The sequence below is a fragment of the Staphylococcus xylosus genome, assembly GCF_002732165.1.
GTDB lineage: Bacteria > Bacillota > Bacilli > Staphylococcales > Staphylococcaceae > Staphylococcus > Staphylococcus xylosus.
Genome location: NZ_MRZO01000003.1, coordinates 173,015 through 288,357, shown reverse-complemented (window position 1 = coordinate 288,357; position 115,343 = coordinate 173,015). Strand labels below are relative to the sequence as shown.

The following is a 115,343-nucleotide window of genomic DNA, read 5'->3' as shown; positions in this document are numbered from 1 at the left end:
TAAACTAACAACAGGTATCACGACAATACCAGATATAAACATTGCGCCTTGAGACCCCATGTTACGGAATACCGATAATTGTGTACGATCATCCGCATTAATAGTCATAGATGCAGACAGTGAGCCATATGGAATATTTACAAATGAATAAGCTGCGTTAAATAACAAATATGAACCAAAAGCCCATATAATTTTACCTGTTTCTCCTATGTCTGGTGATAGAAACGTTATTACTGTAAGTATTGCTAATGGTATACTGCCGTATAAAATAAATGGTTTAAATTTACCACGTTTAGCAAAATTAGTTTGATTATCTACAATTGTCCCTACAGCTGTATCGACGAAGGCATCAAAGAACTTCGAGACTAAAAATACTAATCCCCCTACCCACGAAGGTATACCTAAAATATCAGTATAAAATAATAGTAAGTAAATCTGCCCCATATCGAACATCATGCCATTACCTAAGTCACCAAATCCATAAGATAGCTTTTCCTTAAATTTCAATCTAGGATTCTGAATTTCTTTAAAACGCTTTAGTTTACTGTTTGCAGGCTTTAGTTTTGCTGTAACCATATCGATTACCTCTTTCCACTATAAAAGCACTTGGAATAATTAATTCTTCCAGTAACTTCTTAGTATGTATTCATAATTAACATTCAATAAGAAAAGGACTTTATATTGTAAGCGTTTTCTTATATGCGTAAAAAAAAGTAACTCTACAAATTTCTTCATCATTTTACATGATTAAATACATCCCCTACGATTAATTTATAGAGATCTTTCCTTTATTATATTTTTAAAAATAAAACAGTCAATACAAAAATAACAACGTTGTTATAAATATATAATATACATCCTCGTGATTTAAACTGAAATAACACGAATAAAAGCTATAACTAAGGTATATGGTGAAAATTACATATACAGGAAGCATCAATTAGAAAATGCACTGCTTGAATTGCTTTATCATATTGTAAAATTGCATTTTTTACACTATTTCGATTATTTTTTGAGATTATTTTTACATTTTTAATAAAAACTTTACCTAAACAGCAACTTTATTTATATTTTTTAATTTTTTGAAGTTAATTTTTTAGTAAAATTCTTTATGCTCTGTTCTATATTTTAATGGAGGCACACCATATTGCTTTTTAAAGCATTGTGTAAAGTAACTTTGTTCCTTAAATCCTACATATGAAGCAACTTCAGAAACTGTCATCTTAGTTCTAGCAATCAAGTCACGTGCTTTTTTAATTCTTAGTTCAATGATATATTGTGAAATTGATTTGTTAATTTCTTGATTAAATATTCTTGATAAATAACTAGGTGCTAAATCAACGTGACTAGCTAATTCATTTAAGGTCAGCGTATTGTCCAAATTTCGTTCTATATACTGTATTACTTTACTGACTTTTGGACTGTAAGCATTGGCTTTAGTCTTCATAGCTCTTTCCGCGTACTCTTTAACAATTTCATGAACAATTTCGTCAAGCATCTCACTATCCATTGTCTGATCAATAATAGAAGCATACCTCTCAGATATTTCATCAATGTGAATTAAGCTAATACCGGCCTTTTCCCCTGCTTTCCGACATAACGTATTGATAAGAAAGGCTTTATACTGTTCATTAGAAATATCATCTTTAACCCTACGCAAACCTGATACAGATACATTCATTTCATTTAAAATTGATAATGCTTCTGTCACATTTCCGTTTTCAACTGCAGTAAGTAATTGATTTTCTAAATTATAGCGTTGTTCTATTTCTTGTAATGTGTAATCCATTTGTGCTCTTGATTCAGCTAACATCTCTATAGTTGAATGAAATTCGAAATCAATTTTTACTGTTTCATAAACAACGTTCCTCTTTTTTAAAAAACGAATTGCTAGCCGGCACATCTTTTGAGCTTTAACATGATGACATAAAGGTACGCTAAGTAAATATTGTTTTAATATCGACAACTTTGATATTTTGATATCTGCTCTTTGTAATAGTTCATTACAGCGGCGTTCATTCGGTCTTTGCCCCATATAAGGTCCAATAATATAAATCTGTTTATTTTTCTTGAATTTAAAAATCAAAAAATTAACATCAAAACTATTCGAATAATGATAAATTTTATTACTATTCATATGGACAATAAAGTGCTTTAACTCAGTTTTAAACTGTTTTCTTGCAGTATTTGTAAAGGGTGTCTTAATATGCGTGCTAATACCCTTTATATCACTCATATCATAGCCTTCTAATTGGATGCCTAATAGTTGAAGCGCATTCATTTGTAAAATTTCTAACGTCTGCTCATTCATAAAAAATCACCCCATTCCTTTATTTTATTATAACTAAAAATAAAGGAATAGGGTGTAAATTTAATTTTATTTTAATATCATTTTTTAAATCGTTTATTCATTTTTATTATTAAACTTAAGTTTAAATGGCGCATAGCACAATACTAAAATAAGTACGAGCCCTAAATAGCCAATTAATGGATAGAATATAGCTACTAAATCTGTAAATCCGACAAAACTTAAGCATAATCCTACAATAACTGCTATCGTATAAAATATTTTGAATTTCATCGTATCTACTACAGTAAAACGCGATGCAAAAGCATAAAACATTCCTAATCCAGTATTAAATATCATACCGAATATAACGATTGCCATAATAATACCTAGCACAGGTGAAATATTATTGACGATACCTAACATTGGCATATCCATATCTCCCACGACATCAATTTGTGTGAAAATAGCCAAGTGACTCAATACAATCATTATACCTAAAGCAAGACCACCAATTAATCCACCAGTTGCAGCAACCTTCGTATTCTTCTCTGATCCCCCCATGACTATAGCCATCGAAGCACCAACAGCAGTATTAAATGAAGCATAGTTCACTCCAGCTACAAACCAGTTTGGCAATGTTGAAGGTTTAGCGTCTGATAATGTATTAAGCTGTGAAAATGGTGTGTTTGTAGTAATAAAACTATAAACTGAAATGAGGATAATAAATATTATTAAAAATGGCGTTATATTGCCAATAACTTTTACCACACCTTTAACCTTTAACATACCTGCCAGTAAGATTAATACAGTCATTAATAACGTACCCACAATAGGAGGTAAACCAAATTGTTGATTAAGATTTGAACCCGCACCTGCAATCATCACTACACCTACGCCAAATAATGTAAAAATAATGACTAAATCAATAATCCAACCAAGTACTTTTCCTACTAATGATTTTCCCGTTATATTATGTATCACTTCTTTATGAGAATCTGTTTTAAATTTACTACCTAACCATACAAGCATCATACCAACATATGTAAATAGTACAGTTGTAATAATTGCACCAAACGTGCCCATAATACCAAAACTTGTAAAATATTGAAGGACTTCTTGACCAGAAGCAAAACCAGCACCCACAATGACACCAATAAATGCACTTGCAATTAATAAAATCCTTTTCATAATGTAAATTCCCCCTATTTTAAAAAGACAAAATAACTTACCCCTTAAATCATCATAAAATGATTGAATTTATATAGTATAAATTTCTGGCTAACTTACAACTCGATATTTCATTCATCATATATATAATGAGCAATCGTTTCTATATTTTATCATTTAAAGTGTAATTATTGTTGTATTTTCAATAGTGTATCTTTTCAGATGACCATTCAGTTAATTATTAACACCCAATATTCCATAAAAAAGAGACTAGTACAAACACCATGTACTCGCCTCCTATAACTAATTGATAGTGCTTATTTGTTACCTTAATAAGTAACCACCATCAACAGGTAATGTTGTCCCAGTAACATAGTCAGATGCACTACTTGCTAAAAATATTAATGGTCCCATTAAATCTTCAGGCACGCCCCATTCACCAGATGGTATGTGCCCTTTAATTTCTGGCCCTCTAATTGGATCTTCTTCTAATACTTTAGTCATATCAGTGCGAATATAACCAGGAGAAAGAGCATTCACCTGTATGTTATAAGGCGCTAATGCATCAGCGTACGCACGGGTAATACCAACGACGCCATGTTTACTAGCTGCATATGGAAAGATATTTTTACCTGCACGATATGACTGCATAGAACCTATATTAATAATTTTACCGGTTTGCTGTTCTGTCATAACTTTAGCAGCTTCATGTGCCATATAATATGTTGCGTTCAAATTGATATCTATAACATTTTGCCAATCTTCATCTTTATAATCTAAAACATTATTTCGAATTTGAACGCCAGCATTATTTACTAAAATATCTAAACTTCCCCATGTTTCGACTGCCTGTGAAACCACTTTTTCGGCAGCACCTTGTTCTTTAAGATCTTGTTGTATAAAAGCCACGTTACCTTCGTTCTGTTCAACACTTTCTCTTAAAGATTCCCATGCTTGGTTTGAAGAACTTACAACTGTGACATTAGCACCATACATCGTTAAAGCGATAGTATAATATTTACCTAAACCTCTAGCGCCACCTGTCACAATTGCATTTTTTCCTTTTACAGAAAAACTCTCTGTACTAAATTTTGTCATTTACAGTTCCTCCTTGTTAGTCATAATATTATTTACTTATATTATATAATTTTAAATTGTCATTGTGTTGATAAAAATAAAGGAGTCAGGTAGAAACCAAAGTTTGATTTCGCATACCTGCCTCCTCAAGTTTTTCATTGTCATTACTTTATTAATTCAATGAAAACTTATTAGATTTAACTAATTTATACAAAAATACTTAATATCAATATAAACACAAGTCCAGAAACTGAAATTACTGTTTCCAGTAGTGACCAAGTTAAAAATGTTTCTTTAACTGTTAAGCCAAAATATTCCTTAAACATCCAGAATCCTGCATCATTAACATGAGATAATATAACGCTACCTGCACCTATAGCAAGCACTACTAAAGCCACGTTAACATCTGACGCTTGTAATAATGGTAATACGATACCAGTTGAAGAAATCGCTGCTACAGTTGAAGATCCTAGCGCAATACGTAACACTGCAGCCACAATCCACGCTAATAGTATTGGTGACATTTCTGTACCTTCGAACAATTTAGCAATTGTATCTCCGACGCCACCATCAATTAGTACTTGTTTGAAGGTACCGCCACCCCCAATAATTAAGATCATCATACCTATTGGATAAATTGCATTAGATACTGAATCCATGATTTCTGAGTTATTACGTCCTTGCTTAATTCCCATTGTAAATATAGCAAATAATACTGCAATAAGCATCGCCGTTCCCGCTGTACCTACAAAGTAAACTACTGATTCAAATCCATTCGTCGCTGTTTCATTGCCTGTAACTAACTGCACAATTGTAGAAAACAACATTAAGATAACTGGTGAAATAGCTGTTAATAAACTAATACTAAATCTTGGCATCTCAGCTTCACTAAATTCTCTTTGTGCACCCAATGCAGATATGTCACCTTCACGTGTATAGGCAGTTGGTGCTATTTTTTGTGCAATTTTATTAAATAATGGTCCTGCTATCAATGTAACAGGAATAGCAATAATAATACCGTACATGAGTACATGACCAAGGTTAGCTTCCAATTCTTTTGCAATAACTACTGGACCTGGATGTGGTGGTAAGAAGCCGTGTGTCACAGATAAAGCTACTACCATCGGTAAACCTAGTTTCAATTGTGATACATTTGCACGCTTAGCTATAGTAAACACTAATGGTATTAATAATACTAATCCCACTTCGAAGAATAATGCGATACCTACAATAAATGCTGCAACAAGCATTGCCCATTGTACATGTTTATAGCCAAACTTTTTAATGAGTGTGTCAGCTATACGTGTTGCGCCGCCGCCATCAGCAAGTAATTTACCTAAAATGGCGCCAAGTCCAAAAATCAAAGCAATATGGCCCAGTGTGCTGCCCATACCATTTTCAATAGTTTCTATTATTTTATCTAAAGGCATTCCCAGTAATATTGCAGTTACAATAGATGTAATTATTAATGAAATAAAGGTATTTAATTTCAAGAAAATTATTAATGATAGTAATACGATAATCCCTATTACCACCGTAACCAGTGGCCAAATTGTTTCAAACATCATCGTTCTCCCCTTCCATAGTAAAGACTGAATATAGCTAACAGACATAGCTACCTTCACTCTTGGTAACGCTTTCTTTTAGTTCTAAAAAAAACTCTTCTAACTGTGACATTTATAGATATGTAGGAAAGGTAATTAAGTAAATTATCACCCAATAACAGCAACTTATTACAGCTTACCTTCCCCTCTACCTATGTACTTACTCGATTATCATTAATCCATATGTTCACGTTGGAACGCCGAAATTTCAGTATAACGATCCTCTAATGAACGGCTTAAATTTATAAATATTGAAATTAATTGTTGATATACTTTCACATTGTCCTCATTTGGTTTATGTTCGTTTGTAGTACCAACCATTTCCTCAATAATTGAAAAATCCTCAATTTCTCCTAATGCTTTCATTCCTAATACACAAGCCCCTAAGCATGAGCTTTCATAACTTTCTGGGACACTTAAATTAGTATCGAAAATATCTGCCATCATTTGACGCCAAACTTCACTTTTAGCGAAGCCACCAGTGGCTTTAATAGTTGATGGAGTCTCATCCATAACCTCAATTAAGGCTAAATAAACTGTATATAGATTATAAAGAACGCCTTCTAAAGCAGCTCTAATCATATGTTCCTTTTTATGAGATAGCGTCAATCCAAAGAAGGAGCCTCTCGCATCTGCGTTCCATAATGGTGCTCGTTCACCCGCTAAATATGGGTGGAATATTAGACCTTCTGCACCTGGCTTAACTCGATTAGCAATTTTAGTAAGTACATCATATGGATCGACTCCTAAGCGTTTTGCCGTTTCAACTTCACTTGCTAATAATTCGTCACGTAACCAGCGCAGTACTACACCACCGTTATTCACAGGCCCACCGATAACATAATGATCATCCGTTAATACATAGCAAAATATTCTGCCTTTATAATCTGTACGTGGTTTGTCTATAACTGTTCTTATCGCACCTGAAGTACCTATGGTTACAGCAACTTCACCTTTTTTAAAAGCATTCACTCCTAAATTAGATAATACACCGTCACTTGCGCCAACAACGATTGGTGTATCCTCATCAATGCCCATCAATGTTGCATAACGACGTTTCATACCTTTTAATATATGTGTCGTTGGTACAAGTTCAGGTAATTGCGATTCGTTAATACCTAATAATTCGAGCGCTTCTTTATCCCAAGATAATGTTTCCAAGTTCAACATACCCGTTGATGATGCCATAGATTGATCTATTACAAACTTCTCAAATAATTGATAGAAAATATATGTTTTGATATCAGCAAATATAGCTGTTTGATTATATATTTCTTGTTGCTCATGCTTCATCCAAAATATTTTAGATAATGGAGACATAGGATGTATCGGCGTGCCAGTTCTTTGATAAATCGCATCACCATTATGGTTCTTTTTAATTTCTTCTGCATATTTACTCGCTCTATTATCTGCCCAAGTTAAATTTTCAGTCAAACGTTGATTGCTAGCATCCATTGCTATAAGACTATGCATTTGAGCGCTAAACGAAATTAGTTTCAAGTCTTTTTTATCAATATCTGCTTCTCTCATGACATATTTAATTGTCATGAGCACCGCATCAAACAATTCATCTGGATTTTCTTCTGATATTTCCACATTCGGTGTATGCAAAGGATACCCAATATTATGTTTCATTATAAATTGACCATTTTCGTCATAAAGTACTGATTTCGTACTTGTTGTACCTATATCGACACCTATCATGTATTTCATGGTTTTGCCTCCCGATTCTTTACAGCATTAAAACGCTAAGTTAACCAAAAGCTTTCGATATCATCACCTACGTCATCAAAGTTCAAATGAAATGCTTCTTTCAATTTATGCGCATCTTTATTTGCAATTGCTTCAATAAATACTTCGTGATTTTGATGAATTCTTTCAAAGTCTTTAGGATTTTCATTCATACGTTTACGCATAGATAATAAAATAAGTGCTTCCATCACTGGGCGTAAATTATTCCAACATGTTTTTAAGTATTGATGTTTAGACGCCATAATTGTTACTTCATGAAATTTCATATCATGTTCAGTAAATGCTTCTGCGTCTTCAAATTTAACCGCTATCTTCATCATTTCCAATTGCTTTCTTAATTCTTTTACAATTTGATTATGCATTATGGGCTTAATTCTACTAAAAGCAAATGACTCAAGCATAATTCTTAAATCATAAAGTTCTTTTTTCTCAGTATCATCAAATGGTAAAACTTCTGCACCCATTCTTTCTAGATGAATTAACTGATCTTGTTTTAACAATTTAAAAGCGTCTCTAACTGGTGACCTACTAACGTTAAATTCTTTAGCAATTTGATTTTCCGTCAATAAAGTGTCAGGTGTTATCGTACCATCAACAATTCTCAAACGAATTTCAGCTGCAATCATTTCGCCTTTTGACATACCGTCTAACCATTGTTCAGGATATGAATAATCCACTAAAACACCACCTCTTAATCAACACGATATACTTGTATACAAGTATGGTAATACACAACTATCAATATTGCAAGCGCTTGCAATTGTTGATTAATATTTTTTCATCATAAAAAACCGACACACCAGGTTTTTCAGACCTAACATGTCGGTGAAAATTTTATTTAGTGACGCTAATGCAAGTGTGTATCCTTTTTCGTATTTAGTATAATTACACTTTCATTAATTCATTTGAATCTTCAATTCTCTGTGCTATTGCCATACAATGACTAGTCTCATAACAATTAGGGCATTGTAACTTTCTAGTCTTCGGTGTATGTGATGCAAAGAACCAAGACTTTATATTTGGTCTAAAAACTTCCTGACAATTTGGACAAACATACATCAATCGCTTATAGATAAAATTTGTAAAATAGACAGCAAAAATAATTAAAAACGGTAATGCAACAAAATTCGGCCACCACTTTTTCATAATACTACTTGTTAATAAGGCCGTATATTGTACAATCACCACTGGTAGTACTCGATATATGATTGACCTAGTTAATGAGCTCATGATGCCTTTATTTGCTACATATTGACTGGTTTCTAACAATTTATTTAACGGAGCCTCAGAATCTTTGCCAATATAACTTTTAAATTGCTTCATTTCTGATAAAAGCATTTTATTTTTTTGAATTTCATGTTCTATGTTTAGCGCTCTTTGTTCAATCATGGATCGTATCGTCTTTAATCTATTCTCTTCTGCTATAATTTTTTTAATATCTTTCAAACTAAATCCAAACCGCTTAAGAATTAAAATAATTTCTAAGTCTTGCTTACTTTGCGTGTCAAATACTCGTCTTCCATTATCTTCAGTTTTAGTTGAAGTTAACAGCCCCTTCTTATCATAGTATTGGATTGTTCTTATTGAGACACCACATTGCTTTGCTAATTCACCAGTTTGATATTGAGTCATATTTTTATACCTCCTCAATCAAAAATATATATGATGACGTTACGTAATTAGCAAGCAATTTATTTAATTTTTAAATACTTCAGAATAAACATCTTGTAATTTGCCTTCTACAGAAGTAATATCTGTTGCACACTGTTTCAATATAGCTCTATACTTTTCTGTATTTTCACTATTTTTATAACGAATTTTATGTTCTAGACTAGCCCACATATCCATCCCTATTGTTCTTATTTGAATTTCTACTGGTACAAGTTCCATAGAATGTGCTAAATAAACGGGTATAGTTACTACAATATGCAAACTACGATATCCATTTTCTTTCGGATGTTCAATATAATCTTTACGCTTTATCAAAGTAACATCTTCCTGTTTAAGCAATAAATCTTCAATCACATAAATATCATCCAAATAATTACAAACAACACGAATACCAGCTAAATCTAATATATTCTCTTTAGCAGATTCTGTACTTATGTCACAACCTTTACGTGCTAATTTACTTATCAAACTTCTCATCTCTTTAACACGACGTTCCATATGATGTATTGGATTGTGTTTATACAACTGCTGAAATTGATCATCTAATATATCTAATTTTGTACTTATTTCTTTTAATGCTGAAGAATAAAGTTGTTCCAAGGCAACAAAACCAACAACCATTTCTAGAGCCTCTTCCGACTCATTAATATGATCTATACTTTCTTTAAATTCTTCCTTCAAGTCGTCTACATTTAACGAAGGTTTATGTTCTATGTACATATTTCGTACCTCCAATTAATAACTTCTTATAGAGCATTATAGCTAATTCTAATTTACAATTTAAATATAAAGACATACATCTCTACAATTATTTCCATATTGAATATGTATTGATTGTCAAACGCTATGTAATTTAGTCAGTTAATATTCATAAAATTATACATAAAAAAGGAGCAAGACAGAAATGAATTTTTGATAAAAGATTTTATTGTCCCGCCCCGACATGTATAACTAGAAATAAGGACTATATAGTCCTTAATTTCTAGTTATGTCAAAAACTGTTTTACTATTTCAACAGTTGTATAATGTTATCTATAGTCAATTAGTCATTGTAGTTATTCATTCTTTTTATGCTCTATTATTTCTGTTTCTCTATTATCAGCAATATTACGCGCTCGTTTCATGGCATCTGCTTTTTTAAGAAAAGTATCTGAGGCTTGTTTTGCACCGTCTGATTTAACTTTCCATTCATCATCTTCATAATATACATGAACGTCTTTTTTATTTAATTTCGGATTGGCTGAGTCATCTCGTTTATGCTTTGTAATTTTTTTATTTTTTAATTCTTGTAATTCACTATCTGAGGCATCTCTATACCATGATTCAGCTTGTTTAGTTGCGATAGGAATAACATTTTCTTCCTCATAGCCATCTTTTAACATGGCGTTACCTATATCAATTGCTTTTTTACGTTCTAATTCATCAAAATTTTTCCAACTTTGTGGATAATCTTCCATTGTCCAAGGCATGAATACCACTTCCAATCTATTTATTCTTGCTTATTGTTTACCACTAATAAATTAGTGTAAACGGTTCATTGCGCTCAATCCATCTCATAGATTATAAAGCTAATCATGATTAAACATTGTCATAAAGGGAAATGTAGTACATGTATTAAGTTAATAAACCCTATAATGATTGGAGGGAGTCTTATGGCGAATATCACAGTTGGTTTAATCCCTTCACCTGATATGCCACATAAAATCATAAATAAAATATACGATGAATTACCGAGAGAATTACCGAGAGCATTACAAGAGCAGACAAATTATGAAGATTGGCGGTTTGATAAGCACGTTGCTTCTGTAGTTGGTACTGCTGAACATATGGATAAAGCAATGGATATAGCAGCAAACATGAAAAAGCAAAAAGAATGGGATTATGCCATTTGTATTACTGATTTACCAAACTTTTCTAATCGTAAAACTGTTATCTGTGATATAAATTACGATAATAATATTGCACTCATTTCATTGCCTGTCTTAGGTGCAATAAAACTTAAAAAGAAGTTAAAATATTTTATTACTTATATCGTTCAACTATTACGCAATAGTGGTTCTGATAAACAGCCTCTAAATAAGCGACACTTTAAATTAACTCAATTCAACACTGTTATTCCTAATGAAGAAACACAAGATCAAAATCATCAACGCATCATCGTAAAGTCCACTACTTTAGGATGGCTTCATTTAATAGCAGGAATGACCTATGCCAATGAGCCATGGTCCGCAATTTTCGACTTTAAAAAAATAATTTCAGTTTCTTTTGCTACTGGAACTTATATCTCTATTTTCTCTACCCCTTGGGATTTAAGTTTAGATTATAATTATTGGCGGTTTATCTTACTTATGCTGCTATCTATATTCGGGATGGTGGGTTGGCTAATATACTCTTATAATTTGTGGGAACAACAAAGCCCTAAAACTCAAAAATTATATAGATATATTTATAATTTCACAACTGTGACCACTTTAACTACCATCACACTCTTTAACTTTTTAAGTTTATTTCTATTACTAACAGTCAGTACTTTACTATTTGTCCCACCAGAATTATTTTCCAACTGGACAACACTTAATAGTAAAGAACCTACTTTAATTAACTATATTAATTTAATTTGGTTTATAACTTCTCTTGGTATCTTGGCAGGAGCTATGGGTTCAACAGTAGAGAATGCAGATAAAATTAAACGTGTAACATATTCCTTCAGACAATATTATAGAAATAAACAGTTAGAACAAGAAGATGAAGATACTTATGTTAAACACGAAGACCATCACTCTTATGTAGGGCAGAAACAAACACATAGAGAGGAGCGGTAAGTAATGTGTAGTAATATCGTGAAAATCGGCTTAGTTGCAGCTCCTGGGGTAACTGAAAAAATTTCCTACCAACTAAAAAAAGAGCTGCCAGACCTGCTTGCTTCATATTTTTCTGAGAACAGTGAATGGCAAATTGAAACAATTATTGACCCTCTTACAGGTTCTGCTGAAACTGTTCAAAAAATATTTCGTAAGATTTCTGATTACCAAAATAACAACGAATGGCAATATACAATTGGACTAACCGATTTACCAATTATCAGAAATGGAAATGCTGTCGCGTTTGATATCAATAGTAGCAATGGCGCAAGTTTAATCTCTATACCTTCTTACGGTTGGCGTCCTATAAAAAAACGGCTCCAGCGTTCTATATTAGGTATCATTGAAGCTATCGATGAATATAATGAACCAACTACAAAACAAAAACAAGATGAAGATGAAAGTGAACAACAATTAAATGCTCAGTTTCCTTTTTCAAACTTAGTTACCAAAACTGAATACTTTGAAGATACTAATTCTCAACATACATTATATTATGTTTCTTCAAATACGAAAGGTTCATTTCGTTTAGTTAGCGGTATGACTTTTGCAAATAATCCATTTAATATGTTAAAAAGTCTTAGTAACGTAGTTGCGATTGCCTTCACCACAGGTGCTTTTGGTATCGTTTTTACTACAATGTGGAATTTAAGTTTTGTCTACTCTGCTTGGCGCATGCTATTAATTATGCTAGTTGCCATTATAGGTATGATGGTATGGATTATTGTTGCCCATAATTTATGGGAATCATCAAAAGAAAGTAACAATAAACAAATAACAATTTTATATAATCTAACAACTACTTTGACTTTAACTGTATCTGTCGTTTTTTATTACTTAATTTTATTTTTTCTTTTTTTATTAGCTTCACTAGTAGTGTTACCTCCAGGCTATTTAGGACAAACATTGCAGTTAAATGGCTCTGCTAACTTCATTACATATATTAATCTCGCATGGTTTGCGACTTCTATTTCTACCGTTGCTGGGGCGATTGGTGCTGGTTTAAACAATGAAGCACAGATATTAGAAAGTACGTATGGTTATCGACAAAAACAACGGTACAAAAAAATGAACGAAGATGAAAACGAACGTGCCGAAAGAGAAGAAGAGGCTCAAGATGCAATCAAAGCGAAAAAACAAGAAAGTGAAGCGAAAGCTAATCAATATGACAATAACAATTAGCTTTTAACACTTCCCGATAGTCTAACCCTAGACAAACCGCAGTCTGTTCCATCTTATTATATTGAAAGTAAGAACCAATATACACTTAACAAAAAAGCCACCTTTTACGCTAACAAAAACTAGCTAAGGGTGGCTTTATTTTATTCATTTAATTATAATGTCGCTTCTTGTCTAACATTCATACAGTTAGTTTGAATACTCAGCAATGACGTTTTTATATGTGCATACTGAGGTAGATCTGGTAATGTTTTTAATTGAATATGGTTACCTCTTTCAAAGTGTTTAGCAATGTTTTCAAAAATCAATAAATAATCTCCCATCGTATCATCATCTATATGATAACGCTGTTCATTACTTAACGCCCTTGTCAGCATGAAACTGATTTCTTCTAAAGCATAAATACTTGGATAATAGTATTGTATTACCATTTTATTACTAAATATTTCACCGTTAGCACTGTTATAAACTTGTGTCATATTATTTAATTTCACGCTAAGTTTTAGCATTTCATGTTTATCTTGTTCTCTTGAGGCATATTTATTACTTGAGAATAGATAATGGAAAATGAGAGCCTCATCTCTAGCAACTGCTGCCAAAGTATCTGGCAACATAGACGAAGCCGTCTTTCTGCCAATAAACAGCAAACAAATGACAGCAATGAGAATACCTACTATAACATCTATTACTCTTGGCAAGGCTATTAGAATAGTCAAATGGTTAGAGGCAAGTCCATTTAATAAAATAACTTGTATTGTAATAAATATCACTGCAAACGAATAGTTGGCACCCACAAACATTTCAGTTATACCTGCTGCAACAGCTAATAATATAATTGCTACTGGAATTGGTGGCGTTGCTAACAATATTAGGGATAAGAATAACACACCGATAATAGTACCAATGCCCCTAGCACCTGCACGTTCAAAACTGTGCAATGCAGTTGATCCTAACAATACAGTATGTGCACTTAAAGGAATCCAATAAGCTTTTTCAAAATCGAACATGAGCGCAATAAAAATAGTAATTGCCATGATGACTATATAACGTATCGTATTTCTAAATACAAATGAATCTAAAGTTAAATTTTGCATCATGCGTTGTCCGTAAATTGGCACTCGAATATCTATTTCATGTTCCACACGTTCACTGTCAGCATTCATAATCGCATCTACTTTAATAATACTATCAACTAAATTTTGGTATACAGCATCAACTTCTACTTTTCGTGTCCACTGACGCATTGTATTACCACGTGAATACACACGTTTAATTACATAATCTGCCATCTCTTTTATTTCTTCTGGCAAAGGACGAGCATCCTTTTCATTTAGTTCTAATAATTCTGAATGAATCCCTTGTGCCGTATTATGTAGCAATAACAGACGTTGAAACTCTGCTGATTCTTTAGATTTCGCTGTACTCGATGTAATTAGTTGAATATCTGAATTTCTAAATGCCGTTACTGCAAATTGTGACGCTTTAGCAAATGCCTTTGCATCATCAAAATTATAAATCAATTGTTTGATAATATTATAATCACTTTTAATAGCTTTTGATTCTGTAGATTCTTTGGATAACAATATTACTATTATCACAATAACAGTTGCTAACAGTCCTCCAACAAACATTGCACCACCTCTTATTAAAGCTTCTTCTGGCGCTACAGGTAAGTTGATTGGCAAACTAAATGCAACGATAAAAAAAGTGGAAGACGGGCCAGGGATATTGAGAGAGCTAAAGATGTAGTATGGTATTACCGAAACAACTAAAAGCAATACACCAAATATGATCGGTTGGTTAACAGTTAGTGTCCCTAGAACCATAGCTAAAGACAAACCTATTGCTGAAAAGAGCACCATGCGTAATTTAGATTTAGCCGGACCTCCAAAAACATAGATATGTGCCAATGTACCAGTTGAAATTAGTAATCCTATAGAAAAATAGCCAGTGGCATAACCAATAAGTAAAGGAACTAACATTAGGATACATTGCCTAATTCCTTTTGTTACATCGATTTTCATTGAATCAAATCGTAATAAAGATTTTATATAATTAGCCAATATGGTCAGACATCTCCTTTTCTATTTTATTTTACAATAATATGCATAATTTAATTAAATATTCTGCCACATAAATAGAGCGGGACAGAAATCAAAGATATGATTTTCTATTCCCGCCCTCATAAGGCCGATTAAATAGTTAAAAGTCTTGTATTGAAACATATCGTCCTATTTGTCAGATAATCGATTTGCTACGTCCAACTTAAATAACAACGACTAACATTACTTACTATTTTAATACGCTTGCTTATTAGAAAGCCATATGATTCAGTGAATTTGTTCTTAAATTATTTAGTTTAATTAAATACATTACTCATCTATTTTAACACTTTTTCTAAATTCTTCTAGATGAGATTCGTATAAACATTTTTCAATTTATTGAACTAAAAAATGAATTCTTACTATTACTACTCGGCTTCTTTAATGTCTTCTTCCACATTTGAATAATCAATATCCGCTTCTAAGAATATTTGATTATTTACTGGGAAATGTTGTTCTAGTGTCTCTATATTACTCAATTCAACTATGCCGTGATTCATTTCAAAATCTAACACGTGCCCTCCAACTGATTTATGATCATCTACAAAGTGTAAGTGGAAGCCACTAGCAGCTATGCCATGAAATAGTTCTGGGGCATAAAAGCCAACAATCGTACCATCTATTTGTTCATGCGTGAATTCCGGTTGACGCTTAGCAGATTCAATAAGTCTCGTATATGGTTTCTCTTGTTTTGGCATCATACGCACATGTACCATTTCAAATTTACCTGTTATTTTTACAGCGATAAAAATATTGTCGCTTAAAGCCTTTTGTTGTACTTTATTCAATAATGTTTCAGAATCAGTTATATTACGAACATCAAATTGATGGTCTGGTTTGAATGGTGTGACCGTTGCAAAAGGTGTTAACTCATCACCATGTAACTCCTTGAATTCTCCATATTCATTTGCGTGAAATGCCTGATTATCTAAAATAATCACTTCGCCATCAGAGCCTGTGAGTGTACCTATACCTAAATCACCATGCTCTAAAATTTCATTAATTGTTGCAGTACCTTCTAATAAACCAGCCATTAACGTTCCTAAAGTCCCATGTTGATATAACATTATTTTTACACTCCTAAAACTACTTTTCTCTATCAAAATCATTATTATATTACCCGCAACATAAAATTATACGCTTATTAATATGATTAAAACAGTATATTGCTTATTTTTTCCAAGATAAAAAGTGGGATAGAAATCAAAATTCAACTTTGATCTCTATCCCACTCTCTTATTAGTTCAATACATTTTCAAATAATTATTTATGTTGTTTGGTCTTGAGAAATACTAATGTCTGGTTTTTCGACTAAATATTGACTTACTTTAGCAAAGAATGCTTTAAAGTGATCAGTATTATTATGTGCTTCAACAGCTGCTTGATCTTTATAACGTTCGATAAAGGCAAAAGTATTAGGTTCATCAGTTTGTTCAAAATGTTTATAAAATAATGAACCTTCCTCAGTGCTAGCACCTTCAAGTAATGGTTTTACTAATTCTAAATATTCTTCTCTTTTAGCTGGGTCAATTTTCATTATTGCATTAATAGTAATCATATTTTTCTCCTCCTCATAAGTATAATTATTATACTAGGGGATAATCGAAAAACACAAATGATTAAACTTTATAAATTTTCTTTTTCTATAATTAAAGGTTGATCAGGTTTTACAAAGAACCACATAATAATTGCAAATACTACTGGAATAATCACTAATTCTAATGTCATTGTCCAACCCACAATATCAACCATGATACCTGCTAATAAAGGACTTAACAATGCCCCGATATTCCCCCAAAGATTCATCCAACCTGATACTGAACCAGAGAAATTACGTCCTAAATCCGTTGCTGCTGCCCAACTCATTCCTGTTGCTATACCAATACCACCTAAACATAATGATAACCAAAATACATTAACTACTAGATTGTCAGTTTGTAAAGACATAAATAGTGAGATACAGAATACTAAGAAACCAATAATCGCGATTGATGCCCGGGCAATAAAACGTGATTTACCACTTTGTAACAGTTTATCTGAAATGGCACCTCCACAAAGTATAAGTAAGAACATCGCTATCCAAGGCGCGCCTGCTGCCCAAGCCATATCTGGATCAGTAAGTTTCACTTTATACTGTTCCGTAAGATATGTAGGCAACCAGATTAAAAATAATGAAACTACAAACTGTACTACAAAGTATTGTGCTGCTATCGCATAAAAGCTAAAACGCGTGAAAAAGATATTCCATGGTGCGTTTGATTTTTCTGTCTTGATAACATCTCTATTTTCAATAATATAATTTTTCTCTGCTTCATTTACCATCTTGTGTTGTTCTGGTAAATCTTTAGCAATTACTATCCATAATATAGCGATAACAAAACCTACCGCACCAAATATATAAAATACCGCTTGCCAACCAAACATATTTACAATTGCTATCGTAACTACTGGAGCAATTACAGGACCAAAGTATGACCCCGCAAGCAACGCACTAGACGCACGCCCTTTCTCTCCTTTGGCAAACCAGTTTGTATTAAAAACAGCATTAGAAGGATACATTGGTGCTTCCCCAATACCGAATAAGAAACGCACGGCGTATAGCATACCATGATTTTTTACGACACCTGTTAAAATCGTAAAAGCGCTCCACCAAACAAGTGCAATAGTTAATAATTTTTTTGATCCAAATTTTTCTGCCAAAAATCCAGAAGGCACTTGCATCAATGCATAGCCTAATGAGAAGAATGATGCTAATAAACCGAATTGTGTTTTATTTAAGTTTAAGTCTTCCATCATAGGCCCTGCAATTATAGATATATTAGAACGGTCCATATAAGCAATTACTCCGATAATAAAAAATGCTATTGCAAAGTACCATCTAATATTTGTTCTTTTTTCTTTCATTTCTCTCCAACTTTCTCCCTTAAGTATCCAGTCATCATATGACCTATTGTTTTTAATGATATTACCACAACATGAAATCGCTTACAAGAACTTTTTCACTTTCTCCCTTACTAAATAAAATCAATCATAATATCATACTTGAGCCCTACATATGTTCCATGGACAATTTAGTATTTTAGATTATACTTAAATATGTAGAAAAAATTAACAAAGTTTGATTTTAAAGGAGCCATTCATAGAATTATGGAACAAATACTTACCGACTTTATTAGCACATGGGGCTATGCTGCCATTGCAATATTAATATTATTTGAAAATATATTACCCTTCATACCTTCTGAAATTATCTTAACCTTTGCTGGTTTAATGTCTGTCAAATCAGGATTATCTATACCTATACTTTTTACAATTTCAACAATTGCATCGTTGATAGGTTTACTTGTGCTCTACTATATAAGTAGACTTGTTTCTGAAACACGTTTATATCGCTTTGTTGATAAATATGGGAAATGGATTAAACTAAAAGGCAAAGATGTTGAACGTGCAAACGATTGGTTTAAGAAATATGGTGCCATTGCAGTGTTCATATGTCGTTTCATACCAGTCTTACGTGTACTCATTACTATCCCTGCAGGAATCAATCGTATGAATGTTGTAGTTTTTACAATTCTTTCATTAATTGGTACAACCATTTGGAACTTCGCTTTAATTTATTTAGGTAAATTATTAAGTGGTAGTTGGGATGTATTAATGAATGGTTTGCATACCTATTCCTATATTATGTATGTCATTATTATTTTAGCGGCGATTTATGTCGTTTATAAACTTTTCAAAAAAGACCGCGTCCAATAAGAATGAGTCAACTTAGCGTAATAAATTAACTGGCTAATTTAACTCACTTAAATGTAATGAAACTTTCACGCTCTTGTCGCAGCAATAAAAATCATTGTGACTAGAGCGTTTTTCATACTCATGTCTTTAATTCCATAACGTCATCAATATTTGACATAAAAAATGCTAACTTCCCCCTTAGAAGTTAGCATTTCACGTTCTATATAAAATTTCTCCCTTATTACATTACACTGAACATGTGAGTATTAGTCATAATTTAAACCCCTTTTTAAATTATGATTCACTCTGTTCATCTTTATTTTTTAAAATTCGACGCACATCAGCTAAATCAGTAGCTACATCGATCTGTGGTTTTTTAGTCAATTTACTGACTATGAATGTAACAATCAGACTTGCTAAAAAACCTGGTACGATTTCATATAAATTAAAGAAATCGTTTGTTTCTCCTAATGGCTTAACAAATGCAATCCATAGTATAACCACTATTGCACCTGACAACATACCGCTAATAGCACCAGTACGGCTTAAACCTTTCCAATATAACGAAAAGAGCACTAACGGTCCAAATGCTGCACCAAAACCTGCCCAAGCGTTACCTACAAGATTTAATATCGTATCATTAGGCGACCATGCAATCCATATAGATATTATTGCAACTATTATAACTGATAAACGCCCAACCAATACAAATTCTTTTTGATGTTCTTTAGCGGCTTCTTCACCACGAAATAACTTATAAAAGTCTTCTGTTAATGAACTTGATGTCACTAACAATTGTGAAGAAATTGTACTCATAATAGCAGCTAAAATTGCAGCAAGTAAAAATCCGCCAACAAGTGGATGGAACAATATTTGTCCCATTAAAATGAATAACGTTTCTGGATCTTTTAACTCTAGTCCACCACTATTTACAAATGTGATACCTACCAGTCCAACACCCACTGCACCAAGCAAGCTAATCGCCATCCAACCTATACCAAAACGTCTAGCTGTCGGTAATTGCTTGATAGATTTGATTGACATAAAACGAACAATTATATGTGGTTGGCCAAAATAACCTAACCCCCAAGCAAAGAAAGAAATAATACCTATAAATGTTGTTCCTTTAAATAAATCTAAATTTGTTGGTTTTAATTCTGCTGCTTGTGATATGGTATCAAGACCACTTAATTGCATCATAGCCACTATCGGAACCATTACCATAGCAATTATCATAACAACCCCTTGGAAAAAATCTGTTAATGATACCGCTAAGTAACCTCCGAAGAATGTATATACAATAACTATAATTGCCACTAATAACATACCAAAGTGATAATTCAATCCAAAGGCACTTTCAAACAAAACTCCACCTGAAACCATTCCGGAGTGAGTGTAAAGCGTAAAGAATACAACAATAATTCCACCTGCAATTATTTTAATCAGGTTAGATTTATCATCTACTCTATTTTTAAAGAAATCTGGTAATGTAATTGCATCTCCTGCCTTTTCCGTATAAACACGAAGACGAGGTGCTACAACTACATAGTTTATGTATGCGCCAATTGTTAAACCTATGGCTAACCATGCTGCAGATAATCCAGTTGAATACACTTCTCCTGGTAATCCCATAATCATCCAACCACTCATGTCAGATGCCCCCGCAGACAATGCGGTCACATATGGACCAATATTTCTTCCACCTAACATATATTCGCTTACGTTGCTCGTAGATTGTTTAAATCCATAGTATCCTATGCCTAATAAAATAATAAAATAAGCACTCAGCATAATATATGTTTGCCAATTTGGATCTACTTGGCTCGATAATGATGCCCCCAATGTAAACATGAAACAAACTCCTCCCCTTATAATTTTGTTACATGCATATATTATACAAAAATAATCATCAAATTAAACAATAAATCGTAAATTTTTTGTTACCTTATATATATAACAGCCTAATATCACGCTCTAAACACTGATATTAAAAGATTTTGCCACCAACAAATTATAATAGTATAATTACACGATTAAAACAAAAATACCTCTTTTAACATTCATAAAAACGTATGTTTACCACAACATTTATATAAATACCAAAAATAATATATTTGAGTAACATCAAATCATATCACTTCAATTATGCTATTTTAAATATTCATATAAAACATCTTTTCGTACTAGATTATACAATCAATCCATATCTTCGAATTTAATTAAAATTCATAATATAATAAGTAGTAGACAAAAGATTGTATTTTAATGCTACAATAAGAAACATATAATGGAAGCGTTTTACTATTTTATTTTTATACTTTAGAAATTTATTCAACTGGAGTGACATAAATAATGCATAATTCAACAGACAAGAGTGTAAAAGAAAGATTTTTAGATTTACTTTCTGAACAATTTAATACAAAAGAAGCGCTCGCAACTGAAATCATCAATTTAGAATCTATTTTGGAACTTCCAAAAGGGACAGAGCACTTTGTTAGTGATTTACACGGAGAATTCCATGCCTTTCAACATGTTTTACGAAATGGTTCAGGAAATGTTCGTTCAAAAATTAATGATATTTTCCAAGATACGCTGACGCGTAAAGAGATCAATGAGTTTTCTGCCTTAGTTTATTATCCCGAAGAAAAATTACAACTCATTAAAAATAGTTTTAGTTCAAAATCAGAATTAAATGAATGGTATATCACGACTATTAACCGTCTAATTAAACTTATTACTTATGCCTCATCAAAATATACACGGACAAAACTACGTAAATCTTTACCTGAAAATTATGTTTTTATTGTTGAAGAATTATTATATAAAAGTAATAAATATAATAATAAACACTCATATTATGAAACGTTAATCAAACAAATTATAGAACTAGAACAATCAGATGATTTAATTATTGGACTATCTTTCACTGTACAACATCTTGTAGTAAATCACTTACATGTTGTCGGTGACATATACGACCGTGGACCTGAGCCAGATAAAATTATGGAAACACTCATAGACTACCCTTCTGTCGATATTCAATGGGGCAATCATGACGTACTATGGATTGGAGCATATGCAGGGTCTAAGGTTTGCCTTGCAAATTTACTTAGAATTTGTGCACGTTATGACAATTTAGATATTATTGAAGATGCATATGGAATCAATTTACGACCGTTATTAACACTTGCCGACAAGTATTATGATGGCTCAAATCCAGCTTTCCGTCCTAAAAATGCCGAAGGTTTATCTGAGTTAGAGTTAGAACAAATCACTAAACTCCATCAAGCTATAGCTATTATACAATTTAAATTAGAAGCACCAATTATCAAACGTCGACCTGCATTTGAAATGGAAGAACGTTTAGTATTAGAAAAAATTGACTATGATAAAAATGAAGCAACACTTTACGGAAAAACATATCCATTAGAACACACTTGTTTCCAAACAGTTGATCCTAATGACCCAAACAAATTAACTGATGAAGAAGCAGATGTCATCGATAAATTATTATTATCAGTTCAACAATCTGAAAAGCTAAAACGTCACATGACTTTCCTTATGCAAAAAGGTAAACTCTACTTACCTTATAATGGAAACTTACTTATCCATGGTTGCATTCCCATCGATGAACAAGGCGAAATGGAATCAATGGTGATTGATGGAGTGAAATGTTATGGCAGAGATTTATTAGACCATTTCGAAGAGTATGTACGAATAGCATTTGACCATAAAGATATTCAAGATGATTTAGCAACAGATTTAGTTTGGTATTTATGGACTGGTAAATACTCTTCCCTATTTGGTAAACGTGCAATGACTACATTTGAGCGCTATTTCATTAAAGATAAAACAGCGCATAAAGAAACTAAAAATCCTTATTATTATTTACGTGAAGATGTAGATATGTGTAAAAAAATGCTAAAAGACTTCGGTCTAGATCCTGAACAAGGTCATATCATTAATGGTCATACACCAGTGAAAGAAATTGATGGGGAAGACCCAATTAAAGCTGATGGTAAGATGATTGTCATAGATGGTGGATTCTCAAAAGCTTATCAATCAACAACAGGTATTGCAGGATATACGCTACTCTATAATTCGTTTGGTATGCAGTTGGTGGCCCATCAACACTTCAACTCTAAAAAGCACGTATTGCTTAACGGCGCTGATGAATTATCAATTCGTCGTGTCGTAGATAAAGAATTACAACGTAAAAAAATTCGCGATACAAATACTGGGCATGAAATTCAAGCACAGATTGATATTTTAAAAGAATTAATGCATGATCGTTTTGTAAACTAGATATACTCATAAAACAGAATATATAAAATAATCCGAGACATAGTTTTATGTCTCGGATTTTCTATGAATATAAGAAGCCTCTATAAAACATACAAAAAAACTGTCGACAAAGCTAAATGTTTTGCCGACAGTTTAGGCTGAGAACATGTTCTCACTTTTTGTCACTTCTTATATATTTTGATGTGAGTAAGCATCTTTTAAATAGCCTATTACGCCATCTTCAGCTTCAAAGACAAGCTGATTACTACGCTTAAATGTTACTACACTATTATTATCTATATGATAGAGTACCATATCATTTTTAGTTAATTGATTTTGTTTTTTCGCTGGTATTTCTAAAATATTGTGTTCACTTATATAACGATTAAACCAACGTGACGTGAAATTCCAATCAAACAGAATATGATTTCTAATTGGTCCATCTAGGTTACTACGCTCATGTTCATCGCTAAACGACACTGGCATCATATCTACATGCTTCAAACCAAATTCTGGAACTAACTCATTAAATGCTAAACTATTAAATATAAAAGATTGTGTCATCAATATACATTTATTGTATCTTGTCATATCTGCGTATATTCGATCATTACTTGATAGTAAGTTTCCATCAAAAACTTCAAAACCTAATTCTTTTGAACGTTGTGTTGTATTACTAAATAAATTAAATGTCATAACTGGTATATTATGACTTTTTAATTTTGCTCCAAGATGAAAAGAAAATTCACTTTCCCCTACTATAATAATACCAGGTGGTTCAGTACTAGATATACGCATAATTTTACTTAATGGTAAAAAGCTAAACCCATATATCACAACAGTAATAAACACTAAGCCAAAAGTAACTGGCGTTATATATTCTGCCATCGGTGTTCCTTTTTCAATAAATAAACCACCGAAAAATTGCGCTACAGTTAGTACAACAATACCTCTAGGAGCCATCATTGACACCATTGCTCTCTCACGTTTAGATATCTCAGTGTTTACTGTAGACAATAGGATAGAAATTGGTCTTACTAAGATAATCATAATTGCACAAAAAATAAATAATTTCCAAGACATGACACTTTTTAATACTTCTAAAGTTAACGAAGAAGTGATTAATATAAATACAGTAGAAATCATGATCGATGATGTATTTTCAATAAAATGATCTGATTCCTTAAAGATTAAATCATGTCTCTTCATACGCGCCATCATCAGACCAAATATTGTAACTGCTAATAGGCCTGATTCCGGTAAAATCTCATCACATATTGAAAAAATTAATAAGATAAAAATTAATTGTATCGGTGGCATCAAATTTTGTGGTATAAGGTCTTTTTTAATTAACCACATAAATAAGTATGATGCACCAAACCCTATAGCAATTGCAATGAATAAACTTATAATAAATTTAGCTATTAATTGCAAATCAAACCCTTGTTCTATAATTTGAAAAATATAAAATGCGCCTAAAGCAAGCATTGGTCCAATAGGATCAAGGATAATACTTTCCCACCTTAGTATTGAATCAACACGCTTTTTAACTTTAGCTTGTTTTAATAATGGCTGAATTACAGTGGGTCCCGTAATCAAAAATAAGCCACCCAACACTAACGAAATAGATAGTGAAAAACCAATAATATAATGTAGCGTGACTGCCCCAAGTATCCAAGCAATAATTGCACCTATTGTGATAATGCGTATAACCGCTTTAGAAATTCCTTTAATTTCACGAAAATCTAAATTACTGCTTCCCTCAAACAGGATAATTGCCACTGCTAATGAAACTAAGGGACTAAATACTTCTTCTCCTAAACTTTCTTGTGGATTGATCAAACCAAATACTGGTCCTACAAGCAATCCAACGATAGCCATAACTACGATAGACGGCCATTTAATTCTATTCGCAAACCATTGACTAAAAATACCCAATGCCAAAAATATAACAATGAGTAATGTTAAAGGTAAATTTAATAATGACACATGACTCACACTCTCCCAATTTTTTATATTTATTACCCGGTATTTTTATGTAATTAGCTACTGAATTAAAGCATAAAATAAAGCAATAAGAAAACATATTATCAAAAATTATATCTTAACGCACTAAAAGTGTTTTCCTTTTATTTTATTACTTTATCTCGCTCCCGAAAGTTCACCCTATATAAACAATTGTACTCACTATATAAACTTTAATGTTTAATTTTACTTTATTTTCATATAGAATGATTCATTGTGATACTTTTCTAAAAAATTTTATAATCTAAAACAATGAAAGGATTTCAACTTTTATGACAAACTTGAAGGAAATTATTATTGTAGCTTTTGCATTTGTTGGCGTTGTTGTGGGCGCTGGATTTGCAACCGGGCAAGAAATTTTTCAGTTTTTTACAAGTAATGGGAATTTTAGTGTTTATGGTGTGTTTATTACAGGCTTCATCATTACAATTGGCGGTGTTTTTGTACTACGTACTGGCTATCTTCTACGCTCTCATAATCATACTGAACCAATTAGGCACTATTTACCGCGTCCTATCGCAACAGTATTCGATATTATTTTGACATTATTCTTATTTGCGCTAGCTATGATAATGACAGCTGGTGGCGCATCAACAATTCACGAAAGTACAGGAATGCCTTATGTATTAAGTTCATTAATTTTAGTTCTCATTATTTTACTAACACTGTTCTTAAAATTTGATCGTCTTATTACTGTTTTAGGTATGGTCACACCATTTCTAGTGATTATTGTTACAATCATTGCTATATATTATTTTTCTACAGGTCAATTAAACTTCAATGCTGCACATCATTATGCAAACAGTGAAGGTCGCTCAGATCAATGGTGGTGGTTTGATGCTATTAATTACGGCAGTCTACAAATTGCCGCCGCTTTTAGCTTTTTATCAGTTATGGGGGGGCGTTTAAAATTTGAGAAATCAACAATTTGGGGAGGTATATTAGGCGGTATCATCATCACTTTCTTACTCTTAATGCTCAACTTAGGTATGATTACTGAATTTACTCAAATTACAGGTGTTGCGTTACCTTCGTTATTGTTAGCAAAACAGATTTCTCCAATTATTGGATTTTTTATGTCGATTGTAATGGTATTGGTAATTTATAATACCGTTGTTGGTCTTATGTATGCTTTCGCTTCAAGATTCACTACTCCTTATAGTAAAGCTTATTATCGACTAATCATTGTGATGACAATCGTTACATTTGCCACAACATTTATTGGTTTTATTGAATTAATAGGCAAAGTATTTCCAGTTATGGGCGTATTTGGTTTTATTCTATTAATACCAATCTTGGTAAAAGGAATATTACGAAAATAGACACATTTAATTTTACATGGCGACTTTATGCTTAATACCGTACTATAAAACGTTATTATAATTTTTCAAAAGATTCATCTATTTAACACCAACTTTACAATATGTATTGTCATAATTATAATTATTATGACAAATTTATAATAAATTAATAGGATAAGAAAATATATGGGCACTATAAATTATATTTCTCATTTCTATATTACTATTTTTTTATCACAATCATACGTAAAGGAAGATGATTCTAATGCACGAAGGCATTAACTACAAAAAGTTTATTTTCCCTATCGTTGCAGGTATTATCATCTGGCTATTCACACCACTTAGACCAGATGGTTTAGACCCTGCTGCTTGGCACATGTTTGCTATCTTTGTAGCAACAATCATTGGTTGTATTACACAACCACTACCGATAGGTGCAATCGCCATGATAGGTTTTACATTAACTGTGTTAACTAATACGGTTAAAATTGATACTGCTGTAGCGGGATTTGGTAATAGTAGTATTTGGTTAATTGCAATGGCCTTTTTCATTTCTAGAGGCTTTGTGAAAACTGGTTTGGGACGACGTATTGCATTGCAATTCGTTAAATTATTCGGTAAGAAAACCCTTGGCCTAGGGTATTCACTCATCGGTGTTGATTTAATACTTGCACCTGCCACGCCAAGTAACACTGCTAGAGCAGGAGGCATTATGTTCCCCATTATCAACGCACTATCTCGTTCATTTGGTTCAAAACCTGAAGATGGTACACAACGTAAAATGGGTGCTTTTCTTATCTTTACAGAATTTCATGGTAACTTAATTACCGCAGCTATGTTTTTGACTGCTATGGCTGGTAATCCACTTGCACAATCTCTTGCAAAACATCAAGGTGTTGATATCACTTGGATGAACTGGTTCTTAGCGGCATTAATTCCAGGTATTATTTCGTTAATACTAGTACCACTTATAATTTACAAAATGTATCCACCAGAAATTAAGGAAACACCAAATGCCAAGTCATGGGCACAAAACGAACTCACTGATATGGGTATTATGACTAAAAGTGAAAAGTTCATGATTGCAATTTTTATTATTGCACTTGGACTTTGGATTCTAGGTAGTACTTTAAATATTAATGCCACTTTAACTGCCTTTATCGCACTGTCACTATTACTCATCACAGGTGTTCTCACTTGGAATGACATCCTTAAAGAGACTGGTGCATGGAATACATTAGTTTGGTTCTCAATCCTAGTGATGATGGCAAATCAACTCAATGAACTCGGCTTTATTCCTTGGTTAAGTGAATCGATATCAGGTAGTTTAGGCGGCTTAAGTTGGCCAATCGTTTTAATTATTTTGATACTCTTTTATTTCTATTCACATTATCTATTTGCGAGCTCAACCGCGCATGTTAGTGCAATGTACTCAGCCTTACTCGGTGTAGCTATCGCTACGGGAGCTCCACCATTATATAGCGCATTAATGTTAGGTTTCTTCGGAAATCTAATGGCTTCTACAACACACTATAGTAGTGGCCCCGCACCCATCCTATATTCAGCTGGCTATGTTTCACAAAATCGCTGGTGGACTATGAATGCAATACTTGCCTTCTTCTATTTTATAGTATGGTTAGGCGTTGGATCACTGTGGATGAAACTCATCGGCCTTATGTAATATTTAACCCCAAGTCATGTCAAACACGTTAAACATAATTACTTATGTTTAGGCGTCACAAACGATGACTTGGGATTTTTTAATTAAGTTATTTACTTGTCCATAAATCTGTGGTTATTATGTCAGCGTATCTTGTTAAAATTTTATTGAGTAAAAATTGATGTTTTTCTTCATCTTGGTCGGTTATAGCATCTGATAATATAGTCAGTTTATAATCCTTATCTGCCGCTTCAGTAGCCGTTGATAGTACAACACCACTAGTACTTACTCCAGTCAAAACCAGGTGTTCTACTTGTAGTCCACGCAATAACACTTCTAAATTACTGCCTGTAAATGCACTCAATCTATGTTTTGTAACTAGTGGTTCATGTGCTTGACGTCCTAATATGTCAATAATTTGTGTCTCTTCATCTACTTTATTCATCGCTATGCCATTAGCTTTCATTTGTGCAAACATTTTATTATTAGGTGAAACCTCTAAAAAGTCTCCTGTAAATGCAACACGTATAAAAATGACCGGTATATTTTGCTGACGAGCAAAATTGATTGCTTGTTTATTAAAATGTATAACGCTATCTTTCTGTTTTAACCCACTCACTATTCCATTTTGCATATCCATGACAATAAGCGCTTGGCGATTCCGCATTTATTAATTCCACCTTTTTATTCTATTGGGTATTCAACAAACATTATAAATGATTTTTTAATCACTTACTCAAATTAAACTCATATAAAAAAAGCCACCGAACATCATACTGCACTAATGTATAATGTCGATGACTTATTATTTTATTAATCTAATAATGATTGTCCTGCTGCTACACCTGCTTGTGTTAATTCATGACTATTAACCCAAACTTGTTCTACTTGAGCACCACGACTTTCAAAGATAGTGATTACATTTTCACTAGCTTCAACAGGAACAATCGGATCATTTTTCCCCATTGAAAGCAATACATTCATGTCACTTAAATCTTTGTTATTAACAAGATCTACTGGGTATAATGGCGCATATAATAAAGCTTTTTCAAAAGATGTGTCCGGATGTAAAATCATGCTGATTGCGATGTTTGAACCATTTGAAAATCCAACAGGTATTGCTTTTGATAGGTCAAAACTATAACGTTCAGACGCTTCTTTTAAAAATGAGATTAATCTATTAGTACGATATTCTAAATCTTCTAAATCGTATTTTCCTTCTCCAAGTCTTTTGAAGAAACGATTCATACCATTCTCAGAAATTTCACCTCTGATACTGAGAATATTGTATTTAGGATTAAGCGCTTGACCTAATGGTATTAAATCATTTTCATCTCCGCCAGTACCGTGTAATAAAATGAACGTTGGTGCGTTTGCTTCACCTTCTCTAAAAATATGTTCCATAAATTTTCATCTCCTTTTTCATCATTAATGTTAAATGCGTATCTGTGGTAATAATCGTAATAACTCTTCTCTTCTATCTTCATACTGTGGCGGTAATACTAACTGTTGACCTAATTGCTCAAATGGTTCGTCTATTGTAAACCCAGGACCTTCTGTTGCAAATTCAAAGATAATACCACCATGTTCTTTCATGTAAATTGCATTAAAATAGCTACGATCTTTAACTTCTGTTACGAGATAACCTTTATTACTCATATAAGCTTGCCAATCAAGATGTGCTTGGTTTGTTGGCACTGACCAGGCAATGTGATGCACGACGCCAACTCCCCAATGAACGTTTGTGTCAGCAATTTGTTTTCTCACTATAACATGATGACGCCACTTACCTTGCGTTTCAATATGAATATATGCTTCATCTTCGTTCGTTTTAACCAGACCCATATCAGTTGTCAATGTTTTTACTGTCTCTTGTGGGTTTGAAGATAATAGTGTGACACCATGAAAACCTATAATGGCTTGTTGGTCTCTTTGCACTTTATCATCTTCTACTAATGCTAGCGGCAATCCGTGTATATCTTCAAACTCTAATGTTTTAGCTTCAAATAATTGCGTAGTCGTTGTTTTTATTTTATTTACTTCTAAATGCTGTGCCCAAGACTCTATAGATCCTTTTGGAACTCTGAAAGCAATACGTTCTACCTGCCCGTTACCAATATGTCCTTTGTGTGTATTTGGCCAGTTGAAGAAAGTAATGATTGTGCCATTATCTACTGAATCATTCGCAAAATATAAATGATAAGTTGAAGGATCATCATAATTTACCGTTTTCTTGATTAGTTTCAAGTTTAATATATCTCTATAAAATTTTATATTTTCTTCAGGGTTACCTACAATTGCTGAAATATGATGGATATGTTGAATTGCCTCCATATTACTCCCTCCTATCTTTCTAATTGTTTTATTATTATATTTTCAATATAATTTTGTTTTTTTAATCATGATCTTAACTAATTATCTTCTAGTGTTAAACGGACGTATTTCTGATTCAATATACTCACGTTGTGACTCTAAAAATGGTGGTAACGCTAAACTTTCGCCTAACGTTTCATAAGGTTCATCATCCATAAATCCAGGACCATCTGTTGATACTTCTATTAAAATATGACCAACACGTGCATATAGCGCCTCGAAGTAAAATCTATCGACTAAACCTGAATTACCTATGCCAGCTGCTTTATATTTTTCTAACCACTGTTCAATTGCTTCATGATCTTTCAATCTAAATGATACGTGGTGTACTTCACCATAACCTTGTCTCGCTTCAGGACCTTCAGTATCTTTTCTCAAAATAACTTGGCCGCCATTACCGCCTTCGCCAACTTCTAAAATTGCTACATCTGATTCTTCAATAATTGCTTTCATACCATAAATTTCTTCTAAAATTTTCTTAAAGTCTTCAAAATAACTTACAGTAATTTCAATAGGTCCTAAACCATAAATCGCTTTATCATTCGGTACTGGGCCCTTGTTCCATGGTTTACCAGGTGCAACGCCTTCATTATGTTCATCAGATACAAGTTGGTAACTTTGTCCATCTGCTTCTTCAAATGGTAATACTTTTGTACCAAATAACTCTTGAATTCCTTCATGTTGCACTCCAAAATCATTAAAACGTTGTTCATAATATTCAAGAGCCGCGTCATTAGGTACTCTGAATGATGGGCGTGTAATTGAGTTTGTGCCAGGTGCACCTTTAGGAATATTAGGAAAATCAAAGAAGGTCATATCCGTACCTGGAGAACCTTCATCATCTGCAAAAAATGTGTGATAAGTGTATATATCGTCTTGGTTGACTGTTTTCTTAACAAGTCTCATGCCTAAGACTTCAGTGAAAAATTTATAGTTTCTTTCAGCGTCATCTGTCATAGCTGTTACATGGTGAATTCCTAATAATTGATTATTTGTCATAGTAAAACTCCTCTTTATTATTTTATCTCGATTTCGAAGTAATTTAATTTAAAATTTTAAGTGCTACTACTATTCTATAGGTTGAGCACTCAGTTTTTTTAAAGCTTGTTGCAATACAGTTAATTCATCATTAGTTAATACAGAAAATGTTGATTCTAATGTTGAAGCATGATCAGGAAAAATTTCATCCATCATTGCATAGCCTTTTTCAGTTAACGATGCATTCGTCACACGTTTATCTTGTTCATCACGTTGCCTATTAACGCATCCTTTTTCTTCAAGTTTATCGACAACATAGGTAATACTACTACTTGCAATAAGTACTCTATTACCAATACGTTGTATCGGTTGGTCGCCTTTGTTATAAAGTAATTCCATAACTGCAAATTCAGTTACATTTAAGCCATGCCTTTGGACATCCTTCTTAACAATCTTCATTAAATGATCCACCGTTCTATTTAAACCAACAAACGAATTTAAAGATTCTTTCGTACGATCCATAGAATTCACCAACTTCCTGAATTTTATTTCGAATTCGAGATAAATTATAACTCCCATTTTTCAATAAGTCAAACGTTTAAGTATAAAAAGTATATCAACAAATCCTGAATAACCTCTAATAAGCTGTTCTGCTCCTAATTTCATTATTAACTACAATCATTTACTCTTAGAAAAATAAAGTATTTCGTTTTCATAGTGATTATCAGTGGTATGCATAGAGTGTGGAGGTGTCAAACATTGAATCAATTATTTATAAACAATGAATTTATCGAAAGTAAATCAACAGACACTATGGACGTAATCAATCCTGCAACCGGAGAAAAAATAGATACAATAACATTTGCTACTGAGCACGAGGTGAACGATGCAGTTGCTAAATCTAAACATGCCCAACTAGAATGGGAGCAAACACCAGAACCTGCTCGCTCAGATCACGTTAAGTTATTAATACCCCTACTCGAAAAAAACAAAGATGAACTTGCAACATTATATGTTAAAGAACAAGGTAAAACGCTCGCATCTGCAAAAGGTGAAATAGATAAAGCAATACAATTTATTGATTATATGACAAGCTTAAGTATGAACAATAAAGGGGAAGTTTTACAAAATACTAGAGAGAACGAGACCATTTTACTAACTAAAAAGCCAATAGGTGTGACCGCAGGCATCGTTCCATGGAACGCGCCTATTATGGTATTAATGAGAAAGGTCATTCCTGCGATAATCACAGGTTGTTCTGTAATAATTAAACCGAGTGAAGCGACCTCATTAATTACACTGAAAATTGCAGAACTCATTCGTGATTCAACAATACCAGCAGGACTTGTGCAAATACTTCCTGGTACAGGAGAAACAGTAGGTACTCAATTAGCACAACACCCTGATATCCAACTCATTTCACTTACAGGTAGTATGAGAGCTGGTAAATCAGTGTATGCTGAAAGCGCCAATACAGTTAAAAAAGTTAATTTAGAATTGGGTGGTAATGCACCTGTGCTAGTAACTCCTAATGCGAACTTAGACAAAGCCGTTGATTATATCGTTACTGCCAGAATCAATAATGCTGGACAAGTATGCACATGCCCTGAACGTATTTTTGTGCACGAGGACGTTCACAAGGATTTTGTAAATAAATTAAAAGCTAGCATGGAACAATTAACAGTAGGTGACCCATTCGATAAACAAACTGATTACGGTGCCATTATTAATCAACAACAACTTGATAGTATCGATGAAAAAGTACAAAATGCCATAAAAAATGGCGCTACTTTAATTACAGGAGGGCATAAGATAGAGCGTTCTGGTTTTTTCTATGAACCAACTATTTTAGATAACGTAAACGTTGAAGATGATGCTTTTAAAAATGAAATTTTCGGTCCTGTTCTACCTATCGTAACTTATCAAGATTTTGATGCTGTAATTGCACAAGCTAATGATACAAATGCTGGTTTATCATCCTTTATTTTCTCTGAAAATTTAAAAGAAATTATGTTAGCTACTGAAAAACTTAAGTTTGGTGAAGTCTATGCAAATTGTGAAGCCGAAGAAGTAGTGAACGGATTCCATGCAGGTTGGAGAGAATCTGGTATTGGTGGTGCCGATGGTGTACACGGTTTAGAAGAATATTACAACACAACTGTTTCTTATATAAGATATGATTAAAAATATGATATAGGAAATTTTAAAATAATTATCTTTTTAGTCAAATAGTAGCAAAAACCCCTGAGACGTTATCTGTCTCAGGGGTTTGTTAATCTTATTCATTTAATGCTTTATCTAATGATTTTATATTTCGTTTCATTAAGGATTGATAAGTAATATTTCCCTCTTTGCTTTCTTCTTTAGAAAGTGTTGCCATATTGTGAAAACTTAATGGCGTTGAATTAGATTCTTTCTGTATTACATCGGTAACTTTAGATGAAATATTTTGTTCATAAAGTACATAAGGTTGTTTAGTCTGTTTGATATTGTTAACGATATTCATCAAATCTCTTTGACTAGGTTCTTCGTTATTCATACCACTGACACCTTCTTGTTTAAATCCATAACGATTGGCTAAATAACCAATAGAATCATGAGAAATTACTACAGTGTCACGCTTTGGATGCTCCGTAACTTCAGTTAATCTCTGGTTTATATTATCTAAATCGTTAACAACTTGCTTATAATTGTTCTCATAATAATCTTTATGTTGAGGATCTTTTTTTGCTAAATCATCCTTGATCGATTTCACCATTTTTTTATTAAGTACTGGGTCTAGCCAAACATGTGGGTCTTCACTACCCTCTTCATGTTCATGTCCTTCCTCTTCGTGAGCATGTTCATGTCCTTCATGCTCGTGGTCATGTTCATGATTTACAACTAAATCGTCATGTGTAAAGTTAGCTGCTAATGCTAATTTCAAATCTTTATTATTAATAGAACCTGCGATTTTTTTAGCAACTGGATCCATTTCTTGGTTAGAATAAATAAACAAATCACCCTTTGCAATGTTGACCATTTCCTTTTGGGTCGGTTCAAAGGTATGCATATCAGCACCTGGCGGATAAATAGATTTTACATCTACATATTTACCGCCTATTTGTTCTGTAAAACTTTGAAACGCAAATACTGTAGTATAAATTTTAAGTTTATTTTTTGAACTGACGTCTTTGTTTTCGCCTTTATTGATATTGCCACATGCACTTAACATTACAACAACTACACATGCCATAATGAGTATTATACTTTTTCTCAAAAAACGCCCCTCCAAATCGAAATTATTCCGTTAAAACTATAAACTTATTTTCATGATATTTCAATGGTTTTTACTTAATCTACTAATATTCTTTCTTTATTCAAGACTCGTTTTGTTTAACATTCATTCAAATGTGATATTTAATATATATGACTTATAAATAGGAGAGATAGTATGGCTGAAATTAAACAAGGTTCAAACAAGTTTTATATCGGTGACGACGAAAATAATCCACAAGCACAAATCACTTTCCAACCTCAAGGAGATAATCAAATCAATATTGATCACACTGGTGTTCCTAAAGAACTAGGTGGCCAAGGTATCGGTTCACAACTAGTAAAATCCGTAGTTGATTATGCTCGTGAAAACAATTTAAAAGTTGTTGCTAGTTGCCCATTTGCTAAAGACGTGATTGAAAAAAATGATGAATATCAAGATGTATACGCTGGATAAAGCTATAATTTCAAATCAAATAGCATTAATATTTGATTCGTTCGACATGTCTTTATTTCATTTGCATACAAACGAAAGGTGAAACTAAGCAGAAATAAATGTCCTAGTTTCACCTTTTTTATTATGTTAAATATAAATATACTACTATCTTCTAGAACAAAGCGTTAACCATTTTGAAGTAAATACATATTATGATATATCCCTTTTTGCGTAATTAATTGTTCATGCGTACCACGTTCAACTATCTCTCCCCGATTCAAAACAAAGATTTGATCTGCATCTTGAATTGTAGACAAACGATGAGCTATCGCTAACGTCGTGCGACCTTTACGCATTTCATTTAATGACTGTTGTATCTGCTCTTCAGTCTCAGAATCAATATTGGCAGTTGCTTCGTCTAAAATCAAAATCTTAGGGTCCGTAGCAATTGTTCTAGCAAATGCAATTAACTGTCTTTGACCACTTGAAAAAGCACTACCTTTTTCAATTACTTTGTGCTGATATTGTTCAGGTAGTTGCTCAATAAAGCGATGAGCATAAACAAATTCTGCCGCTGCCTTCACTTGTTCATACGTCATTGTAGGATGATATAATTTTATATTAGACGCTATAGATCCATAAAAGATAAATGCATCCTGTAATACTAAGCCAACCTTTTCTTTTAATTCTGATTTAGGTATTGTCTTGAGAGAATGTCCATCTATCTTAATATCTCCTCGTTGATATTCATAAAACCTCATAAATAAATTGATGATTGAACTTTTACCAGATCCCGTATGTCCAACAAGTGCTATCATTTCTCCAGGATTTGCAGTAAAATTAATATCTTTTAGTACATCTGTCTTACCATCATAACTAAAACTAATATTTTCAAACTCTATTTTCCCTGAATTTATGTGATTTGATTCAATTTCATTTTGTTGTGGTTCATAAGTGTCGTCATCGATTAACGTAAAAACTCTACTGGCCGATACAAGTGCTTGCTGTAAAACATTTAGGTTTTGGCTAACTTGATTAATTGGTTCAAAAAAGCGTTCCATGTATTGAATAAATGCAAAAACTACACCTGCTGTCACGCCAGTGGTAAAACTAATTACACCGAAATAACCAAGAATCATTACAATAGCAAAGATTGAGATAGAACTAATAGCCGGTCTTAACAGTAAACTATCTAGTTTCACTGTTTTCAACATATAATGATAATGTTCATCATTAATCTCATTGAACTCTTTGTTTAATCGTCTTTCTTGATTAAAAGCTTGTATAATTTTCATGCCTTCAATTGACTCTGCTAATTTTGAATTTAAATCAGATAAACGCTGTCTTGATTTTGAAAATAAATACGCTGAATACTTACGATAAGTAGACAAAATAACAAAAATAATCGGCAAAAAGACAAGCGCTATTAAAGCTAATTTGATGTCTAATACAAACATCATGATATAACTAGATATCATCAAAAATAATGCCATAATAAAAGTTGAGAACACTCCCACAATCATGTCTACAATTGTTTCCGTATCATTTGTTAGTCGTGAGACAATACTACCACTCGGTACCTCATCAAAATACTTCATGCCTAATTTCCCTAGTTTATTAAAAGCATCAATCCTCAATTGTTGTATCACTTTAAATGCTAAATATTGAAAGAGATATTGGCTAAAATAAAGTGTTAACGCCCCAATTATTTGTACACTTAAGAAAATCACAATGAGCCAAATCATAGCACTCCTCGGAAAGTCTTGTGGCATTAAATAATCATCAATAAATATTTTTACCATATAGGGCGTCATCATGCTGGCAACAGTTGATATAATCAATGTTAAGAATGCTAAGACAATAATCCACTTATAGGGTAATGTGTATTTAAATAACCTTATTATCACACTTCCTTGGTCTTTAGCCGTTAAGTTAGCGTGTTCATATTCAGTCATCTTCACCATCCCCTTTCGTAAGATTGTCTAAGTTTCTCGACAACTTGGCTTGTAACGCTTGTGCTTGATAAGTTTCATAATACCAGCCACGTTGTTGCATTAATGATTCATGATGACCACGTTCAATTATTTCCCCTTCATCCATAACAATAATAAGATCAGCATGTTTCACGGCACTCATACGATGCGCTGTTATGATATTAGTTTTATTCTTTCTCAAACGTTCCAAGTTACCTAATATCACCTCTTCAGTTTGTGCATCAACAGCAGATAATGAATCATCCAATATCAGTACTTCAGGATTTAATAATAAAGCTCTTGCTATAGAAACACGTTGCTTCTGTCCACCTGATAATGATACGCCTCGCTCGCCTACAACGGTTTGGTAACCATTAGTAAAATTCATAATATCATCATGTATATGACTCAACCTACTTACTTCATATATTTGCTCATCTTCTATATTCTCATTACTAAACGCTATATTATTTCGAATCGTAGTAGAAAATAGGAAGTGTTCTTGCGGCACATAACCAAATTGCTCCCTTAATAACTCAACTTTATAGTCACGCAACGGATAACCACCATATGTTATATCTTGTGCATTTTTGGTATCAAACTCTCTCAACAATAGTCTTATCAATGTACTCTTACCAGAACCTGTACGACCAACAATACCTACGGTTGTGCCTTGTTTGATTGTAAAATTAATATCATATACCCCTCGCTTATCATTACCCGGGAAATTAAAATGATCGATATTTAATTGAATATCACCTCGAGGACTTTTATCAATTTTATATTGTGTATCGATGCCATTAGGTAAGTTTCCGATTTCCTCTATACGTTCATAAGAAGCTTTTGCTCTTTGCACAATGTTAAAAAATAATCCCAATGCCAATAACGGCCAGACTAACATTCCTAAATACGTCGTAAACGTAATGAGTTGTCCTAATGTTATCTCTTCATGAAAGACCATTTTTGCTCCAAACACGATAGATAAAAAGTAACTCATACCAATGACTAACGTAATTGTTGGATCAAATAATGCGTCTATTTTAGATACTTTAAGGTTTTTATCAACTACATCATCACTTAAATCTTTAAAGTCCGCTTGGTCACTGGATTCATAGCCAAATGTTTTAGTAACTTTAATACCTGCAACACTTTCTTGTGTTTTATCATTTAATTTACTAAAAGCAGCTTGAGCCTTTTTAAATCCTTTACTTAAAAGCGATCCATAAAAGCTTGTTAATAACACCATAAATGGTAAGGGTATCAAGGCAATCAATGTAAGTTTCCAACTTACTGTTGTAGCCATCGTTAAAATCACGGTCCCCCCTGTTATCAATGAATCCGCAATCATAAGAATCCCAGCGCCTGCAGCATTTTGTACGGCACGGATATCATTTGTGGCATGAGCCATTAAATCTCCTGTACGTCTATTTTGAAAGAATATAGCACTCATATCTGTATACTTTTTGAAAAGATATGTCCTTAATATTTGTCCTAGTTTTTGACTCGTTCCAAATATGGATAACCTCCATACATATCTAAGTACATAAGTTAATATGGCAACTACAACTAATATAACTAAATAAACGATTAATAACTTAGCTGTTAATTGATTTGTTGTCATTTGATCTATCGCTCGCCCTATAATTTGTGGTGGCACGATTTCAATTAGTGCAATTAAAAATAATGTCCCTAACCCAATGATATAGCTTAATTTCTGCTGTTTAAAAAACCATCCCAATTTCCAAAATACTTTCATTTCATCACCCCCAATGAAGTTTTTTATCTATGTCCTTATATCTTACCATATGTCAATAAAATAGATATTTTACACACTAATCTCGCTTACAATTCCATAAAAAATTAGAAACCTAAAATCTAGCGCTTTTACATAGATTTCAGGTTTCAGTCTTCTGTTATTAAGTTCAAGTTGAAAGTACATCATTTACACTAAATCCAATTTCGTTAAAGTTAATTTGAATTTCTTCTTTGTTGTTCTTGAAATTCATAAAAAACTTGAAATAGCATAATAAGCATTGCTGGATTATATGTTTTAGTTTCAATATACAAATCATGTCTCGAAGCTAATTTGAACCTTTCTGATTTAGTTTGCATCAACTCGTTATTGCCATCAGATACTTTAACACTTCTTGAAAAGAATCCTGATTGGAATTTTAATATATCTCCTTTATCACCTTCGAACTGCATAGAAGGTTTTAATCCCATTTTAGAGCGGAATATTCCAATTTTTTTACCATTCTTTTCTACTTGCCAAACTGTTTTAAATGGTGTTTTAATCGCACCACTAAACGTTCTTTCTTGTAAAATCCGAAAGGTATCATGGCCATCTGTCATTTCAAAATTTTGTTTATTGTTCCCAAATAATGCCATCGCTTCTTGTCCCATAGAGCTATAAAATAATTGTAATTCAAAAGCTACTTCCCCATTATCATCGTATATATCTATTTTAGACTTTGAAGCATTAAAAAAGTTTTCTTTGAAATAATAGTGTGTCATATTTAACAGTCCTATCTATGTATTTTTCGTCATAACGTTATACCCTATTTAATACCATATATACTAATTAAAAAAGTATCATCATTATAAGCTCATTCCATTGACCAGGTATACTTTTTATACTAAAGTAATGCTTGTAATCATAAAAAATACAAGTAAGCTATAAGGAGTTTGACAATGTCTTTTCATGATAATCAATCCATTCAAGTCACTAGTATCACTTTAAATGTTGCTGATTTAGCAAAAATGACAACTTTCTACACACAAATTTTAGGCTTATCTATAAAGTCAGAGTCTAATAGAGACGTTACTTTCAATATAGGAAGTGGCGGACATACCTTAACTTTACAAGAAGTCAAAGATGGTAGACGTCCTTCTATAAGAGAATCTGGGCTATTTCATATCGCTTTGTTACTGCCTAATAGACAAGATTTAGGTAACTTTTTATATCATGCCGCAAGTTTAGGCGTACAAATTGGTGGTGGAGACCACCTTGTAAGTGAAGCGTTGTATTTCGATGACCCTGAAGGTAATGGCATTGAGATTTATGCTGATCGCCCTAAAGAGAATTGGCTATGGGAAGATAATAAAGTCAATATGGATACACTGGCAGTAGATGTCGATGACTTAGTGGCACAACGTAGTAAAGCTGGTTGGCAAGACATGCCTGACGGTGCGAAAATTGGCCACTTACATTTGAAAGCAGCCAATTTAGAGACATCACAAGATTTTTATTTAAATAAGCTAGGGCTTGAGCATATCTCTGATTTTCCTCAAGCACTTTTCATGTCTACGAATTATTACCATCATCACATCGCTATTAACACATGGCAATCCAATATCGTACGCCAAGACAATGACAGCAGCCTTGGTTTAGCAAAAGTGTCAATTTACAAACCAAATGCAGATAGAGCACACTTTGAGGGGCCAGAGGGTTTTGAAATTATCATACACAGCGATGAAAGCTTTGTAGCAGATAAAATTTAAATTACTTTGGTAACAGATAAGGAGTAGAACAGTAATTCAAAATTACTGTCCTACTCCTTATTTATTAATTATTCTAACCATTCAACGACATCAGTTTGTGGTTGACGTACTTTAGCTTTAGGCTCAGTTTCTCTATATCCAAAAGCTACCATAACAGAAGGGGCAAAATTTTCAGAATCAACAATACCTTTTTCTGATAAATACGCTGTGACAGCATCTAAATCAAATCCTTCAATTGGACAAGAATCTATATTAAGTAATGCCGCACTTGTCATCATATTACCAAGAGCAATATAAGTTTGCTTTCTCGCCCAATCTAGTAATGACTGTGGCGTATCATTTATATGAAAACCAGTTTGGAAATCATCAAATTTTTGTTCTGTAGCAGGAATACTCTCTTCACTATATTGTTTAATATTTCGTATCATGTGTTGCACATATGGTGATTGTGAAGTCACATTTTTACGCGCTAAAATCAAAACAAAATGACTTGCCGTATCTAATTGACCTTGTGCTCCCCAACTAATTTTTTTAAGTTCATCCCTTATTTCACGGTTTTGAACTACTACAAATTTCCACGGTTCTAATCCTAGTGAGCTCGGAGACAATCTCCCCGTTTCTAAAATGGTATTAAAATCACTATCTGAAATTTTTTTATTAGCATCAAAACGTTTTGTTGCATGTCTAAAATTAAAAGCATTTAGCAGCGTTTGTTGCATTTGATCCATAACTTTTATACCCTACCTTTCAATTTAAGTACTTTTTAGTATAGTCAAATTTCATATCTTATTAAAACGATATGTTTATAAAATTCACAACAAGTTACGAAAGCTTCATCCATCCTTAATTTAATGACTGAAGTACTTTTTCCTCAATCGTTGTTAACACGCCCTGTTCATCATGAGACGGCGCTACATAATTAGCTATTTTAAATAATGTTTCATCTTCACTATTTGCCATGACATAACTATGTTTGGCTAATTGCAACATGTCTAAATCATTATTAGCATCACCAAAAGCCATCAAATCTTCTGCAGCTAATTGCCAATGCTTTAAAAGTCTTTCTAAAGCACTGCCTTTAGTCATGCCTGGAATAATTAAATCTATACTATCACGGCCACTAGACACTAACTTTAAATTTTCGTTGAATCTTATACTTAAATCTTCATCTAGTGTAGGGTGAGATTCTCTATTAATGTTAAGTGCAATTTTCACATATTCATCTTCTGGTAAATCTTGAAAAGTATCTATCTCTTTTAGTTCGCGATAGTAGAAGTGAGCGTCTTTTTTAAAGGCATCTGTATTATCTTTTAAAATATAAGCACTATTTAGACCACATACAATTAAATTATCAATTTCACGTTCAATATTTAAATAGTCAATCATTTCTTGGTAAAAATCTCTATCAAACGCTTGATAGTCGTATAAAGTATTCCCTTCATAAATGACAGCACCGTTTTCAGCTACAAAGAACATATCACGTTCGCCAAATATAGATTTTAATTTTGCATATTGATTACCACTTGCTGCTATAAATTTAATATTTTGAGCTTTAAGTTGCTGAAATATCATATCAAATCTATGCTCGTCATACGTCTTGTTTGAATTTAAAAATGTACCATCCATATCAACTGCAATTGCTTTTATCATATTGTCCCCTCAAATCTTCCAATTTATATGTACGCCCTTTCATTATATCGGCAATATTCATTGTTTCAAAGTAAACCTATGTACTTTATAAATATTAGTAATGTAATTAAAATAATTCATTCAAATTCAACAATGTCCTTATAGTTTTTGCTTACGTCATATTATTTATAAACTTATAAATTTAGTTACTATTAAAATCAAATTTGAGCCTACGACATGTTTTAGTCGCAGGCTCAATTATTTTATATTTGTTTAATGAATTCTAAATATGATTGTGTGTTTTCTGCTAATTGACTCGGTGTAATCGTAAATGCACTATATAATTTATGTGCCCCTACATAATTTGCTTTTACAAAACGTGTTGTCGCAATCATCGGACTAACTAACTCATCTATTGTAAACTGAACGTTACCTTCAAGAGTATAAGCTTCAGGTACACTTCCGATAGATATCGCTAATCCAATTTTCTTTCCTTCTAACGCATTTCCTTGTGAACCATATGCCCAGCCATGAGTAAACACTTCATCTAAATATTGCTTTAATAATGGTGGACAGTTGTACCAATATAGCGGATATTGAAAAATAATATGATCATGTGCTTCAAGCAATTTTTGTTCCTTTCCAATATCAATCTGACCATGAGGGTATTCTGGATAAATTTCGTGAACAGTTACCAATTCCTCATGTTGAGACAATTCATCTCTCCATGCCTTATTAACAGTTGAATTGTTAATGTCTGGATGCGCAACTACAACTAGTGTAGACATAAGTTCATTCCTCGCTTCATTACTAATTTAATAGCTTTATATTAAACTTCCCTCGTTTAAAAAGAAACTGATATGCCTAAGAAAATAACTCATCCACCGTGACATTAAACTATTTTTCTTTTTTGTCATGAATCTTCGCAATATAATTGGTGCTTTCTTTAATATCAAATATCGTTAAGCCTTTAATGTCTTTTTGTTTACCAGGTATAATGATACTAATAATGTAAGAACAAATAAATGCAACACCAAATGAAATAATCGATACAAAGAATGGTGAGTTGCCACCACCCATACCATTAAAGATATATGCAAAAATAATTCCCAATATTAATCCCGCTATAACACCAAATGTATTTGTTCTTCTTGTAAAGATCCCTACAGCAAACACACCTGCTAATGGCACGCCCACAAGGCCTGTAATTAATAAGAATAAATCCCATAGATCATTTGAATCAGAAGCTATTAAATAAATAGACATGCCAAATCCAAATAATCCTGAAATAATAATTATCCCTCTCGCAGTTCTTACTTCATCTTTTTCTGCGCCTTTACCAAAGAATCTATGTTTGATATCTACCGATAAACAAGCTGAAATTGAGTTTAAACTTGATGAAATTGTAGACTGTGCTGCAGCAAATATCGCTGCAATTAATAGACCAGCAATAAATGGTGGCATTTCAGTAAGAATAAAATACGGAACGATTGAAGATGTATTAAATCCTTCAGGTAATGAACTTTCATGGTTATAGAAAGAATATAACATGGTTCCCATACCATAAAATAAAGGTGCTGATATTAATGCTAATGCCCCATTCATCCATAATGATTTTTTCGTTTCCTTCATAGATTCAGATGCCTGATAACGTTGCACAACATCCTGGCTCGCTGTGTACTGATGTAAATTATTGAAAATATTACCAAGAAAAATAATTGGAATTGCTGCCGCTGCACTGTTAAGTTTCCAATTATCTACGCTAATGAACTTTTTATGTTCAAGTGCATCGGATACAACCGTACCTATGCCACCTTGAATATGCATGACGCCTAAGATAATAATAGCTGCTGCGCCACCTAACAAAATGACCCCTTGGATAAAATCACTCCATACAACTCCTTCAAAACCACCCAAGAATGTATATAATATACATAAAATACCTACTAAACTTGCAACGACATATGGATTTAAATCAGATACTGCTGTAATTGCAAGCGTCGGTAAATAAATAACAATAGCTACTCTTCCTAAATGAAAGAATACAAAAAGTAATGACCCAATAACACGGACACTAGGTCCAAATCTCGCTTCTAAATATTCATATGCCGATGTCACTTTTAACTTTTTGAAGAATGGTACATAGAAATAAATGAGTACTGGAATAATAGCGACAATTGCTATATTACCTGCTATATATGACCAGTCAGTCAAAAATGCCTTTTCAGGTGTAGACATAAACGTAATCGCACTTAATGTTGTAGCATAAATAGAAAAGCCTACTGCCCAAGACGGTAATCTACCACTTGCAGTAAAAAAACTATCTGTATTTTGACTCGCGCGTTTCGTAAAATAAGCTCCAATTAATAACATAACGACAAGGTAAGCAATAACTGCTACCCAGTTCCAAGCACCAAACCCTACTTGCTGCATTTACTTCAACCCCTAACGTGATGTCTTATAAGTTATAGTCTTTGATTAACTTTGCTAATTTACTTCTGTTCTCTTCATTAAATGGTTTAAATGGACGTTTCGGTAAACCACCATCAATACCACGTGTTGTTAAAATTTCTTTTAATGTAGAATATATCCCCATAGATAGAACTGTTTCAATAATGTCATTTGTATCATGCTGAATTTGATAAGCCTCATCAATTTGACCACATTGGGCTTTTTCAAATATTTGTCTTGCACGTTTACCATTTACGTTATACGTAGAACCGATGGCTCCATCTACACCTGAAATCGCAGCCTGTACAAGCATTTCATCAAATCCAGAAAGTATTAATTTATCAGGAAAAGCTTTACGTATACGTTCTAATAAGAAGAAGTTTGGAGCAGTGTATTTAACACCAATTACTTGTTCATGATTAAAGAGTTCAGCAAATTGTTCAATAGAAATATTGACACCTGTAAGGTCAGGAATTGCATAAATAATCAAGTTATTTTGTGTCGCTTCAATTAGCTCAAAATAGTAATCTTTGATTTCTTCGAAGGTAAATGGATAATAAAATGGTGTCACCGCAGAAATAGCATCATAACCTAGTTGTGTAGCGTATTTCCCTAATTCAATTGCTTCATTTAAATCTAAGGATCCTACTTGTGCAATCATTGTTACATCGTCATTAACCGCTTCTTTAGCAACTTTGAATACTTGCTTCTTTTGCTCCTTGCTTAGTAAAAAGTTTTCTCCTGAACTACCGTTCACATATAAACCATCTAAACCCTCAGTTTCAATTGCATTCTTAGCAATTTGTTTTAGGCCATCTTCTTTCACTTCACCATGTTCATCAAACGGAACTAATAATGCTGCATATAATCCTTTAAATTTCTCTTCCATAAATTTCCCTCCATCTTATGTTCATATATTTTTTAATCCTTAAAATTACAATTAATTTTAATTAAGGATATAAAGCTTTTCTATTTACAGTTCAAATTGTAAACGCTACCATTAATAGTAGCAATAGCATTTTGAAAATATTCATCACTTATAATGAATATTGATGAAAATATTTTTCACGATTATTATAACTACACTTTTAAATTAAAAAATGATACACATTAATGTAAGTATACTGAATGGAGGTATGAATTATGACTAATTATAAAGTAGCAATTGATATCGGAGGTACTGATATTAAAGCGGCTGTACTAGATGAAAATTTAAATTTCATAAATTATCAAAGAATACCTACACCAAATAACATCAATGAATTTATTGCTGATGCAATCTTTGAGCTTGTGTCTCATTTTAAAGAAACTTATATGATACATCCTCTGCAAGTGGGCATTTCTAGTGCGGGTGTCATCAATGAAGAAGAAGGATCTGTGGTTTATGCGGGGCCTACGATTCCAAACTTTATTGGCACAAACTTTCATAAATTACTTTCACCATTAAATGCAGAAGTAAAAGTGTTTAATGATGTGAATGCGGCGTTATTAGGGGAGCTTACTTTACATGATTATGAAGCAGATAATATTTTTTGCCTTACATTGGGGACAGGTATAGGAGGAGCTTTTTATAATAAAGTTGGTCATTTATACAATGGTGAGCGAAATAGAGCCAACGAGATCGGTTATTTATTATACAAACAACATGATAGATTAACGTTTGAGCAACGTGCTTCAACTAATGCGTTAAAGTTTCTAATGAAAACACATGCATTAGCTTATTCAGACGATGTACCCAAACTATTTGAATTAGCTGAGCAACAAGATGCATTAGCAATCTCCATTCTAGATAGGTGGAGTACGCATGTCGCAGAAGGCATTGCACAAATTCAAATCGTTTACGATCCAGGGTTAATTTTAATTGGTGGCGGTATATCTTCTCAAGGCGAGAAATTACTAAAATATATCACGCCTAAACTCGAAGAATTCTTACCGTCCAATTATGGTCACGCTCCAGTACAAACTACTCAAACCCAAAATCACGCCTCGTTATATGGCGCAATATCTAGATTTTTATAATCATCATTCTAAATTTGATTGTGGATGCGAAACAAGTCTAAATTTCATTTCCAATTGAAGTTAACGTTTCGCATCCATAATTTTCATGAGTACTAATAGGTACAAGTACGCTTTCAATCCATGTTTATGTACATTCTTACTTTACGGAACACTTATTAAAGTTACATAGTTGAAAGCTACTCATTTAATATAATTTTTTTTGTATGCTGATAGACATTTTGCATATAATCATCATCTAATAGCAAATAACTTACAATATCAATTAAGAAAAGCGTTGCTATTTGTGTATTAATAAATCTTGTATCATTTATTCTAGACTGATCTGTCGTAATTAATACTAAATCTGCACATTGTGTTAACGCACTACCCTCGTAATTTGTAATTGCGACAACAAATGCCCCACGTTCATGAGCTACTTCTGCTGCTGCAATAAGTTCAGTAGTTTCCCCACTATTTGAAATAGCTACAAATGTATCAGAGGCCGTTAATAGCGATGCAAAAATTTTCATTTGATGTGCATCTGTTGATACATTCCCTTTTAATCCCATACGCATCATACGATAATAAAATTCAGTCGCGGATAAGCCAGAACTCCCTAGTCCTGCATAAATAATTTGTCGACTACGCATAATTTGATTTACCAGCCTTTGAATTTTTTCATCCGAAATAAACTCGCCTGTCTGTTGAATAATATCTTGATGATACTTATGAATACGTTGGATAAGTGGACTATTTTCTATAACATTGTCTGTCATTTCTTGTTGTAAATTAAACTTCAAGTCTTGGAAGTTATCATAATCTAATTTATTACTAAAGCGCGTAATAGTTGCTGGTGACGTACCTATAGCATGCGCCAATGAATTAATCGTCGAAAAAGCATCATCAAATTGATTACTTTGAATGTATTCAACTATTTGTTTGTCTGTTTTCGTAAATAAGTGACGATAGCGTTGTACACGGTTTTCAAATTTCATCTAGATCCTCCTCTTCAATCTATGAATATAATCTCAGTATAAATGAAAATATTTTTCATAACAATTAAATGTATTGATTATTATTTTCTCAATGTTATATTAAAATTACAAATCTAAAGGAGTTTAATGAATTATTAAATTTATCAAAGTTATGGAGTGTATATTATGTTACCACAAGGATTAATTGTGTCATGCCAAGCATTACCTGATGAACCGCTACACTCGTCATTTATCATGTCAAAAATGGCGTTAGCAGCTTATGAAGGCGGCGCTGTTGGTATTAGAGCAAATTCTAAAGAAGATATTATAGCGATTAAGCAAGAGATTAATATACCTGTAATTGGTATCGTCAAACGAGATTACGATTATTCTGATGTATTCATTACTGCAACCAGTAAAGAAATTGATGAATTAATTGAAAGTCAATGTGAAGTCATTGCTTTAGATGCTACCAAACAAACACGTCCTAAAGAATCATTAAAATCGCTTGTATCCTATGTTCGAGAAAAAGCACCTCATATTGAAATTATGGCAGACATTTCAACACTAGATGAAGCAATTAATGCTGATAAACTTGGTTTTGATTATATTGGCACTACTTTACACGGTTATACGTCATATACTAAAGGTCATATTTTATATGAAAATAACTTCCAATTTCTAAAAGATGTATTGGCACATGTCGATGCGAAAGTCATAGCTGAAGGCAATGTCGTCACTCCTGAAATGTTTAAAACTGTGACAGATTTAGGTGTACATTGTACTGTTGTTGGTGGTGCCATTACACGCCCTAAGGATATTACCAAACGATTTATTAACGTTTTAAACACATGAAATTAAAGTAGCTGAGACATTATTGATGAATGTCTCAGCTACTTTAATTTTATTATTATACCGCTTCAGCAATAAATATTTTACGGTCTTCCCATTGATTCGTTTGTTCGTTATAGTTGTCACACGTTATTAATGTAAGCTGCTGTTTAGCCGATTGTTGTTCTTCAAGCACTTCTACGTCTTCTGGTTTTACGTCAAAGATTTTAACAATTCTATACTCATTTTTCTTATTTCCTGTTTTAAAATACACTTTACTGCCTACTTTTGCCTCTGGTAAGTTTGAAAATTGATAATCTGAACCTCCTGTATAGGTATGGCCAGCAATCGAGATGTTTTGATCTTCTAATGATTCATCAGCCTCAGCAAAGCTGACCCCTCTATTGAGTTGTTCCGGTGTAGCAGGTCCTGGATAGACTGGCGTTTTAATATCTGCATCTGGTATTGATAAATAGCCAGCCATTTTCGTTTTATCTTTAGGAATTTCAACTTCTTGATTTTTATTTTTCAAAGTATCTTTATCATAAGTTTCTATCTTTGTTGCATCATCTTTCTTTGTTAAATAATCATCGATATGTGGTTTCGCAAAAAGGTAAATCGCCGCTAAAATAAGTAATATACCTACCACAGTAATCAGGTGATTAGTCCATTTCTTCATCTTTTTTGTTTCTCCTTTTGAGCAATTTCATATTTAAAAGTCGTATCAAGTATAGCACAATTCATTAATTATATTTATTAATATAAAATCATTAAAAGCATGTATATATCCACGTTAATTTTCATAACAAAAAATTGCACCTTGCATAAAATAAGTGTTAAATAAACATATGACATAATATAAAAGATCGTGGGGGGATTTTTATGATAAGACAAGCAGTTAAATCAGATTTACCAAATATATTAGACATTTACAATGATGCCATTTTAAATACCACAGCCGTATATACTTACAATCCGCAGACACTTGAATCGCGCGAGGCTTGGTTTGAAAATAAATCAAAGAATAACGAGCCTATTTTAGTTTATGTGGAACATGACGAAGCTATTGCCTTTGCAACTTATGGTTCATTTAGGGACTGGCCAGCTTACCAATATTCTATTGAACACTCAATTTATGTAAGTAAGTATCACAGAGGAAATGGCATCGCTTCGAAATTATTACTTGAAATCATCCATCATGCACAAAGAAGTGGCTATAAAACATTAGTTGCTGGTATAGATGCTACAAATGATTACAGTATTTATTTACATAAAAAATTCAATTTCACACATTCAGGTACAATACAACAAGTAGGTTATAAATTCGATAAATGGCTAGATCTTGCATTTTACCAATTAGATTTAAATAATTTTGACAAATAATATATAACTAAAACATGTTTTTCAAAAATCAATACTTCTATAATTTCAAACTGAAATTAGGAACGAGATTTAAACATAATTTCTTCGTATAGATTTCGTTCTCTTAGCCGTAAATTATTAATTTGTTTTGTTATTAAGACTTAGTGGTATTAATTATAATGTATTGATTAATTTTGAAGGAAGTGTTTATATGGCAGTATTTTCAAAAGATGAACGTGTGAAAATATTATCAGATGTTATTGAAATTCAGTCTGTAAATGAAAAAGAACTTGATGTTGCTCATTATTTGCAACAGCTTTTTAAAAAACATGATATTCATACAGAAATTCTAACGTTGGATGGTGAATCTTCCCGTGCTAACCTTATTGCAGAAATCGGAAACGGTAAACCTGTAGTTGGCGTTTCAGGACATATGGATGTCGTAACAACTGGTGATAGCGATAAATGGCATTATGATCCTTTCAAATTAACTGAAGATGATCAAGGAAGATTACACGGCCGTGGTTCAGCAGACATGAAATCCGGACTTGTAGCGTTAGCAATTAGTTTAATTGAAATTAAAGAAGCAGGTCTATTGAAGCAGGGGTCTATTCGCTTTATGGCTACAGCTGGTGAAGAAGTCACAAGTAATGGTGCCGCCTTGTTACATGAAAAAGGCTACATGGACGATATAGACGCATTATTAATTACAGAACCATCTCAAGATGGCATTGTCTATACACACAAAGGTACGATGGACATACAAGTTACTTCTAAAGGGAAATCGTCACATAGTTCCATGCCAGAGCTAGGCTTTAATGCAATTAATCCTTTAGTTGATTTCATTCATTATTTAAATAAAGAATATAACAAAGTGGACGCAAGTAGTGAGTTATTAGGCACTCCTACGATGAATTCAACAATTATAAATGGCGGAGACCAAGTTAACTCTATTCCTGAATACGCTGAGTCACTATTTAATATGCGTACAATTCCACAATTTGATAATAAAAAATTCGAAGAACTATTCAATCGTATTAAAGAAAAAATTGAAAAAGAAAGTAACGGAGACATTACTGTAAATCCTTATGTTAATCGTGACCCTGTTTACACTACAGGCGATAACTCATTTTTAAAATTGGCTAAATCTTTAGGCGACGAATATTTCAACAGAAATTTAGAAGTAACTTCTTCTACTGCAACTACAGATGCTTCTTATTTAATGAAAGACAAAAATGAAGACTTCTCATTTGTCATGTATGGTCCAGGTGAAACAGGACAGGCGCACCAAGTCGATGAATACGTATATAAAGATGTATATCTTACATTCATTGATTTGTACATTCAATTATTAACAGAGCATCTAAATCAATCTAAATAATGTTTGAGTTCAAATTTATTAAACACGAAACATTATTAGTATTACAATCTACTTAGCCTTGTTCGGGGCGGGAAAACGAATCATAAATTTTGATTACGTCTTCCCGCCCCTATTTTTATAAAAGTCAGTTGTACTTTTAAGTACTTATTTAACTATTAAAGTCTTATCTTTTATTCATTTCTAACCATTTAACCATTTCATTTAAATTATTTACTGTCATAGTTGGAGATTGTCCGTTATAGTCAAAATGTGATTTACTACGATTTACCCATACTGTATCAAATCCAAAATTAGCTGCACCTGAAACATCCCATGCATTTGAGGAAACAAATAAAATATCTTCACGCGCCATTTGATAATATTTCAGTATTAAGGAATAGCTAGCAGGACTAGGCTTATATTGCTTTATCTCATTAACACTGATAACCGTATTTATATACTTATTAATTTCGGAATTGTCGACTAAAGGCATTAACATATTGTCATTAGCATTTGATAATACACCAACTTCTAAGTTTTTCGAATTTAACTCCGAAAGCACTTTTGGAATTTCTTTAAAATAATCTAAATCTAAAAATGCTTCAAAGAGTTGATTTACATCTTCTCTATTGTATTGAATCTCATGAACATCTAATACATACCGCAGTGATTCTTTAGTCAATTCATCAAAAGGAATATATCTTTGCATCACTTGTCTTAAAAACATATGCTCTAACTGAGTTTTACGCCAAAGTTGCGAAATGGATTTTGCTTCTACTTCGTTGAATTGATCCATATCGTTTTTTAGCGATTTCATATCAAATATTGTACCGTAAACATCAAAAATAATAGCTTTATACATATATAACCTCCCTTTCTTGATAAAAATCAGACTTACCTACTGTTTAGCACGTTTAGACTAAGTTGAAACAGTTTTAACTTAATTTCAATTAATATTTAATAATTAATTTTACTTTTCCTATTTATTTTATAAACTTTTGCGTCTACTAAAGACAAAATATGAAAATAACAAATCATTCGACAAACTATTATTTAAAAGTAAAATTACAAAAACTTAAGATTAATTACTTCCAAATGGGATATAGAGAACTAAGGGAGGAGGCTGGTTGTGATGCGAAAATTATTTTTTGTTGATTTGTTAAACCTATTTCTTATTGCAGTAGGTTACATGTTACTAATCACATTAGTTTTATTTTCATTTGATTTATTTGAAATCGAAACAACCGGTTCACTATTTTTAAATACACTAAGTAGTGCAACAGTTGTTAGTCTATTTAGCAACGAGATATTTAACGGTTTATTTACTTTGTTTTTCTTTATCTCTGTATTAATATTTTTATACAAAGCAATCGATCTTTATAAACAAAACAGATAGCTTACTTTGACTAGTACGTCTCTAAATAATAAATTGGTAGCAGTATCTAATTATGTTCAATTATTTTCAACTACTTCTATTCAAAAACTATTTAATTTTATATTGCAAGGTTTTGATTTTGTTTATATAATATTAATATAGAATGTCTAATATATCATAAGGTAGTAACGTGCCATTTATCATCATAGTTATATTCCATTCCCAGAATTAGACTTTATGCACCCATTTTAAGACATGATATATCACAACATTCTAATCAAGTAGATTATTGCTACTTGAAAAAATAAGATCTAAAGTTACTTTCAGGCAGTAGCTTTAGATCTTATTCATATTCTGCCTTCTTATCAACTTTAGTGAAGTTATTATTTTATCCCCTTCTTTTTAACCTTTATCCCCCTAGTTTAATTATGAAATTCAAACCTTTTTACTAAAAGCATAACAATTTAACATCCTTTGTGATCGTATTACTCTCTTTACAAAATATTTTTTTTACTCACTTTTATAAACTTTCATACTCTGTTATATAGCATATATCAATATAACTATTTATTTTTTTACTATATCACTAAAATTTTATTAACAAATATACCCTTAGCTTCTTTTCACAATGACATTTTATTAATCTAAGCATTCATTTTATTAATGTTATTAGTTGTCTACCTTTTTTAAAGTATAGAGTTGTACAATAGGCATACTACTACAAGGTAAAAGACTCATATCTAGATAAAGGTGATATTTTTGATTAGTACGCTATCTATTAGGAATCATTATACATCTGAATTAACAAGATGCATCAATGAAATTGTTATACTGCTCCCATTAAACAAACCCTGTAAGATCAATTTAAATGGAACAACTATTACAGTCACTGATGGCATAATTGTTAATAATGCAGATTTATATCAAATGTTAGATGTTCAAGAGCTATTAGAGTTAAAAATCCCTTTACCACTTTTTATTGAAAAAGATACCAATATTTCAAAATCATATTTCGATTTTAACCGTATTCAATTTGTAGAACAATTTAGGAACTTAGTTCTAGAAAGCATACACCAGCCCATCCAAGATGAGTTCAGTATGAATATGTATATATCTAGTATTATTGAATTCTTATTAAGAGAAGCACGGGTAATGTTAAATAACATCTACATACCTTATTTAAATACTAAACACCCATTAGTAGGTCGTATTACGAAATACATTCACGAAAATATATGCGAGACATTAAACACAAAGCATTTATCTCAAACGTTTTATATTTCACAGTCGTATATATCCATACTATTTTCTAGTAATATCAACATAAATTTTAAACATTATACGACTTCATTAAGAGTTGCTTTATCCCTATATGACCTTATTCAAGATAATAAAAGTATCTATGAAGTCGCTATTAAATATCGCTTTTTGAATGTAACAACTTATTCTAAACATTTTAAATATTACATCCATATGCCACCTAAAAAGTATATTTTTTTATTTAAAAAGGGTCATTATAAATCGCCATATAAATTAGTTTCAAATAACGTAACTTCAAAGAATTACTTGAATAGCATCCAAGAACCAACTATGCACACAAATAACTCTGATTATTCATTAAACCTTTCAAAACTGTCATTTAATAATTGCTTCAAACCCATGACTACACTTATTCAATTAGATGATATATATACCTTGAATCATTTTTATGAATCTCATATAGTGGGCAATGATTCTACGACGATGTTTTCAAAAATAAACTTTTGTGTATTAGATACTCATTTGAAGCAATTAAATGCATTAAGTGCTCAACAAATCATACATACAATTAAACAATTAATGCTAAAGGGTCATCAGTTGACTATTAAAATAACTAACCTATCTTTACGTCAAACTCAAAAATTTTCAGTGGCTAAATTACTAACTGAATTAGCCACTAATTCAGCTCAAATAACATTACAATTCGAGTTTTCTTATAATGGTTTTAATGAGCTTTCAAATTTTATTGAAAAAGTCCATCTCAAGTACCCGCTTATTAAAATTGGTACGACGATTGATTGCATAATTAAAAGTAAAAATACTTTACCTCAAATGCTACATCATATCACTTCGATTAAAGCAGATTTTTACTATATTGATTTAGATTTGAATAGATTTTATAGATTAATGGCACCTAAGCTAGTAAAGTCACAAAAAAACTATAATTTAAAACAAGTACTCTTAATATTTATTAGCCAATTAGGTATTGAGCATGCAAATAAATTAATTTTAACTCATTTGACTCATAAATCCTTACAAGATTACTACAACACATCTAGCCAACAGACACACATTTTATTAACGCGTTTTTTAGTTGAATTAAATCAAAGTATCTGTGGTTTGGGTTACCCTTACTATACCGACGATAATGATAGAATTATGCTGTTTAATAAGTTTCATTGTCCAATGCCGATTGTTCATATTTATAGCTTTTTAAAGGTTTTTTTCAAACAACAAGTCGCCTTACTGCCTAACGCAATTATATGTAAAACAAATTGCCATTATCATATTTTATTATTTAGTAACATAGAAAAAACGTCTTGTATCGTTAAAGTAAATCATCATTTCATCAAATCATTTCCAGTGTTCTCAAGACTTTTAAATAAAGATCATGGAATGATTACAAATTTGATACCTTCAAATATAGATCAGAAACTTTTTGATTTAAGCTGTATAGAACAAATCAATAGCGCTAATTATCCACTATCGAAATTGAGTTTACATTACTATAAAGAACCTTTGATTTATAAACTATCTCAATCGTCTATTCAATATATTATGATCGCCATGAGTTAATAACAAAATAAGGCCAAAAACAAATTCACCATTTGTTTTTAGCCTTATTTTTAATTTGAACAATTACTGTAGTATTTAAATTTCAAAAAAGTTCTGTAACTTTCTTAAATGTTCATTATCCAATGGGTATTGATCTTTAATACATCCCTTTTCAAGATGTAATACTTCGTCTGCACATGCCATCAATAATTCATAATCATGTGTAATAACTAATACTGTGTGCCCTTGATTAGCTAAACGATTAAGGATTCCACTTATTTCACGCATACGTTGACCATCTAATCCACTAGAGGGTTCATCAAAAATAAGAACCTCTCGTTTAGTTTCTACAGCACTAGCAATAGCTAAGCGCTGCTTTTCTCCACCTGAAAGTGACAACGGGTGCCTATCAACATGTTTTGATATTCCATACTGTTCTAAGCGTGATTGAACCGATGCATCATTTAAGTTATTATTACTTAAACGTAATTCCTCAGCAACACTTTCAGCAAATAATTGATTATTCACATCTTGAAAAACCATATACACATGATCTAACCTTTGATTGCGTTTTAATATCCTATTATTTATATCGATATGTCCTTTAAATTTACGTTCTACACCGGTTAGACATCGAGCAAACGTCGATTTCCCGGAACCGTTAGAGCCTATAATAGCTGTTACTTTGCCTTGTGGTAGTTCGACTTTAGAAATATTAAGTGCATATGATTCCTTAGCTTTATAATTAAAAATAAAATTATGTAATGTTAATTTTTCTTCGCTATTGTTGTAATTTAAACCTTTAGGTTTCATATCATCTAAATGTATCAATCTTAATCCTAAAAGCGTTAAATTGTCATGCGTTAATGCGTTGAATGAGCCATTATCGTAAATTTCACCAATCTCACCATATTTCATCACTACAAAACGGTCGACGACATCTATCAAGTAATGCAAACGATGTTCAGCAATGATAATTGTTTTACCTTCACTTTTCCACTGCTCCAACAACTGACGTAATTTAGTGATTGTAGTAAAGTCCAAGTTAGATGAAGGCTCATCTAAAATGATAATTTCGTGTCCACTTACTTGTATTGCGGTACAAGCGATAAGTTGTTTCTCCCCACCGGACAGGTTGAATATATCTCTATCTAATAAATGGTTCACCTTCAGTACTTCAGCACTATGGTTAATATTAGCTTCGATACGTTGTGGATTAACACCGTAGTTTTCCGGTTCAAATGCTAACTCACTCGTTGTATTCAAACAAAAAAATTGTGAACGAGGATTTTGAAAAACTGAGCCACTTATCTTGGAAATCTCATAAATCGATTGCTGACGTATATCCTTTCCATTGACTTGAACAGTCCCCTCAATATTACCATGATATAGATGTGGTACAGTACCATTTAGAATGCGTGTCACTGTAGTTTTTCCACATCCTGATGCTCCTGTTAAACAAATAACCTCACCCCTATTAATAGTAAGATTAATATTATTTAGCACCTTTTCTCCATTTTCATAATTAAACGACATATCCTCAATTCGAATCATATTTTAACCTCACACTATATAATAAGTTACACATAAAATCAGTATCATGCTGATAAATAACCAATCTATCCAACGCATTTTTAGCATTACAATAGATGTTCTTTTATGTATTAAATTCAAACCACGGGTAATCGATGCAATAGTCAATTCATTCCCAATTTTTACGACGCTATTTAACAATGGAACAACACGGTATTCGAAATACTGCAGTGGTTTTTTAAACGCAAAACGCAATGAAATACCTCTCATCTTCATTGCATCTTTAATCGACGCTGATTCTGACTGAATCGTTGGTAAAAATCTAAACATTACAGCCAGAGGAATCGTAATTTTTCTTGGTATTTTCAGACTTTCTAAACCCTCAATAAGCTCTTCAACTTGAGTTGTCTTAAAAAGGTAATAACCCATTACGAGTGAAGGTAAAAAACGTGTAATTACGCCTGAAGGGACAAAGATGAGTAAAGTAGCTATTTGACTTTGATTAAATGTAACAAACGCTTCGCCATACCATGCGCTAATTGTAACAATGATGCATAGCCATCCAAGCAGATGTTTACCAATGAGTAGAACCAATAAAGATGGTATTAACATTACAAGTAGTCTTAAGAAAATTTCATTTCCTGTTACACCACCAGTTAATGAAATAAGTGAAACGATTATCATGACTCCTAGCTTCACTCTAGGATCTAAATTAAATATATGACTTTGATTTTTTACTTTGTTATTCATACTAAATCATACCTGCACGCTTAAAATGTTTCTTCAATATACCTTTAGCGATATAAACACCTATCAGCGCTCCAATAATTGTTGTAACAATTATGACAGGAATCATCTCGATTGAAAATAATGCAGCTACCGTAGCTTCGTACCCTGAACCGTATTTCTCTTGTATAAAGGCTAGATATGACTGTCTCATAAAATAAAATGGTAATAAATTGCCTATTGGCCAAAACGAGAAGATAATATAACCCACACCATTTAATTTCCAACTTTTATAATGACCTATCGCCATAATAGCGTCTGCTAATATAACAATTGGTACACTTAAAATTAATGCCATCCAAGGATGACCCATAATTGCTAATATCAAACTTACTACAATGCCACAAATCGATAGTGCGCCAAACTTTTGCGTTTTCGTAATAAGTAACATAATCGGTATACCACCTATCAAGCCTATCATAGCAGGAAGTAATAACATAAATATTGGGATTATGCCTAAAATACCTGGTGGTGCTATAAATATAAAATATATCGCCGTAAAGATACCTATATTTATTAAATCTTTAATATCTATTTTACTTTTTTTCATCAGTAACTCCCTCTTCACATAAAACTAAAATTGGGATGACTCAGAAAATTATATTTAAATAACCTCTTTTACCATCCCATGCCGTCACTAGAAAAAGAATACAAGAGCTAACTCACTTGCCATATCTCATTATGAAACTAAAATGTTAATATACAACTTAACTTATGCTTTATATCCCTATTAAAAATACGTTTATTTCAAAGATACTATAATTGAAAATTATTATCAATGACATCGGTTTATAGGTCTCTAATTGTTTATAAAGTATACAATAGATTATTGAACTTTCTATAACATCACACTTATATATAAAGCAAAATATAGCTCTGATTCTTAGTCATCACTGCTATATTAATATTAAGGGGTAGGATAGAAACCAAATTAGAAAATTGATTTCATATTCCTACCCACAAGGTAGCTCACTATAACGATAAACATTTATGATCTTAGCATTTATCGTTATATCGCTTTTTATTAAATTATACTGATTAATATCTTAAATTAAAATATTGTGATTCCAAAGTGAAATTATTTTTAAAATTTTTAGCTTTAATTTTATCGTTAAGCGCTATATTATAAGTCATTTTCTCTTCAGATTGATGAGCAGTCATGTAGCCATACATAAATGTATCTGGCAGTAATACAGTTGTTAAACCTTCGGACAAAATATAGTTAAATTCTAAACTACTAAGTTGAATCGTTTTACTATCTTTTATCGTAACTTCAATCATATTGTTTAATTGGTTTTGAGTTACATAAAATGATAGGTTGTCGAAATCTTTTGTGAAGTACGGAGTAAAACGGTAATAATTGTCATTTAGTAAAGCAATCGTACTCGTTTCTTTACCATATGGATACTTTAAGCGTTTACCGCCAATACGTTTTTCAACACTCATATTATCTACTCTCATCTCTAAAAACGCATCCCAAACTTTTTCTTTAATTAAATATGGCATAATATCCTTCATAGAAGCATTAAATTTAAAACGTGTTTGATCATTAATAGCTAAAGGTATATAAATCAATTCTTTTTTATTACGTGATACTAACTTTAGTTGTATCATAGAAGCCACATGATTAGGGTTGATGATTGAACTTAAAAATTCTAACTCCAATTCAAAACCTTGTTCATTAAATTTAAACTGCGTCATTCTTATATCAGGTTTCATTAATTTATTGAATATAAAGTAAGGTTCTTCACGATCAAATTGAATTTGCAGTACACCTTGTTGCGCACTGAAATTATAAAACTGACCATTATTAAAGCTTTCTTCAACAATTTGATAATGTTTCATATCTTTTTTGCGCGCATAATATAACAATGGTTTCAGTGAATCTCTCACGATATCATCTACTTCGGTAGGTACTTTTTGTATAAAGTCACCTAACGCATCCATCCAAGCTTCTTTTTTATCATCTGCTATTTTAAGTGAGAAATTATTTGTTCTTGAAAATGAAAAATGGCGATCTAAAAAATATCCTAATATTTCATGTCTATTCTCTAAATGGCTATTCAAAATTTCTTCTGTAATTAATCCCATAACTTTATAAAAATCTTTCGGCGACACATATGCCGAGCTCATATGTTCCCCTTCTCGCTTAGTAGCATAATAGTACGTTTTATCTGCCAATACAGCTATTTTCTTTGCGTTAACGTATGCTTTCATTGTAAACAGTTGATCCTCTGCACTACGTAAATCTTCTGGAAACTCAATATGATTATCTCGTAGTAATGATGTACGATAAAACTTAGTGGGGCTTAATGTATAAATAATACGTGAATTAGCTAATGTGACATCATCGTTTGTTTCTTTAAACATAGATTTGGGAACGCCACGACCATTTACACCCTCCATTTTAACTAGAACTACATCAGCTTGATTACCTTCAACAAATTTTGACACATCATTCAATGTATCTGGATGAATGTAATCATCTGAATCTACAAAGAACACATACTCTCCTTGAGCCATATTTAGAGCTGTATTCCTAGGCTTTCCAGGCCCACCCGAATTGGCTTCAAGTTGTTTTACAGTTAAATTCAATTTATTTTTATAAGACGCTACTACCTCTAAAGTGTTATCTGTAGAACAATCATCTATCAGTAGAACTTCAAAGTCTTTCTTATCATATTTTTGATTCTGTAAACTATTCAATAGTTCACCTACATACTTTTCAGAATTGTAACTTGGTACTATGATTGAAAATTTCATTGATTTATCCACCTTATAAAAATGAGCTGAAATACTAATAACACATAGTTAGTTTAATGATACCTAATCTATGAATAGATTCGTTATCTTACCTTCAATTTATAAGTTATTGTTTCAGCTCATCATAATTTTTTATTTTCAGTTTTTCTTAGCTTCCAAATACGTTTCTTACTAAACGTTCACTCGAACGACCATCTTGATATTTAAAGTGCTTATCTAAGAAAGGCTCTACTTTCTCTACTTCAAAGTCTTCGTTATCTAGCGCTGCTATTAAATCATTAAATGACTCTACAATTTTCCCTGGCACAAAGGTTTCGTATGGCTCATAAAAATCACGCGATGTAATATAATCTTCAAGGTCAAATGCATAAAAAATCATTGGTCGTTTAAATACTGCAAATTCATAAACAAGTGATGAATAATCACTAATTAGAATATCCGTAACAAATAAAATATCATTAACTTCTCTAAAATCAGAAACATCCACAAAGTATTGCTCATATTCTCTAGGAATATTTAATCTATTCTTCACAAATGGATGCATTTTAAATAAAACTACTGCATTATTTTCACGACAATATCGTGCAAATCTAGCAAAATCAATTTTAAAGAATGGATAATGTGCCGTATGATGTCCATTACCCCTAAATGTAGGCGCAAATAAAATCACTTTCTTATCTTTAATAATTGGTAGTGCCGTCTCCATTTCTGCTGTAACTTGTTGTTCATACGCCTCATCAAATAAGATATCTGTTCTAGGGACACCAGTTGGAATTATATTTTGTTCTTTAATACCAAAGGCTTCACCGTAAAATGGTATATCTGTTTCTGAAGACACAAAGGCCTTGGTATAATTTCTATGATTTACAGAATTAAAGAATGGTCCACCTTTTTTTCCAGCTCGACTATAACCAACTGTTTTGAAAGCACCAACCGCATGCCATACTTGAATAATTTCCTGACTTTTTCTGAATTTCACTGTATAGAGTAATGGATGAAAATCATCAACAAATATATAATCTGCTTTACCTAATAAATATGGAAATTTAAATTTATCTATAAAATTGCGACGTGCCGAAATATTAGATTTAAACAATGCATGAATGTTATATTTTCCATCTAAATTTTGGCGTAACATCTCCTTATAAACATATTCAAAGTTCCCTGACATTTCAGCTCTTGAGTCAGACGTGAACAGTACAGTATTGCCCTTTTTCAAATGGAAAAATTTTGTCGTATTAAATATCATTTGGAAGACAAAATTACGCACATTATATGAATAACGATTATACTTTAATTTCAAATTTGCAATCTTTTGTTTAAGAGGATTCAACTTAGGTGTTGGTGCTTTAAATAAAATATTTAGCACAAACTCATTAACTTCACTGGATATCATAGGTTTCACAATATACTCTGTTTTATTAGAGTTGCCACCTTTTTTAAATGTGTACATAAAATGTTCTAATAGAAAATTATTCTTCCCATTTTGAGTTGCTATCTCGTAATATTGCTCCAGTTCTTCTTCCTCTAACGTATACTGTATTGGTTCTAACAATGATGCATTAATATTAGCTATATAATCAAAGTCACCTTTATATACAATTAAATATTCACCTGAAGGTAGATAATTTCCGTCATCTAATATTGCCACATTAAAACGTGCTACGAATTGATTTCCATTAATTTTCACATCGTTTGCTTTCAATTCTTTGGTCTCAGTTAAATTACGTAGAACAAAACACTTCTTGTTCAATTCTATATCCTCAACATGACCTGAAATAAATAATTGAATACGTTCCCAATAAATATTATCAATTATTATTTTAGCTTTACTCAATTTAAAAACCCTCTCTTTATCCTGTTCATAACATTATTTCAAAATATGATTGCTTATTGATTAAAAGTTTACATCGTCCATTTAATTACAGTCTTGCCCCATGAAGTCGATAAATCTGTTTCAAATGCATTGACTGCGTCATTAATAGTTCTAACATCAAATTCATTGCCTTTTAGTAGTGCTAATTTTTCTACAACATCTGGATGATCTTTATAGAATTTCGCAATATCTTTAAAGTCTTGCGCACCACTTCTACTGCTTCCAAACATCGTTAAACCTTTCTCTAACACTAATCTTGTATTAACTTCAACAGGATATTCACTTACACCTAACAAGCTAACTGTGCCTTCTGGTGAAATCAAATCAATGATTTGGTTTACTGCGGACTGGCTACCTTTCCCACCTACACACTCAAATGCATGGTCAAAAGTAACCCCTTCAGGTACTTCATGTATATGATATATTTCATTTGCGAAAGAAAAATGACTTAATTTATAATCTGTTTTTCCAAAGATATAAATTGATGCATTTGGATATAGTTTATTTAATAAAATTGCAGTAATATATCCTAAATTGCCATCTCCCCAAATACCAAAGCTATTTTTATTTGCATTAGATTTACGTTCAAATCTTTGAATTGCATGCCAACTCACACTTACCAATTCAGAATATGCAATTGTACTTAGATCTTCAATACTATCATCAATTTCTACAACACGATCATGATCCATAAAAACATAATCTTGCATAAAACCATCATAGCCACTAGATCTAAACTTACTACTTGGTAAATAGTTTTCTGCTATGACTTCATCTGTTTCTACGGGGGTATTCGGTACCATAATAACTCTTGTCCCCGACTTAAATACGCCTTTGTTATCATAAACAACTTCTCCGACGCCTTCATGAACTAAGGACATCGGCAATTTTTTCTTAAGTACTTGTTCATTTCTACTACCCGTATAATATCTTTGGTCCGCCGCACAAATTGATAAATATAATGGTCTTACAACGACCTTATCACTTTTAATATTTTCATTATTGTATGTTACTTCAAATTGTCTAGGCGCTACCAGTTGATAAACTTGGTTAATCACTCAACATCCCACCTTTAATGATAGAGTTCGCTACTTTAAGATCATAAGGTGTCGTAATTTTAATATTATACAATTCTCCCATCACTAATTTCACTTTTTTATTAGCTACCACAAGAATTTTGCAGGCATCTGTCATTATTTCTTTCTCTTCTACAGATAATGCATTATAGCTATTTCTCAATAAATTTATATTGAATGATTGTGGTGTTTGACCTTGATACATTTCACTTCTAATCGGGATAGACTGTATTTGTTCTCCATCATTAGAGGTGATAATAGTGTCAGTTGCAGTTATTACAGTATCGACAGCACCGTGTGCTAACACACTTTCAATATTTTCTTTAATGATTCGGTGCGTTAAAAATGGTCTAACCGCGTCGTGTGTAACGATTACATCTTCATCAGTAATAGGGTGTGCTTTTTCAGCTTCATTTATAATATTCATAATCGTTTCATTACGATCTGAACCCCCTTGTACCACTTCGATTCTTTCATCATTAATTTGATGTTTACGCAACGTATCCTTCGTATGCGAAATCCACTTTTGTGGCGTCGCAATAAATATTTTGTCAAATTCATTTGTGAGCAAGAACTTTTCAACCGTATGAACCAATATAGGCTTACCATCTAAATCTAAAAATTGTTTTGGTAAAGGCACATTTCCCATTCTAGAACCAATACCGCCTGCTAATATACCAGCATATATCATATATTTTTCCTCCTACATACCTTTGAATTTTATAATTTATTTTTTAATTTTAACTTTCCGCCATTCGATAAATATTTTAAAGATTCGTATTTTTATGTTATAGAGAGAAACATTATTTCTTAAGCACAATATACCAATTTTCATCATTCATTTCTACTTATAACTGTTTTTATATTTTTAATAGCATCATATTACCTCGTCCGATATATATTATTATTATATTCAACTTAAAATCAATTAAAATAGAGCACATTCACTTAATATAATAGTTAATTTACACTAAAAAAGCGTTATTCAACCTTAATTTTTCAGAATATATTTACAATTCTAAATTTTCTTAGTATATTCGACTTATTAGCTATTATTAACGTGACTTTTTCACCATGAGTATAAAGACTACTTTTACTATTTTTTAGGATGTATGTAAGCTGACGATACATAGCTCACAATAACTTTATACATGTCGATACATCCTACGCTAAATTATGGGAGGCGCATCAATTATGAACAAATCAGAACAACTTATTAATGAAGATAGTAAATACTTTGCCAAGCCAGGAAGAATTAAATATTACCCATTAGCTATCTCACATGGCTATGGTGCAACGCTAGTAGACGTTGAAGGTAAAACCTATATCGACCTGCTATCAAGTGCAAGTTCTCAAAATGTTGGTCATGCACCTAAACAGGTTACCGATGCTATCAAAGCACAAGTTGATCAATTCATACATTACACGCCTGCATACATGTATCATGAACCTTTAGTCAAATTAGCGAAAAAGATATGTGAAATTGCACCAGGTTCATATGAGAAGCGTGCACTGTTTGGACTTTCGGGCTCAGATGCAAATGACGGTATCGTCAAACTAGCTCGCGCTTATACAGGAAGACCTTATATTATTAGTTTTATTAATGCTTATCATGGTTCTACATACGGATCACTTTCTATGTCTGCCATTAGCTTAAATATGCGTAAACATTATGGCCCAATGCTACCAGGTTTCTATCACATTCCTTTTCCAGATAATTATCGAGGTATGTTTGAGCAGCAAAATCCAAATACGGTTGAAGAATATCTTGCTCCTCTTAAAGAAATGTTCGAAAAGTACGTACCAGCCGATGAAGTAGCTTGTATCATGATTGAAACCATCCAAGGCGACGGTGGCTTACTTGAACCCGTAGATGGTTACTTTGAAGCCTTACAAGACTTATGCCGAACACACGGTATATTGTTGGCTGTGGACGATATCCAGCAAGGGCTAGGACGAACAGGTTGTTGGAGTTCCATATCGCATTATAATATTGAACCTGATCTTATTACATTTGGTAAATCACTAGCAGGTGGTCTGCCAATGTCCGCCATTGTTGGGCGTTCAGAAATTATGAACTATTTAGATGCTCCTGCTCACTTATTTACTACTGGTGCCAATCCAGTAAGTTGTGAAGCTGCATTAGCTACAATTTCTATGATTGAAGATCAAGAGCTCTTACAAGCTAGCACTGATAAAGGACATTACGTTCGTGAACGTCTAGATCAATGGCCTGAAAAATATAACTCTGTCGGAAATGTCAGAGGTAAAGGGCTCTCTATCGGTATCGATATTGTGTCAGATAAAGTCAAAAAAGTGCGAGATCCTGAAGCTGCTTTAAAGATTTGTAATCGCTGTTTTGATAATGGTGTCGTTATCATTGCTGTTGCTGGTAATGTACTGCGTTTCCAACCACCATTAGTCATAACTTATGACCAGTTAAACACTGCTTTAAACGTGTTAGAGGCTGCAATTCAAGACTTTGAAACAGGTCAATTAGAAAACTACGATATAGCAGGTCAAGGTTGGTAATACAACTCACTTAAATATTTTGTAAAAAAACGGGTAGATATCTCAAACTGATATCTATCCGTTTTCTTTTGTTATTGATGCTATATTAGATTTCTACCTTACCCCTTTATTTACTATCTGTTACCGACATCGTGTCCAATTTCAACAGTTTTATTATTCTTATTGTAAAGTGCGGCTTGGACACTACCAAAGTTAGGGTCGTTACGTTTTTCTTCAATTTGAAAACCTAAACTTTTGAATATGTCTATATCTTGTTTACTTGTAGCATTTTCATAAAAAATTTGTCCACCATCGTTATAAAAACGCGGTTTATCTATCGATTCTTGTAGGGTACCATCACCTCTTAAATAATCTACCAACACTTCATTCAATGTAGTCGGTATCTTGTTACCACCTGGTGTCCCTATACCCATGTAATAATCAGGTCCTACAACAATACTTGGTGCTGTAAACGACCTTGGCTCTTTATGCTTTCCACCGTAGTTCGGACTTGCCGGATTTGATGAAAAGTTGTTTAATGAGTTATTCATATAGAATCCCTCTTTCATGTATTTACCAGAACCAAAGAAACTTGCTAACGTATTGGTAGTACTTGTTAACTTACCGTCTTTGTCTATAACTACAAAATGTGTAGTACTTGTATTGTCCACATTATTTGTATTGAAATTACTATTAAAATTAACCTCATTTAATTTTCCTAATATATAATCTTGAGATAAATATTCATCGTAGTCTTCATCTTGACCATTAATGATATCTCTATTTCTATACATCAATGCCCTGGATTTTAACATACCTGTAATATAATCTAATCGGTTATCTGGTGTTGTATCATTTCCAGTTGCTTCATCGATCTCTAAACCTTGAAGCATTAGCGTGCCACCTAATGGATTAGATGCAGAATACACTTTATTATTTAAGTAATCTGTACTTACCGGTTCTTTTTTCTCTGTTTTGTAACTTGTAAAATCTTTTTCATTAACTTCTTCATCTATTTGCTTAGAGACACTTTTACCTACTTTCTCATAAAAGTATTCCGGCCCATGGTCTCTAATGCCCTTAATCGTGTTAGCTAAAGCGGGTTGTTTTACTACGTCACCTTCTCTTTTCGTCTGACCACTATCAAAAAATGGGGAATCTCGGTCAATATCTGAACCATAAAGTTTTAAACTACGTTCCAACTCTGAATCCACTTCAAAACCATCCTCAGCTAAAGGTATAACATAGTCTAGTATTTTCTTTTCGTCCATTTTGCCCCCTTCGTTATGTGCATCATGTAAACCACGTACAAAGCCAGGTGTACCTATCTCGTCTTTTTGTTTAAAATTAAAAGATGATATATCTTTGTATTGCCATTGTTTTGGTGCAACATTTTGTTGGCCATCATAAGCTAACATTGCACCGCCACCACCTAAACCAGATGAATGAGGCTCTGTTATTGCAAGTGCATAAGAAACACCTACAGATGCATCTATCGCGTTACCGCCGTCTTGCAATATTTTTTCCCCAACGCGCGTTGCGATTGGATTGTTTGAAGCAACACCGTAATTTTTATCTGAAAGATCTTGGTCATGATCTGCTATTTTATTCTCATATAATTCATCTTTATTATAATTATCTTTTTTAGTTATCATAAAAAAGCTAAAAGATATGATAATTGTAAGGAGTAATATTACGATGAGCGTTTTTTTATTGTAAATACTCATACTTAAGCTCCTTTAGACAGATATTGGTGATGAGAAGTTTTCAATTCATTTAGTTCATATTGATCTAATCCTTCGTTCGCTCTCGCGAAAACGATTAATAGAAAAACAACTAATACAACTGAAATAACTGTTATACTTACCCAATGTTCTTTAATGTTCATAAACGTAACCTCCATTCTCTTTTTTGAAATTAATGTCTTTACCTTCGATATTATTAAGTAACTTGATTTCTTCTACTTTATTGGGGTTAGATTTAGTGATTTGTCCACCTTGTGACTTAATTGGTGTCACCGTAAACTGAGACTGATCACCGTTCCAATTTTGTTGTACTGCTAAACCTTGTTTATTTTTAGATAAAAAATCTTCTGATGTTACATTGCCTAAACTGTAAAAGATACTGGTATCTTTGTATTTTTCAATTTCTTGTACTACCGAGTTATGACCAATTATCACATCAGCACCGGCATCAGCTAACGAATGCGCGTATTCTCTTTGCCTAGTTGTCACTGATCGTTCATCTGTAATGCCCCAATCAACGTTGACAACTACATAATCATTGTTTTCTTTTAGTTTTTTGATTAAAGGGATATAAATGTTTGGCTCTAAACTCACTGATGTCGTATTTTTTAATGTATCTGTATAGTCTGACTCAACATCGGTAAAAGATACATTAGCTATTTTTTTATTTTTAACCGTTTGTTGTACTGTTTTACTGTTGATAGCATTGGAGCCATTTCCGGTTAAATAGTTATATCCTGACTGTGCTTCTACTGATTTCATTAAATCTCTCGCAGTTATATTGTCTGTAACTTGGTTGATAAGATTTAAGCTTTTTATATTCAAATCTCTTAAAAACATTACATTTTCTAAGTTTTTATTGATATTTGTTTTTCTATCATCTGAGAATTTCGATACTTGTAAACTTGCCGTAGAATAATCACTCCCTTTTAAAATTGGCTTAATAGCACTAAAAGTTTCGCTAATATTATTCTTCCTAATGTGGTTATTTAATTCGACATTTCCTAAATATGTCATTCTTATATCACCTTGACCTTTATTCATAGCTTTAACGGGTTCAATTTTTTGTGATGTCATGACAAATACTAAAAGTACAATAGCGATAATTAAAATAACGCTAGTGTAAATTGTATTTCTTTTCTTATGTCGTTTAGTCCACTTGAGTATGCGTTCTTCTATTGAAAATCTTTTTGAATTCTTCATATATATGCTCCTTACTAGTTGATAAAGCTATAAAAGAATAAAATGACATAAGTGATACATGTTAAAAGCATACAAGTTGATAAAGTAATAATGACACCTTGCTTTTGAATCGTATTTGCTATAATGCCTGGTATAACCACACCTATGCCTGACATTTCAACCATCTCAAATGGTGTGATTGGATATATCAAGTCAAAAACAAATTTTAAAACCATTCCAGTCAATATCATGGCTGCAAACTTTCTTCGGCCATATAGTATAACAATACGGCTTATACCATGATTTACGATAAAGTATGTAATACAGCTAATGATCAGTACAGATAATAGCATAATGGGTTGATCAAAAATTAAAGCTAAATATCCAGGTACTACTAATCCAGCTGGACTAATACCAAATTTTTCAGCGAAGATTAAACTTAATACAATGCCCACAAATAATGAAAAATATAATTCTGAACCTATCATATTATTTGATCCCTTCTATATACTGCGCTATTTGTTTACCTGGTCCATGGATATTACCTACACAAAATATCAATGCATTTTGAGACTCTTGGTATAACGCTTGCTCTATTTCTTTTATATCTTTACCTTCAAAATTCAAATACTTTTTATCCGGTTGGCCTTTCATTACTTCAGTAACCATTTGCGTACTCTTACCAGTACAAATCAATGTGTCAAAATCAACTTCAGTAATAAAGTCCTCAGCAAACTGCCTTGTTCTATCGACCCTATCAGAACGGCAATTCAAGATGATAACAATTTTCTTATATGGATAGTTATAACTTTCCACCTTATTTAATATTGCCTTAGTCGATTTCGGTTCATTAGCAGCGAACGCATTGACATAAACATTAGTTGACTGATTAGCATCAAAGTATTTAACCTCAACGGCTCCAACATCTGGCGGTGCGTTCAGCATACCTTTTAATGCTATTTCTCTATCAGTACCAAGTGCTTCTGCAACACCCATTGCAATAGCTACATTATCAGGGAACACAATGTAGCCAAATTTCCTTAAATACGATTCTGGCACTTCTTCCTTATCTACAACGATAAGCTTCGTCTTACGCTTTTTTGCTACTTTAGCAAAAAAGTCTGTATAGTCATCTTTCATTACAACAAGATGTCCTTTATAAGGTATGGTTGCTGTAAAAGCTTCCGCCACTTCATTTAACGTCGGTCCAAGAACATCCATATGATCTTCCATTACGTTAACGATGACGCCTATATTGGCTTTAACAAGATCTTTTTGGAACGTTATTTGATAATCGGGATTTACAGCCATACATTCATTAACTAAAGCATTGGCTTTTTGTTTCACAACTTTCCTGATAATATCCCGTTGTTCTCCTATATTAGCTCCTTGTGGTTTTCTATAAACTGGGTATTCTCTAGGTGTAAACCAATACATCATACGCGCATCTGTACCTGTTGTTTTACCAATAACGCGATAGTTATCCTCACGTAAAGTACTGTAAATCAATCTAGTTATAGTAGATTTACCTCTAATACCATTTATATTGATGCGTATAGGAATCTTTTCTAATCTGTTAGAATGTCTTTTCTTTTCAACAATACCTAACCAAAGAATAACCCCGATACAAATTATGATTAGTAGCAAATTTTATCCCTCTTTTCAACAACCTATTTAATTGTATGTATTCAAAATAGCGTAGAATATCAATAATTACTAAATGACATGTCTACTCTACTGCAACCTTTTGATAATGACATGCTATCATGCAGTTATTGATTTAGTTTAAATAGTTTGAATTATCTATTAATAATTTGTAAATTGAAGTTTACAATTAATCCGAAAACAAATTAATTCCACTTACAAATCCTTATACAAAAGCTTTTTCTTTATTTTTGTATACGTTTTATTCTTATAAGAAGATTTTTAATATTTTTTATTTTTTCTAAGTATTTATAATGAAAACAAATAAATATATTATTTACCTCATTTTTACATAGCCTTAAAATTCAAATGTTATCTTATATGTGTAAGGGACAGCTGATACAAATTTTAGGAGGTAGTTTATGAGTAAATCAGTCAAATTGGTGGTTTCAATATATCTTGCTGTGGTAGCAATTATTTGCTGCGCTTATCTGGTTATGCTTTTAGTAGGAAGTTTTCAAGGTAATGATATGAGAGGCGCCGTATTAGATTCTGATAACACTAAAAATATTGAAAACGTAGACTATATCAACAACAGTTCCCAATCTTCTAAGTTAAAAACTACTGAATCTAGTGATATACCTCAAGATTCACAATCTAGTAATGATTACAAATTAAATAATGTATCTTCAATGAAAGATAATCAGCATCATACATGGACTTTAGAACAAAGTTGATAAAAAATCATGTATGATTTTTTATATTTAATAAGCTCTACCACTTTATTATTTATGTTACAAAGCATTGCTACCCAAATTTTCTTTACGTTAAATTCAACCCTTTTAGTTACAATTCTTCAATTTTATTAGCTATACTTAAATTGTCTGAATTTTATATTTATTGAAAAGGGGTTTTTAATTATGAGTAAATTTACAGATAGTGAAAAGGTTCAAATTTTGGAGGATTTAGTGACAATTAAATCCGTAAATAACCATGAACTCCAAGTTTGTGAGTACTTAAAAGATTTATTATCACAACACGGTATCGAATCAAAAATAATTAAAATCAATGATACGAGAGCTAACTTAGTTGCTGAGATTGGAACTGAAGGACCTGTTTTAGGTGTTTCTGGTCATATGGATGTCGTATCTGAAGGCGATATTAATAAATGGACATATGATCCATTTAAATTGACTGAAGTAGATGGCAAACTATATGGTCGTGGATCAGCCGATATGAAATCTGGATTAGCTGCTTTAGTATTAAGCATGATTGATATCCATGACCAAAACTTATTAGAATATGGTCGTATCAGGCTATTAGCCACTGCAGGAGAAGAAATTGTTGGTGAAGGTGCTAAAACTTTCCAACAAGAAGGTTACATGAAAGATGTAGAGGCACTAGTTATTGCAGAGCCTTCACAAGATAGAATCATCTATGCCCATAAAGGTTCTATGGACATTCGCGTTATTTCAAGAGGAAAGGCTGCCCACAGCTCTATGCCACAATTAGGATTTAATGCAATCTCACCTCTAGTTAAATTTGTATATAAAGCGGATGAAGGGTTCGCTAAATTTGATCAAAATAATGATTTATTAGGAAATCCAATTATGAACGCTACAATTTTCAATGGTGGCAATCAAGTAAACTCTATACCAGAACATGCTGAATCTGAGTTTAACATTCGCACTATTCCTGAACATGACAATGACCAATTCATAACCTATTTTAACGAAATTTTAAAACAAGTTGAAACTGATCAAACAGATATAGAAATTGATACGTATATGTCTAGACCGCCCGTTTATACTACCGGTAAAAATAAACTAGCAACACTAGCTCACGATTTAGGGCTAAAATATTTAAATACAGATTTACCTTACGAAGCATCGCCAGGAGTTACAGATGCTTCTGACTTATTAGTTGATAAAGATGAAGATTTTTCATTTATCATGTACGGTCCTGGCCTTGTAAGTCAGGCTCATCAAGTAGACGAATATGTTGAGAAAGATAGCTACTTCAAATTCATTGATTTATACACAGAATTTTTCCCTACTTACTTAAAAAATCAAAAATAAAAATTAGTATATTATTAAATTGATGTTAAGAACTATATGATTTATTTTAATAAATAATTAAAAAGAAGTGAGTTAACTGGTCTAAATTATATATTAGACTGCTAACTCACTTCTTTATTATATTAATTAAGTTTTATCATCCCACTATTAAACTATTATGTTCCATATTGAGACTAATATTTTTTGATAATCTGCTTTAGTTTTGTTATTACTTGTGCTCTTTCTGGAATTGGAAATATTGGATAAATATGAAACAAGTTATACCCTGGTAAAAAATCATGACTTATATTCTGTTTATTCAACATATTCGAAAGTTTAAGTGCATCTGGATATAATGTTTCCTTTGTACCAATGATTAACGTAATATGCCCAAGTCCTTCTAAATCTCCAAACATAGGGGAAATACGCCAATCTGTTAATGGTAAATCTCCTGACCATAATTCTAAGAAAAACTTACTTCCTTCTCTAGCTAACATCGGATCAATTTCTTCATAAATTACTGCCTCAGGATTAGATAATGTTGCATCTAGTACAGGAGAAATCATGATAATATTACTTGGCTGAGGTAGTGATTGCATTTTAATATACTGAGCAAATGATAACGCGATTTGCCCACCCGCTGAATCTCCCATCACTATGATTTGATGTGGATCTTCTACCTGTCTCACAATACTTTCATATATTTCTTTTAATAATGTAAATGTCTCTTTATATGTCGCATGTGGCACTTTGGGATAAATTGGTAAGACGATTTTAGCGTTCAATTCACTTGCAAGTGTATCGATATAATCAAAATGATGTTTCAATGGATCTTGGAACCAAGCACCACCGTGTATATATAATACGACTTGTTGTTGTCTATCGGCTTGACCATTGACCGTATAAACCGTAGACTGTTGGACAGTTGTTGCTTGCACTCTATGTTTAAAACGATACGCTGTACCATCGTATAGACCCTTTGTTTCTTCTTTCACAGCATCTAAGCTTTTTTGCGCATTTTCAACATTTTCAAATGAACTTTTCGCATTAGTAATTTTTAACATTAATTCATATAAAAAACTTTTATAACTTCGTTTTTCTCTTACTTTTACGTATAGATATGAAGCAGCAATTGTCACACTTGATAATGCAGCTATTTTCTTTATCACAATTTTTCCTCCTTGCCTATTACATTAATATTGTTATTACATATAGTTTATAACAAACTTAGCAATAATTTTAACAAAAGGAACTATATCCTTAGCTAACAATGACATTATCTAAAATTAACAAAAAGGCTTACCCTATATCTTTAGGCTCGCTATCATATATTTCATTTAACATCATAGACATATACAATTCATCAAAATAATGATCATCCATATAAACAGAACTATGTTTAATTCCTTCAATCTTGAATCCTATCTTTTCATAAAAATTCACAGCACGTTTATTGGTAGTAATCACTGTTAATTCCAACCTTCTGAGACCTTTTCGTTTAGCCCATTTAAAAGTTTCATCAAACATTTGAGTTGCTAAACCTTGTTGTTGTATGTCATTGATTAATCCAGTAACAATGTAACCAATATGCCTCACTTTTGCTAATGTACTAATATGTACCGATAAATAACCTAAGATTTGATTATTTTCCGACTTAACACCAATATAAAAATTGCGTCTTATATCGTCTACAAAGCGTTCTTTATCGAAATTTCTCTCTTCTGGTAAATAGAGCATATATTGGGACTCTTGATCAATTTTTTTCATACAATCATAAAGCGCTTCCGCTTCATTCGGACAAACCCTTTCAATTCGCATAAAAATCCCCCTTAGCACTATGAATTTTACTTATCATACATTATTTAATGTAATTATGACAGTTTTTATCAAATTTTCCACTCTTTTATGATGAGCAATTTGATTTCTAGAAAACAAAAAAAAGCTGAGAGATAATTATTGTCTCAGCTCTTTCATAATCTTTGCTTAATAGCTTTCAAATATATAGCAACCCCAAAAGAAGTTCATATTATATTAACAGAGATTCATTATTTTATTAATATGAGTAACTACAAAAAAGCGCTCACCAAATTTTAGTTATCTAAACTTTCATACATTAATCTCAATTGATGTTCAAATTGTTGCATATCAATGAAACGACCCTGGCGATGCATCTCTTTTCCATCTAGATATATCAAATCTACCGGTACTGTAAAGATAGATAATTCACCCGCTATCTCTTCCAACTCGCTTTGATTAACAATACCCAATGGTACATTAGGAAAATCCTTTACTATGTCAGCTATCTGTGGCAATACTGCGTGACACACACTACAATTGTCCCTCATAATGTGTATTATAGCCAATGGATGTCGAGCTATAAAGTCGTGAAATGAATCTATCGTTGTCAATGTTTGTTGCACGATTGAACACCACCTTTGTTTTAATAAATTGAATATCATTATGCCGTGTTTATCTATAATGTAGTAAACTTTATGCTTACCTATAATATCATACATAAACTCATTCAAATACCTCACTAAGCTAATTCTATTCTCGCAATATATTTTGAAAAACTTCTGGTAATTTGGTTAACTTTTGCTGTTGTAAGTCAAAAAATGTGCCATTTTGATGGCCTAAACAATGTACTTTGCTCTCCGACACAATCTCGAATTCGAATTCCCAACGCAATCTGCTCGCTTTTACAATGTAGCAACGTCCTATTGGTTTATCATGTATCGTTATAGGTGTTTGGTATTCTGCTTCTGTTTTCATTAATATTGGTGAAATATGTTGATTCATCATATCAGAGTAAGGCATATATTGATTTATAAAATCCGTACGTAAATCTTCAAACTACCTGATATATACTATGTTACTTACGATACCCATCCCATCTATATCGTAACCATTCACTTCTATCGCTTTTTCTGACACTAATTTCCTAATAGTCATGACTCATGACACTCCTTATATAATTACGTAGCATGTTATAACTCAATACCATTAATATGGACATACGCACATTAACCAATATAAACTTTGTCTGTAATATTTGACTTTAATGCAAACGCCATCATCGTTCTTAGTTTATTTCTACTTATCATGTGAAATTTCAGGAAGTAACTGTTGCATACGCGTTCTTGTTGCCTGTGTATAACCTTGTAATCCACCTGTATGGATAAATAAAATATTATTTTGATTGTCGTAGCTACCAGCTTTAATTTCTTCTACTAAGCCTCTAAAGGCTTTTCCTGTATAGGTTGGGTCTAAAATAATTCCTTCTTGTTGGGCAATATCGATATAAAATTGTAATTCTTCATCTGTAGCTTGCCCGTAACCTAGACCAATATAATCATCGTTGATAGATATCGTGTCAAATGATGCTATACTATCATCTAAATGAGTTAATATATCGATTATTTTTGTTTTAAATTCATACGCACTTTGAGTAACTGCGAATCCCGTGATATTTTTATTTAAATCATGGCTTATATTACCGTACCAAAGACCAGCATAAGTTCCTCCAGAACCGACAGCTAAATTAATTGAATCGAATTGGACATCCATATCTGTTTCTTGTTCAACAATCTCATTAAAAGCGTTGATATAACCGTGTGATCCTATCCAATCAGAAGCGCCTGTCGGTATAGCAAATGTCCGTTTCCCTTGTTTTTCTAATTCAGTTTGTAATGCTTCCATTGCTTCTTCTCTTGAAGCAGATGGCTCAATAATGTGAATGTGTGCCCCCAACATTGCATCTAAAAATAAATTCCCTTCAAACTCTGCCAAGTTACCTCGGAGTACTAAATGACATGTTATGTTGAATTGTGCACATAATGCAGCGGTCGCTCTTGCGTGATTTGATGTTATGGCTCCAGTTGTGATTACTGTATCGTAGCCATTATCCAAGACATATTGCAAGGTATATTCTAATTTACGCACCTTGTTACCAGAAATCTCAGTTCCAGTATAGTCGTCTCTTTTAATATAAATATTTTTACCTAAAGTCTCACTTAATTGTTCTAATTTATGAATAGGTGTTTTCAAATTAGCTACATTTAATTTGTTTTGTAACATCTTTATTTCCTCCCTTTAGTCATATCTGTTTATGGCTCTGGTATAAAAACAGTTGCTTCGCTATGTTCCGGATAATAAAAGCCATTAGGTACTGTTTGTAACTCAATGAGACTCCCCCATGGTGTTTTAATATACACTGTTTGATTACCTACCGTATCTTCATATCTTGTATTAGTATGTGGTTCAGATACTGGTATACCTCCGGCTTGTTTAACTTGTGCTAGTGTATTGTCAAAGTCATCAACATAAAATGAAATATGTGTAAATCCTATATCCTGTAAAGACGTCGGATTATTTTGTTTAGCTTGTTCAAATTCAAACATCTCTATATTAGGACCATTATTAAATACCATCATACGTTTTTTTACAATTACTGCCCCTTGTTCAATATTTAAAACATGTTCAACATGTGCTCCCCCTCGTGGCTCCTCTGCTTTAGTTTGACTATCATACGCAATTTTACCGTTTAGAGCTTCTTTGAAAAACTGAGTAGCACTTTCAATGTCAGGAACTGTTAAGCCTATATGGTTAATGCCTCTAGTAAGTTCCATATACTCCCCTCCTAATAACAAATTATCTCGGTTGCTGATCAAATTGTTTTTTAAGTAAGACATATCTATTCATATCTCTATAATTTTCACCATCAAAGATGTCTTCTACATCTGTTGCTAGAAAAGTAAATCCTGCTTTTTCAGCCACTTTGTTACTGGCTATATTTCTAACATCCGCTTTAATTATAAGTTTGTTAAGAGATAAGGTTTCAAATGCAAAGTGACATAAATGATTAACACAATTCGTTACTATGTTTTTACCCGCATATCCTTCAGCTATCCAATAACCTACTTCAGCTTTACGATTGTTATGATCTATTTTATGTAAATCAACAGTACCTATAAGTGATGTCTCATAGTAAATTAAGAATAACCTCGCTTTATTGTCCGCATGTTGCTGAATCATCATTTTTAAATATGCACGTTCATCTTCAATCGTCACATCTTCTGTTATAAAATCTAAAAACGGTGCCAAGTGTGTAAAGTTATTTTTAATTGTTCTATACAGTGGTTCTGCCATATTTAATTCTGGTGGTACTAACGATACTTTCGGCATTACATGCATAGTTGGTTTATATTTCATTTTTATCACCCATTACTTTCTCTTTTCTTAATTCTAATGATATTTACAATTTCAGAATATTTCAACACTTTTATTTCTATATAATCCTTATCATGATAAAAAAGCTCGAGACATATTGTATGATGTCTCGAGCTCTATTAGTTTTAATTTTATGATTTATAATTTTTGGCTAATTTTCATAATTAGTTCATCAGCAGATACATGGTTCGCATCAGCTGTTTCAATTGTACGATCTTCTAAATTTGTTACGATTAAAGGCGTTACGATACTTGGTGCGTTAGACTTAATATAGTCTAAATCAACCTTCATAAGCGGTTGACCTTTCTTAATCGTATCTCCAGTATTCACAAGACTTTCAAAACCTTCACCATTCAACTTAACTGTATCGATGCCGATATGAATCAATAATTCTATGCCTTGTTCAGATTCTAGACCAATAGCATGTTTCGTCGGGAAGATTGTTTTAACGGTTCCATCAAATGGTGCTACAATTTCTCCATTTTCTGGAACAAAACCTACACCATCACCCATCATTTTTTGAGCAAATACTTGATCAGGCACTTCTGATAAAGGAATAAGCTGTCCTTTACCCGGAGCATAAATCTCTGTATCTGAGTCTTTATTTAATTGAACCGTATTTTCCTCATCTTCTTCAGTGATTGTAGTCTCACTAGGTTTTGTGATTTCGCCTTTCATAATTAAAGACATATCATGTTTAATTTGATCAGATTTAGGTCCAAAAATTGCTTGCATATTATTACCTACTTCAAGTACACCTGAAGCACCTAATGCTTTCAATTCCGCAGTATCCACTTTACTTTTATCTGCTACTTCAACACGCAATCTCGTAATACATGCATCAAGGTGTTTGATATTATCTTGTCCACCCATTGCGTTTAAAACATTAAACGGTAATTCACTTGCAGATGAATTCGTAACTTGCGCTTGTTTATCTTCGCGACCTGGTGTTTTGTATTTAAATTTAAGGATAAAGAATCGGAATACAAAGTAGTAAATTACTGCGTAGACAAGTCCTACAGGAATAACTAGCCACCATTGTGTTTTATTAGGTAAGACCCCTAATAAGACATAATCGATAAATCCACCTGAGAAAGTATAGCCTAAGTGTACATCTAGTAAATATAAAGTTAAGAAAGATAGACCATCAAGAATTGCATGAATTAAAAATAGTAATGGTGCTACAAATAAGAATGAAAATTCTAATGGTTCTGTAATACCTGTTAAGAAAGAAGTTAAAGCTGCTGACCCCATTAATCCAGCTACTACTTTTTTATTTTCAGGTTTTGCTGTGTGATAAATTGCTAAAGCTGCTGCTGGGAGACCAAACATCATAACTGGAAATTCCCCTTGCATAAATTTACCAGCAGTTAAATTACTACCTTCTTTAATTTGTTCAATGAAGATACGTTGGTCACCATGAATTATTTCGCCAGCTGCATTTTTCCAAGCGCCAAATTCAAACCAAAACGGTGCATGAAAAATGTGATGTAAACCAAATGGAATCAACAAACGTTTAATAAATCCGAATAAGAAAACTGCGACCCCTGTATTTGAATCTAATAATCCTTCACTAAATGCGTTTAAGCCAGTTTGAATACTTGGCCATATTAATGCCATTGGGAACGCTAATACAAATGAAGTTGTTGCCATCATAATTGGTACAAAACGTTTACCAGCAAAGAAACCTAAGTAAGACGGTAATGAAATATTATAGAATTTGTTATAACACCACGCTGCTAATGCCCCAATAATAATACCGCCGAACACACCTGTTTGTAACGTTGGGATTCCTAAGACACTTGCATAACCACTTGCTGCATCGTTAACGTTATCTGGTGTCACATGTAAAAATGCCCCCATTGTTTTGTTCATAATAACATAGCCGACAAAGGCTGCAATTGCTGCAACACCATCTCCACCAGCTAAACCTATCGCAACACCCAAAGCAAATATCATTGGTAAATTATCAAATATACTACTTCCAGCGCCTGCCATCATTTCGCCAACACTCTGAACACCCGCATTTTGAATAAATGGTAGATAGTGTTGTAGTTCCTCACCTTGTATAGCTGTACCTATTGCCAACAATAGCCCGGCAGCAGGTAAAATAGCGACTGGTAACATTAAAGCTTTACCTATACGCTGAAGCTGTCCGAATAGCTTTTTAAACATATAAAAACATCCCTTCCAAAAATATAATTTGATCGTTATTAGTGCGCAAAAAGGCATGAGCAAACAGACTATTCCCTATAGTCTTTCTGTTTGCTCATGCCTGCTTAACCAGTAACACGCAAAGTAACGATATGTTTTTTTACATTATATAACGCTTTCATAAAATATACAATATAAATTTTTATTTTTAATTTGTATGACCTTATACAATTGCACCAAACAACTCACGTTAATAACCAATTATAAGTGCAATGGACATACCAATACAACAGATAATAACCCAAGCTAAGATGATCTTCCAAGCAAACTTCAACCATTGCGTATAGGTTATTTTACCTACTGCTAAGGCTCCCATCAAAATAGCTGACGTTGGAAATAATACATTACTAATAGCATCACCGTATTGGAATGCTAACACGGTAATTTGTCTATTAATATCTAACAAATCAGAAATAGGTACCATTAAAGGCATTGTAGTCAAGGCTTGACCAGACCCAGATGGTATAAAGAAATTAAGCATAAACTGTAATATAAACATAGCAATAATGACTAAAGAAGATGGTACATCCGCAAGTAACGTTGTCATGCCATGCACAATACTATCAATAACTTGACCATTTTCCAGAATAACAATAATACCTTTGGCAAATCCAACTATCATAGCACCAAACAGAATATCTTTCATTCCATCAATCATCGCATCAAAAGTACCATTTAATCCAAGGCCACCAATGAAACCAGCGAGTAAACCAGCAAGTATAAAGTTAGCGCTCATTTCATTAAATGACCAACCATACGTAAATATGCCATATACATTTAATACGATTACCATCACTATTAACCCTAAACCAATTGCTTGTCGTTTTGTAAAGCGTGCTGCTTCAATCACACTATTTTCATGACTTTCAACTTGTTCTAATTCGTATACTAAAGATTTAGACATATCTCGTTTTACAGTTCGCGCATATAACATAACTGAAGTAATTGCAGCAATTAGAATAAATATATAAATAATGGTACGTAGACCCCATCCCGAAAACATTGGTAATTCTGCCACAGTTTGTGCTACACCTACAGTAAAAGGGTTTAACATTCCACCTATAAAACCACTGGCCGCTCCCAAAATAACCATTGCTGCACCAGTAAGCGCGTCATAACCTAGTGTGCGTGCGATAATTATGCCAATAGGAACAAAGATAATCGTTTCTTCCGCTAATCCTATTGAAAAACCTAATATCGAGAAAATAGTCATAGTTAAAGGAATCATTAGCACTTTGTATGAACCTAGTGTTTGCATCGCTTTATTCACACCATTTTCAAATGCACCAGTCTTATGTACAATTCCAAACGCCCCACCTACTAGAAAAATATAAAATACAATTTCTCCACCACTAATCAACCCTTCTGGTATAGCCCTAAAAATATCAAAGAACGATACACCTTGTTGCTGAACTTGTTCATATGAACCTGATATTACTAAAGTCTGTCCATCTTTCTTCTCTCTTGCATACTCACCAGCAGGTATTAAATATGTCAGTACACTAGAAAAGATGATAATAAAGAGTAACAGAGCATAAGTGTGCGGTGTTTTTAATTGATTATTTTTGAATATTTTTTTAATCATTTTTACATCCCTCTCCAATTTAACTACACTATGCTATAAAATAATCAATGCACTATAAGTCCTAAGTGTTATTGATGCACAATGCATGCTTTTCTACTTTTGTCTGAAAATTTAGTTAACTCTATTATTCCATAGTCTTGATTTTTATCAATATCTTAGTATATAAAAAAAGAGCGAGACACAAATCAAAAGTTTCTTTGATTACATGTTCTCGCCCTATAAAATTACTTATATCATTTATATTCACTAACTATTTTCCAATAAAACATTTCAAATCTCCATCTATAGCAACTAACGCCTCATTGTTATGTTAGAAGAAACGTTTTACTGCTGTTGACATTGGTGGCAATTCATCAAAGTCTAATTTTTTATCTTCAGTAATAGATCTAAACGCCCATTTACCATAATTAATTGCTTCTTCATTTACAATTTTACCTGGTAATGGCGCTGCGTTTTCATCTACATAAACATTAACAATCGTTGGTTTATTTTCAGCCATAGCAGCTTCAACTACTTCATCAATTCTGTTTGGATCTTTAAGTGTGTAACCAACCCCGCCACAACTTTCAGCAAATTTTTCTAAGTCAATATCAGTGAAGTTAATAGCATATTCTAATTCACCGGCAGCTTGTTGTTCATATTTAATAAATGAAAGTTGTTCATTATTTAATACAAATAATGTCATTGGTAAATCATACTGCACTGCAGTTGCAAAATCTTGCATAACCATGTCAAACGCACCGTCACCAATAATACCAACTACTTGGCGATTTGGATACTCGCGTTTGGCAGCTATTGCAGTAGGTAACGCACACCCCATCGTACCTAACCAACTAGAAATAATAAATTTATTATTCACTGTTAAGTTTAAATAACGTGTAGACCATACCGTTGCTGTACCGACATCTATAGAGAAGATGGCATCGTCTGTTCTAACTTTATTTATAGCATCCATTAAACGTTCTGGTCTAATAGGTTTACTATCATTAGCCATATCTTCAGCCATCCAAGCATCCCATGTAGCCTTTCTTTCTAATGTTTTATTTAAGAAGTTGCGATCTGCAACATGCTTAGCCATATCAGTTAATTGTAGCAATGCTAGTTTGCTATCACCAAGAATGCCCACATTAACATCAAAACGGTGTCCAATATTTTCTGGATTTGTATCAATTTGTATTGCTTTGATATTTTTCTTTGGTAAATAATCTACATAAGGATAATTAGTACCAACCATAATTAATAAATCCGCATCTTGCATCGTTTGATATGCTGTTTTAGTACCTATTTTACCGAGATTTCCTATGTTATAAGGATGCGCATCAGACAGAACTGTTTTTGCTGGTAACGTTACAATCGTTGGTATCTTAAATGCTTCTATAAATTCACGGACTTCATCTTTTGCATGTTGTGCACCAGTACCAAGTAATACTACTGGCTTTTTACTTTTATTAATGAGTTTAGCCGCTTTCTTTATAGTATTTGGTTTTGGTGCTACACGAGCTGGTGGTGCAGTATCCACTTTTTGATTAGTAGTGTCTTTAACTTTGCGCGTCAATAAGTTGTTAGGCAAGATTAAGACAGATACACCTTTTTTCTCGTAAGCTGTGCGTATTGCTTCATTTACAATTCCAAAAATATCTTTGTCATTTTCAGTTACTTGATGTTTGTATACAGCTACATCATCAACCATTTTGCTAATATCGGTTTCTTGGAAAGCTTTTGTTCCTAAAGCAGTACTGTCTGTTTGGCCTGCTAAAATCAATTGAGGTACATTATCCATCTTCGCATCATACATTCCATTTAGTAAATGAATAACACCAGGGCCACCGATACTTAATGCGACGCCAATTTTACCTGTTAGTTTTGTGTATCCAGCAGCAGCTAAACTTGCTACTTCTTCATGGCGAACATGAACAAATTCAATATTATCTCTTTCCGTTCTTAAGCTATCGACCACTGCATCAATAGAATCACCAGGAATACCATATAAGTGATCAATGTCCCATGCTTGTAATGCTTTCACTAATGCTTCATTTGCTTTAATTTTTGCCATTATCAAAATAGCTCCTTTCAATATTCAAGTTGTTTCCCCATATTTTTTAATTAACTTCGCAATCTATTATCACTAAACAGTAATCATTTTAGTATAAGAAAAGGATCAGAATAGGTAAGATGATTGAACTTAGAACTGCTGTTAGTATCATTCCAATAGAACTAAATGCACCAGATTCTAAATCTATCTCTAATGCTTGCGCTGTACCAAAAGCATGTGAAGCATTTCCATATGTCAAACCTTTCGCAATTGAAGTTTTAAATCTACCTAATCTCAATAAATATGAACCTAAAATACTACCAATCAAACCAGTAGTTACAATAAACATAACTGTAATAGTATCAATACCACCTAGCTGATGTGATACTTCTATGCCTACCGCAGCAGTCATTGATCTTGGTAACATTGTTGCGATTACTTCTTTTGAGTATCCTAAAATTTTCAATATACTATACACAAATATGAAATTTAACATCACTGCTGTCAGCACACTACTAAAAATAATACTCGCATTTTGTAGTATTTTATGGCGATTTTGATATAGTGGAAATGCTAAACAAACAACAGTGCAATTCAATAAATAATGAATCCATTTTCCGCCAGTCATATAATCTTGATAATCTTCTTTAAATAATAGAAGTACAATAATAATTCCTATAGACGATATTAATGCCGGGTTTAAAAATGGTGTTTTATATTTTAACTGTAATTTTTTGGCACCTATAAACATTGCTAGTGTCAAAGCAATCATTAAAAAGCCTTTTAAAAACATCATCTAATTTTGTCCATTCCCGTATCGCGCAGTTTTAACCATTTTCTCAGCTATAAAACCAGAAATTAATGCGACACAACATGTTCCTAAAATAACCATTGAAAAGAATAGGATAAAATTCAAGTTAATATCAGAAACGACATCCATAACACCAACCACTGACGGTACAAAGAAAAACACCATCGTTGTAAGGAAAAAGTTAGAGCCTTCACTGACCCATTTTGACGGAATTACTTTAAACTGTAATAAGAGGAAAAACACAAGTAATCCTACAATGCTACCTGCGATTGGTATATGCAATACGCTCTGAATTACATTGCCTATATAAGTGATTCCCATAATTAATAATACTTGCAGTAAAATTTTTGATACCTTTTTTGATATTTGCAATATTCATCATCCTTTATTGCATTATTATTTTAAACTTTATTGATTACATCTCTTATTATAAGTCCCCTGATCATATAATAAAAATATTGATTTTTAATATGACTTATTACTTTTATGAATGAAAGCGGTTTATTCAATTATATTTATCTATAACTATTCCATATTAATAAATTTTAACAAAAACTGGAAATATGCTAATGCGCGCTTATTTTTTTACTTGCTTGATTATTTTTCAAAATAAAAAAAGAGCGGGACAACGAAAACACAATGTACAAAAGTGTTTCGCCGACCCACTTGCTATGAACAACTTTTTTAAATAAAGCTTTCTTAAAAGTAATGTGGCACTTTACAACTCATTTCTATAAACGTTCTTTCATAAATTCAATCCATTTTCTTGTTGCGTGGCTAAGATATTTATCTCGCTTCCAAATAACTCCCAATTCCCAACGCATACTCGGATCATCAATTGTTATGTTTTTAAAGCTACCATCTAATAAATTCACAATATTTTCCGGTAATATACTTACGCCTAAGTGTGCACTTAATAAATTCTCTATAAAATTCCACTGCGAAATTTTAGATATCGTTTTCGGTACATAACCAGCGTTTTTTGCCGCTTCAATAATTTTATCATTTAGATAAAAGTCCTCATTAAATAAGATAAAATCTTCATCCTTTAACATAGCCATATTAATCTGTTCTCTATCCGCTAATCTATGTTCTTTATTTACTACTAATTTCAAGTCTTCTTGATACAGTGGTATAGAGTGAAAAATATCTTGGTCTACGGGTATCGTTGTAATACCTATATCAATTTCATCATTGATTAATTGTGTCTCAATCATTTTCCCACCTTTTTCAACAAGATTGTAGGTCACGTTTGGGTATTCTTGATGAAACTCACCTAAGATATGTATAAACTTATTCATGTTCATTACTGCTGATAAGCCAATACTTATATGACCTGTTTCTAGTCCCAACAAGCTATTAATTTCTTTTGGTAAATCTTTATATAAAGTCAAAATTTCCTTACATTTTTTGTAAAATACTTTTCCAGCATCAGTTAATACGAGTTGTCTCTTACTCCGATCGAAAAAAGTCATATTAAGTTCTTTTTCTAAGTCTTTTATTGCTTTGCTAATTGTAGGTTGAGCAATATATAGTGATTTTGAAGCGTTAGTCATTCCTTTTTGATCTACGACTTCGACAAAATATTTCATATGTTTAATATCCATATGTTTACACCTCTACTTGAAACATATTTAATACTGTTCAGTATACGTAGAATTTCTAATAATTCAATCACATACTTTATATAGTCATTCAAAAACTTATCGTATAAAAATCAGAGCGGAACACCTATGATGTCCCACTCCTTCATAATAATTACAGCTATTATATTTATGCACTATGCTAAATTTGTATCATTTTTTTGAGATTGGTCTGCTTGTTCACTCTCTGATTCATCTAAACCAATAATTTTAAAACCAATATAACCAAATATAATCGAAATGATTGGTACAGTATAATTTAAAATAGCAAACGGCGCATATTCTACCACTGAAACGCCTAAAGTTGATGCAATAAAGACACCACATGTATTCCAAGGTACAAACACAGACGTCAATGTTCCACCATCTTCTAGCGCTCTAGATAGATTTTTCGGATGCAGTTTCTTATCTTTAAACGTATTTATGTACATGCGCGATGGCACAATAATGGAAATATATTGTTCAGAACAAGTAAAGTTTGTGCCAATACACGATATAATAACGGATGCAATCAATGATCCCGTAGATTTAGCCACTTTTAAAATAACAGCAATTAACGCTGTGAGCATACCTGAATATTCTAGGACACCCCCAAAGGTCATTGCAACAAGTGTCAGTGATATTGTGTAGAACATTGACTCCAATCCACCTCGATTGAATAGTTCATCTACCAATTTATTGCCTGACTCAATTGTATAGCCTGTTTGCAGAGCTGTAAGTGCTTCTGTAATAGAACCACCTTGTAAAAATATCTGAGCAAAAAATCCTAATATGATCCCTACACAAATTGCTGGAATCGCAGGAACTTTTACTACAACAAGTGCAATTACAATAATTGGTATAAGCAATAGCCATGGTGTAATTAAAAAGTTATCTTGCATCGTTGCAAGAATGTCATTTATGTTTTTTGCATCAAAATTTCTTCCACCAAAGCGTTGCCCTATAAAGAAAAAAGCAATTAATGAAATAACTAATGCTGGGATTGTCGTATAAAACATATGTTTTATATGCTCAAACAAGTCAACACCAGTTAATCCAGAAGCTAAGTTCGTAGTGTCCGATAGCGGGCTCATCTTATCACCAAAGTATGACCCACAAATCACTGCACCAGCAACGATACCGGGTGATATACCCATACTAATGCCAATACCCATCGAGGCAACCCCCACAGTCGCCATCGTCGACCAACTACTACCTATAGCTAAAGCTACGATGCCACATAAGATAATAACAACTGCTAAAAAGTATCTTGGGTCTATCAGTTGTAATCCATAGTAAATCATCGTTGCGACTACACCGCTGCCTATCCATGATCCTATTACTAATCCTACAAGTATGATGATTACGATTGCTGGCAAAGCATGACGAATCCCCTTATACATCATTTCTTCAACTTCACTAAACTCGTAACCGTGTAACATTGTAATTAGTATCGCTACAGCTGTTCCTATTAATAAAGGAATATGCGGTTCCTTTTCTAGTACTGCAACTGTAAAAAGCATTGCTGCAATCATTGTCACTAACGTAACAATCGCCGAAACAAAACCTAATGGCTTTTTCACCTTGTGCTTACTACTATTGTTTTTAGTGTTTCTACTAAAAATAATAGCCACCTCCTTTGTTAGTTAAATCATACTCAAGTTGAGAAACACTTTCAATACTTCCTTTATTATTTAAATTTATGTTTAATTTTAATTTTTATATTCAATAAATTACATTTATTATCATTAAAAAAACATCTGTTATAGTTTTTCTTTAAGTGTTTTTTAGCAAAATTACAATTGCGTGGCATATATTTCAAATATATTAAAGTTATTTGTAATAATAGTTTATCTTATTGTACTTTTTACTCTATCTACTTATGATAAATATATAATTTTTAAAAATGTCTGGAGTAATGTATGAATATTAAAAAGATAACAACAAACACACTTATTGCGACTACGATACTTATAACTGGGACAACAACTGTTCAAACAACACATGAAAATCAAACTGCTAATGCAGCAGTTAATTATTATAGTAAAAATCAATGTACATGGTATGTATTTAATAAAAGAGCGAGCGTGGGTAAACCTGTACCCAATAGTTGGGGAAATGCTAAAAATTGGTATTACAAAGCAAAAAATAGTGGCTATCGTGTAGGTAGAGTACCGGCGAAACGAGCGGTAATGCAATCAACTGTTGGCACATATGGCCATGTTGCTTATGTAGAAACTGTTTATAAAAATGGTAGTATCAAAGTATCCGAATATAATTACAATCGTCCTCTAGCATATGGCACAAGAATATTAAGTAAATCAGCAGCTGCCAAATATAACTATATCTATTAGGAAGCTGCGTAAGATAGTTTTCTAAGCAGTTAATAACTCTTTGATTCTAAAAAAACGTTAATTTGCAGCTTTTCGTTGCAAATTAACGTTTCTTTTTACTTTATTGAAATTGATAACTTTGGTGTCCTTTAGCAAAACCTTTTACGGTATAAATCCAAGAACCGCCATCATTTTCAATATCATTTGAACAAATAATCAATTGATCTGTTCCTGGTATAAATGCTGGATGTGTTGATCTCAACATATGACCCGAATCACGACCAGGTATCAAAATTTGACCTATTGGATATCCTTTCTTATTAAAAACTAATACTCTTCCTTGACCATACATAGCAACATATAAATTATCATCACTATCTATACAACAAGAATCTGGCCCTTCATGCCCTGTGAAATAATAAGGAATAGAAGCTCCAAAGGGCGCAATCGTAACACCGTCTTCTAATAATTCTATACGATGTAATCGATTTGCATTCGTTTCAGTTACCCAAAGTATTTTTTCGTCAGTGCTAAGCGCAACACCATTCGCAACTGCAATATTTTGTATCACAGGAGTGATGGACTTAAAGTCAGGTGAGACATAATATACTCCCCCTTTAGGATTTGTCGAATAACCTCTAAAATCCGTAAAGTAAAACCCACCTTTACTATCAAACACTAAATCGTCCACACAATATTCTGTTTCAATATCTGATACAATTTCCTGAATTTTATTGCCGCTTCCATCAACAGCGTAAATACCACCCGAACTATCAAAATCACCTAAATAACATACAAATAATCGTCCATCTTTATGTATTTTAACGGCTGCTGGGTTATCTTTATGTGACTTTAATAATTGTGTGATTTTTTTGTCAGGTAAGGATACATGAAAAATAGTTCCCCCAAAGACTTCGCAAAGTACTAAGTCTCCATTTCTATCGAAGCAAAGTCCTTCAAGTTGTAATCCCTTATCAGAAATCTCTAACCATGGTTCAGCCGTAATGGTTTGTAGGCCTTGTTCATGAGCAAGAATGGGCACCTCACTTTTAGCATTTCTCGTATATGATAAGGCAGGTAATTTTTTATTTTCCATTAATCATTTCCCCTTTCTTCACTTTCTTTATATTTTAATTATATGGCAACCATAGTTTCAAATAAATCAATCCCTTTAAAAATCACTATCTATTTTATTTATATAAAAACCCCTAAATGTATTGGAGAATTCATTTAGGGATTAGTTTATGTTATTGTTTTTGTAATCTTAACTCTTCTAAGAGTTGTTGAGCAACTGCTGTATTGGCACGGTCTTGTGTTTTTAAACGTTCTGCTACTTGAGCAATTTCTTCACCTTGCGCACCTACTACAATTGCTAATGATTTATATTGTAAACTCATATGACCTTGTTGAATACCTTCAGAAACTAAGGCACGACATGCAGCAAAATTTTGAGCTAATCCTACGGCAGCGACAACATGACCTAATTCTTGTGCAGAATCAACGTTCATTAATTCTAACGAGGCTTTTGCGATTGGTAAAACTTTTGTACCGCCACCCACAGTAGCCAATGTCATAGGCACCTCAATTGTCCCTACAAGCACTTGTTTTTCTTCATTATAATGCCACGTAGCTAGACCACGATATTGACCATCTTTACTTGCATATGCATGTGCTGTCGCTTCAGCACCACGAGTATCATTACCTGTCGCCAGCACTACAGCGTGAATACCATTCATCACACCTTTATTATGTGTTGCCGCTCGATGTATATCAACTTGAGCTAATACAGAGGCGCGTTCCATTCTTTTAGCAACATCTTTACCATCACGACCGCCTTTTGATAATGCATCAACTGAGATTTCCCCCTGCACTTTAACAACCGATGCAGTAGCGTGATTAGATAAAATACTCATCAATATATCAACATGTTCCAATTCATTTTTTAAATACGCTGTGATACCTTCTAAAATGGTATTCAACATATTTGCACCCATTGCATCTTTAGTATCTACATAGATTTTTAATGACACTAAGCCTTCATTTGGGAATGTATCTATCTCTATTTTACGAAAGCCGCCACCACGCTCAATTATTGAAGGATACACTTCATCTGCAATACGTTTCATCTGCACTTCAAGTTGTTGAAGTTGCTCCTCTAAAACTGCTGTATTTGTCACACTATCAAACACAATTTGACCAATCATTAAACGTTCACTAGCAATAACTTTAAAGCCGCCAGTTTGATTTACAAGCTTTGCTCCGTAACTAGCTGCTGCAACTACTGAAGGTTCTTCTACCATCATTGGTACAACATATGATTTACCATCTACGTTGATTTCAGGTAATAATCCTACAGGTAATGTCCCTTGTCCAATGACGTTTTCTATAAGACTATTCGCAATCTCTTCCGAAATTAAAGGATTATTGAGTAACACATTTTTATTTTCTTCAGATAACCAACCTTTAATTACTAACTCCTCTAACTTTTCTGTTCTAGACAAATGACGAAACGTCTTACCTAATGGTTCCATTAGTTATTCTCCTTTTCAATTTGAATTGCAATTCCTAAACCGCCACCGATACAAGCGGTTGCTATGCCTGATTGTTTCTCTTCTTGAGCTAAAATATTAACTAAAGTTGTAACTAAGCGTGTACCACTTGCACCTATAGGGTGACCTAACGCAATCGCACCACCATATAAATTCAGCTTATCTTCAGATATACTTAAATTGTCTCTCACAGGAATACTTTGTGACGCAAAAGCTTCCGTCATTTCTACTACGTCAAAGTCATCGATGACCTTATCTGTCTTATCTAATAATTTTGTCACTGCATGATATGGCGCATAGCCCATATACTGCGGATCACAACCAATTTCGGCATGCTCTCCAACTATAGCTAAAATTTCATAGCCTTCTTGTTTCGCATAGTCAGCATCCATTAAAATAATTGTAGACGCACCATCATTAATACTAGACGCATTGCCGCCTGTTACCGTGCCGTCTTCTTTAAATATTGTTTTTAATGTACTTAATTTCTCAACACTACTATTTCCACGAATACCTTCATCCGTAGTCATCATTTCTCCATTTACATCTTCTAATGGAACGATTTCATTATTAAATTTACCTGTTTCTGTCGCTTGTTGTGCTTTTTGTTGAGATTCGTTAGCAAAATAATCCTGTGCTTCACGTGATACGTTGTACTTTTCTGCAATTTTTTCAGCTGTAATACCCATAGGTACGTTTAAAAAAGCGTCAGTAAGACCATCGTGCATAAAGCTATCTACAGGGGATTCACCTTCATTAAGCACTAACTTAGGTGCATTTGTCATGCTTTCTACACCACCTACAGCCACTACTTTAGCTTCACCTAATTGGATTAATTGCTTTCCTAAAATAATAGACTTTAATCCAGAGCCACACACTTCATTTATGGTCATAGCTGGTGTTGTATTTGGAACACCGGAATGGATTGCTATTTGACGGGCAGGATTTTGACCACTGCCGCTTTGTAATACATTACCATAGATAACTTGCTCAACTTTCTGTGGATCTATGTTAATTGCCTTCATCGCAGCTTCTAATGTCTTTGTTCCAAGTTCAACTGCTGAATATTTACTTAATTTCCCTCTAAATCTTCCTATTGGTGTACGTTTTGCACTTACGATTGCTACTTTATTCATAATTAGTCTCCTTTATAGCTCTTTTCAAATAATTGTATTTTATGCTTATGATTTGGTATGATACAGTTGCTTATTTATATATAGAAAGGTGTCGATACGCTTTATGACAGTCGGTATTGATCAAATTAATTTTTATGTTCCAAGATTTTATGTAGATATGGCTAAACTTGCCGAATCACGTCAAGTGGACCCAAACAAGTTCTTATTAGGCATCGGGCAAACTGAGATGTCAGTAAGTCCTATGAGTCAAGATATTGTTACGATGGGTGCTAATGCTGCAAAAGCCATCGTGACAGAAGAAGATAAAAAACAAATCAGTATGGTTATTGTTGCAACTGAATCTGCAATAGATTCAGCAAAAGCTTCAGCAGTGCAGATACATAATTTGTTAGGTATTCAACCATTTGCACGTTGTATTGAAATGAAAGAAGCTTGCTATGCTGCAACACCAGCTATCCAATTAGCTAAAGATTATTTAGCGCAACGTCCGGATGAGAAAGTACTTGTCATCGCAAGTGATACTGCGCGTTATGGTTTGAATTCTGGTGGCGAGCCTACACAAGGTGCAGGTGCAGTTGCTATGATGATATCACAAAACCCACGTATTCTTGAACTAAATGACGACGCAGTTGCTTTCACTGAAGACGTATATGATTTTTGGCGTCCAAGTGGCCAACCTTATCCACTTGTAGATGGTGCGTTATCAAAAGATGCGTACATCCATTCATTCCAAGAAAGTTGGCAAGAATATGCACGTCGTTACAATAAATCACTAGCTGATTTCAGCTCTTTATGCTTCCATGTACCATTTACTAAAATGGGCAAAAAAGCACTTGATTCAATTTTAACAGATGACATAGATGAAGAAACTAAAACGCGTCTAACTACTGGTTATGATGCAGCTACTTATTATAATCGTTATGTAGGTAACATCTATACAGGTTCTCTATATTTGAGTTTAATCTCATTATTAGAAACGCATGATTTAGCTGCTAATGACACAATTGGTTTATTCAGTTATGGTTCTGGATCTGTTGGAGAATTCTTTAGCGGTAAAGTTGTTGAAGGTTACCAAGATGCGCTCGATATTCAAGGACATAAAGATTTACTAAACAACCGTACAGAAATCTCAGTTGAAACATATGAAACTTTCTTCAACCGTTTTGATAATTTAGAATTTGATCACGAAACTGAATTAGAAAATGAAGAAAATGCAATTTTCTATCTTGAAAGCATTAACGATCATATCCGTAATTATAATACCTTAAATTAAGTTTTAAATCACTTATTCTTATCTCTTTATAAATTAATGTGAGGCTGGGGCAAAATTCATTTGTCCCAGCCTCATTTGTTCTTTATACCTGTACAAAATGATTATATGATCAATCCTAGAGTAGAATTCAACTTTTATCAAAGTAAGGCACATTATTTTGCTCTTGAAATGACATCATTCAATGTATTGGAAGTGGAGATGCTTTTTTCATTTGTAGGGAATCCGCCTATCTCTCAGGTGCCAATTTGACGTAGAGAGGAGATGTATAAAGAGATGTTTCCTTCCACATCATAGCACCAGTCATCAGGGCTGTGCCGTTACGTATTTACTTATTAGCTAAGTAAATACAATAAAATTAGGAGACATTATGCCACATCAACATCAATCCCCTCACTACTGGCATAGTGAGGGGATTAGTATATAAGTGAACACTTATTTTCGTTACACATATTATAGCGTCGTAGTTTATAGGAATACAAAAGATAGTTTTATGTCATTTGATATATTTATATAACTAAATCCTAAAATTTAAATACCGAAAAACGATAAATACATATTGATTATCGATAAATAATAAGTTATAGTATGGTTAATCACATAAAGAAGGAGACCAATTTATGAAAAAGATTAATAACAAACGATTTAATCTTTTAGTTAAATCTTTAATCATTTTATCAACAATAATTTTGATAATGACATCACTAAGTATTTTACCAATATTAATAGGGATTATAGGGCTCTTAGTTATCCCAACGTCTTTTATAAATAATCAAATAGCAAAAGCAGATGAAGAATTTTGGATAGACTCTTTTGGTTTAACAAAAAATACTGTAGCCCAGTATAATCTAAGTGATATCACATTTTCAAAACCACCTGTTATATTAGTTTTATTGTTAATTGTCATTTTAATTATTTTATACATTGTAATCATCGCACAAGTAAGAAAGTGGCTAAAAAATGTAAGTAATGGCCAAATTTTCACTTATAAAAATGCTAATACTATCACTTTTATCGCATATTGCTTTCTAGTATTAGGTGTTTTCGAATCTGTGATTAACCTTGCAAGCAACTTTGTTATATATAGTTTTCTAGATTATAATTCTAAATTATATGCATTAGTTGATAAAAATATTGAATCCGTAGGGGATTTTATATATGACTTTAATTTCACGCTCATCTTTGCTGGTATAATAATATGGATAATAAGTTATGTATTTAAATATGGTGCGTTTTTACAAGATGAATTTGATCATACTGTTTAGGAGCCTTAATAAATGATTATAGTGAGATTAGACCGAGTATTAGCAGATAGAAAAATGAAACTCAGCGACTTAGCAAATGAAATTGATATCACAGTTGCCAATTTATCTAATTTGAAAACTGGCAAAGCAAAAGCAATCAGATTTTCAACTTTAGACGCTATATGTAAAGCTCTTGATTGCCAACCAGCTGATATTATGGAATATACCAATAAAGAAATAGAGAATTAAACTGGCTTAACTGTAACGAAAAATTATTGTGGTAGAAATGATAAAAATAACTATAAATAAAAAAGTATGTAATAAAGAGACTAGAGGATGTTTACAGTACACTCTAATCATGGAAAATAGATTGTTGAAATTATCGCGACTAAAACGTGTGATTGGGTGTATATTAATTTGGAGTTAAGAGAAATTATTTAATTATCTTATGTTATACGAGAATATCATTGATAGACTACAATTTTCGAATTAATTACTACAAATACACTTGAAATCGCATTTCATCATCCCCCAAAAATTGCATCACCTCTATAAATTATTAATATGTTTAACAGAATAACACCCTGAAGATAGTAATCAACTTTTCATAAATTCTAATATACTTATTCATATTTTATTTTTGAAAACACAAAATAAACAGTATCAAACTCAAGGTTTGGTACTGTTTTTAGGTATGTAAAACTGAGTCATATCTTGTTGTTCTAATTTTAATAATTCAATTTTAGTGTCAATGCCACCACCATAACCTGTTAAGCTTCCGTCTTTCCCGACAACTCTATGGCATGGAATGATAATAGAAATTGGATTACTTCCAACTGCTCCACCTACAGCTTGGGAGGACATTTTCTCTTTACCTCTTTCTAGAGCTACTTTTTGGGCAATATCACTATAAGTTACCGTTTCTCCATGTGGTATTTCTAACAATATTTTCCAAACTGTTTCTCTAAAGGGAGTCCCTATCGCCTTCAAAGGAAAATCTATTTTAGGTTTATTTCCTGAGAAATAGCTATCTAACCAATGTGTAGCTTGTTCAAATACTGGTTGATCTTTTTCAATTAATTTATCATCGTAATGTGATTCAATGTCTTGATGGTTTGGTAACCACAAACCTGTAATACTTTCTCCGTCAGAGGTTAAGGTGATTTGGCCAATCGGTGATTGATAAGTTGTTTTATAATACATAATATCCCTCTTTTCCACCTTTTAATTTGCTATAATCATAAAACTTTATTTGTTTTATGTAAATACTTAGGGGTATGTACAACTCATATAGTATTTAACTCTAGGAGGTTCTAAGTGAGTCACTTCAAACAACACCACAAAAATATAGACCTTAATTTTCATAAAAATCCAAAATCCGAACGCATTACATTAATTTATAAAGCACTCTACCAATTAAATGATATTATCTTAGGCTTAGTATTCCTATGTGGTAGCTTTTTATTTTTCAACAGTTCAACTGTAACAACTGGTACTGTATTATTCGTTATAGGTAGTATTCAAATGACGATAAGACCTTTGATTGTATTTACTCACGATTTACATTTAGCTTTTAAACATAAAATATAAATTGAGAATAAAGAGGAGTAGATAAACCAAGTCTGTGGCTGTCAACTCCTCTTCTTCTAATCATTAATTTCATAATATGTCTGTTATTTAAACTATCATCTATACAATTTACGTATTGATTAAAAAATTAACTTGTTTTCAATCTAGTTTTAATCTTCCTAGTTGGGATAATCAGCGCACTCGCTAACACGCCACATACAACTAAACATGTCCCAACGATAAAACCTATGCTTGCCGCTACTTCCATACTCTGGCCACTTTGTATTATAGCTGTATAAATAGATGTCATAATTGCGATGCCAAATGCACCACCTAGTGTAGATCCCATTTTAAAAATTCCTGATGCGACTCCTACTTTTTCAGGTGGCGTAGTTGATACTGCTGTACTTAGAGCTGGCGTCGCAAACAATCCGGTTCCTCCTCCGAAACACACAGCCCCTATTAACGATACAATTATATATATAGGTTTATCAAAAAAAGTAAAACTAAACAGTAATATTCCTAAAGCTGTAAAAATTGGACCTATAACCATTACACGTTTTGCTCCAAAACGTTTAATACTCTTTTCACCTAATCTAACAACAAGTAATAATGTAATTACATAAGGTAAGGTAAGCATCCCCGCTTGAAATGCGCTCAATTTCATTCCACCTTGTACATACATGTTAAACAAAGCGATAACACCTACACCTGTATTCAATAAAAAGTTAGCCAATACTGCGCCAATATATGGTCTATTTTTAAATAATTCTAAATCAATAAAAGGTGCTCGTTTGGACTTTTCAAATTTATAAAACACAAAAATACAAACGAAAAATAGTAAACTTAAGACTAATGTAGGTGTACTTAACCACCCCATTTTATAACCTTGTGTTATCACAAAACTAATACTTGCAATCATAATCACAAATATAGTAAGTCCTATATAATCAAATTGACTAGACGTGGATTTAACTAATTTACTTTCAGGCAACTTGTTCAACAAAAATAACGCCAAAAGAGATAAAATAATAGATAATACAAAAATCGATTGCCATGATATAAATGTTGCCATTGCACCTGCAAAAAAAGAAGATAAACCAGTACCACCAAAAGCGCCAATCGACCAATAACTCAACGCTTTTTGTCTCTCATCACCTTCAAAAAAATCATTTACTATTGAAATTGTGGCCGGCATTATAATAGCTGCTGATAGTCCTTGTACTACTCTCCCCATGAGTAATAAAACAACGTTTCCAGAAACGATTAACATTAGCGAACCTATAATACTAAGTATCAATGCGATCCTAGTCATCTTCACCTTACCAAGTTTATCTGAAAAATTACCCGCTACAACCATAAAAACGCCAGTAACAAACGAAGTTAAGCTAATTGAAATATTAACTATATCTGGACTAGTGCCAAATGCTGATTGTATCTTTGGCCCTATATTTAAAAAAGACTGTGCAAACAACCAATAAGTTAATATAGATAATACAATACCAGTCAATAACTTACTTCCCGAAAAATTTTTAGTGTTTTCTGTCATAAAAGCATCCCCTATATTTAAATATAATTTCACTTAATATTTATAAAAATTCAAATCATTAATCAATGCTATATTCAAAGTGTTACATTTCATCATTAGATACATGTTAATCTATTTTATAAATATTTACACTATAAATATTACCATTTTTCTAACTTGAAAGTGGCAAATTTAGTTTAATATAAAGAATTTTCTGACAATATAAACGAAAAACTTTTTCATTTCGTTAAAACAATTTCTTGATTGCATGCTTGAAGTATTTTTTAAAGTAATCTTTACGATGTATACCTTTTCTATTAGTTACAAAGTGAAACACCGATTGTTCAGATATTAATAGTTCATTTATAATATCGACGCCTTGTTCTGTTTGTGAAATCATATTTAGGTTTGAAAGTTTGTTTTGCTTTCCTTCTAACTCTCCTACATACCAGTAAACATGGAATGGCTGTTTAAGAATTTCATGCTCTTTCATAAATTTTAAAAATCCAGGATACCATATTGATGGCGATATTAATATAAAGCTACCAAAAGCATACTTCTCCGTTAATAGTCCATACAACGATACTAGGCCCCCCAGCGATGCGCCTGCGATAGCTATATCTTTCTGTTCCTCAGAAATACTGAAACATTTTTTCAAATATGGCAATAATTCACTCGTTATCCAAACTAAATAGTCGTCTGCCTTGCCATCAAATTCAATTCCATTTACCTTTGTGTACCAAGGCGTGTACTCTTGCTTTCTGTCATTAGGAACAACTCCTGCAAACACTACATCTTTGTTTACATCTTTAAATAAATAGTCGCCATCTTGTACTATAACTAGTGGATAAGACTTCCCTTCAGTCTTAAAATAGTTTTTCGGTAGTTTTATTCTTATTTCATGATGTTGAAAATAAATACTTAATGAGTTTAAATTCATTTCAAAACACCTCACTTTAAGCATTAAAAATTGAGTATGATACACCTTGAATTATAAAAAGTTATACAGTTCAATTTCATTATCTTTTGCGAATTCTATAGCAAGTAGTTCTAATATATTGATCATTGCTGGATTCTCTTTTACTTTAATATATTGAAATTTTAAATTATAAGTTTCTGCCTTAATATTTTGTTGTTCCATTTCATCTAAGTTTTGCTGTGTGCTAAACACTCTTCTAAATTTCGCTGTACCTGCGGCAGATTTCGAATTAAATTGACCTAATTTATCATTCAAATCTTTTTGGGTCAATTTATAGCCCGTCATTAATCCACCAGCTTGTCCAACAAATATCGGCTTTTTATTATTAAATATGACAAAGATACCCTTTTCATTTTCAACTTTACTTCTACTTTCTTTATCAAATGTTAAGGCTTTTGATTTATCATACTTAAAAAGTTTTTTTAATGGTTTTTTATAACTATCTAGTAATTCACTTATTTTTTTGTCGCCATTCATCATCATCATCCTTCATCTTTTTATTATCTTTTTATATATACACTCAATAGTTAGCTCATAAACTTTTATAGCAATATTAAAGTGATGGATTTAAATAATAGTTTGATAATCATTAGCGCAACATAATATAAGACACCTTAATACTATAAAGTGAATAGTTATCGCTTTATAATAAGGTGTCTTAAATATTGGTTTATTTTAAATAGTTTAATACAGTAATGCCTACCGCTTCTGCAGAAACTCGCATTGCTTTTTCACTAATTGTGAATTTAGGATGGTGATGAGGATGAATATCCCCATTTTCTGGAGCTGCGCCTGCATATATAAATGCACTCGGTAACTTTTTAGCATAATATGCAAAATCTTCAGATGGTGGTTGTGGTTCACATCTTTCTACTTTTTTAATTGCATCTGTTTCTGCATTTTCAATAGAATCCACTACAAAACGTGTGAATTCTTGATCGTTATATAGCGCTGGATAATCGTCATGATATTCTAACTCGCAAGTTACACCAAACATTGATTCTAAACCTTCTGATAGGCGTGTAACCTCATTTTTAATTGTGCGTTTTGTATCGTCTGTTAACGCTCGAACATCTCCCTCAATAATGATACTGTCTTTGATGACATTAAATTGACCTTTACCATCAAATGAACCAATCGTTACGACGCCTGTTTCAAACGGATTTAATCTTCTTGAAACAATTGTTTGAGCAGCATTAACAAAATACGCACCAGCTACAATAGCATCGTTTGCTGTATGTGGTGATGAACCATGACCACCTTGTCCTTTTACTGTAAGTTTAAAAAAGTCTCTACCAGTTTGCACGTTACCTTCACGATAAAAAATCGTTCCAGTAGGCATATGACTCATAACATGAACACCTAACACGTGATCCACACCATCTAACACGCCATCCTTAATCATTGCTTGTGCTCCTCCTGGTGGGACTTCTTCTGCAGGTTGGTGAATAACTACTACTTTGCCATTAAATCGTTCTTTTAATTCTATTAATGTTTCTGCAAGTATTAACATGTATGCTGTATGAGCATCGTGACCACATGCATGCATCACACCTTTATTTTTTGAAGCAAATGATAAACCTGTATCTTCTTCAATTGGTAATGCATCAAAATCTGCACGAATAGCAATTGTTTTGCCAGGTTTCCCACTATCAATTGTCACTTTTAATCCGTTAGGCCCTATGTTAGTTTCTACATCACAATCTTTATTTCTATAAAACTCTTCAATATATTTTGGAGTTTGCTCTTCATGAAACGATAGTTCAGGATATTGATGTAGAAATCGACGAATTTCAATCATTCGTTCTTCTTTATCTTTCAATAAATCTATTAATTCTTTCACCATAATAGTTCCCCCTATAACGTGATAATTACATTATACACTTTTTATTATCAAAATATTTGTCAGCCCTATTGGGATTTTATTTTCTAAGTTGTTTTGTTGTTGGTACCATGACCATAATGATGAATAAGGATAATAATGCCATAATAACGTTTAACCATAAGCCCGCTAACGCACCAATTTGTACATTAGTTAAATGAGTTACAATACCATATAATGCGCCAGATAAAGCAATACCAAACGCACCGCCCAATGATGAAGCCATTTTGTATATACCTGAAGCTACACCAACTTTATCTTCTGGTGAATTAGAAATTGCCATATCTGTGGAAGGCGTAGCATAAAATCCTAACCCTAAGCCATAAAGCAAATAGCCAAAAATACATACAACTACATAAATCATACTAGGTAAAAAAGTTAGCGAAATTAGAATGATACCAACCATATTAAAAGAAGTTCCTAAAACCATTGGTTTCTTCGCACCAACTTTTTGTAATACTTTTTCGCCAACACGAATCATTAATAATACGGTTATTAAATATGTTATTGATAGCAATCCTGTTTGAAATGCACTAAACCCTAACCCTTGCTGTACGAATGTATTAGCAACTAGTAAAGCACCTGCCACACCATTCAATAAGAAATTGGATAATGTTGCACCTGTATACGCCTTATTATTAAATAGTTTAAAATCAATTAATGGATTACCTATTTTATTTTCAACTTTTAAGAAAATAATTGTCGAAAGTATAAAAATGAGAGTAAGTCCTAAAATAATTGGTGAGAATAATCCCAACGCACTACTTTGTGTAATAACAACATTGATACTTAACATCATAATTACAAATAAAATCAAACCAACATAATCAAAGTGCTTATTATTAGTTACTGGTGATTTCGTTTCAGGCGTCCCTTTGATTAAATACATTGATAATAAAGCTATAAGTATAGATAAAATAAAAATCCAACGCCAGCCAATAAATGTTGAGACCATCCCACCGAATAGTGATGCTAATCCTGAACCTCCCCATGACCCTATTGACCAATAGCTTAATGCACGTTGTCTATCTTTACCATAAAAATAAGCTTTCATAATTGCTAATGTCGAGGGCATAATAGCTGCTGCTGATAATCCCTGAATAACTCTGCCAATAATTAATAATATTGGTAAGTTACTAACGATAATTAATAATGATCCAATAATACTTAACCATAAGCCGATATAAGTTATCTTTACACGACCTACCTTATCAGCTAGGCTTCCAGCACCAACAACAAACATCCCAGAGAACAGTGCCGTAATACTCACTGCGATACTGATTGTTCCGATATTACTATGAAACGATTGTTGCAACGTAGGTACAACATTTAACAAAGATTGTGCAAATAACCAAAAAGTCACAACACCTAACACGATACCTAAAATCAGTTTATTGTCACCTTTATATGTTTGCGCATTTCCCTTTTGAGTCATTTTACGTTCCTCCTATTTTTAAATTTACAAATGACAAATAGGGAAGATAAGCTCAATTGTGAGATGTTTACTAAACATCTTCTATCAATGATACTTGCTATCCTCTCTCAAAAAAGATTGTAGCGCGCTCAAATTCTTATTAATATAGATTATTTGCTATTTTTGTATTCTTTTTATAATGACTTTGTGTCCGTTTTAAGCAATGACAAAAAAAGAACTCCTTTTTTTGTCATTACTACTAAACTTTACAATACCCCTAAGTAATCATTATCCCAACAAAAAAGCTAACCCAGGGCGTTTGAATTTCAATCCCCTAGGTTAGCTACTAAGCTTATTTATTATAATACTTTCTGAATTCAATAATTTGTAATGCATTAGTTAGTAATTTTAAGTGATATGTAATTGTATCTGTAACTTTGATTTCACTAATAGTTAATTTTGGATAATTAACTCTATTTACGTAATCAATCGTTTCTTTATCCATGCCATAGCGTGTATTATATTGTTGCCATACTTTATATAATGCACCATGATTCTTATCTAAAGTGTAATGTTTAATTTTATAAATACCTGGTAAAGCATTGGTAATATTAAACTGATATTCATTGTAATTTATATCATTCGATGAATCATTTATCGTGAAATATGGATTGTAATGTTCTGCATTCCATATAACCACTTGAAAATGATTAAAATCACCTGTAACCATACAGTTTTCATTTTTATATAAAATGTGCTCAGTGAGTTTTGAAAACATTGTACTGGTAAAAAATGCAGGTCTCTTGCCACCAAATTGATGATATAAATCGATACCATTCAACTGAGCAATAGTTTCTTTCTGACAGTATTGTTGATGTATCTCAAAATTTAGCCAGTACCCAATAGAACGAATGTCCTCGTTCATTTCCACTAATTGTTCAAAAATAATACCAGCTCGAAAATATGCGCCATTAGTATAATTTGTATTACCCGTTAATGTATTCCACTTTAACAACGTAAATGGAATACAATAATCTTTCAAACCTAACCAATGCTTAATTTGCTTCAATTTTAATTTAATATGTTTTTTTGTTTGGGTATATTGGTTATCGTCGATTGATTTAAAATTAATCATATCATTTTGATTTGCACTAAAACTAATACTATCAATATTATTTCGATGATGATCTAAAATATACTTAGTTGCGGTTGCTTGTTTTTCTGAATCAATGTTTGTATTCATCACTATTTTGACGTGAGGAAAATAATTTTTAAACAATTTCAAAAGAGACTGAAATAAATGTTCATCATTAGTACTAATATAAACTATTAAATCAAGTGATTTTCTATCCATTAATGTATTATATATGTGTTCTAATAAATAAGTCATTTCCTGATAATACACTTTAAAGTTCACTCTTGCCTTAGGTGGGTTTATTTCTATTCCTAAACCTATTTGATATTCAATTAAAAAATTAAAGCAATCATCTAACTTCATATATGGGTGAATATTGGGTATTTCTTCATCACTTTCAATCCATTTATGCTCTATAAACCCCTCTTTGATTGGATCCTTGATTAGCACATGATCTACACCGATATGATGCTTAGCTTCAAGCAGTTGTCGTCTAAACCTTTTGTTGAGTAATACTTCTAAGTCCCCTATTTGTATGACATGTCCATAAGGTGACAGCCTTCGCTTTGTTTCTTTAAGTTTAATATCTATTCTTTTTTGAGCCTCAGGTGACTGTAGTAACATATCATCTGTTTGGTAAATATATAATGATAAATAATATAAATATCTTTGATAAATAACTTCTTTTTGTTCTTTATTTATAGTTTCTACTAATTCTAAATTTTTATATTTTTCTCTAAATTGCGAAGGTGTTAATTTCATATGTGCTTTAAAATGTTTTAATAAAGTGCTCGAATTACTAAACCCATGTTTCACAGCAATTTGTGTAATTGAGTTATCCGTCATGACTAAATCTTTCTTACAATGTTTCAGTCTTATATGGATGATATATTGACTAAAACCCATACCAACTTGTCGTGTGAATACTTTAGATAAATAAGCAGAACTGAGATGTACCATATTAGCTACTTCATTGAGAGAAAGACTATTACTATAATTATTTTCTATATAATTGCATACAAATGCCACACGATTATCCTCTACACTATCTCTATAAAACTCATTGCTTTTTGTAGGTAAAAATCGTGCAATAATAAACATTAATTCTATCAATTGTTGTTCTATATAAAGGCGATAAAATTCACCCCTTCTAATATAAACAACCCCGATTTTCGCTACAATATTAACAATTTGTTTATATATCGCATCTTGTATATGTGCTTTGTCCAATATATATAATTTATCGCTAAAGTCAGTTAAGTACTGTTTCAAATAACTTTCTGTTAAATGAAGCACTATACATAAAGTATCTTTGTCTTTCTTATACCTATACGGTTCTCGATGATTAATAATAAATACATCGCCTTCATTGAACTCATTAGATTCATTAGATTTCCAAATTGACATCTTATTATTCAATATTAAACCAATTCGTAATCCTTGGTTAATCTGGGTACTATCCTTAGTCTTTTCCATGAAATCTATACTATAAAAAGTTTCCATAATTCACCTCTTTATAGTTTATTATTTTAAAGAAATATCCCCAATAATCTATAAATTCTAGAATTTGTTCTTTTTTTGACAAAAAGCTAGTGCCACAAAAATGGTATTGCTTCAAAAATTTCACGTCGCTCCATTCTATCAAATGTAACTGGGGATGAAATACACTTTACAGTCATGAGTTTTAAAACTAATAAATCCTATAAATTCTTCTTTAAAATTATAAAAAATAGCCATAAAGAATTCTATTTTGATAGATTTCTTCATGGCTAATCTTAGTATGCATTCATTAACAAGTATTTACTTTTTATCTGATTTATCTATATCATCTTTTAACCCATGTCCTTCTATATCGACACTTGGCAAGATTTTGTTTAACCATGCAGGCATATACCATGATGCTTTACCGAATATTTTAGTTAATGCTGGTACTAATATTAAACGGACGATAACTGCATCAAAGAGTACACCAAATGCGAGTGCTAATCCCATCGATTTAATCATCACATCGTCTTGGAAGACAAAGGCAATAAAGACACTAAACATGATTAACGCAGCCGCAACAATTACTGGGCCACTCTCTTTAATACCTACTTTTATAGCACGTTCATTATTATGTGTTACTGTATATTCTTCGTGAATACGTGACATTAAGAACACTTCATAATCCATTGCTAAACCAAACAATAGTCCTATAGTTATAACTGGTAAAAATGCAAGCAATGGTCCTGTAGTATCGACACCAAACAGTCCTGACATTACACCTTCTTGCATAACTACTGTTGTAAATCCGAGTGCCGCCATTAAGGATAATACAAAACCAAGTACTGCTTTTAAAGGTATAATAATCGAACGGAATACAACCATTAATAATATAAAAGCTAATGCCACAATTACGCCAGCAAACAATGGAATTGCCTCATTTAATTTTTGGGACATGTCTATATTAATAACGCTTTGGCCTGAAACTTCTGTCTTGAAGTCATATTCATCTTTAGCTTTATCATTATAGTCCCTTAAATCATGAACCAATGTATTTGTTGATTCTGCGTTCGGCCCTTTTTCAGGTATAACTGCGATCATCGCATAGTCTTTACTCTCACTTAGTTGTGGAGCTGTAACTACATCAACGTTATCCATATCGTTAATATCTTGACGCATAGCTTTCAAATCATTCTGTAAAGCTTGAGGGTTATCTTTCTGATCTTTAACATTAACTAAAATTGCAATTTGACCATTAAATCCTTCGCCAAATTTATCCGAGATAATATCATATGCTTTTTTCTGCGTGGAATCCGCAGTCTTCATACCATCATCTGGGATACCTAAACGCATATCTTTAACTGGTATAGCAACTAATATTAGTATAATTAAACCAACCAATATAGCTAATAATGGTTTTCCTACAACAAATTTTGACCATCCTGTGTCGTTATCATTTTTAAATTCTGATTTCGTTCTTTTAGGTTTAATTTGTTTATGGAATATACTTATTAATGCTGGTAATAAAGTAAGTGCACTCACCACTGCTACAAATACACTAATTGCTGAAGCAAACCCCATAACTGCTAAGAAATCTATTCCTACAAGAGATAGACCACATACTGCAATAATTACAGTGACACCAGCAAATATCACTGCACTACCTGCCGTACCTACTGCTAGTCCAATTGCTTTAATATGGTTTGTTTCAGTCTTCATTATTTGTCTATATCTAAATAATATAAATAATGCATAATCTATTCCAACTGCTAAACCAATCATAACTGCTAAAGTCAAAGTAACATTAGGTATATCAAATGCATATGTAAGTAATGAAATCACACCCACACCTGTACCTAATCCAAGTAATGCGCTGATGATTGGTAAACCTGCAGCAATAACTGAACCAAATGTAATTAATAGTACAACAAATGCTACAATGACACCTATTATCTCAGAAGCGCCACCAATTTCTGTCGACTCCATACCCGTACCCATTAATTCAACCTGTACATTATGGTCTTCTTTAATTTCATCTACTTTTTCTTTGATATTATCTTTAGAACTTGATTTAAGTGATGTCGTTTTAACATCATAATTGACATCTGCAAATGCAGTTGTTTTATCTTTACTAATCTGTTTACTGTCATAAGGATCAGAAACATTTTTGATATCTTTATCGTCATCTTTAATATCTTTCAAAGCCTTTTTGACGTCTTTTGTCACATCAGGCTTAACGATACCTTCTTTTGCATCGCTTTTTAATACAACTCTTATTTGAGCTTTTTCACTATCTTGACCAAATTCATCTTCAATTTTCTTGTTAGTATCGAGTGATTGTAAGCCATTCATAGTAATGTCATTATCGAACTTCGGCGAACTTATTGTAAGGGGAATAATAATAGCCGCAAGCAAAACTACCCACGCAACAATGCTCCACCATTTATGCTTAGCCACAAACGATCCTACTCTATATAAAAACTTTGCCAAACTATTGCCTCCTAAATTAATCAACGTTATAGTTTAAATATATACTGTAGATTATTTCTATCCACATATTAAATGCTTTACCCTTTTATTAAAAGAATTAATTATTACAATTTGTATATTTAAACTACAAATAAGGAGAAATGTATATTGAATACAAAAGATTTACGTGTTATTAAAACTAAACGTGCTCTCTCGAAAAGTTTCTATGAATTACTTGAAAAACAAACTTTCTCAACTATTACAGTAAATCAAATATGCGAAAAAGCATTAGTACATCGAACAACATTTTATAAGCATTTTTATGACAAATATGATCTTTTGATTTATTTGATTAAATACGTAACAAAAGATTACTTTTCAATCGATTTAAAAGAACGTATCAATGCACCATTTACAGTAATAGATAGAACTAGTGATGTGATTGAATTGCAACGTATTAAGGACAAACAACAACATGACAAAGAGTTTGAACGTACGATATCAAATCACTTCATTAGTGTTTTACAGAATGATATTAAAGAAAATGAGCACCGTATTTCAGTTGACTCTGATATTCCTGCCGAACTTATATTTTATGTTTATGGTGCAAGTCTGTTTGGATTTACAGAGTGGATTAGAGAACAATGTATCGAACTGCCACCTGCTAAACTAGACAAGTATTTCAGGAAATTAATTAATATTCAAGTCATAGATGAATAAAAAAGGAGCGACATACGCAATCAATTTTGATTGCGTATACTCGCTCCTTTTAGTCATTTATTTTAGAACATTTCTGAAACAACTTTTTGTTCTAAGAAGTTTAATAAGTAGTCTGGGCTACCTGTTTTAGCATCCGTACCTGACATTTTGAAGCCACCAAATGGATGATAGCCTACAACTGCTGCAGTACAACCACGGTTGAGGTATAAGTTACCTACGTCATAAGACTCTACAGCTTCAATCCAGTTTTCGCGATTATTTGTAATCACTGCACCAGTTAAACCATAATCAGTATCATTAGCAATTTCTAATAACTCTTCAAAGTCTTTACCTTTAACAAATCCTACAACCGGACCAAAGATTTCTTCTTGCATAATTTGGTCGCTTGATTTAAGGCCAGAGATAATTGTTGGTTCAATGAAGTAACCAGTAGAATCATCTGTGCCGCCACCTTGTTCTAACTTACCTTCTTTACTGCCAATTTCAATATAGTTCTTGATTTTATCAAATTGTTTTTGATTAATAACAGGACCCATATATGTGTTGTTTTCAGTGTTACCTAACGTTAAGTTCTTAGTTAAAGCTACTGCTTTTTCTAACACTTCATCATATACATCTTTGTGAACGATAGCACGAGAACATGCAGAACATTTTTGTCCTGAAAAGCCAAATGCTGACGTTACAATAGACTCTGCTGCTAAATCTGTATCGATGTTTTTATCAACTACAATCGCATCTTTACCGCCCATTTCAGCTATAACACGTTTTAAGAATTGTTGACCATCTTGTACTTTTGCAGCTCTTTCAAAGATTCTTGTACCTGTAGCACGAGAACCTGTAAATGTTACAAAGTGTGTGTGTACACTATCTACAAGGTAATCACCGATTTCTTTTGGATCACCTGGAACAAAGTTAACAACGCCTTTAGGTAATCCCGCTTCTTCTAAGACTTCCATTAATTTATAAGCAGTTAGTGGCGTATCTTCAGCAGGTTTTAAAAGCACTGTGTTACCAGCAACTACTGGTGCCAATGTTGTTCCAGCCATGATTGCGAATGGGAAATTCCATGGTGGGATTGTTACACCTGTACCGATAGGTTTATAGAAATATTTATTATGTTCGCCTTCTCTATCTAATACTGGTTTACCATCTGCAAGTTCCATCATTGATCTTGCATAGTATTCAATGAAGTCAATTCCTTCTGCAGCATCACCAACAGCCTCATCCCATGGCTTACCTGCTTCATAAACCATAACAGCTGAGATTTCTTCTTTACGACGTCTAATAATCGCTGCAACTCTAATTAAAAACTCTGCACGGTCTTTGTGAGACCATCTCTTCCAAGATTTATATGCTTCATTAGCCGCATCAAATGCATCATCTACATCTTTTTGCGTTGCTTTTGAAACTTCAGCAATAACTTCAGAAGTATTAGCCGGATTGATAGACTGATACGTATCTTTTGTGAACTTCTCTTCCCCGTTAATAACTAAAGGAATTTTTTGATTCAATTCACCTTTAACTTTCTCTAAAGCTTTTTTGAATGATTCGACATTTTTACTATCTGTAAAATCAATGCCTGGTTCGTTGTGATAATTGACTACCATTTTTCTACCCCCATGTCAGTTTGTAAATAGAAAACTAAATGGAAATGTTTCCATTCTTAATGCCATTGTATAGATATCAAACAATAATTGCAATCGCTTACAACCTTTTTTATTAAAATAAATGGTGTTGAACTCATTTCATCAAATTGCGTTGATATTTGAAATTTTATTCAATCACATTTATTATCACTTTAATAAATATATAACATAGAGATTTAATAATTTGTAATCTAAACTTTACATTTAGATTAAATTCAATATGTTAGGATGATTATTCACAAATAATTATTTTTATATTTATTTTAAAAATACAAATAGAACAATCGAGAGGTCAGCTATAATGAGAACTTATACATCTGTGATATTTTGGATGCGTGCGATAGCTTGTTTAAGTATTGTTCTTATTCATTCGATTACAACAACTTTTAGCAAAATGGATTTTGTTGGTCATGGTACAACTATTAGAGTATTACAATTACTTCTTATGTTTAGCACACCATTATTCGTATTTATTTCAGAATTTTTATTAGCTAAAAATTATCACGTTAAAACTAAACCAGGATTTTTGAAGAGTAAGTTAATCTATCTATGTATTCCTTATATCTTGATTAATCTTGGTATTTCATATTTTTATTTCGAACCCAAAACATTAGCTCAATATATGCATAATGTCGGAGATACTATGTTTCATGGTGGTGCCGTCACCTACTTTATTGTCATTATCTTCCAATTTTACATATTGCATATTCTTTTTGCTAAGTATTTAATTAAATGGAAACCTATTCCAATGATTATTGGTTCGATAATATTCGCTACAATATACTGGGCGTTCCGCCAGTATGTACCACAATCAGAAAATGATATTTTAGGCTTATTTTGGGAAAGAGAAGGCTGGATGTTATTTTTAGGATGGATTAGTTATTTTTTACTTGGATTTTATACAGGTATTTATTATGAAACATTCATGAAAAATATTAAACGTTTCACTTGGCCCATTATTATAGGACTAGTAATTGCCTCCTCTATTTTAATTGGTAATTACCTGTTAGGCGTTAGTACTTGGGTGGAATCAAAACGTTTTGACATTCCATTTTATGTCACTATGGTCATATTAGTCTTTTTCTTATTCTCTTCTTATATAAAATATGTCCCTAAATTTATATTATTTATTAGTAACTATTCATTTTGTATTTACTTAACCCACTATTTCTTTGTACATGATTTAGGGTTATTAAGAGCTGATAGTTCGATACGTAATATTGTATTTAACTTTATTATCACTTTAGTAGTGTCTGTCTGCTTAGCATATTTATTTAACCTATTTAAGTTTGGTAAATTTATTGTCGGTGGTATCGGTAATATCAAATATGATAGTGTTTATGAAAGTTATAAACATGGCAAAATGAATTAACGTTATTCGCTCCATGAATTGCATATAAAAAAGGTGAGACAGTAACTTATTACTTCTGTCTCACCTTTTATTTTAATTGTCGCTAATTATGTTCCAATTTTGTTTGACAATATCTTGAGTATACACAATATTCAATAATACTATTTCTCATTACTTTCAATACGATTAAATTTTGTTGATTACTTTTGCTCTATAACGTTAAGTTTATTACGCGCCTGTGGAGTTTCATCTACCTTAGCTCTTCGCATTCCATTATAGTTACTTTAGTTTCTTCTGTTATAATTATTATACACACTCGGCTCATACAGGCTGTCTGTATGTTTTTGTTTTCTTACCAACAGCATAATGCCAGCAATCAACCATAGAACCGCCGTAAGCCAATTTAGCGTTAATACGGTAACAATGCCAAGAAGAATAAAGCATACGCCTACAACTTTTGGAATTTTATTAATGAATAAAGCAAATATAATTGCCAAAACAGTGCATATAATCACTATAACTAAAGCTAGAAGAAATATCTGACTAGCAACATCTACTAAATTAGATGCATCTATTTGTGGTTTGCCTTGATCATACATACTGCTATTATAAATAGCATCTGCTAATTCGTTTTTCACGCTTACATCATTTAAAAATGGTGTGATAATTGCCATTAAAAATATTAATATAAACTGTAAGATAATACCAATCCATACAAGTACTTTTTCTCCAGTTCTCTTCATATGTATCCTCCCAAGAAATCATTATGACTCAATGCATCTACTAATTTATTATAACGTCACTTTTAGTATTTTAAAACCGTATTTCAAAGTAATTAAAATATGTTCAACACTATAATTTTCTGAATTTTTGGTAAAATGATATTATTATTTTATAAGGGGATGATAAATTTGGACTTACAAATACAACAACCAGCTACAATAAGAAAAATGATTAAACAAGGAGAACTGACTGACCATACAAGTGGTATGGCCAAAGGCTATATTCAGGCTAATGTTGTCATACTTCCTTCTGCTTACGCTTATGACTTTTTGAAATTTTGTTTTAGAAACCCTAAAACTTGCCCACTCTTAGATGTGTCTGAAAAAGGATCGAAGTCATTTCCTACCTTTGGTCAACAAGCTGACATTACTACCGAAGTTGCTGCCTATCGTGTTTATAAACAAGGTAAACTCATAGAACAAAGACCTAACATCGACGCTTTGTTTACAGAAGATATGGTTAGTTTTTTAATAGGCTGTAGCTTTACATTTGAACATGCATTACTGGAAGCCGGTATTCCTATACGTCATTTAGAGGAAGGACATAATGTACCAATGTATATGACTAATATTCCAGCTGCCGATAGCGGCCAATTTTCTGGTAACATCACCGTAAGCATGCGTCCTATGACTATGCAACAAGCGATTAAAGCAACGGAAATCACTTCTCGTTTTAAAAATGTACATGGTACACCTATGCATATTGGAAATCCTTCAGAAATTGGTATTTCTAATATAAGTAAGCCTGATTTTGGTGAACCTGTAATAATTAAAAATAATGAAGTTCCTGTCTTTTGGGGATGTGGTGTGACACCTCAATCAGTCGCTTTAGATGCTAAACCAGACATTATGATTACACACGCTCCCGGTCATATGTTCATTACAGATATTCCTGATAGCCAATTAAGCGATTAAAGAAAAGCACTTTGACGTATCTAAAAACAAACGTCAAAGTGCTTTTTTATTTTATCTTGCTTCAATGTCTTCTTTTGAAACAATTGGATGATTCTTAAATATAATAGAACATACATAACCAACAATTAAGCCAATAACACCTACAATAGCACCGTAAATAAAGATTTTCACTGGATCGTTAAATCCAAACATAACCAAAAATCCAGCTAACGGTGTAGCAGTACCTGTAGCATCATTGATCATACCGGAAGAGGCAATGACTGCACCTGCAATCGCTCCTCCTATAAAGTTTGCTGTATATATCGGTATTGGATTCGCAGACACTACGTCGGCTTGAGATAGTGGTTCGATACATACTGCAATTCTAGATCTACGGTCACCTAATTTTAGTTTGCTAAACATGGTACCATTGATGAATGAAGAAGCAAATGACACCATTGCTGCAATCGCCATTGGCATACCCGTAAGCCCTAATAATGCAGTTAAAGCCATAGAACTTAGTGGAGCTGTACCAACAACAGTGATGACCCCACCCAAAATAATCCCCATAATAATTGGACTTACTTCAGTTGAACTTTGGATAATGTCCCCTATTTTTAATAGCGAATTATTAACTAACGGCGTTACACCCGTTGCAACTAATCTCGCTAAAGGCGCAATAATAATAATACCTACTATTAAATCTATACCGTCTGGTACTTTACGTTCAGCATATTTCATTAGATAACCAATTACATAACCAGCTACAAATCCTGGTATCAAATCTAAACCACCACATGAAGCAGCGATTGCCAACGCATAAACCGGTGAAACACCAATTGCTAATGATACTAAGCCCGCTGCCGCTACGCCACCTAGACCTCCAGCAGCATCACCTAATTCACCTAAAAACTTAATACCTAATAAATCTCCACCTACATATTTGTGAAAAGCTTCTACTAAAAATGTTGCAATTGCTGCATTTGCTAAAGCTCCCATGGCACGCATACCTTTAGGTGCTCGATATGTAAATATTGTAAATAAAGCTAACACTATAATTAAAAATAATGTTCCAATTAAAATATCCATATTCAATATTCCTCTTTTCTTGTCTAGTAATCGTTAAGTTAGATATGGAAATCGTCATTTAAAAGTTGGCTTGTTCAAACAATCTGTAAAAACTTTATATTTTATAAATTTTGCATTCATGTTTATATAGTCACTATTATTACTCTTACCATTTCACTCACATTTTTATATTTTAACACAAATCTCAATTATATTCCGAACAATTTAATTATTTTTAATTTAAGCTCCGCGGAATATTTTTCAATATAATTTTAATTTGTTCTTTGATATTACACAACCAAATACAAATATAATTCCACTCCCTACAACATTTATGTGAAAGATACATCGATTTTTATTATTTATCCAAACTAAATCGAAACTCTATAAATTAAAACAAGAAATTCAAATTATATAAAATACCGCCAAAACAACAATCTTTTGACGGCATTCTCTTAAATATTATATGAATGTATCATGTAAAATCAGAAAAAACTTGCTTATTGATTAATTGTACTAACAGTTTTAGCAGGTGTGCCGAGTGCAAGCGCATTGGCAGGTATGTCTTTAGCAACCACACTACCCGCTCCTATAACAGCACCTTCACCTATAGTCACACCCGGCAATACAGCTACATTTGCTCCTATCCAAACATTGTTTCCAATATTGATGGGTAAAGCTTTTTCTATCCCTTTGTTCCTCGATTGATAGTCAAGAGGATGAATTGCTGTATATAAGCCACAATTAGGACCAATAAATACATCATCTCCAATCGTAATTTTATTGCAATCCATAAAATAACAATCGTGATTAATAAAGACACGCTGGCCTAAATTGATATTATAGCCATAATCAGCTTGGAATGGACTTAGTAATTCTAATGATTGAGGCTCATAATTTAAAAGCTCTGTTATTATTCCTTGTCGCTGTGCTTGATCGCTAGGACGAACATGGTTTAAATCAAAACATAAATCTTTAGCTTTCATTCGCTCTGCCCCTAAATCTTTATCATTGTTTGCATCGTACCATTCACTAGCTAGCATCTTATTTTTTTCACTCATAATTATTTCTTCCTTTCTTATCATAGACATTTAGTTTAATTCACCTATTATTATAATTACATATTATACTTCAATGCTATTTAGGTCATATGACTTAACAATTGATAAATCAATGTTCCAGCATAATTTCCTACGACGTAACCCAAT

Annotated in this window: 99 protein-coding genes and 2 pseudogenes (2 of these 101 running past the window's edge); 26 read left to right on the top strand and 75 right to left on the bottom strand. The window is 32.5% G+C overall.

What is annotated here, in order from left to right; translation table 11 throughout:
• The 10 genes from BTM19_RS06415 to BTM19_RS06370 all read right to left on the bottom strand — a co-directional run.
• A protein-coding gene (locus BTM19_RS06415) for an MFS transporter (RefSeq protein ID WP_029378276.1) crosses the window boundary here: on the bottom strand, window positions 1-576 show its 5' end (the start). Its footprint begins 828 nt before the window's first position; only the first 576 of its 1,404 coding nucleotides appear in the window; it begins with the start codon at window positions 574-576; its stop codon lies off the left edge, out of view.
• 520 nt (window positions 577-1,096) lie between these two features.
• Window positions 1,097-2,311, bottom strand: coding sequence for a helix-turn-helix domain-containing protein (locus BTM19_RS06410; protein WP_099265793.1), 1,215 nt, complete (start codon window positions 2,309-2,311; stop codon window positions 1,097-1,099).
• A gap of 93 nt (window positions 2,312-2,404) precedes the next feature.
• A complete protein-coding gene (locus BTM19_RS06405) occupies window positions 2,405-3,478 on the bottom strand; it encodes a YkvI family membrane protein (protein ID WP_029378274.1) in 1,074 nt (357 codons plus the stop codon).
• 303 nt (window positions 3,479-3,781) lie between these two features.
• Window positions 3,782-4,555, bottom strand: coding sequence for an SDR family oxidoreductase (locus tag BTM19_RS06400; protein ID WP_029378273.1), 774 nt, complete (start codon window positions 4,553-4,555; stop codon window positions 3,782-3,784).
• 185 nt (window positions 4,556-4,740) lie between these two features.
• The gene (locus BTM19_RS06395) at window positions 4,741-6,099 is read right to left on the bottom strand and encodes a gluconate:H+ symporter (RefSeq protein ID WP_029378272.1); all 1,359 of its coding nucleotides are present in this window, start codon (window positions 6,097-6,099) and stop codon (window positions 4,741-4,743) included.
• Window positions 6,100-6,312: 213 nt separating this feature from the next.
• Window positions 6,313-7,851, bottom strand: coding sequence for a gluconokinase (gene gntK, locus BTM19_RS06390; RefSeq protein ID WP_029378271.1), 1,539 nt, complete (start codon window positions 7,849-7,851; stop codon window positions 6,313-6,315).
• A gap of 35 nt (window positions 7,852-7,886) precedes the next feature.
• Window positions 7,887-8,567 carry a GntR family transcriptional regulator gene (locus tag BTM19_RS06385; RefSeq protein WP_058625695.1) on the bottom strand — a complete coding sequence of 227 codons (681 nt, stop codon included), beginning with the start codon at window positions 8,565-8,567 and terminating at the stop codon, window positions 7,887-7,889.
• Window positions 8,568-8,775: 208 nt separating this feature from the next.
• Complete coding sequence (locus BTM19_RS06380; RefSeq protein WP_029378269.1) at window positions 8,776-9,522, bottom strand: MerR family transcriptional regulator; 747 nt, start codon at window positions 9,520-9,522, stop codon at window positions 8,776-8,778.
• 63 nt (window positions 9,523-9,585) lie between these two features.
• A complete protein-coding gene (locus tag BTM19_RS06375) occupies window positions 9,586-10,281 on the bottom strand; it encodes a GTP pyrophosphokinase (protein ID WP_029378268.1) in 696 nt (231 codons plus the stop codon).
• A 335-nt stretch (window positions 10,282-10,616) separates the two neighbouring features.
• A complete protein-coding gene (locus BTM19_RS06370; RefSeq protein ID WP_029378267.1) occupies window positions 10,617-11,030 on the bottom strand; it encodes a DUF2188 domain-containing protein in 414 nt (137 codons plus the stop codon).
• Window positions 11,031-11,213: 183 nt separating this feature from the next.
• Between BTM19_RS06370 and BTM19_RS06365 the strand changes: the two genes are divergently transcribed.
• The gene (locus BTM19_RS06365; protein WP_099265792.1) at window positions 11,214-12,383 is read left to right on the top strand and encodes a hypothetical protein; all 1,170 of its coding nucleotides are present in this window, start codon (window positions 11,214-11,216) and stop codon (window positions 12,381-12,383) included.
• A gap of 3 nt (window positions 12,384-12,386) precedes the next feature.
• Window positions 12,387-13,604 carry a hypothetical protein gene (locus tag BTM19_RS06360; RefSeq protein WP_029378265.1) on the top strand — a complete coding sequence of 406 codons (1,218 nt, stop codon included), beginning with the start codon at window positions 12,387-12,389 and terminating at the stop codon, window positions 13,602-13,604.
• Between the two features lie 152 nt (window positions 13,605-13,756).
• Here the strand turns inward: BTM19_RS06360 and BTM19_RS06355 are convergent, their stop codons facing one another.
• From BTM19_RS06355 to BTM19_RS06340, 4 genes are all read right to left on the bottom strand, one after another.
• Window positions 13,757-15,664, bottom strand: a complete 1,908-nt coding sequence (locus BTM19_RS06355) for an FUSC family protein (RefSeq protein WP_029378264.1) — start codon at window positions 15,662-15,664, stop codon at window positions 13,757-13,759.
• Between the two features lie 407 nt (window positions 15,665-16,071).
• The gene (gene budA / locus BTM19_RS06350) at window positions 16,072-16,770 is read right to left on the bottom strand and encodes an acetolactate decarboxylase (RefSeq protein WP_038679130.1); all 699 of its coding nucleotides are present in this window, start codon (window positions 16,768-16,770) and stop codon (window positions 16,072-16,074) included.
• A 200-nt stretch (window positions 16,771-16,970) separates the two neighbouring features.
• A complete protein-coding gene (locus BTM19_RS06345) occupies window positions 16,971-17,261 on the bottom strand; it encodes a putative quinol monooxygenase (protein ID WP_029378262.1) in 291 nt (96 codons plus the stop codon).
• A gap of 68 nt (window positions 17,262-17,329) precedes the next feature.
• On the bottom strand, window positions 17,330-18,607 hold the full coding sequence (locus tag BTM19_RS06340) for an MFS transporter (RefSeq protein WP_029378261.1): 1,278 nt from the start codon (window positions 18,605-18,607) through the stop codon (window positions 17,330-17,332).
• A 243-nt stretch (window positions 18,608-18,850) separates the two neighbouring features.
• On the opposite strand from BTM19_RS06340, the gene uptA reads away from it, so the two are divergent.
• Entirely contained in the window at window positions 18,851-19,459 is a 609-nt protein-coding gene (uptA, locus tag BTM19_RS06335) for an undecaprenyl phosphate transporter UptA (protein WP_038679133.1), read from the top strand.
• Between the two features lie 273 nt (window positions 19,460-19,732).
• On the opposite strand, the gene putP is transcribed toward uptA, so the two are convergent.
• Window positions 19,733-21,289 carry a sodium/proline symporter PutP gene (putP, locus tag BTM19_RS06330; protein WP_029378259.1) on the bottom strand — a complete coding sequence of 519 codons (1,557 nt, stop codon included), beginning with the start codon at window positions 21,287-21,289 and terminating at the stop codon, window positions 19,733-19,735.
• A gap of 501 nt (window positions 21,290-21,790) precedes the next feature.
• On the opposite strand from putP, the gene BTM19_RS06325 reads away from it, so the two are divergent.
• Window positions 21,791-23,743 (top strand): fructose-1,6-bisphosphatase, encoded by a 1,953-nt coding sequence (locus BTM19_RS06325; protein ID WP_058625696.1) that lies wholly within the window; start codon window positions 21,791-21,793, stop codon window positions 23,741-23,743.
• Between the two features lie 168 nt (window positions 23,744-23,911).
• Here the strand turns inward: BTM19_RS06325 and BTM19_RS06320 are convergent, their stop codons facing one another.
• Window positions 23,912-25,711, bottom strand: coding sequence for a cation:proton antiporter (locus tag BTM19_RS06320; RefSeq protein WP_029378257.1), 1,800 nt, complete (start codon window positions 25,709-25,711; stop codon window positions 23,912-23,914).
• A 308-nt stretch (window positions 25,712-26,019) separates the two neighbouring features.
• Between BTM19_RS06320 and BTM19_RS06315 the strand changes: the two genes are divergently transcribed.
• Entirely contained in the window at window positions 26,020-27,069 is a 1,050-nt protein-coding gene (locus BTM19_RS06315; RefSeq protein ID WP_058625698.1) for a YkvI family membrane protein, read from the top strand.
• A gap of 244 nt (window positions 27,070-27,313) precedes the next feature.
• Complete coding sequence (locus BTM19_RS06310) at window positions 27,314-28,729, top strand: anion permease (RefSeq protein WP_029378255.1); 1,416 nt, start codon at window positions 27,314-27,316, stop codon at window positions 28,727-28,729.
• Window positions 28,730-28,817: 88 nt separating this feature from the next.
• On the opposite strand, the gene BTM19_RS06305 is transcribed toward BTM19_RS06310, so the two are convergent.
• The 5 genes from BTM19_RS06305 to BTM19_RS06285 form a co-directional block, all read right to left on the bottom strand.
• On the bottom strand, window positions 28,818-29,375 hold the full coding sequence (locus BTM19_RS06305; RefSeq protein ID WP_029378254.1) for a cysteine hydrolase family protein: 558 nt from the start codon (window positions 29,373-29,375) through the stop codon (window positions 28,818-28,820).
• A gap of 146 nt (window positions 29,376-29,521) precedes the next feature.
• A complete protein-coding gene (mhqD, locus tag BTM19_RS06300) occupies window positions 29,522-30,112 on the bottom strand; it encodes a methylhydroquinone degradation carboxylesterase MhqD (RefSeq protein ID WP_038679138.1) in 591 nt (196 codons plus the stop codon).
• Between the two features lie 30 nt (window positions 30,113-30,142).
• On the bottom strand, window positions 30,143-31,042 hold the full coding sequence (locus tag BTM19_RS06295; RefSeq protein ID WP_038679140.1) for a VOC family protein: 900 nt from the start codon (window positions 31,040-31,042) through the stop codon (window positions 30,143-30,145).
• 81 nt (window positions 31,043-31,123) lie between these two features.
• Window positions 31,124-32,080: a ring-cleaving dioxygenase MhqE gene (gene mhqE / locus BTM19_RS06290; RefSeq protein WP_029378251.1), complete on the bottom strand. Its 957-nt coding sequence runs from the start codon at window positions 32,078-32,080 to the stop codon at window positions 31,124-31,126.
• Window positions 32,081-32,149: 69 nt separating this feature from the next.
• Entirely contained in the window at window positions 32,150-32,581 is a 432-nt protein-coding gene (locus tag BTM19_RS06285; RefSeq protein WP_029378250.1) for a MarR family winged helix-turn-helix transcriptional regulator, read from the bottom strand.
• A 210-nt stretch (window positions 32,582-32,791) separates the two neighbouring features.
• Between BTM19_RS06285 and aldA the strand changes: the two genes are divergently transcribed.
• Window positions 32,792-34,243, top strand: a complete 1,452-nt coding sequence (aldA, locus tag BTM19_RS06280; protein ID WP_038679142.1) for an aldehyde dehydrogenase — start codon at window positions 32,792-32,794, stop codon at window positions 34,241-34,243.
• Window positions 34,244-34,337: 94 nt separating this feature from the next.
• Here the strand turns inward: aldA and BTM19_RS06275 are convergent, their stop codons facing one another.
• A complete protein-coding gene (locus BTM19_RS06275; protein ID WP_029378248.1) occupies window positions 34,338-35,318 on the bottom strand; it encodes a metal ABC transporter solute-binding protein, Zn/Mn family in 981 nt (326 codons plus the stop codon).
• Window positions 35,319-35,492: 174 nt separating this feature from the next.
• Between BTM19_RS06275 and BTM19_RS06270 the strand changes: the two genes are divergently transcribed.
• A complete protein-coding gene (locus BTM19_RS06270; protein ID WP_029378247.1) occupies window positions 35,493-35,771 on the top strand; it encodes a GNAT family N-acetyltransferase in 279 nt (92 codons plus the stop codon).
• A gap of 164 nt (window positions 35,772-35,935) precedes the next feature.
• Here BTM19_RS06270 and BTM19_RS06265 read toward each other — a convergent pair whose 3' ends face one another.
• From BTM19_RS06265 to BTM19_RS06255, 3 genes are all read right to left on the bottom strand, one after another.
• A complete protein-coding gene (locus BTM19_RS06265) occupies window positions 35,936-37,705 on the bottom strand; it encodes an ABC transporter ATP-binding protein (RefSeq protein ID WP_029378246.1) in 1,770 nt (589 codons plus the stop codon).
• The gene (locus BTM19_RS06260; RefSeq protein ID WP_029378245.1) at window positions 37,698-39,479 is read right to left on the bottom strand and encodes an ABC transporter ATP-binding protein; all 1,782 of its coding nucleotides are present in this window, start codon (window positions 39,477-39,479) and stop codon (window positions 37,698-37,700) included. The genes BTM19_RS06265 and BTM19_RS06260 overlap by 8 nt, the downstream gene beginning before the upstream one ends.
• Before the next feature lie 212 nt (window positions 39,480-39,691).
• The gene (locus BTM19_RS06255) at window positions 39,692-40,237 is read right to left on the bottom strand and encodes a tubby C-terminal domain-like protein (RefSeq protein ID WP_029378244.1); all 546 of its coding nucleotides are present in this window, start codon (window positions 40,235-40,237) and stop codon (window positions 39,692-39,694) included.
• 177 nt (window positions 40,238-40,414) lie between these two features.
• On the opposite strand from BTM19_RS06255, the gene BTM19_RS06250 reads away from it, so the two are divergent.
• On the top strand, window positions 40,415-41,224 hold the full coding sequence (locus tag BTM19_RS06250) for a VOC family protein (RefSeq protein ID WP_029378243.1): 810 nt from the start codon (window positions 40,415-40,417) through the stop codon (window positions 41,222-41,224).
• Window positions 41,225-41,292: 68 nt separating this feature from the next.
• On the opposite strand, the gene BTM19_RS06245 is transcribed toward BTM19_RS06250, so the two are convergent.
• The 5 genes from BTM19_RS06245 to BTM19_RS06225 all read right to left on the bottom strand — a co-directional run bounded on the left by BTM19_RS06245 (window position 41,293) and on the right by BTM19_RS06225 (window position 46,193).
• Window positions 41,293-41,952 (bottom strand): NAD(P)H-dependent oxidoreductase, encoded by a 660-nt coding sequence (locus BTM19_RS06245; protein ID WP_029378242.1) that lies wholly within the window; start codon window positions 41,950-41,952, stop codon window positions 41,293-41,295.
• Between the two features lie 115 nt (window positions 41,953-42,067).
• Entirely contained in the window at window positions 42,068-42,874 is an 807-nt protein-coding gene (locus tag BTM19_RS06240) for a Cof-type HAD-IIB family hydrolase (protein ID WP_029378241.1), read from the bottom strand.
• Window positions 42,875-43,116: 242 nt separating this feature from the next.
• Window positions 43,117-43,641 carry an NAD(P)H-dependent oxidoreductase gene (locus tag BTM19_RS06235; RefSeq protein WP_029378240.1) on the bottom strand — a complete coding sequence of 175 codons (525 nt, stop codon included), beginning with the start codon at window positions 43,639-43,641 and terminating at the stop codon, window positions 43,117-43,119.
• Between the two features lie 109 nt (window positions 43,642-43,750).
• Window positions 43,751-45,286: a sodium:solute symporter family protein gene (locus BTM19_RS06230; protein WP_029378239.1), complete on the bottom strand. Its 1,536-nt coding sequence runs from the start codon at window positions 45,284-45,286 to the stop codon at window positions 43,751-43,753.
• 25 nt (window positions 45,287-45,311) lie between these two features.
• Window positions 45,312-46,193, bottom strand: a complete 882-nt coding sequence (locus BTM19_RS06225) for an N-acetylneuraminate lyase (protein ID WP_029378238.1) — start codon at window positions 46,191-46,193, stop codon at window positions 45,312-45,314.
• A gap of 254 nt (window positions 46,194-46,447) precedes the next feature.
• On the opposite strand from BTM19_RS06225, the gene BTM19_RS06220 reads away from it, so the two are divergent.
• Window positions 46,448-47,323: an ROK family protein gene (locus tag BTM19_RS06220; RefSeq protein WP_029378237.1), complete on the top strand. Its 876-nt coding sequence runs from the start codon at window positions 46,448-46,450 to the stop codon at window positions 47,321-47,323.
• Between the two features lie 176 nt (window positions 47,324-47,499).
• Here the strand turns inward: BTM19_RS06220 and BTM19_RS06215 are convergent, their stop codons facing one another.
• Complete coding sequence (locus tag BTM19_RS06215; protein ID WP_029378236.1) at window positions 47,500-48,297, bottom strand: MurR/RpiR family transcriptional regulator; 798 nt, start codon at window positions 48,295-48,297, stop codon at window positions 47,500-47,502.
• 165 nt (window positions 48,298-48,462) lie between these two features.
• Between BTM19_RS06215 and BTM19_RS06210 the strand changes: the two genes are divergently transcribed.
• Complete coding sequence (locus BTM19_RS06210) at window positions 48,463-49,131, top strand: N-acetylmannosamine-6-phosphate 2-epimerase (protein WP_029378235.1); 669 nt, start codon at window positions 48,463-48,465, stop codon at window positions 49,129-49,131.
• Between the two features lie 55 nt (window positions 49,132-49,186).
• Here BTM19_RS06210 and srtA read toward each other — a convergent pair whose 3' ends face one another.
• Complete coding sequence (gene srtA, locus BTM19_RS06205) at window positions 49,187-49,786, bottom strand: class A sortase SrtA (protein ID WP_029378234.1); 600 nt, start codon at window positions 49,784-49,786, stop codon at window positions 49,187-49,189.
• 203 nt (window positions 49,787-49,989) lie between these two features.
• Between srtA and BTM19_RS06200 the strand changes: the two genes are divergently transcribed.
• Both BTM19_RS06200 and BTM19_RS06195 read left to right on the top strand, forming a co-directional pair.
• The gene (locus BTM19_RS06200; protein WP_029378233.1) at window positions 49,990-50,490 is read left to right on the top strand and encodes a GNAT family N-acetyltransferase; all 501 of its coding nucleotides are present in this window, start codon (window positions 49,990-49,992) and stop codon (window positions 50,488-50,490) included.
• Window positions 50,491-50,680: 190 nt separating this feature from the next.
• Window positions 50,681-51,850, top strand: coding sequence for an ArgE/DapE family deacylase (locus tag BTM19_RS06195; RefSeq protein WP_029378232.1), 1,170 nt, complete (start codon window positions 50,681-50,683; stop codon window positions 51,848-51,850).
• Between the two features lie 163 nt (window positions 51,851-52,013).
• On the opposite strand, the gene BTM19_RS06190 is transcribed toward BTM19_RS06195, so the two are convergent.
• Entirely contained in the window at window positions 52,014-52,691 is a 678-nt protein-coding gene (locus tag BTM19_RS06190) for a haloacid dehalogenase type II (RefSeq protein ID WP_029378231.1), read from the bottom strand.
• A gap of 270 nt (window positions 52,692-52,961) precedes the next feature.
• Here BTM19_RS06190 and BTM19_RS06185 point away from each other — a divergent pair, with 270 nt between their 5' ends.
• A complete protein-coding gene (locus BTM19_RS06185; protein WP_029378230.1) occupies window positions 52,962-53,225 on the top strand; it encodes a hypothetical protein in 264 nt (87 codons plus the stop codon).
• Window positions 53,226-53,954: 729 nt separating this feature from the next.
• Window positions 53,955-56,039, top strand: coding sequence for a helix-turn-helix domain-containing protein (locus BTM19_RS06180; RefSeq protein ID WP_225489469.1), 2,085 nt, complete (start codon window positions 53,955-53,957; stop codon window positions 56,037-56,039).
• Between the two features lie 75 nt (window positions 56,040-56,114).
• Here BTM19_RS06180 and BTM19_RS06175 read toward each other — a convergent pair whose 3' ends face one another.
• From BTM19_RS06175 to BTM19_RS06145, 7 genes are all read right to left on the bottom strand, one after another.
• Window positions 56,115-57,572 (bottom strand): ABC transporter ATP-binding protein, encoded by a 1,458-nt coding sequence (locus tag BTM19_RS06175; protein WP_058626031.1) that lies wholly within the window; start codon window positions 57,570-57,572, stop codon window positions 56,115-56,117.
• A 9-nt stretch (window positions 57,573-57,581) separates the two neighbouring features.
• A complete protein-coding gene (locus BTM19_RS06170) occupies window positions 57,582-58,301 on the bottom strand; it encodes an energy-coupling factor transporter transmembrane component T (RefSeq protein ID WP_029378227.1) in 720 nt (239 codons plus the stop codon).
• 1 nt (window position 58,302) lies between these two features.
• Window positions 58,303-58,887, bottom strand: coding sequence for an MptD family putative ECF transporter S component (locus BTM19_RS06165; protein ID WP_029378226.1), 585 nt, complete (start codon window positions 58,885-58,887; stop codon window positions 58,303-58,305).
• A gap of 488 nt (window positions 58,888-59,375) precedes the next feature.
• A complete protein-coding gene (locus tag BTM19_RS06160; protein WP_099265791.1) occupies window positions 59,376-61,100 on the bottom strand; it encodes a glycosyltransferase family 2 protein in 1,725 nt (574 codons plus the stop codon).
• A 148-nt stretch (window positions 61,101-61,248) separates the two neighbouring features.
• On the bottom strand, window positions 61,249-62,937 hold the full coding sequence (gene tarL, locus BTM19_RS06155; protein WP_038679152.1) for a teichoic acid ribitol-phosphate polymerase TarL: 1,689 nt from the start codon (window positions 62,935-62,937) through the stop codon (window positions 61,249-61,251).
• Window positions 62,938-63,005: 68 nt separating this feature from the next.
• Window positions 63,006-64,034: an alcohol dehydrogenase catalytic domain-containing protein gene (locus tag BTM19_RS06150; RefSeq protein ID WP_029378223.1), complete on the bottom strand. Its 1,029-nt coding sequence runs from the start codon at window positions 64,032-64,034 to the stop codon at window positions 63,006-63,008.
• Window positions 64,027-64,743, bottom strand: a complete 717-nt coding sequence (locus BTM19_RS06145; RefSeq protein WP_029378222.1) for a D-ribitol-5-phosphate cytidylyltransferase — start codon at window positions 64,741-64,743, stop codon at window positions 64,027-64,029. Before BTM19_RS06145 ends, BTM19_RS06150 begins: the two co-directional genes overlap by 8 nt.
• 503 nt (window positions 64,744-65,246) lie before the next feature.
• Here BTM19_RS06145 and BTM19_RS06140 point away from each other — a divergent pair.
• Window positions 65,247-66,584, top strand: coding sequence for an aspartate aminotransferase family protein (locus tag BTM19_RS06140; RefSeq protein ID WP_058625884.1), 1,338 nt, complete (start codon window positions 65,247-65,249; stop codon window positions 66,582-66,584).
• A 113-nt stretch (window positions 66,585-66,697) separates the two neighbouring features.
• Here BTM19_RS06140 and BTM19_RS06135 read toward each other — a convergent pair whose 3' ends face one another.
• From BTM19_RS06135 to pgsB, 5 genes are read right to left on the bottom strand one after another with little or no spacing between them, the layout of a single operon-like run.
• A complete protein-coding gene (locus BTM19_RS06135; RefSeq protein WP_029378220.1) occupies window positions 66,698-68,290 on the bottom strand; it encodes a gamma-glutamyltransferase in 1,593 nt (530 codons plus the stop codon).
• 2 nt (window positions 68,291-68,292) lie between these two features.
• Window positions 68,293-68,451: a hypothetical protein gene (locus BTM19_RS13055; RefSeq protein WP_099265790.1), complete on the bottom strand. Its 159-nt coding sequence runs from the start codon at window positions 68,449-68,451 to the stop codon at window positions 68,293-68,295.
• Window positions 68,441-69,511, bottom strand: coding sequence for a CapA family protein (locus BTM19_RS06125; RefSeq protein WP_029378219.1), 1,071 nt, complete (start codon window positions 69,509-69,511; stop codon window positions 68,441-68,443). Before BTM19_RS06125 ends, BTM19_RS13055 begins: the two co-directional genes overlap by 11 nt.
• Window positions 69,512-69,525: 14 nt before the next feature.
• Window positions 69,526-69,978 carry a poly-gamma-glutamate biosynthesis protein PgsC gene (gene pgsC, locus BTM19_RS06120; protein WP_029378218.1) on the bottom strand — a complete coding sequence of 151 codons (453 nt, stop codon included), beginning with the start codon at window positions 69,976-69,978 and terminating at the stop codon, window positions 69,526-69,528.
• A gap of 1 nt (window position 69,979) precedes the next feature.
• Entirely contained in the window at window positions 69,980-71,137 is a 1,158-nt protein-coding gene (gene pgsB / locus BTM19_RS06115; protein WP_029378217.1) for a poly-gamma-glutamate synthase PgsB, read from the bottom strand.
• Window positions 71,138-71,556: 419 nt separating this feature from the next.
• Between pgsB and BTM19_RS06110 the strand changes: the two genes are divergently transcribed.
• Together BTM19_RS06110 and BTM19_RS06105 are read left to right on the top strand one after the other, a co-directional pair.
• The gene (locus tag BTM19_RS06110; RefSeq protein WP_029378216.1) at window positions 71,557-71,871 is read left to right on the top strand and encodes a hypothetical protein; all 315 of its coding nucleotides are present in this window, start codon (window positions 71,557-71,559) and stop codon (window positions 71,869-71,871) included.
• A gap of 183 nt (window positions 71,872-72,054) precedes the next feature.
• Window positions 72,055-73,212: an ArgE/DapE family deacylase gene (locus BTM19_RS06105; protein WP_038679158.1), complete on the top strand. Its 1,158-nt coding sequence runs from the start codon at window positions 72,055-72,057 to the stop codon at window positions 73,210-73,212.
• 173 nt (window positions 73,213-73,385) lie between these two features.
• Here BTM19_RS06105 and BTM19_RS06100 read toward each other — a convergent pair whose 3' ends face one another.
• The 14 genes and pseudogenes from BTM19_RS06100 to nhaC form a co-directional block, all read right to left on the bottom strand.
• Window positions 73,386-74,360, bottom strand: a complete 975-nt coding sequence (locus tag BTM19_RS06100) for an alpha/beta hydrolase fold domain-containing protein (protein WP_038679160.1) — start codon at window positions 74,358-74,360, stop codon at window positions 73,386-73,388.
• A gap of 130 nt (window positions 74,361-74,490) precedes the next feature.
• Window positions 74,491-75,009, bottom strand: coding sequence for a GNAT family N-acetyltransferase (locus BTM19_RS06095; protein WP_029378213.1), 519 nt, complete (start codon window positions 75,007-75,009; stop codon window positions 74,491-74,493).
• Window positions 75,010-75,281: 272 nt separating this feature from the next.
• Window positions 75,282-75,611, bottom strand: coding sequence for a thioredoxin family protein (locus BTM19_RS06090; protein WP_029378212.1), 330 nt, complete (start codon window positions 75,609-75,611; stop codon window positions 75,282-75,284).
• Window positions 75,612-75,738: 127 nt separating this feature from the next.
• Window positions 75,739-76,143, bottom strand: a pseudogene (locus BTM19_RS06085) (acyl-CoA thioesterase).
• 141 nt (window positions 76,144-76,284) lie between these two features.
• A complete protein-coding gene (locus BTM19_RS06080) occupies window positions 76,285-77,268 on the bottom strand; it encodes a D-cysteine desulfhydrase family protein (RefSeq protein ID WP_029378211.1) in 984 nt (327 codons plus the stop codon).
• Window positions 77,269-77,297: 29 nt separating this feature from the next.
• Window positions 77,298-77,819: a VOC family protein gene (locus BTM19_RS06075; protein ID WP_029378210.1), complete on the bottom strand. Its 522-nt coding sequence runs from the start codon at window positions 77,817-77,819 to the stop codon at window positions 77,298-77,300.
• A gap of 22 nt (window positions 77,820-77,841) precedes the next feature.
• Window positions 77,842-78,402, bottom strand: coding sequence for a GNAT family N-acetyltransferase (locus BTM19_RS06070; protein ID WP_029378209.1), 561 nt, complete (start codon window positions 78,400-78,402; stop codon window positions 77,842-77,844).
• Between the two features lie 156 nt (window positions 78,403-78,558).
• Window positions 78,559-80,595 (bottom strand): glucose-specific PTS transporter subunit IIBC, encoded by a 2,037-nt coding sequence (ptsG, locus tag BTM19_RS06065; protein ID WP_099265789.1) that lies wholly within the window; start codon window positions 80,593-80,595, stop codon window positions 78,559-78,561.
• 229 nt (window positions 80,596-80,824) lie between these two features.
• The gene (locus BTM19_RS06060) at window positions 80,825-82,219 is read right to left on the bottom strand and encodes a YfcC family protein (protein WP_029378207.1); all 1,395 of its coding nucleotides are present in this window, start codon (window positions 82,217-82,219) and stop codon (window positions 80,825-80,827) included.
• Window positions 82,220-82,529: 310 nt separating this feature from the next.
• Complete coding sequence (locus tag BTM19_RS06055) at window positions 82,530-84,272, bottom strand: pyruvate oxidase (RefSeq protein WP_029378206.1); 1,743 nt, start codon at window positions 84,270-84,272, stop codon at window positions 82,530-82,532.
• An 88-nt stretch (window positions 84,273-84,360) separates the two neighbouring features.
• Entirely contained in the window at window positions 84,361-85,047 is a 687-nt protein-coding gene (locus BTM19_RS06050; RefSeq protein WP_029378205.1) for an LrgB family protein, read from the bottom strand.
• A complete protein-coding gene (locus tag BTM19_RS06045) occupies window positions 85,048-85,434 on the bottom strand; it encodes a CidA/LrgA family protein (RefSeq protein WP_029378204.1) in 387 nt (128 codons plus the stop codon).
• 359 nt (window positions 85,435-85,793) lie between these two features.
• Complete coding sequence (cidR, locus tag BTM19_RS06040) at window positions 85,794-86,669, bottom strand: cidABC operon transcriptional activator CidR (RefSeq protein WP_029378203.1); 876 nt, start codon at window positions 86,667-86,669, stop codon at window positions 85,794-85,796.
• Between the two features lie 173 nt (window positions 86,670-86,842).
• Entirely contained in the window at window positions 86,843-88,267 is a 1,425-nt protein-coding gene (gene nhaC / locus BTM19_RS06035; protein ID WP_051664343.1) for a Na+/H+ antiporter NhaC, read from the bottom strand.
• A 339-nt stretch (window positions 88,268-88,606) separates the two neighbouring features.
• Here nhaC and BTM19_RS06030 point away from each other — a divergent pair, with 339 nt between their 5' ends.
• Window positions 88,607-89,038: a CHAP domain-containing protein gene (locus BTM19_RS06030; RefSeq protein ID WP_029378201.1), complete on the top strand. Its 432-nt coding sequence runs from the start codon at window positions 88,607-88,609 to the stop codon at window positions 89,036-89,038.
• A 100-nt stretch (window positions 89,039-89,138) separates the two neighbouring features.
• On the opposite strand, the gene BTM19_RS06025 is transcribed toward BTM19_RS06030, so the two are convergent.
• From BTM19_RS06025 to BTM19_RS06015, 3 genes are all read right to left on the bottom strand, one after another.
• Entirely contained in the window at window positions 89,139-90,113 is a 975-nt protein-coding gene (locus BTM19_RS06025) for an SMP-30/gluconolactonase/LRE family protein (RefSeq protein ID WP_029378200.1), read from the bottom strand.
• A 151-nt stretch (window positions 90,114-90,264) separates the two neighbouring features.
• Complete coding sequence (locus tag BTM19_RS06020) at window positions 90,265-91,548, bottom strand: hydroxymethylglutaryl-CoA reductase, degradative (RefSeq protein WP_029378199.1); 1,284 nt, start codon at window positions 91,546-91,548, stop codon at window positions 90,265-90,267.
• On the bottom strand, window positions 91,548-92,702 hold the full coding sequence (locus BTM19_RS06015; RefSeq protein WP_038679167.1) for a thiolase family protein: 1,155 nt from the start codon (window positions 92,700-92,702) through the stop codon (window positions 91,548-91,550). The genes BTM19_RS06020 and BTM19_RS06015 overlap by 1 nt, the downstream gene beginning before the upstream one ends.
• Window positions 92,703-92,805: 103 nt before the next feature.
• Between BTM19_RS06015 and BTM19_RS06010 the strand changes: the two genes are divergently transcribed.
• The 3 genes from BTM19_RS06010 to BTM19_RS05995 all read left to right on the top strand — a co-directional run bounded on the left by BTM19_RS06010 (window position 92,806) and on the right by BTM19_RS05995 (window position 95,465).
• Window positions 92,806-93,975, top strand: coding sequence for a hydroxymethylglutaryl-CoA synthase (locus BTM19_RS06010; protein WP_029378197.1), 1,170 nt, complete (start codon window positions 92,806-92,808; stop codon window positions 93,973-93,975).
• 617 nt (window positions 93,976-94,592) lie between these two features.
• Window positions 94,593-95,237: a DUF2975 domain-containing protein gene (locus BTM19_RS06000; RefSeq protein ID WP_058625660.1), complete on the top strand. Its 645-nt coding sequence runs from the start codon at window positions 94,593-94,595 to the stop codon at window positions 95,235-95,237.
• A 12-nt stretch (window positions 95,238-95,249) separates the two neighbouring features.
• On the top strand, window positions 95,250-95,465 hold the full coding sequence (locus BTM19_RS05995) for a helix-turn-helix domain-containing protein (protein ID WP_042361990.1): 216 nt from the start codon (window positions 95,250-95,252) through the stop codon (window positions 95,463-95,465).
• Between the two features lie 420 nt (window positions 95,466-95,885).
• Here BTM19_RS05995 and BTM19_RS05990 read toward each other — a convergent pair whose 3' ends face one another.
• Window positions 95,886-96,419: a methylated-DNA--[protein]-cysteine S-methyltransferase gene (locus BTM19_RS05990; RefSeq protein ID WP_099265788.1), complete on the bottom strand. Its 534-nt coding sequence runs from the start codon at window positions 96,417-96,419 to the stop codon at window positions 95,886-95,888.
• A 114-nt stretch (window positions 96,420-96,533) separates the two neighbouring features.
• Between BTM19_RS05990 and BTM19_RS05985 the strand changes: the two genes are divergently transcribed.
• Entirely contained in the window at window positions 96,534-96,806 is a 273-nt protein-coding gene (locus BTM19_RS05985; RefSeq protein ID WP_037557171.1) for a YrhK family protein, read from the top strand.
• 127 nt (window positions 96,807-96,933) lie between these two features.
• On the opposite strand, the gene BTM19_RS05980 is transcribed toward BTM19_RS05985, so the two are convergent.
• From BTM19_RS05980 to BTM19_RS05950, 7 genes and pseudogenes are all read right to left on the bottom strand, one after another.
• Window positions 96,934-98,334, bottom strand: coding sequence for an MFS transporter (locus tag BTM19_RS05980; protein WP_029378194.1), 1,401 nt, complete (start codon window positions 98,332-98,334; stop codon window positions 96,934-96,936).
• Between the two features lie 226 nt (window positions 98,335-98,560).
• Window positions 98,561-99,253 (bottom strand): alpha/beta hydrolase, encoded by a 693-nt coding sequence (locus tag BTM19_RS05975; RefSeq protein ID WP_058625658.1) that lies wholly within the window; start codon window positions 99,251-99,253, stop codon window positions 98,561-98,563.
• 51 nt (window positions 99,254-99,304) lie between these two features.
• Complete coding sequence (locus BTM19_RS05970; RefSeq protein ID WP_029378192.1) at window positions 99,305-99,769, bottom strand: hypothetical protein; 465 nt, start codon at window positions 99,767-99,769, stop codon at window positions 99,305-99,307.
• A gap of 193 nt (window positions 99,770-99,962) precedes the next feature.
• Window positions 99,963-101,138, bottom strand: coding sequence for a M20 family metallopeptidase (locus BTM19_RS05965; protein ID WP_029378191.1), 1,176 nt, complete (start codon window positions 101,136-101,138; stop codon window positions 99,963-99,965).
• A 76-nt stretch (window positions 101,139-101,214) separates the two neighbouring features.
• Window positions 101,215-102,609: an MFS transporter gene (locus BTM19_RS05960; RefSeq protein WP_029378190.1), complete on the bottom strand. Its 1,395-nt coding sequence runs from the start codon at window positions 102,607-102,609 to the stop codon at window positions 101,215-101,217.
• A gap of 331 nt (window positions 102,610-102,940) precedes the next feature.
• Complete coding sequence (gene aryK, locus BTM19_RS05955) at window positions 102,941-105,226, bottom strand: transcriptional regulator AryK (protein WP_029378189.1); 2,286 nt, start codon at window positions 105,224-105,226, stop codon at window positions 102,941-102,943.
• Window positions 105,227-105,553: 327 nt separating this feature from the next.
• A pseudogene (locus BTM19_RS05950) lies at window positions 105,554-107,695 on the bottom strand (MMPL family transporter); the annotation flags it as partial.
• Window positions 107,696-107,842: 147 nt separating this feature from the next.
• Between BTM19_RS05950 and BTM19_RS05945 the strand changes: the two are divergent.
• A complete protein-coding gene (locus tag BTM19_RS05945) occupies window positions 107,843-108,394 on the top strand; it encodes a TetR/AcrR family transcriptional regulator (RefSeq protein ID WP_029378187.1) in 552 nt (183 codons plus the stop codon).
• Window positions 108,395-108,456: 62 nt separating this feature from the next.
• Here the strand turns inward: BTM19_RS05945 and pruA are convergent, their stop codons facing one another.
• Window positions 108,457-110,001 (bottom strand): L-glutamate gamma-semialdehyde dehydrogenase, encoded by a 1,545-nt coding sequence (gene pruA, locus BTM19_RS05940; protein ID WP_029378186.1) that lies wholly within the window; start codon window positions 109,999-110,001, stop codon window positions 108,457-108,459.
• Between the two features lie 340 nt (window positions 110,002-110,341).
• Between pruA and BTM19_RS05935 the strand changes: the two genes are divergently transcribed.
• Window positions 110,342-111,412 (top strand): acyltransferase family protein, encoded by a 1,071-nt coding sequence (locus BTM19_RS05935; RefSeq protein WP_029378185.1) that lies wholly within the window; start codon window positions 110,342-110,344, stop codon window positions 111,410-111,412.
• Window positions 111,413-111,675: 263 nt separating this feature from the next.
• Here BTM19_RS05935 and BTM19_RS05930 read toward each other — a convergent pair whose 3' ends face one another.
• Window positions 111,676-112,134: a DUF4064 domain-containing protein gene (locus BTM19_RS05930; RefSeq protein WP_029378184.1), complete on the bottom strand. Its 459-nt coding sequence runs from the start codon at window positions 112,132-112,134 to the stop codon at window positions 111,676-111,678.
• A gap of 159 nt (window positions 112,135-112,293) precedes the next feature.
• On the opposite strand from BTM19_RS05930, the gene BTM19_RS05925 reads away from it, so the two are divergent.
• Window positions 112,294-113,088, top strand: coding sequence for a putative hydro-lyase (locus BTM19_RS05925; RefSeq protein WP_099265786.1), 795 nt, complete (start codon window positions 112,294-112,296; stop codon window positions 113,086-113,088).
• A gap of 51 nt (window positions 113,089-113,139) precedes the next feature.
• On the opposite strand, the gene BTM19_RS05920 is transcribed toward BTM19_RS05925, so the two are convergent.
• The 3 genes from BTM19_RS05920 to BTM19_RS05910 form a co-directional block, all read right to left on the bottom strand.
• Complete coding sequence (locus tag BTM19_RS05920) at window positions 113,140-114,156, bottom strand: PTS sugar transporter subunit IIC (protein WP_029378182.1); 1,017 nt, start codon at window positions 114,154-114,156, stop codon at window positions 113,140-113,142.
• Window positions 114,157-114,635: 479 nt separating this feature from the next.
• Entirely contained in the window at window positions 114,636-115,196 is a 561-nt protein-coding gene (locus BTM19_RS05915) for a sugar O-acetyltransferase (protein WP_029378181.1), read from the bottom strand.
• Window positions 115,197-115,276: 80 nt separating this feature from the next.
• Window positions 115,277-115,343, bottom strand: partial view of a DUF819 family protein gene (locus BTM19_RS05910; protein ID WP_038679189.1) — the 3' end only. It continues 1,130 nt past the right edge of the window; 67 of the gene's 1,197 nt are visible here — the last part of the coding sequence; its start codon lies beyond the right edge, outside the window; it ends in the stop codon at window positions 115,277-115,279.

Excerpts from the sequence above, each read along its gene's own strand:
- BTM19_RS06410 (WP_099265793.1), bottom strand. The coding sequence starts at position 2,311 with ATGAATGAGCAGACGTTAGAAATTTTACAAATGAATGCGCTTCAACTA.
- BTM19_RS06405 (WP_029378274.1), bottom strand. The coding sequence starts at position 3,478 with ATGAAAAGGATTTTATTAATTGCAAGTGCATTTATTGGTGTCATTGTG.
- BTM19_RS06400 (WP_029378273.1), bottom strand. The coding sequence starts at position 4,555 with ATGACAAAATTTAGTACAGAGAGTTTTTCTGTAAAAGGAAAAAATGCA.
- BTM19_RS06395 (WP_029378272.1), bottom strand. The coding sequence starts at position 6,099 with ATGTTTGAAACAATTTGGCCACTGGTTACGGTGGTAATAGGGATTATC.
- gntK (WP_029378271.1), bottom strand. The coding sequence starts at position 7,851 with ATGAAATACATGATAGGTGTCGATATAGGTACAACAAGTACGAAATCA.
- BTM19_RS06380 (WP_029378269.1), bottom strand. The coding sequence starts at position 9,522 with ATGACTCAATATCAAACTGGTGAATTAGCAAAGCAATGTGGTGTCTCA.
- BTM19_RS06375 (WP_029378268.1), bottom strand. The coding sequence starts at position 10,281 with ATGTACATAGAACATAAACCTTCGTTAAATGTAGACGACTTGAAGGAA.
- BTM19_RS06370 (WP_029378267.1), bottom strand. The coding sequence starts at position 11,030 with ATGCCTTGGACAATGGAAGATTATCCACAAAGTTGGAAAAATTTTGAT.
- BTM19_RS06365 (WP_099265792.1), top strand. The coding sequence starts at position 11,214 with ATGGCGAATATCACAGTTGGTTTAATCCCTTCACCTGATATGCCACAT.
- BTM19_RS06360 (WP_029378265.1), top strand. The coding sequence starts at position 12,387 with ATGTGTAGTAATATCGTGAAAATCGGCTTAGTTGCAGCTCCTGGGGTA.
- budA (WP_038679130.1), bottom strand. The coding sequence starts at position 16,770 with ATGTTATATCAACATGGGACTTTAGGAACGTTAATGGCTGGTTTATTA.
- BTM19_RS06345 (WP_029378262.1), bottom strand. The coding sequence starts at position 17,261 with ATGATTACTATTAATGCAATAATGAAAATTGACCCAGCTAAAAGAGAA.
- BTM19_RS06340 (WP_029378261.1), bottom strand. The coding sequence starts at position 18,607 with ATGAAAGAAAAAAGAACAAATATTAGATGGTACTTTGCAATAGCATTT.
- uptA (WP_038679133.1), top strand. The coding sequence starts at position 18,851 with ATGGAACAAATACTTACCGACTTTATTAGCACATGGGGCTATGCTGCC.
- putP (WP_029378259.1), bottom strand. The coding sequence starts at position 21,289 with ATGTTTACATTGGGGGCATCATTATCGAGCCAAGTAGATCCAAATTGG.
- BTM19_RS06325 (WP_058625696.1), top strand. The coding sequence starts at position 21,791 with ATGCATAATTCAACAGACAAGAGTGTAAAAGAAAGATTTTTAGATTTA.
- BTM19_RS06315 (WP_058625698.1), top strand. The coding sequence starts at position 26,020 with ATGACAAACTTGAAGGAAATTATTATTGTAGCTTTTGCATTTGTTGGC.
- BTM19_RS06310 (WP_029378255.1), top strand. The coding sequence starts at position 27,314 with ATGCACGAAGGCATTAACTACAAAAAGTTTATTTTCCCTATCGTTGCA.
- BTM19_RS06305 (WP_029378254.1), bottom strand. The coding sequence starts at position 29,375 with ATGCGGAATCGCCAAGCGCTTATTGTCATGGATATGCAAAATGGAATA.
- mhqD (WP_038679138.1), bottom strand. The coding sequence starts at position 30,112 with ATGGAACATATTTTTAGAGAAGGTGAAGCAAACGCACCAACGTTCATT.
- BTM19_RS06295 (WP_038679140.1), bottom strand. The coding sequence starts at position 31,042 with ATGGAGGCAATTCAACATATCCATCATATTTCAGCAATTGTAGGTAAC.
- mhqE (WP_029378251.1), bottom strand. The coding sequence starts at position 32,080 with ATGACAAATAATCAATTATTAGGAATTCACCATGTAACAGCTATGACA.
- BTM19_RS06285 (WP_029378250.1), bottom strand. The coding sequence starts at position 32,581 with ATGGATCGTACGAAAGAATCTTTAAATTCGTTTGTTGGTTTAAATAGA.
- aldA (WP_038679142.1), top strand. The coding sequence starts at position 32,792 with ATGCATAGAGTGTGGAGGTGTCAAACATTGAATCAATTATTTATAAAC.
- BTM19_RS06270 (WP_029378247.1), top strand. The coding sequence starts at position 35,493 with ATGGCTGAAATTAAACAAGGTTCAAACAAGTTTTATATCGGTGACGAC.
- BTM19_RS06265 (WP_029378246.1), bottom strand. The coding sequence starts at position 37,705 with ATGACTGAATATGAACACGCTAACTTAACGGCTAAAGACCAAGGAAGT.
- BTM19_RS06260 (WP_029378245.1), bottom strand. The coding sequence starts at position 39,479 with ATGAAAGTATTTTGGAAATTGGGATGGTTTTTTAAACAGCAGAAATTA.
- BTM19_RS06255 (WP_029378244.1), bottom strand. The coding sequence starts at position 40,237 with ATGACACACTATTATTTCAAAGAAAACTTTTTTAATGCTTCAAAGTCT.
- BTM19_RS06250 (WP_029378243.1), top strand. The coding sequence starts at position 40,415 with ATGTCTTTTCATGATAATCAATCCATTCAAGTCACTAGTATCACTTTA.
- BTM19_RS06245 (WP_029378242.1), bottom strand. The coding sequence starts at position 41,952 with ATGGATCAAATGCAACAAACGCTGCTAAATGCTTTTAATTTTAGACAT.
- BTM19_RS06240 (WP_029378241.1), bottom strand. The coding sequence starts at position 42,874 with ATGATAAAAGCAATTGCAGTTGATATGGATGGTACATTTTTAAATTCA.
- BTM19_RS06235 (WP_029378240.1), bottom strand. The coding sequence starts at position 43,641 with ATGTCTACACTAGTTGTAGTTGCGCATCCAGACATTAACAATTCAACT.
- BTM19_RS06230 (WP_029378239.1), bottom strand. The coding sequence starts at position 45,286 with ATGCAGCAAGTAGGGTTTGGTGCTTGGAACTGGGTAGCAGTTATTGCT.
- BTM19_RS06225 (WP_029378238.1), bottom strand. The coding sequence starts at position 46,193 with ATGGAAGAGAAATTTAAAGGATTATATGCAGCATTATTAGTTCCGTTT.
- BTM19_RS06220 (WP_029378237.1), top strand. The coding sequence starts at position 46,448 with ATGACTAATTATAAAGTAGCAATTGATATCGGAGGTACTGATATTAAA.
- BTM19_RS06215 (WP_029378236.1), bottom strand. The coding sequence starts at position 48,297 with ATGAAATTTGAAAACCGTGTACAACGCTATCGTCACTTATTTACGAAA.
- BTM19_RS06210 (WP_029378235.1), top strand. The coding sequence starts at position 48,463 with ATGTTACCACAAGGATTAATTGTGTCATGCCAAGCATTACCTGATGAA.
- srtA (WP_029378234.1), bottom strand. The coding sequence starts at position 49,786 with ATGAAGAAATGGACTAATCACCTGATTACTGTGGTAGGTATATTACTT.
- BTM19_RS06200 (WP_029378233.1), top strand. The coding sequence starts at position 49,990 with ATGATAAGACAAGCAGTTAAATCAGATTTACCAAATATATTAGACATT.
- BTM19_RS06195 (WP_029378232.1), top strand. The coding sequence starts at position 50,681 with ATGGCAGTATTTTCAAAAGATGAACGTGTGAAAATATTATCAGATGTT.
- BTM19_RS06190 (WP_029378231.1), bottom strand. The coding sequence starts at position 52,691 with ATGTATAAAGCTATTATTTTTGATGTTTACGGTACAATATTTGATATG.
- BTM19_RS06185 (WP_029378230.1), top strand. The coding sequence starts at position 52,962 with ATGCGAAAATTATTTTTTGTTGATTTGTTAAACCTATTTCTTATTGCA.
- BTM19_RS06175 (WP_058626031.1), bottom strand. The coding sequence starts at position 57,572 with ATGATTCGAATTGAGGATATGTCGTTTAATTATGAAAATGGAGAAAAG.
- BTM19_RS06170 (WP_029378227.1), bottom strand. The coding sequence starts at position 58,301 with ATGAATAACAAAGTAAAAAATCAAAGTCATATATTTAATTTAGATCCT.
- BTM19_RS06165 (WP_029378226.1), bottom strand. The coding sequence starts at position 58,887 with ATGAAAAAAAGTAAAATAGATATTAAAGATTTAATAAATATAGGTATC.
- BTM19_RS06160 (WP_099265791.1), bottom strand. The coding sequence starts at position 61,100 with ATGAAATTTTCAATCATAGTACCAAGTTACAATTCTGAAAAGTATGTA.
- BTM19_RS06145 (WP_029378222.1), bottom strand. The coding sequence starts at position 64,743 with ATGATATATGCTGGTATATTAGCAGGCGGTATTGGTTCTAGAATGGGA.
- BTM19_RS06140 (WP_058625884.1), top strand. The coding sequence starts at position 65,247 with ATGAACAAATCAGAACAACTTATTAATGAAGATAGTAAATACTTTGCC.
- BTM19_RS06135 (WP_029378220.1), bottom strand. The coding sequence starts at position 68,290 with ATGAGTATTTACAATAAAAAAACGCTCATCGTAATATTACTCCTTACA.
- BTM19_RS13055 (WP_099265790.1), bottom strand. The coding sequence starts at position 68,451 with ATGAACATTAAAGAACATTGGGTAAGTATAACAGTTATTTCAGTTGTA.
- BTM19_RS06125 (WP_029378219.1), bottom strand. The coding sequence starts at position 69,511 with ATGAAGAATTCAAAAAGATTTTCAATAGAAGAACGCATACTCAAGTGG.
- pgsC (WP_029378218.1), bottom strand. The coding sequence starts at position 69,978 with ATGATAGGTTCAGAATTATATTTTTCATTATTTGTGGGCATTGTATTA.
- BTM19_RS06110 (WP_029378216.1), top strand. The coding sequence starts at position 71,557 with ATGAGTAAATCAGTCAAATTGGTGGTTTCAATATATCTTGCTGTGGTA.
- BTM19_RS06105 (WP_038679158.1), top strand. The coding sequence starts at position 72,055 with ATGAGTAAATTTACAGATAGTGAAAAGGTTCAAATTTTGGAGGATTTA.
- BTM19_RS06095 (WP_029378213.1), bottom strand. The coding sequence starts at position 75,009 with ATGCGAATTGAAAGGGTTTGTCCGAATGAAGCGGAAGCGCTTTATGAT.
- BTM19_RS06080 (WP_029378211.1), bottom strand. The coding sequence starts at position 77,268 with ATGTTACAAAACAAATTAAATGTAGCTAATTTGAAAACACCTATTCAT.
- BTM19_RS06075 (WP_029378210.1), bottom strand. The coding sequence starts at position 77,819 with ATGGAACTTACTAGAGGCATTAACCATATAGGCTTAACAGTTCCTGAC.
- BTM19_RS06070 (WP_029378209.1), bottom strand. The coding sequence starts at position 78,402 with ATGAAATATAAACCAACTATGCATGTAATGCCGAAAGTATCGTTAGTA.
- ptsG (WP_099265789.1), bottom strand. The coding sequence starts at position 80,595 with ATGTTTAAAAAGCTATTCGGACAGCTTCAGCGTATAGGTAAAGCTTTA.
- BTM19_RS06060 (WP_029378207.1), bottom strand. The coding sequence starts at position 82,219 with ATGATTAAAAAAATATTCAAAAATAATCAATTAAAAACACCGCACACT.
- BTM19_RS06055 (WP_029378206.1), bottom strand. The coding sequence starts at position 84,272 with ATGGCAAAAATTAAAGCAAATGAAGCATTAGTGAAAGCATTACAAGCA.
- BTM19_RS06050 (WP_029378205.1), bottom strand. The coding sequence starts at position 85,047 with ATGATGTTTTTAAAAGGCTTTTTAATGATTGCTTTGACACTAGCAATG.
- cidR (WP_029378203.1), bottom strand. The coding sequence starts at position 86,669 with ATGGATATTAAACATATGAAATATTTTGTCGAAGTCGTAGATCAAAAA.
- BTM19_RS06030 (WP_029378201.1), top strand. The coding sequence starts at position 88,607 with ATGAATATTAAAAAGATAACAACAAACACACTTATTGCGACTACGATA.
- BTM19_RS06025 (WP_029378200.1), bottom strand. The coding sequence starts at position 90,113 with ATGGAAAATAAAAAATTACCTGCCTTATCATATACGAGAAATGCTAAA.
- BTM19_RS06020 (WP_029378199.1), bottom strand. The coding sequence starts at position 91,548 with ATGGAACCATTAGGTAAGACGTTTCGTCATTTGTCTAGAACAGAAAAG.
- BTM19_RS06015 (WP_038679167.1), bottom strand. The coding sequence starts at position 92,702 with ATGAATAAAGTAGCAATCGTAAGTGCAAAACGTACACCAATAGGAAGA.
- BTM19_RS06010 (WP_029378197.1), top strand. The coding sequence starts at position 92,806 with ATGACAGTCGGTATTGATCAAATTAATTTTTATGTTCCAAGATTTTAT.
- BTM19_RS06000 (WP_058625660.1), top strand. The coding sequence starts at position 94,593 with ATGAAAAAGATTAATAACAAACGATTTAATCTTTTAGTTAAATCTTTA.
- BTM19_RS05995 (WP_042361990.1), top strand. The coding sequence starts at position 95,250 with ATGATTATAGTGAGATTAGACCGAGTATTAGCAGATAGAAAAATGAAA.
- BTM19_RS05990 (WP_099265788.1), bottom strand. The coding sequence starts at position 96,419 with ATGTATTATAAAACAACTTATCAATCACCGATTGGCCAAATCACCTTA.
- BTM19_RS05980 (WP_029378194.1), bottom strand. The coding sequence starts at position 98,334 with ATGACAGAAAACACTAAAAATTTTTCGGGAAGTAAGTTATTGACTGGT.
- BTM19_RS05975 (WP_058625658.1), bottom strand. The coding sequence starts at position 99,253 with ATGAATTTAAACTCATTAAGTATTTATTTTCAACATCATGAAATAAGA.
- BTM19_RS05970 (WP_029378192.1), bottom strand. The coding sequence starts at position 99,769 with ATGAATGGCGACAAAAAAATAAGTGAATTACTAGATAGTTATAAAAAA.
- BTM19_RS05965 (WP_029378191.1), bottom strand. The coding sequence starts at position 101,138 with ATGGTGAAAGAATTAATAGATTTATTGAAAGATAAAGAAGAACGAATG.
- BTM19_RS05960 (WP_029378190.1), bottom strand. The coding sequence starts at position 102,609 with ATGACTCAAAAGGGAAATGCGCAAACATATAAAGGTGACAATAAACTG.
- aryK (WP_029378189.1), bottom strand. The coding sequence starts at position 105,226 with ATGGAAACTTTTTATAGTATAGATTTCATGGAAAAGACTAAGGATAGT.
- pruA (WP_029378186.1), bottom strand. The coding sequence starts at position 110,001 with ATGGTAGTCAATTATCACAACGAACCAGGCATTGATTTTACAGATAGT.
- BTM19_RS05935 (WP_029378185.1), top strand. The coding sequence starts at position 110,342 with ATGAGAACTTATACATCTGTGATATTTTGGATGCGTGCGATAGCTTGT.
- BTM19_RS05930 (WP_029378184.1), bottom strand. The coding sequence starts at position 112,134 with ATGAAGAGAACTGGAGAAAAAGTACTTGTATGGATTGGTATTATCTTA.
- BTM19_RS05925 (WP_099265786.1), top strand. The coding sequence starts at position 112,294 with ATGATAAATTTGGACTTACAAATACAACAACCAGCTACAATAAGAAAA.
- BTM19_RS05920 (WP_029378182.1), bottom strand. The coding sequence starts at position 114,156 with ATGGATATTTTAATTGGAACATTATTTTTAATTATAGTGTTAGCTTTA.
- BTM19_RS05915 (WP_029378181.1), bottom strand. The coding sequence starts at position 115,196 with ATGAGTGAAAAAAATAAGATGCTAGCTAGTGAATGGTACGATGCAAAC.